The sequence below is a fragment of the Pseudomonas sp. NFACC05-1 genome, from assembly GCF_900100135.1.
GTDB classification, from domain to species: Bacteria; Pseudomonadota; Gammaproteobacteria; order Pseudomonadales; family Pseudomonadaceae; genus Aquipseudomonas; species Aquipseudomonas fluorescens_Q.
The window spans coordinates 55,862-148,808 of the sequence record NZ_FMTR01000001.1 but is presented as its reverse complement, the minus strand read 5'-3'; the positions used below and the strand labels follow the sequence as shown (position 1 = coordinate 148,808).

Sequence of the window (92,947 nt, the reverse complement as noted above, 5' to 3'; positions counted from 1 at the left end):
AGCGAGCCTGCTCGCGATGGCGGTGGCTCAAGCGACGGTGAACTGTCAGGTCCGCGCACCAAACCGATCACGGCTATTGGTCAGGTGCAGCCACATGGCGGCTCGGGCGGCGTCGGGGTCTTGGCGCTTGATGGCATTGAAGATCGCTTCGTGCTCGAGATTGGCCAGTTGTGCCAGCTTGCCCAGGTCAGCCTGGCCGCGCTCGGCCACGTTCACTCGGGTCCTGGGGATCATCGCACTGCCCAGGTGCTGCATGATTTCGACGAAACAGGTGTTGTCCGTGGCCTCGGCGATAAGCAGATGAAAACGCCGATCGGCTTCGACGCAACTGTCGTTGTTGCTGAACAACCGCTGATAGTCATCCAGCGCCTGGCGCATCTGCTGCAACTGGCGCTCGCTACGACGCTGGGCCGCCAAGGCGGCCGCCTGGGTTTCCAGGCCCAGGCGCAACTCCAGGATGCCCCGCACACCGGCAGCGGTGTCGACATTGAGGCGCAGCCCGGGCTCGTCGCTCTGCTCCAGCACAAAGGTGCCGATGCCGTGGCGGGTCTCCACCAGTCCCGAGGCTTGCAGCTTGGAAATCGCCTCGCGCACCACCGTACGACTGACCCCATGCTCCTGCACGATGGCCCCTTCCGATGGCAGTTTCTCCCCCGGTTTCAGTTGCCCCAGCAGAATGCTCTGGCTGAGCTTCGCCACCAAGTCATGGGCCAGGTTGTGGGTGCGCTTGCGCAGCGGGGCTTCAGTGTCTTGCATCGCCAGGGTTCCTCGAAAACAGGCTAAGCAATCCTACCATCAGCGGGCCCGGAAATGATCATCGTGAACGCTTAACTTGTATGACAACACTCAAGTTAGAGCGAAATCCCATCCATAACTGACCCAGCACAACCATCACTTCCCGCAGCCGCTTCGCATCATAAATCCCAAAAACCCACCGAATAACCCAACAATTACGGCATAAAAAATCCAGCATTCCTTTCCATTTGTCATCAAAAACCCCTTGTCATCGAAAAAATTCAAGTTGTATGATGTCTATCAACATCGGCACCTGCACGATGCCCCGCATAAAAATAACGAGTGGGAGAAAAACCAAGTGAACACATCCAGCCTCAAGGCGAATGCCGGAGCGGATCCGGTGCTGCTGTCGGCCATTGCCAAGGTCAAGCGCCACATCCTGCCGCTGTTCGTCATCATGTTTATCGTCAACTACATCGACCGTGTGAACATCGGCTTCGTCCGTGCCCATATGGAGCACGACCTGGGGATCGGTGCCGCCGCCTACGGCTTAGGTGCCGGCCTGTTCTTCATCGGCTACGCGCTGTTCGAAGTCCCGTCCAATATCCTGCTGCAACGAATCGGCGCGCGTATCTGGCTGACTCGCATCATGCTCACCTGGGGCCTGGTGGCGGCGGCCATGGCCTTCATCCAGAACGAAACCCACTTCTACATCCTGCGTTTCCTGTTGGGCGTGGCCGAGGCCGGTTTCTTCCCTGGGGTGATCTATTACTTCACCCGCTGGTTGCCAGGGGTTGAACGCGGCAAAGCCATCGCCATCTTCCTCAGCGGCTCGGCCATCGCATCGCTGATCTCCGGCCCGCTGTCGGGGTTGCTCCTGCAAATCAACGGCCTGGGCATGCACGGCTGGCAGTGGATGTACTTCATCGAAGGGATGTTCTCCGTCTGCCTGTGCGTCTTCGTCTGGTTCTGGCTGGACTCCAAGCCCCACGATGCCAAATGGTTGAGCCGTGAAGAACAAGACGTGCTGGTCAAGACCATCGACGATGAACAACGCGCACGAGAAGCCGCTTCGCCGATCAAACTGTCCATCGGCCAACTGCTCAAGGACCGCCAGATCATCCTGTTCTGCCTGATCTACTTCTTCATCCAGCTGACGATCTATGCCGCCACCTTCTGGCTGCCCAGCATCATCAAGAAGATGGGCGAGCTCAGCGATATCCAGGTCGGGATGTTCAACTCGATCCCGTGGTTGCTATCGATCGTCGGCATGTATGCCTTCGCCTCGCTGTCGGCCAAATGGAAGTTCCAGCAGGCCTGGGTCGCAACCGCCTTGCTGATAGCCGCAGCCGGGATGTTCATGTCCACCACCGGCGGGCCGATCTTCGCCTTCGTCGCCATCTGCTTCGCGGCCCTGGGCTTCAAATCCGCGTCGTCGCTGTTCTGGCCAATTCCCCAGGCCTACCTGGACGCCCGGATCGCCGCCGGGGTGATTGCGCTGATCAACTCCGTGGGCAACCTCGGCGGGTTCGTCGCCCCCACCACCTTCGGCCTGCTGGAAGAACACACCGGGTCTATCCAAGGCGGCCTCTATGGCCTGGCGGCCACCTCGATCATCGCCGCGATCATTGTGTTCGCCGCACGCAATACGCCTAAACCCAAATCTGCAACGACGCCGGCCAATCCTCCTGCCGCCAGTCACGCCTGATCATCAAGGATAAGCGCACATGACCACCCCAGAAGCCAGCAAAGCCCCGATCATCACCAGCATGCAGATCGTCCCCGTGGCCGGTCACGACGGCATGCTGCTGAACCTCAGTGGCGCCCATGGTCCGTTTTTCACCCGCAATATCGTTATTCTCAAGGACAACGCCGGCCACACCGGCGTGGGCGAAGTGCCCGGTGGCGAACGCATTCGCCAGACCCTTGAAGACGCCCGTTCGCTGGTGGTCGGCAGCCCCATCGGTACGTACCAGAAGATTCTCAATACCGTACGCCAGGCGTTCGCCGACCGCGACGCCGGCGGCCGTGGCCTGCAGACCTTCGACCTGCGCATCACCATCCACGCGGTGACCGGCCTGGAAGCGGCGCTGTTGGACCTGCTCGGCCAACACCTGGACGTACCGGTCGCCGCCCTGCTCGGCGAAGGCCAGCAACGCGATGAAGTGAAGATGCTCGGCTATCTGTTTTATGTGGGCGATCGCCAACAGACCGACCTGCCTTACCGCAGCGAGCCGGACGCCGACAACGACTGGTTCCGTGTACGCCACGAAAAAGCCCTGGACGCCGACGCCGTGGTGCGCCTGGCCGAAGCAGCCCATTCGCGCTACGGCTTCCAGGATTTCAAGCTCAAGGGCGGCGTGCTCCAGGGCGACGCGGAGATCGAAGCGGTCAGCGCATTGGCCGAGCGTTTTCCCCAGGCCCGCATCACCCTGGACCCGAACGGTGCCTGGTCACTGAAAGAGGCCATTCGCCTGTGCCGCGACCAGCACAAGGTGCTGGCCTATGCCGAAGACCCTTGCGGCGCCGAGAACGGCTATTCCGGTCGTGAGGTCATGGCCGAATTCCGTCGCGCCACAGGCCTCAAGACCGCCACCAACATGATTGCCACCGACTGGCGCGAGATGGGCCACGCCATCACCTTGCAATCGGTGGACATTCCCTTGGCCGACCCACACTTCTGGACCATGCAGGGTTCGGTACGGGTGGCGCAGATGTGCAATGAATGGGGGCTGACCTGGGGCTCGCACTCCAACAACCACTTCGACATTTCCCTGGCGATGTTCACCCACGTGGCCGCAGCGGCACCGGGCGAGATCACGGCGATCGACACGCACTGGATCTGGCAGGACGGCCAGCGCCTGACCAAGGCACCGCTGCAGATCCAGGGTGGCTGCGTGCAGGTGCCGAAAAAGCCGGGGCTGGGGATTGAGCTGGACACGGATCAGTTGGCCAAGGCCCATGAGTTGTACAAGGGCATGGGCCTGGGGGCGCGGGACGATGCGGTGGCGATGCAATACCTGATTCCAGGCTGGACGTTCAACAACAAGCGGCCGTGCCTGGTGCGCTGAAGGAATCACAAAACTCCTTCAGGTGGGCACATCCAATGGGGTGGTCTTGGATTTTATGACCACCGCAAACTCTTGTGGCGAGGGAGCTTGCTCCCGCTCGGTTGCGCAGCGACCGCCCGAAGGGGCCTGCTGCGCAGCCCAGCGGGAGCAAGCTCCCTCGCCACAGTCATCATTTACCTTCAGGCTTTTGTGAAATCTAACCCTCCGGCCGCAGGATCAACACCGCCAACGGCGGCAAGTTGAGTTCCAACGACAGGGCCTGGCCATGGCTGGGCACTTCTTCGGTGGAGGCACCACCGCCATTGCCATAGTTGGAACCGGCGTAGGTGTCAGCATCGCTGTTGAGCAATTCGACCCAGCGCCCGGCGAACGGTACGCCGACCCGATAGGCCTCGCGCGGCACCGGCGTGAAGTTGGCGACCACCAACACCGGCCGGCCCTCCTTGCTCCAGCGCAGCCAGGCGTAGACGCTGTTGAGCGCATCGTCACCAATCAACCACTGGAAACCCTGGGGCGCATCATCCTGGTCATGCAGCGCCGGTTCTTCGCGATACAGACGGTTCAGATCGCTCACCAGTTTCTGCACGCCACGGTGCTCAGGGTATTGCAGCAGGTACCAGTCCAATTGCTGGTCGTGGTTCCACTCGCGCCATTGGCCGAACTCACACCCCATGAACAACAGCTTCTTGCCGGGATGGCCCCACATGAAGCTGAGGTAGGCCCTCAGGTTGGCGAATTTCTGCCAGCGGTCACCGGGCATTTTGTCGATCAGCGAGCGTTTGCCATGAACCACTTCGTCATGGGAAATCGGCAGGACGAAGCGCTCGGACCAGGCATACACCAGGCCGAAGCTCAGTTCGTTATGGTGATGGGCGCGGTACACCGGGTCTTGCTGGATGTAGTGCAACGAATCGTGCATCCAGCCCATGTTCCACTTGTAGGCGAAGCCCAGGCCGCCCTGCTGGGTGCTCTGGCTGACGCCCGGCCAAGCCGTGGATTCTTCGGCAATGACCAGCGCACCGGGGGTTTCCAAGGCCACCACGTCGTTGAGGTGCCGCAAAAAATCGATGGCTTCCAGGTTTTCCCGTCCGCCATGGCGATTAGGCACCCACTCGCCGGCCTTGCGCGAATAGTCCCGGTACAACATCGAGGCCACGGCATCCACTCGCAGGCCATCGACGTGGAAATGCTTGAGCCAGTGCAGCGCCGACGCCAGCATGAAGCCGTGCACTTCAGTGCGGCCCAGGTTGTAGATCAGCGTGTCCCAATCCTGGTGGAAGCCTTCCAGCGGGTTGCCGTATTCGTACAGCGCGGTGCCGTCGAACTGGGCCAGGCCGTGGGTGTCGGTGGGAAAATGCGCCGGCACCCAGTCGAGGATGACCCCGATACTGGCCTGGTGGCAGGCGTTGACGAATGCCGCGAAATCGTCCGGCGAACCAAAGCGTGCCGTTGGCGCGAATTGCGACAGCGGCTGATAGCCCCAGGAGCCGCCGAATGGGTGCTCCATGATCGGCATCAGCTCGATATGGGTGAAGCCCAGGTCCTTGACATATGGGATCAGCCGCTCGGCCATTTCATGCCAGTTGTATTGCCGGGCCACCTCCCCCGCCTCGTCGATTTCGCACTGCCAGGAGCCGGCGTGCAATTCGTAGATCGACAGCGGCGCACCCGGGAGCTGCCGCTCGCGACGGTGCTGCATCCACTCGTCGTCCTGCCACTCGATCTTCAGGGGGGAGGCAACTTTCGACGCCGTGTCTGGCGGCATCTGGGTGGCCAGGGCCACTGGGTCGGCCTTGAGTGGCAAGATGCCGTGGGCACCGAGGATTTCATACTTGTAACCCTCACCGGCACCCAGCCTCGGGATGAATATCTCCCATACGCCGGACGGATAACGGATGCGCATCGGATGCCGACGCCCGTCCCACACGTTGAAATCCCCGACCACCGAAACGCGCCGGGCATTCGGCGCCCAGACAGCGAACCGCACGCCGTCGATGCCATCGACGGTGGTCAGTTGCGCACCGAGGCAGGAACTGAGGTCGCGGTGATTGCCCTCGCCAAACAGGTAAAGGTCCATCTCCCCCAGCAACGGACCGAAGCTGTAGGGGTCTTCGGCCACTTGCTCGCCACCGGCCCAACGGGTGCGCAGCAAGTACGCCTGGGCACGGTCGAAATGGCCGACGAACAGCCCCGGGGTTGCGGTGGGTTGCAGTTCCCCCAGTTCTTCGCCGCCATCGCGGGCCAGCACATGCACGCTCAGGGCACCGGGCAGATACGCGCGAATGAATTGGCCGCCGGCGTCGTCGCCATGAGGTCCCAGGATGGAAAACGGGTCGTGGTGTTCGGCGCGCACCAGCGCGTCGATGTCATGGGGCGCCGGCAGCAACGACTCTTTGGCCTGCCCCTGTGGTTCTTTGTTCGAGACACTCATGATTCTCTCCACTAAATCGGTCCGGCTACGTCGGAAAAGGGTTGCAGCCCACTCAATAACCCGACCAGACCATGCAACGGCACGGGCAGCCAGGTGGGGCGATTCTCGGCTTCATAGGCCACTTCATAGGCCGCCTTCTCCAGGCCGAACAACGCCAGTGCGGCGTCTTCGCCTTCAGCATCCTTCCACTCATGGGCAAGACTAGCTGCCGCCAGCCGATATGCCTCGACAAATGCCTGGCGAGCCTCTTTCAGATAACGATCAGCGACCCGTTGCCGCGCCGCATCGGCATCAGCCGTACTGTCGACGGTGTGCAAGTGAATCGCCATGGCCGCGGCATAATCGAAGGAACGCAACACGCCGCTGACGTCCTTATAAGGGCTGTGCTTGCCCCGTCGTTCATGCAATGGTCGCGCCGGCTCACCTTCGAAGTCGATCAGGTAGGCGTCGCCCTTGATCACCAATACCTGCCCCAGGTGCAGGTCGCCATGGACGCGAATGCGCAAGCCTCCTTCAGCCTTGCCAGCCAGTGCCTGGACATGGGCCAGGACGGTTTTCTTGTGCTCCAGCAAACGTGCGACCATGGCCTGGTCCGCCGGGTTCAATTGGCCTTGGTTCTGCTTGAGCAGGCGCAAGGCGTTTTCCACTTGGGCAGCCACGTCCTTGCCGATGGCCTGGGCTTGCTTGGCGTTGGTGGCCTGCGGCGCGAAGTCCGGATCGTCGGTAGCCTGGGCCAATACCTGGTGCATTTCCCCCAGGCGCTGGCCGAGCATGCCGGCGAAATCCTTCAGTTCGCCCAGGGCGTTGTAATGCTGCTCCTGCTCGGACACCGCGTCCGCCAGCTCATCGCGTAGGGCGCGTTCGAGGTTGTTCTGGGTCCATTCCCAGGCGTCGCCCTGATTGCTCAAGTAGCCCTGGGCGATCATCAGCAGCGCATCTTCACCCTGGGCGTCGCGGCGAACCACCGAACCCAGCAACGGTGAAATATTGCCGAAACCGGCAGCAGTCAGGTAGGCGCTCATTTCCAGTTCCGGGTGCACACCCGAGGCGACCTTGCGAATCAGCTTGAGCACGAGGCTGCTGCCCACCACCACCGAACTGTTGGACTGCTCGGCGGACAAGTAACGTACCTCTGGTTCGTCTCCCAGGTTCAGCGCGGCCAGGCCTTCGGTGGGTTCGAAGCGCAACTCACCTTCGGCAAACGGCAGCACCGTGGCGGCCTGCATGCTGTGCAGCACGGCTCGCACGAAGCTTTCCAGGCTGAATGCATCGGTGATCAGGCCCACCTGACGCACCCGACGCACCCGCGACAACGCCAGTTGCTGCGGCAACGCCGCACCGACCTGGTCTTCGGCGAGCAGGCCGAACGGCAGCTGATAACGCAGGGTCTGACCGCCACTGGTGACATCGATTTCGCTGAGCAGCACCGGGTGCTGCGGGTCACCAAAGCGCACGCCATAGACAATCTCGACCTTCTCGATCGCACTGTCCTTGCCGGCGAACCAGCGCCGGTTCTGCAGCCAGCTCGGCAGGATGGTTTGCTCCAGCGTGGTGCGCGATGGCGCTTCGAGCAATTCTTCCAGGCGTTTTTTCAGCACCAGGGTGGTGAAGTCCGGCAGGCTCTGGGCCGGTTCCACGTGCCAGCTCGGCATCTGGTTCTCTGTTGCCAGGGCGAACCAATAGAAGCCGTACGGCGCCAGGGTCAGCAGGAAATTCAGTTGGCCGATGGGTGGGAAGGCGTTGCCGCCGAGCATCTCCACCGGGACCATGCCGGCGTAGGTCGACAGATCCAGTTCAGCAGCCTGGGCGCTGCGAGACACGTTGGCCACGCAGAGGATGATTTCGTGCTTGCCGTCAGGCCCGGTGTATTCGCGGGTATAGGCCAGGATCCGGCGGTTGCTTGGCGAGAGCATCTTCAACGTGCCACGGCCAAAGGCCTTGGACTGCTTGCGCACCGCCAGCATCCGCCGCGTCCAGTTGAGCAGCGAGTGCGGATCGCCCGCCTGGGTCTCGACGTTGACCGACTGGTAACCGTACTGCGGATCCATGATCGGTGGCAGCACCAGGCTGGCCGGGTCAGCGCGGGAGAAACCGCCGTTGCGGTCGATGGACCACTGCATCGGTGTACGCACGCCATCACGGTCGCCCAAGTAGATGTTGTCGCCCATGCCGATTTCATCGCCGTAGTACAGCGTCGGCGTGCCGGGCATCGACAGCAGCAGGCTGTTGAGCAACTCGACGCGACGACGGTCGCGCTCCACCAACGGCGCCAAGCGCCGACGAATGCCCAGGTTGATACGCGCCCGACGGTCGGCGGCGTAGTAGTTCCACAGGTAGTCACGCTCCTTGTCGGTGACCATCTCCAGAGTCAACTCATCGTGGTTGCGCAGGAAAATCGCCCACTGGCAATTGGCGGGGATCTCCGGGGTCTGGCGCAGGATATCGGTGATAGGGAAGCGATCTTCCTGGGCCAGCGCCATGTACATGCGCGGCATCAGCGGGAAGTGGAAAGCCATGTGGCATTCGTCACCGTTCATCCCCTGGGCGTCGACATCGCCAAAGTACAACTGGGTGTCTTCCGGCCACTGGTTGGCTTCGGCCAGCAACATGCGGTCGGGGTAGTTGGCGTCGATCTCGGCGCGGATCAACTTCAGGACGTCATGGGTCTCGGGCAGGTTTTCGTTGTTGGTGCCGTCGCGCTCGATCAAGTACGGGATGGCGTCCAGGCGCAGGCCGTCGATGCCCATGTCCAGCCAGTAGCGCATCACCGACAACACGGCCTTGATGACCTGCGGGTTATCGAAGTTGAGGTCGGGCTGGTGGGAATAGAAGCGGTGCCAGAAATACTGGCCCGCCACCGGGTCCCAGGTCCAGTTGGACTTCTCGGTGTCGAGGAAAATGATTCGCGTGCCGTCGTATTTGTGGTCGTCATCGGACCAGACGTAGAAGTCCCGCGCCTTCGAACCCGGCTTGGCCTTGCGCGCACGCTGGAACCAGGGGTGCTGGTCCGAGGTGTGGTTGATGACCAGCTCGGTGATTACCCGCAGGTTGCGCTTATGGGCTTCGGCAATGAACCGCCGCGCATCGGCCATGGTGCCGTAGTCGGCACTGACGCCACGGTATTCGGCAATGTCGTAGCCGTCGTCGCGCCGGGGCGAAGGATAGAACGGCAGCAGCCAGATCGTATTGACGCCCAGGTCGGCGATGTAATCGAGCTTTTCGATCAGGCCGGGAAAGTCACCGATCCCGTCGTTATTGGAGTCGAAATAGGATTTTACGTGGACCTGGTAAATCACCGCATCCTTGTACCAGAGCGGATCTTTGATGAAGGTGGCAGACCGGGGTTTCTTCGCCATTTGCAACTCCTGATGAATTCAATAAAGCCGCTGGAGCAGGCTTGTGAGGTCTATGTGGCAAGGGCGCTGCTGCAGGAAGCTGTTGTGTGGCGAGGGAGCTTGCTCCCGCTTGAGTGCGCAGCACTCATCGCTTTTTTGGGGCCGCTGCGCGACCCAGCGGGAGCAAGCTCCCTCGCCACGCAACAGCTCACTCGACACAACAGCGCTTTCTCGGCATCGCGCCTGTCACGCCACGCTGATCCGCCAGATTCCAAAGGGCTGGTAAGCCGGGTCAATGCGCATGAACTGGTACTTGCCATACCAGCTCCAGCGATGGCCATTCATCAGATCCTCGCCCTGGGTCTGGGCGTCGTCGGGCAGGCCCATCTCCCACAGCGGCAACTCAAAACTGGCTTCCTGCGGGTTGTGCGGATCAAGACTCACCGCCACCAGGATGAAGTTGCTGCCGTCGGCGGTGCGCTTGCCGAAATAGAGAATGTTGTCGTTCCAGGCGTTATAGACCTTCAGGCCCAAGTGCGTATGCAACGCAGGGTTCTGTCGACGGATACGATTGAGCTGGGCGATCTCGGCAATGATGTTGCCCGGCGCGGTGAAGTCTCGGGGGCGGATCTCGTATTTCTCCGAATCGAGGTATTCCTCCTTGCCCGGCACCGGTGCCGACTCACACAGCTCGAAGCCCGAATACATGCCCCACAGGCCTGAGCCCATGGTTGCCAGGGCCGCGCGGATCAAAAAACCAGCGCGCCCCGACTCATGGAGAAAGGCCGGGTTGATGTCTGGCGTGTTGACGAAAAAATTCGGCCGGTAGCATTCACGCCACGGCGATTCATTGAGCTCACTGAAGTAGGTCGCCAGCTCAGCCTTGGTATTGCGCCAGGTGAAATAGGTGTAGCTCTGGGAATAACCGACCTTGCCCAGCCGCGCCATCATGGCCGGCGTGGTGAACGCTTCAGCCAGGAAGATCACTTCAGGGTATTGCGCCCGCACATCGGCGATCAGCCATTGCCAGAACGGCAGCGGCTTGGTGTGAGGGTTGTCGACGCGGAATATCTTCACGCCTTCCTTGACCCAGCCCACCACGATGTCCCGCAGCTCCGTCCACAGGCTGGGAATCGCATCGGCCGCGTAGAAATCGACGTTGACGATGTCCTGGTATTTCTTCGGCGGGTTTTCCGCATATTTGATCGTGCCGTCCGGTCGCCAGCTGAACCAGCCCGGGTGCTGCTTGAGCCAGGGGTGATCCTGGGAACACTGGATCGCAAAGTCCAGGGCGATCTCCAGGCCGTGGTCAGCGGCCGCCGCCACCAGGCGCCGGAAGTCCTCGCGGCTACCCAATTGCGGGTGAATGGCCTCGTGCCCACCCTCCTCGCTGCCAATGGCATACGGGCTGCCCGGGTCGTCGGGACCGGCGGTGAGGGAATTGTTCGGGCCTTTGCGGAAACTGCGACCGATGGGGTGGATCGGCGGGAAGTACAGCACGTCGAAGCCCATGTCCTGGATCACCGCCAGACGCGAGTGCACATCGTTGAAGGTGCCATGGCGCGCAGGATCGTCGGTGATCGAGCGGGGAAACAGCTCATACCAGCTGGCAAACTCAGACAGCTTGCGCTCCACATCCAGCGGATACTCGGGGCTGATGCTCAAGTACGGGCGATGATCGGCCCGGGACATCAGATCGGCACTGCGCGGTGCCAGGAACAGCGCCACCTGTTCCGTTGGCAACAAGCCGGAGAGCTCGTGGTGCAAGGCCGCCAGTTGCTCGCTCAGCTCCCCTGTGCTGCGCTCGACGGCCATTTGCACCTGGTTGCGTCCTTCCTGCAGCTCCAGGCTGATCGGCACCCCGGCACCGAATTTCTTCTCCAGCTCGTAGCGAAAACTGGCGAACTGATCGATCCAGGCCTCGATGCAGAAGACATAGCGACCTTGCTCCGGCACATTGAACTGGCCGCGCCAGCCGTTGTTGCCCAGGTCGCTCATGACCTCGCTGTTCCATACCTCATCCTGCAGCGAACGCCAGCGAATGCGCACGGCCAACTTGTCATGTCCATCGGCGAAGACTTTGCTGGTCACTGTCACGTCCTGCCCAGCCACGGCCTTGGCGGCGAATTGTCCGCCGTCGATCACCGGCATGGTGTTTTCAATAGCGATACGCGGCAACAGCAAGGCTTGAGACAGCGGCAAATGCGGGTTGTAGGCCAGTTCAGTCGGGTGTTCGGCAGTCATCGAGCATCGCTCCTTTTACGCCCCATGGACGCGCTTGTGGCGGTAAAGGCCCAACGGGTCCCTGAAAAAACTCACTTAAACTCCGAACCGAATCAACGACTAAAAGTTCAGAGGGATTTGCCCCTATGCATCCTGGGGATCAAAGCCGGTGCAAGGAGGTCAACAACAATAAGCACGACTCAAGCCATGTGCGTCACGGAGACCCGTCCTGATGAATATTCCCATCCCGGCCGAAACACCCGATCCGAACATCGATGATCCCACCTTGCCACCGCCCGGCCCTGATCCCGAGCCTATTCCAGAGAAAGACCCGCCGCTGGATCCTCAGCCTCCGTTGGGCGATCCGCCGAGCGAAGAGCCCCCGGAGAGTGTTTGATTCAAGCGTAGTAACAAAGAAACTGGATGACGAAAAACCTGTGGGAGCGAGCTTGTTCGCCAAAGCGGTGTGACAGTCTGCATGGACGTTGGCTGGCAGGACGCCATCGCGAGCAAGCTCGCTCCCACAAGTCTTATGCTCAGGCTATGGCTTGCCGCCCTTCTCCAACGCCCGGACAATCACCGGCATCACACTGAAAATAGCCAGCGCCAATATCGTACTCAACACAGCTGTCGCTTCCCGCCCCAACCCGGCGGCGACACCAATGGCGGCGGTCATCCACAGGCCGGCGGCGGTGGTCAGGCCTTTGACATGACCTTCGTCGCCGTCGGTGTTTTTCAGGATGGTGCCCGCGCCGAGAAAACCAATGCCCGCGACGACGCCCTGGATCACCCGGCTCATGGCGTCGGCCTGGGAGCCAGACATCTGTGGCACCAAGACGAACAGCGCCGCCCCCAGGGCCACGAGCATGTGGGTTCGCACGCCGGCAGCCTTGCCCTTGTGTTCGCGCTCGAAACCCAGGATGCCGCCCAGCAGCGCGGCCATCAGCAGGCGCACCGTGACCCGGGTCATCTGCTGGGCATCGGTGATGTCGGCAAATTCCGCCTGCAAGGTTACCCAGACTTCATGCCACCAGGCGTCCATGGACCGTCCTCTTTCTCATTGGATAAACGATGGACCGCAAGCGAAGCCAGAGGTGCGCCCGACCGCTGATCAGCCACGACGAACCCTGGCCAGCGAGCGAGACCTAATACTCAGGACATTCAGGAAGGAGCGACGTCATGCTTGAGCAAATCGACAAAGACAATACCTGCCACATCAAAACCGCCAACGGAACGAAGCTGCGCCCCGCCAGTGAGCTGGTCATCATCACTGACCCGGACAAGGCCATGTCAGCCGTGGAAGTCAATGGTGACCTGGTCCATCTCACCGAAGCCGAAGTGGATGCCCTGACCGTGGCCGGCGCGACCGATAAGCGCAAGCACCTGAAGGCTACCGACAGCGGCTCGGTGATCTGAATCCCGATCCACAGGCAACAGATGCGATTTGTGGCGAGGGGATTTATCCCCGCTGGGTTGCGAAGCAACCCTAAAGACCCTCGACCGGGTCTGTCCGGTATACCGGGTGCACTGACCTGGGGGCGCCTTGCGCCCCAACGGGGATAAATCCCCTCGCCACAGTAAATTCCCGTGCCACAGTAAATCCCTCTCGCCACCGTAATATGTTCGGCACTTCCTGGGTGCATCAAAGTGTCGCAGGGCCTGGGCTTCGCGGCATCTGATCCGGTTTTTATCGAAACACCTGAGTCTGTTATGCAAACAGTTCCATGGTCATAGTGCGCCGGCCAGATAGAGGCTGATGAGCGACCGACCATGAGCGATAGAATCCCCGTCCAGTTGATACAGACCTTCGAACCCGCGCCGTCGAAAATCAAGGCCAGGACCACCGATAACCTGATCCACACCCGCAGCTTCACCGGTTTGTTCCGCACCTTGCGCATCAGCGGTGCGGGGGTTCTGTTCCTGCTGTTCTTCGGCACGGTGTGGTTGGACTGGGGCGGCCGCCAAGCGGTGCTCTGGGACCTTTCCGAAAGTAAATTCCACATCTTTGGCGCGACCTTCTGGCCCCAGGATTTCATCCTGCTGTCGGCTTTGCTGATCATTGCCGCCTTCGGCCTGTTTGCGATCACCGTGTTTGCCGGTCGCGTGTGGTGCGGCTACACCTGCCCGCAGAGTTCCTGGACCTGGATCTTCATGTGGTGCGAGAAAATCACCGAAGGCGAACGCAACCAGCGGATCAAGCTGCAGGCCGCGCCCTGGGGCCTGAACAAACTCTTGCGCCGCAGCGCCAAGCACACACTGTGGCTGGCCATCAGCCTGCTCACCGGCCTGACGTTCGTGGGGTACTTCACGCCGATCCGTCCCCTGGCCGAAGAACTGCTGACCCTGCAAATGGCCGGCGTGAGCCTGTTCTGGGTGCTTTTCTTTACCGCAGCCACCTACCTCAACGCCGGCTGGCTGCGTGAGGCGGTGTGCATGCATATGTGCCCCTATGCACGCTTTCAGAGCGTGATGTTCGACAAGGACACGCTGACTATTTCCTACGACGCGGCCCGTGGTGAAATCCGCGGCCCACGCAAACGCGAGGCAAACCCGGCCAATATTGGCCTGGGCGACTGCATCGACTGCCAGATGTGCGTGCAGGTCTGCCCCACCGGCATCGACATCCGCGACGGCCTGCAGATGGAATGCATCGGCTGCGCGGCCTGCATCGATGCCTGCGATTCGATCATGGACAAGATGGGCTACGCCCGTGGCCTGATCAAATACACCTCCGAACATCAGTTGCAGGGCGGCAAGACTCACCTGCTGCGACCTCGGCTGATCGGCTATACCACCGTACTGCTGGTGATGATCGGCGCGCTGGTCGTGGCGCTGATGCAACGCCCCATGGTGTCGCTGGATGTCAGCAAGGACCGTGGCCTGTTCCGCGAAAACAGCGCAGGCCAGATCGAGAACATCTACAGCCTGAAAATCATCAACAAGACCCAACAGCGCCAGGACTATCAGCTGTCCCTGGTGGACGGCGACGGCTTCATCCTGCAAGGCAAGACCCAACTGAGCCTGGCCCCGGGGGAAATCGTCGATGTGCCGGTGTCGGTGGCGATGCTCAGCGAACGGCCCGGCAAAGGCTCCCAGGCAATGACGTTCAAGGTCGTCGACAGTGACGCGCCGGGCATTTACAGCATCGCCAAGAGCCGTTTTGTCGCACCAATGAATCGTTGAAGCTTTAAGATGCCGGACACCTGTGGGAGCGAGCTGGCTCGCGATAGCGGTGGGTCATATGCCACCGTCATCGCGAGCCAGCTCACTCCCACAGTTAAGTTCACAAATTCACTGGACCCCCATGAAACGCTACGAGAAATTTGCCGACGACATCGCTGAACTGATCCGCTCGGGCATGCTGGGGCCAGGTCAGCGCGTGCCGTCGGTACGCTACGCCAGCCAGACCTACGGTGTCAGCCCGTCCACCGTATTCCAGGCCTATTACCTGCTGGAACGACGCGGCATGATCCGGGCCCGGCCGCGCTCCGGCTACTTCGTCAATACCCACGCGCCGAGCCCGTTTTCGGAGCCCGCGATCAGCAGCCAGGTGCACGAGTCCACCGAAGTCGACGTCAGTGAGCTGGTATTTTCGGTCCTCGACTCGATCAAGGACCCGGCCACCATACCGTTCGGCTCGGCATTCCCCAGCCCGACACTGTTCCCACTGCAACGGCTGTCCCGTTCACTGTCCAGCGCGACACGGGACATGGACCCGCGAATGGTGGTCACGGACATGTCGCCAGGCAACCCGCAACTGCGCCGACAGATCGCCCTGCGCTACATGGTCGGCGGGTTGATGCTGCCCATGGAGGAACTGCTGGTCACCAACGGTGCCCTGGAAGCGTTGAACCTGTGCCTGCAAGCCGTGACCGAGCCCGGCGATCTGGTGGCGATCGAAGCACCAGCGTTCTACGCCAGCCTGCAAGTGTTGGAGCGCCTGAAGCTCAAGGCCGTGGAAATTCCCGTCCACCCACGCGACGGCATCGACCTGGACGTGCTGGCGCAAACACTGGAACGCTATCCGATCAAGGCCTGCTGGTGCATGACCAGCTTCCAGAACCCCATGGGCGCGACCATGCCCGAGGAGCGCAAACAGGCGCTGGTAGAGTTGCTGAGCCGTCATCAGGTGCCGCTGATCGAGGACGACGTGTACGCCGAACTCTATTACGGCCAGCAGGCCCCCAAGCCCGCCAAGGCGTTCGACACCGAAGGTTTGGTGATGCATTGCGGCTCGTTCGCCAAGAGCCTGGCGCCGGGTTATCGCATCGGCTGGGTCGCCGCCGGGCGCTATGCGCAGAAGATCGAACGGCTCAAGCTCATGACCTCGTTGTGCGCCTCGATGCCGGCCCAGGCCGCCATCGCCGACTACTTGCAGCACGGCGGCTACGACCGTCACCTGCGCAAACTGCGCTATGCCCTGGAGGAACAGCAAAGCGCGATGCTCGCCGCCATCGCCCGCTACTTCCCCGCCCAGACCCGGGTCAGCCAACCGGCGGGGGGTTACTTCCTGTGGCTGGAGCTGCCGGAGCAGATGGACTCGCTGAAATTGTTCCAGATGGCCCTGGCCCAAGGCATCAGCATCGCGCCGGGACCGATCTTTTCACCGACCCGGCGTTTCAGGAATTGCATCCGCTTGAACTATGGCAGCCCGTGGACCGAGGCCTCGGAAAAAGCCATGGAGACGTTGGGGCGGATTATTCGATCGTTTTGAATTTGGGTTACAACCCGGGGCTCAGCGCCCACCCCCCAGATCCACAAACGTCCCGGTCGCATACGAGGCCTTGTCCGACAGCAGCCAGATAATCGCTTCGGCCACTTCATCCGGACGCCCGCCCCGAGCCATGGGAATCGCTGATTCCAGCTTGCTGACCCGGTCCGGGTCGCCACTCAGGGCATGGAAATCGGTGTAGATGTAGCCGGGACGCACCGCGTTGACGCGAATGCCTTCGCCGGCCACTTCCTTGGACAAGCCGATGGTGAAGGTGTCCAGCGCACCCTTGGAGGCCGCGTAATCGACGTACTCCCCCGGTGCGCCCAAGCGCGCGGCCACCGACGAGACATTGACGATGCTGCCACCCTGCCCGCCGTGCCTGGGCGACATGCGCAGCACCGCGTGCTTGGCGCAAAGAATCGGCCCCAGCACGTTGGTCTTCATGATCTTGAGAATGCGAAATTCGGACATTTCATCGAGCCGGGATTTCTGCGCGACCGTGCCGGCGTTGTTCACCAGGGCGGTGACACGGCCAAGCTCGGCGTCCACCCGGTCGAACAGGCCGATCACTTCGTCTTCGATGCTCACGTCGGCCCGCACGGCAATCGCCTGCGCGCCCTTGGCCCGGACCTGTTCGAGCACATCCTGCGCGGCACTTTCGTCGGACTGGTAATTGATGCAGATCCGATAACCCAACTCGGCAGCCAACAGCGCCGTGGCCGCCCCGATTCCGCGGCCGCCACCGGTGATGACGATGACTTTATCCACGTTTGCTTCCCCCATTCCACGGATAGACGTGCGCTGCCAAGAATAGCGTTCGCGTCACACTTTGCACAAACCGCTGTGCTTACCGGGCCAGGGCGCGCAGATCCAGGCGTCCGTCCAACAGCGGCGGGCACCAGTAATAGCCGCCGGTGATGGGCCGGCTCATGCGATACAGGCCATCGGTGATACCGTCTTCCAGGCCACTCATGCGGCGCAGTTGTGCCTCGAAAGCATCGAGGGAGAAACCGAACGCCAGGAACATCAGCCCCGCACGGTCGCCTTCGATCCACGGCATGGAGCGACGGACCACGAACGCCTCCGGGGCGAAGCTTTCCTGGGCGGTGCGCTTGACGTGGGCCGATTCCGGCGCGTCATCGATTTCTTCGTTGTCGCTCAGGCGCCGGCCCATGATGTTGTCGCGCTCATGGGGTTGCATCGCCGCGAAACCGTCCAGATCGTGCTGCCATTGCTGGATCGCGGCGAAACTGCCACCGCGCACCCCATCGGCGCCCTGGGCCAGGGCGGCAGCGATGGCAGCCTCGTCGTGCGGGTTTTCGGTGCCATCTTCGTAGCCGGTCAGGTCATGGCCGGTCATATGGCGGAAGGTTTCGTTCATCTGTACCAGGCGCAGCGCCGGGGCCAGCGCCGCCTCGATGGCGCGACTGCGGTGCATCAGCTCGCCACGGTCTTCGCCGTGCAGCCAGCACCACAACGCGTGTTGAGTCGACGGGTTGTCCACACCCACGCCGGCCAGCGCCGGAAAAGCCCGCAGGCCCTCGACCTGGGCGCCCAACGCCTGGACCAACGATTCACCAAAGCCGATCACGACACGGTTATCGAGCAACAACCGGAGTTTGTCTAGCGCAGCCGGCAATGCCTCGACCGATTCCAGGGCAAAAAACAAATGACGGGCCTGAGGCGGAACAGGGGTGGCGAGAATGCCGGGCTGGTAGTAACTCATGTGAACTCCTTTAGAAAGAGCCGCGAGTTTACCCGGCGGCTGCCGCTTTGTGTGGTTTGGCTTGAGGTCCGGTCGCGTCGGGTAACCCGACCGTTTTGTGGGAAGGTTCCCGCAGCCCCGTCAGACGACTCAGAAAACATGCCTCGGCCCGACAACCTCGGATTGCCGGGCCGCCAAAAACGCCCTAGATTGAGCCCCCTCCAGGAAGGTCAACGAGAACGCTGCACCATGCCAATTGCCAGATCGATACTCGCCGGGATTTTTTTCCTGGTCTGCGGAACGCCCGTAAGCTTTGCCCAGGAACGCATTGAAGACACGGTCAATGCCGTCATCCAGCCCTTGATGAAACAGCAGGACATCGCGGGCATGGCGGTAGCGATCACGCACAACGGCCAACGGCAGTTTTTCAGTTTTGGCGTCGCCGCCAAGGATACGAAAAAGCCGGTCACCGACCAGACCCTTTTCGAAATCGGCTCGGTCAGCAAGACCTTCACCGCCACCCTCGGCGCCTATGCCCAGGCCCAGGGCAAACTGTCCCTGGCGGATCCGGCCAGTCGCTTTGCGCCCGAGCTGCGTAGCAGCGCCATGGAGAGCACCCGCCTGCTCGACCTTGCCACCTACACCGCTGGCGGCCTGCCATTGCAGTTTCCCGACGAGGCGGACCATCCGGACCGGATGTTCGGTTACTACAGGAACTGGAAACCGCTCTACCCGGCCGGCACCCAGCGGCTCTACTCAAACCCGAGCATCGGCCTGTTCGGCTATCTGGCGGCCCGCAGCCTGGGGCAGCCATTTGATGAGGTGATGGAGCGCACGCTGATGCCAGGGCTGGGCCTCAAGCACAGCTATGTGCGGGTGCCGCAGGATCAGATGGGCCGATACGCCCAAGGCTATGCAAAGGACGGCAAACCCGTGCGAGTCGGTGCCGGCGCACTGGATTCCGAAGCCTATGGGGTCAAGACCAGTTCAACGGACCTGATTCGTTTCGTCGAGGCCAACCTGCGACCTGAAAAACTGGACGCAGACCTGAAGCAAGCCATCGCCACGACGCATATGGGGTTCTACAAGGTTGGCGGGATGAATCAGGGGCTGGGCTGGGAGTTCTACCCCGCCCCGTTCACCTTGGATGACCTGCTCGCTGGCAACACACCGCAGATGGCCCTGGCCCCACAAAAAGCCGAACCTCTCGACCCGCCCCACCCGGCGCCGGACGGCGCCTGGATCAACAAGACCGGCTCGACCAACGGGTTTGGTGCCTACGCGGCTTTCGTGCCCGGTAAAAACATGGGCATCGTGCTGTTGGCGAACAAGAATTATCCGATTGAGGAGCGGGTGAAGGCGGCGCACCGGATCCTGACGGCGCTGGAAGCGCAGTAGAAGGTTGAGTAAGTCACTGTGGCGGGGGAGCTTGCTCCCGCTGGGCTGCGAAGCAGCCCTATGCTTTTTAGCATGGTTCGTCGACCGATAAGCTGGGGGGCTGGGGGGTCGCTTCGCGACCCAGCGGGAGCAAGCTCCCTCGCCACGGGACTATCAATCGTCCAACGGCTTCACCGCAGCCGGCGGCTTGACTGCCTTGCCAGGCTTGGTGCCTTTCGCATCCTTGGCCGGTGCGGGCTCCGGCGCGGGAGGTGGCGCCGGGGGCGTCGCTTCTTTTTCCGCGGCGGGGAGTTTATCGACGGTGTCGAAGAGGTCTTTCAATTCGATCGCCCCGGAATGCTCAAGCTTCTTTTCCCCGTCCTTGCCCACCAGGATGATCTTGGTCTGAGCCCCGGCGCCCAGCTTGAGGGAGCGGATCAGCGCCATGGTGCTTTGCGGGTCCAGGTCCTTGCCATCGCGCTGCCCAATGGTATTGAGCACGGTGTAGAGCACCATGTTGCGCTCGGAAAAACCCTGCTTGCCTGCTGGTTCATCCAAGGCCTTTTTCAGGCTGACCCAGGCCGGGTCGACCGTACTCGGCGCGATAACGATCAGGGGGCGTGCCCTGCCTGCATCCGCCACCAGGGGTGAGTCGCCATCGGCAGCGAACAGGGGGCCGGCGATGGCCAGCAAGGTAGCGAAGGTCAACGACCGAATGAGCATGCGCCTCTCCTTTTGATATTTACGCTGTACTGATTGCACAGGGCGGCGATTGTTCCGCGAGAGTCGCTCAATACTGCGCCTGCCTGACTTGAAGCTTAGGCCAGGGGGGTCATTGCGCAACCATGGTAGCCAACGCGTGCGGGAGGAAGGTGTGAGCGCTAAAAATACAGTCACCACAAACGAGAGTGGGAGCGGGCTTGCTCGCGAAAGCGGTCTGTCAGTCAACATCAACGTTGACTGAAAAACTGCTTTCGCGAGCAAGCCCGCTCCCACAAGGGATCTCGGTGTCAGTGCTAGAACGCCAGCTTGAACCCGATCATCGCCAGCATCACCGCCAGACAGGGGCGCAGCAACTCGTCGGAGATGCGTCCCGACAAATGACTGCCCAGGTAGATCCCCGGCAACGAACCGATCAGCAGGAAACCCAGGATGTGCCAATCCATGTTGCCCATGCTCGCATGGCCCAGGCCAGCCACCAGGGTCAGCGGCACGGCGTGGGCGATCTCGGTGCCCACCAGGCGCTTGGTGACCAGGAACGGGTAGAGGATGAACAGCGCAACGGTGCCCAGGGCGCCAGCGCCGATGGAGGTCAAGGCGACCATGGTGCCCAGCACGAGGCCGGTGATGACCGTGAGCACATTGAGGCGCGTGCCAGTGGGGTTGTAGTGCCCGCCGGCACGGTCATGGGCGAATTGCAGCAAACGCTTCTTGAACAGGATCGCCAAGGCAGTGGCGAACAACACAAAGCCCAAGGCTTGCTTGATCACCGCGTTCATGGCGTCGGGGGAGCTGTGCAGGCTGCTGAGAAACCACAGCGTCAAGCCGACTGCCGGCACACTGCCCAACGTCAGCCAGCCAGTGATAGCCCAGTCGATGTTGCGATTTTTTGCATGAACCAGGACACCGCCAGACTTGGTAATGGCTGCGTACAGCAGGTCCGTACCCACCGCCGTCGCAGGGTTGATACCAAACCACAACAGGATCGGGGTCATCAGCGAACCACCGCCGACGCCGGTCATCCCAACGATGAAGCCGACCACCAGGCCTGCAACGACTAAACCGACATTACCGAAATCCATTAAACCCGTCTCAGCACGACCGCATGAAAAATCTGGCCGCGAGCATAGCGATTTTTCTTATAACCCCCTATATCGATGTGATCTATCTTTATTCCTTTTCCGTCATTTCACTGGACCGGCAGGAAATTGAGGAACAGCAGGCTCTGGGCGTAATTCAAGCCAATCCGCCGGTAGCGCTCATCGAGCATCTGGGTCAGCAGGTCCAATCGGGCGACGATTTTTCCAAACTCCACGGCGAAACTCAGGTTGCTGCCCTCCTCCGAGATCTCATTGGAAAACAGCAACAGCTTGCCGTCCTTGTTCTGCCGCTGACTCAGCAGCCAGGTGGCTTTTTCGATATTGCGCGCCGCGTTGCTGACAAAACGCGGGTCGATGGTGTCGGTCATGTAGAACTCGAGGCGATTGCCGTGCGCGGTGACCAGCATGCTGCCGATGGCATAGATGAACGCCCCTACCCGATCGCCGAGAAACTCCGGGCTCATGGCGTAGCTCAGGGCCGCCAGGTCCTTCTTGCCACCCAAGGTCGGCAAAGGCTGTTGCTGCTCGATGGCCATGCGCACCTGTTTTTCCGCAGTGCGAGCGTCGAGAAAGCCGGACTTGCGCAGCTCCTCGGGGTTGCGCAGGTACAGCTTGTTCATCAGCAGATAGAGGCTTTGCAAGTTGTCGTGCATCGACAACGTGGCCATGCGGTCGACGCTGGTCTGCAAGAACTCCTGGGGCTTGGCGTTGCTGAACTGCGTGACCATGTCCTGTCCCTGCTGATGGCTGCAGCCGCCGCTGAACAGCATCGACACACCGACCAACAATGCCAGGCAGCAGCGGCGCAATCTCGTCACAGGATAAAAAACACCGGCCATCGAATCTCGGTCTGGGCATGGGGAAGCGATGGGGGTCGTCGCTTCCAGGCCATGGATAGAGCGGCAAAAATCACAAAAGTGCAGTACCTGGAGAAAAACCTCGGTCTTCAGCAACGACCCAATCACGCAATTAGTCTTACTTTTTAATTGATAAATCCCCATTAATGGCTATAAATCCCTTCTCACCCACCAAATAGAAAGACTACTAACCAGAAAAACCTTCAGCGCTGTCCGACCAGTAGCGGACTCGCCCCGCGTTCAAAACAACAACAAAACAACAGGAAGGAAGGTCATACCATGCTTGAATCCAGACAACTGCTCACGGCCCTCGGAGTGTCTCTGATGATCGCCACCTCGGCTTCCCACGCTGCCGGCCTGACCAATGAACGCGGTGCGTTCGGCAAAACCGACGACGGCACGGCGGTGGAAAAATTCGTGCTGCGCAACAGTCACGGCATGGAGGCCACGGTCATCACCTACGGCGGCATCCTCCAGTCATTGAGCGTGCCGGACAAAAACGGCAAGGCCGCCGACATCGTGCTCGGCTTCGACGACGTGCAGGGTTACCAGAAGAACGGCAGCGTGTATTTCGGCGCGACCATCGGCCGCTTCGGCAATCGCCTGGCCGACGGCGCCTTCGAGCTGGACGGCAAGCGTTACCAGGTGCCGCAGAACGACCATGGCAACTCCCTGCACGGCGGGCCGCAAGGGTTCGATAAGCGCGTCTGGAAGGCCCAGCCCCATGACGGCAAGGACTCGGTGGGCGTCACCCTGACCTACGTGTCACCGGATGGTGAGATGGGCTTTCCCGGCACGCTGAAAACCGACGTCACCTACAGCCTCAACGAACAGAACGAGTTGCGCATTGAGTACAAAGCCACCACCGACAAACCCACGGTGCTGAACCTGACCAACCACAGCTATTTCAACCTGGCCGGGGCCGGTAACGGCGACATCCTCGAGCAGCTCGCCACCCTGCACGCAGCCCACTACACGCCGGTCACCGGCAAGCTCATTCCCACCGGCGAACTGGCCCCCGTGGCCGGTACACCGATGGACTTCACCCAACCCACCGCCATCGGCACCCATATCAAGGCCGATCACCCACAACTCAAGTTCGCCGAACCGAAACAGGGCGGCTTCGATTTCAACTGGGCGCTGGACGCCAAGGGTGACGTGAGCAAACTGGCCGCAGAAGTGTATGACACGGACTCCGGACGCCGCCTGCAGCTCTACACCACCGAGCCTGGCGTGCAGTTCTACACCAGCAACTTCCTCGACGGCACGGTCAAGGGCAAGCAAGGCAAGGTCTATCCGCATTGGGGCGCGTTCACCCTGGAAACCCAGCACTACCCCGACTCGCCCAACCAGCCGAACTTCCCTTCGACACGGCTTGATCCGGGCCAGACCTACACCCAGACCATGGTGTTGAAGTTCTCCGCGAAGTAACGCCCCCGCCGAATCGTTCCCATGCTCGCGTGGGAACGATCAACACTGAACACTTGGTCTATCCTGCTGCCACACGTCAAAGCAAAAAACAGGAGATAGGCATGAGGACGCTGGAATTGGCGGGTGTGTCCGTACCGGTCATTGGCCAGGGCACCTGGCGCATGGGTGAGGAACCGTCCCATCACAAGAAAGAAGTCGCGGCCCTGCGGTTGGGGATCGAACTGGGCATGACCCTGATCGACACGGCGGAGATGTATGCCGAAGGCGGTGCGGAGACCGTCGTTGGCGAGGCGATCACTGGCCTGCGGGACCAGGTTTTCCTGGTGAGCAAAGTCTACCCTCACAATGCCAGTCGCAAAGGCATTCCCCTGGCCTGCGAACGCAGCTTGCGCCGGCTCGACACCGATTACATCGACCTTTATCTGTTGCACTGGCGCGGGCAGTACCCGTTGGCAGAAACCGTCGAAGCGTTCGAACGCCTGCGCGAAGAAGGCAAGATCGGCCGCTGGGGTGTGTCGAACTTTGACGTCGATGACCTCGAGGAGCTGGCCTCGCCGGCCTGCGCCACCAATCAAGTGCTGTACAACCTGCAGGAACGCGGCATCGAATTCGACCTGCTGCCCTGGTGCCAGCAACGGCCCATGCCGATCATGGCCTACTGCCCGGTCGGCCAGGGCGGGCACCTGCTCAAGGATCACACCCTGGCACAGATCGCCGAACGCCATCGCGCCACACCGGCACAGATCGCGCTGGCCTGGCTGTTGCGCCAGGACAATGTGATTGCCATTCCCAAGGCTGTGAAGCCTGAGCATGTGCGTTTGAATGCCGAAGCGGCCAACCTCAAGCTGGAACCGCAGGACCTGGCCGCCCTCGACCTGATATTTCCCCAGCCCCGGGGCAAGCAGCGGTTGGCGATGGTCTAGTTTCCCCGGGCCTGGCAGCTTTTTGTGGCGAGGGAGCTTGCTCCCGCTCGATCGCGCAGCGATCGCAAAAGGGGCCGCTGCGCAGCCCAGCGGGAGCAAGCTCCCTCGCCACAGGAACCTTGACCCTCGCCATCAGAACAACCCCATCTGCCCCCCCACCAACGTCGAGAAATCATCGTCCACGAACGGCAGGATCGCATCCGCCACCGGCTGTAGCTGTTTGCTCACGTAATGGTCGTAATCAATCGGCGCGCTGCGGATTTCCAGTGGCTCGGGGCCGGCGACGGTGATGACGTAGCTGATCCAGCCGCCATTCTGGTATTGCCGTGGCCGGCCCTGGCGCTGGTTGAACTCATCGGCCAGCCGCGCAGCCCGCACATGGGGTGGGACGTTGCGTTCGTAGTCTTCCAGGGGCCGACGCAGACGCTTGCGGTAGACCAACCGATCATCGAACGCACCGGCCAGGGTCTGCTGCACATAATCGCGCACATAATCCTGATAGGGCTGGCGGTGGAAGATCCGCCCGTACAGCTCCTGCTGGAATTGCCGTGCCAGCGGCGACCAGTCGGTGCGCACGGTTTCCAGGCCCTTGTAGACGATTTCGTCGCTGCCATCGGCACGGGTGACCAATCCGGCGTAGCGTTTCTTGCTGCCCTCCTCGGCGCCGCGGATAGTCGGCATCAGAAAGCGCTTGAAATGGGTTTCGAACTGCAGCTCCAGCGCACTCTCCAGGCCGAACTCATCGCGCACCTGCTCACGCCACCATTGGTTGACGTGGGCGACCAACTCGCGACCGATCCTGGCCGCTTCCTCCTGGCCATGGGCACGACGCAGCCAGACGAACGTGGAATCGGTATCGCCATAAATCACCACATGCCCCTGGGCTTCGATCAACTGGCGGGTGCGCTGCATGATCTGGTGGCCGCGCAGGGTGATGGACGAGGCCAGGCGTGGATCGAAGAAGCGACAGCCGCTGGAACCGAGCACGCCATAAAAGGCGTTCATGATGATTTTCAATGCTTGGGACAGCGGCGCATTGTGCTCGCGCTTGGCGGTTTCCCGGCCCTCGGAGACCCGCGCCACGATGGCCGGCAGGCAATGGCGGGTACGGGAGAAACGCGCCCCGCGAAAGCCTGGCACCGATTCCTGGTCAGTCGGGTGGCGCAGCCCTTCGATCAAGCCCACCGGGTCAATCAGGAAAGTGCGGATGATCGATGGATACAGGCTCTTGTAGTCCAGCACCAGCACCGACTCGTAGAGCCCCGGCTGGGAGTCCATGACAAATCCACCCGGGCTGGCCTCGGGCGGACGCTGGCCGAGATTGGGGGCAACGAACCCCTGACGGTGCATCAGCGGCATGTACAGGTGCGTGAAGGCCGCCACCGAACCGCCGCTGCGGTCCGCTGGCAGGCCGGTGACGCTGGCCCGCTCCAGGAGGAACTTGAGCAGTTCGGTCTTGGCGAAGATCCGCGTCACCAGCTCGCAGTCCTTGAGGTTGTAGCGGGCCAGGGCCGGCTTGTCCTCGGCGAACATGCGGTTGATCTCGTCCATGCGCTGGTACGGGTTATCGATGGACTTGCCCTCCCCCAACAGCGTCTGGGCGACGTTTTCCAGGCTGAACGAGGGAAAACTCCAGGTCGCCGAACGCAGGGACTCGATACCGTCGATGATCAACCGGCCAGCGGCCGAGGCGAAGAAGTGGTTGTTGCGCGCTCCGTGCTCGCGCCATTGCATCTCTTCCCCACCACGCCCCAGGCGCAACGGCACCGCCAGGCGCCGGGCGTGTTCATGCAGTACCCGCAGGTCGAACTGCACCAGGTTCCAGCCAATGATCGCGTCAGGGTCGAAACGGGCGAACCAATCGTTGAGTTTCTTCAGCAGCAGCGTGCGCGATTCGCAGTATTCCAGCTGGAAATCCACGCCGGTATCGTCACCATTGGCTGGCCCGAGCATGTAGACCTGGCGCTCGCCGCAGCCTTCCAGGGCGACGGAATACAATTCGCCCTGGGCGGTGGTTTCGATGTCCAGGGACACCAGGCGCAACGGTGGGCGGTATTCGGGCGCCGGTTTCATCTGGACATCCACCAGCAGGCCATCGGCGGCCGGCGTACCGCCGAACCACACCGGGGCGGTGATGAAACGCTCCATCAGGTAGCGCTCAGGCGGCCGGATGTCTGCTTCGAACACCTCCACGCCAGCGCGGCGCAAGGTGGTGTCCAGGCGCATCAGTTGGGCGTGTTGCTGGCAATACAGCCCCAGCACCGGACGATGCTCGAAATCCAGCAGGTCCAGGGGACGCAACTCAACGTCCTTCTCCCCTTGCAGCAGCGCTTCGGCCTGGCCGCGCTGGATCTGCGGCACGAAGGCCACCGACGTCTGCACCGGCAAGCGCACGCGCCGGGGACCGGCGTCGGTCGCCAGCCAGAACTCGACTTCGGTGCCGGCCGGGGTATCGCGCCAATGCCGGGTCAGGACGAAGCCCTGCTGTAAATCCACCGCTGCAACCTCGAATTTTGCGTAGGCGGTGATTCTACCTGTGGCGAGGGAACTTCACCTGCCCAACTGACACACCACCCACCCGCTTTTTTTGTGGCGAGGGAGCTTGCTCCCGCTGGGCTGCGCAGCGGCCCCTTTTTGCGATCGCTGCGCGATCGAGCGGGAGCAAGCTCCCTCGCCACAACGGCGCCTGGCCACGGGATTGAGGGAAATCCCCGGGCAATGACGCTTTTGGACGACTGGCCGCCGCTTTACCGCTTGCTCTGCACCGTTGGGTCTACGATGCTTTAACAACCAGCAAAACAACACCTGAGGCTCCCCCATGAAAACCGTCGCGCAGTTGCTCCGGATAAAAGACGAGAAGAACCAGCAAGTGCACACCATCTCACCGGACGACATGGTATTGCAGGCCCTGATGCGCATGGCCGAGAAGAATGTCGGTGCCTTGCTGGTGGTGAAGAACGATGAAGTGCTGGGGATCATCAGCGAGCGCGACTATGCTCGCAAAATGGTCTTGCGCGGTCGCTCATCGGTGGGCACGAAGGTCAGTGACATCATGGTCTCCCCCGTGATCACCATCGACCCGCACCAGAACGTCGAGACCTGCCTGAGCATCATGACCGAAAAACATCTGCGGCATTTGCCAGTGGTGGAGGACGGCAAACTGGTCGGCCTGCTGTCCATCGGCGACCTGGTCAAGGAAGCCATCGCCGAACAGGCCGATCTGATCAAACAACTGGAGCAATACATTCGCGGGGAATGATCCGTTCGGTCGGGTTGCTCATTTCCAAGGCACTTCTATATTGAAGGGGTTGTTCCTGCGAGCATCCCGATGGCCGACACCGACCGATTGATCATTTGTGAACATTGCGATGCGGTGTACGAACCGGTGATGCTCGCTGCGCACCAGAAAGCCTCGTGCGTGCGCTGCCACGCGGTGATCCAGCGCTACAACGGCCTGACCATCGAGCATCGCCTGGCCTTGAGCGTGACCGCGGCGGTGCTGTGGGCCTTCGCCAACATCTACCCGATCATGAGCATCCGCCTCCAGGGCCTGAGCAACAGCGCGACGTTATGGGATTCCATCGTGGCGCTGAACCAGGGGCCGATCGCCTTCATCGCCCTGGTGACAGCGGTGGCGATCATCATTGCACCAGCCTTTCAATTGGCGCTGCTGCTCTGGGTACTGGGCCATGCCTACCTCCAGCGGCGGGCGCCGGGGTTCAACCTGTGCATGCGCAGCCTGGAAACCCTGCGGCCCTGGAGCATGCTGGAGGTGTGCCTGCTGGGCGCGCTGGTGGCGGTGATCAAGCTCGCCGGCCTGCTGGACGTGCTCCCGGGCATCGGCCTGTTCGCCCTGGCGGCTTTGAGCCTGCTGATGATCCGCATTGCCGGGCGCGATGTCCGCGACCTTTGGGACAGCCTGTGAACGGCCAGCCGCTGGACACCCCGCCAGAGGCCCGCGACCTGGGCCTGTGCCTGTGCCACAGCTGTGGCCTGGCCTGCGACATGACCGACGAGCCCGAAACCTGCCCCCGCTGCGACGCCGCCCTGCATCGACGCAAACCCGACGCCATCACCCGCACCTGGGCCTACATGCTGGCCGCGCTGGTGTTCTACATCCCGGCCAACCTGCTACCGGTCATGAATACCCAGATGCTCGGTGAAGGCGCCGACAGCACCATCATCAGCGGCGTCATCGAGTTCTGGCAAAGCGGCGCCTGGGACATCGCCCTGATTATCTTCATCGCCAGCATTGCGGTGCCCGGCATCAAGTTCGTGGTGCTGACCCTGTTGCTGGTGACCGCACAGCGGCGCAGCACCTGGGCCCAAGTCCAGCGGGCGAAGCTGTACCGGCTGGTGGAAGTCATCGGCTACTGGTCAATGCTCGATGTGCTGGTGGTGGCCCTGGTGGCGGCACTGGTCAAGTTCCAGGCATTGAGCGACATCGAACCACGACCGGGCATCCTGTTCTTCGGCCTCGTGGTGCTGTTCACCATGCTGTCGGCCATGAGTTTCGACCCCCGGCTGATCTGGGACACTCAACCATCCGAGGAGGTCATGGATGAAGTCGCAAGCCACTGACGGGCAGCAACCCGCACCCGGCCGCGCCCACGTCACCACCCGCCGCTGGACGGTGTCGCTGGTGTGGATCGTGCCGATCATCGCGGTCCTGGTGGGGCTGTCCCTGGTGGTCCACAACTGGCTGCAGGAAGGCCCGACCATCACCATCACCTTCAAGACCGGCCAGGGCCTGACCGCCAACAAGACCCAGGTGAAATATCGCAACGTGGTCATCGGCCAGGTCACCGACGTGCAACTGAGCGAGGACCAGAAGAACGTCACCGCCACGGTCAAGCTCGCCAAGACTGCCGACACCTTCACTCACGAAGATTCGGTGTTCTGGGTCGTACGGCCACGCATCGGGGCCGGCGGTATTTCGGGGATCGACACCTTGCTGTCGGGGGATTTCATTGGGGCCGACGCCGGTCAGTCGAAAGTGCGCGCCAAGTCCTTCACGGGCCTGGAGAACCCGCCGCCCATCACCTACGGCGAACCAGGCAAGCGCTTCACCCTGCACTCCCAGGACCTCGGTTCACTGGACATCGGCTCGCCGGTGTACCTGCGCAAGATCCCGGTGGGCCAAGTCGTGTCCTACGCCCTGGACGCCGACGGCAAAGGCGTCAACATCGACGTGTTCATCAACGCGCCCAACGATGTGTATGTCACCGAAAACACCCGGTTCTGGAACGTCAGCGGCGTCGACGTGAACGTCGGCGCCAACGGTTTCGCCGTCAAGACCGAATCGCTCTCGGCCTTGCTCTTGGGTGGCATCGCGTTCCGGGCACCGGAGTACAGCCCCAACGACACCGCCGCCAGCGAAGACAAGACCTTCGAGCTGTTTGCCGACCAGCAGAGCGCCCTCGCCCCGCCCGATGGCAAGGGCCAATACCTGGCCCTGCGTTTCGACCAGGCCCTGCGCGGGTTACGCGTCGGTGCGCCGGTGGAGTTCCTCGGCGTGGAAATCGGCAGGGTGGTGGCCATCAACCTCGATTTCGATGAGAAGCAACGCAGCTTTCCGGTTAACGTCGGCGTGGTGATCTACCCTCAGCGCCTGGGCAAGGCCCATGAAAAACTGCTCAAGTCGCTCAATCACGACCCCGAAGACGAAGCCGCCAGTGCCCGCCTGATGGGCAGCTTCGTCGAGCGCGGCCTGCGTGCCCAGGCCCGTAGCGGCAACCTGCTGACCGGGCAGTTGTACATCTCGCTGGACTTCTACCCCAAGGCTGAAAAAGTGGCCTTCGATCCCAGCGCCCGCCCCGTGCGAATCCCGACCCTCCCGGGCAGTCTCCAGCAATTGCAAGAACAACTGCAGACGATGATCGAGCGGATCAACAAACTGCCACTGGAGAGCATTGCCGGCAACCTGGATGGCAACCTGGTGGAGCTGCGCAAAGGCCTGGCCCAGTTCAACAGCAAGACCCTGCCGGGCGTGCAAAGCACCTTGCAAGACGTCAGCAAGACCCTGCAATCGGCTAACTCGACCCTGGCCGAAGATTCACCGCAGCGCGAACAACTGACCCAGACCCTGGACGACCTGGGGCGCATGTCGCGCTCGCTGCGCGAACTGTCGGACTACCTGAGCCGCCATCCCGAATCGCTGCTTCGCGGGCGTCCCAAGGACGCACCGGCGCAGAACCTCACATTGCCGGTGAAAGAATGATCACAGGAGCCCGCCCCATGCCACTGACGCTGAAACTCACCCTGGTTGCCGTGGCATTGCTGCTCGGCGCCTGCCGCAGCGATCCGATCCACTACCACACGTTGAGCCCGGCCCAACCGGCAGGCCAATCGCACTCCAGCGTGGACATCCAGATCGAACAGGTCAGTGTCCCACCCCAGGTGGATCGCACCCAGATGGTCATTCGCCAAGGCAACAGCGGGTTGGCGATCATGGAAACCGAATGGTGGGGCGCCAGCCTGGCCGATGAACTGCACAGCAGCCTGGACGAACAACTGAGCAACCCTGGCGCCCCCAAATCATTGCTGCGAGTAGAGGTGCAACGCTTTGACTCGATCCCTGGCCGCTATGCCCGCATGGACGTGCAATGGCGACTGCGCAACCCGGGCAATGACGCCCGTCCCATCACGTGCCGCAGCAGCCTGCAAACGCCGGCGGGCGCCAGTATCGACGAACTGGTGACGGCGCATCAGGAGAATGTCCGGCAATTTGCCGGCCTTGTCGAGCAAGCGGCTGCACGCAAGGCGTGTCCTTGATTCACTCAGGCCAATGCAGCGACAGCACCGGCGCAACGCGCGGATGGTGGTCAATGCGCTCCAACAGCTCATGGAACGCTGGACGGGCGCTCAGCATCGCCTCCCGCGTATTTCTCCACTTCGTGATCACGGCCGCCAGGATATCCAGCGCTCCGGGTTCGTCACCGCCTAGAAAAGGTCGGGCCGGGAACTGGTCGGCAAACAGCGCCCAATTGCGATACAGCCGTTGCTGCGTGCCGGATATCAATCGCTGTCGAGTCGCTTCGTCCGCCTCGTCCAGCCAGCGCTCCGGAAAATCGATAATGCCGATGGGCGTGTAGCAATTGGCCGCGATATAGACCAGGCCCCGTATGGCCTGGGCACGCTGGGCCGGGTCTTGCGGGAGCAGCTTCGATGCTGGGAAGGTCAACCCGAGGTGAATCAGGATCGCCGCTGCTTCAGTCAGCACCGAACCGTCCGGCAACTGCAGGGTCGGCACCTGCTTCAGAGGATTGACTGCCTCAAGCTCTTTCGCCGCATCGTTGTCTTGCGTCGAATAGGCGTCGACCCGCCGATAAGCCACCTCACAGAGACACAGGGCAACCTCCACCGCCGAAGAGCCGGATTGCCTGCAACCGAATAACTGATACATGAACGTACCTCCTGCATAAGCGTTATGCCGGTAGAGCCCGCGAGCCCATCAGTGTTCCATCGAGCTGACCGGTAGCGGGACAACGAGGTATCACTGCCATCGATGTTCACCATCATGTCAATGAAGTTCTCTTGATGATCGCCCGGGACAACAATGGCCCCACACAAACCACTGCACCCCCGGAGCACACCATCATGAAACGCCAAGTCATCCTCAGCCTCGCTTTCTCTGTACTGGCCGCCAACGTATTTGCCGCCTCCTCCCAACCGGTCGTCGCCGAAGGCGGTTCTGATCGCCTGATCGAAAACCGCGTCGCCGAAGGCGGTGCCGATCGCCTGCTGGAACGTCGTGTCGCCGAAGGTGGCTCCGATCGCCTGATCGAAAACCGCGTCGCTGAAGGCGGTGCCGATCGCTTGCTGGAACGTCGCGTCGCCGAAGGTGGCTCCGATCGCCTGATCGAAAACCGCGTCGCTGAAGGCGGTGCCGATCGTCTGCTGGAACGTCGTGTCGCTGAAGGTGGCTCCGATCGCCTGATCGAAAACCGCGTCGCCGAAGGCGGTGCCGATCGCTTGCTGGAACGTCGCGTCGCCGAAGGTGGCTCCGATCGCCTGATCGAAAACCGCGTCGCCGAAGGCGGTGCCGATCGCTTGCTGGAACGTCGTGTCGCTGAAGGTGGCTCCGATCGTCTGATCGAAAACCGCGTATGAGTTGCTTGACCGCAATGCCTGGAAATATCGCAAATCATGTGCAACACACCCCGTGGCGAGGGAGCTTGCTCCCGCTCGGGCGCGCAGCGGCCGCAACCTTCACGCAGCCGCTGCGCAGTTCACCCGACACACCGCTCCAGAACACTCCCAAACCAAACCCATCACAGTAAAAGCCCGGCCTCATCCGCCGGGCTTTTTCATGCCTCAACGCCTGGCTAGCGCCCCGTCGCCCGCGCCATGCATCGCTGATAACGCTCATCCACCCGCTTGGCGAACCATGCCGTGGTCAGCTTGCGCGTGATCTTCGGGCTCTTGAGCACGATCCCCGGCAATACCGCCCGAGGCAACGCCTTGCCCTCGGCCTTATCAGCCAGTTCGAACACACGTTTGTAGAGCTTGCTGTCCTCGAACGCCAGACTGTCACCCTGTTCCAGTTGATCGCGGATGGTCGGGTTGCGCATTCCCAGCGACTTGCCCAGCGTGCGCACCGCCAGTTCCGTGCTGCCTGGCATGATGGAATCGTGGGCGATCAGATCGCCGTCCAGCGCCAGGGAAATGCCCGATGCCACACTCACCGCATGCTGGAAAGCTGCGTTGCGGCTGGCGTACCACCCGGCATTGAAATCGGCAAAACGATACAACGGCTCGGTGTAGCTCACCGGATAGCCCAGTAAATGCGCGATGCCGAAATACATCCCGCCACGACGACTGAACACTTCGCGACGAATCGAGCCCTCCACCGTATAGGGATAATTGCGCGCATTGGCCTGGGCAAACGCGATGCTGACCTGCATCGGCCCACCCGTGTGCACCGGATTGAAACCGCCAAACAGTGTCTTGCCCAGCGGCACCATGCCGATGAAATCATCGAAAATCCCGCTCAGCTCTTTCTCGCTGCGCGCCGCATTGAGCCGATCGCTGTAGCTTTTGCCGTTGGGCGAACGCACCTGGAGTGCACCACTGACCAACAGCTCCGGAATGTGCACCTTCGCCGCACGGCGGTTGATCTCCTGACGAGCGATCTTGCCCAGCCCCGGCACTGGCGGATCGGATTGGAACGTCGACTCCTGTTCGGTCACCGCCAGGACAGCACAGATGTTCTGCGTCGTAGAGGGAATCTGCTGGGCCGCAAAGGCCACGTAGATGTCAGTCGCCCAGCCTTCGCGATCCGCAGTCTTGGCCGGCAACAACTGCACGATCTGCTTCTTGACCTCAGCGGGCTGACGCTCAGGCTCCTGCGCCTGACGGCTGCCGCAACCGGCCAAGGCCAGCAGCGCAGCAAGGCTGATCATCAATCGGTTGAATTGCATGGTGCTCCATCGGGTTCGTTATTCCAGAGCAACCATACGATCAAAAGTGGATGCGGGCTATGCCCAATGTGGGAGCGAGCTTGCTCGCGATGGCGGTGGCACGGGCACCACTGATGCAAGTCGAGATCAGATCCCGCTCAGCGCCAGGTCCATGGCGAAGTAGGTGAAGATCAGGTCTGCCCCCGCCCGCTTGATTGCGCCAAGGCTCTCGCGTATCACGCGGCCCTCGTCGATGGCGCCAGCCTGGGCGGCGAACTTGATCATCGCGTATTCGCCACTGACCTGATAAGCCGACAGCGGCAGGTTCGAAGCCTGGCGAATGTCGCGGATGATATCGAGGTAAGCACCGGCCGGCTTGACCATCAGTGCATCGGCACCTTCCTGCTCGTCGAGCAAGGATTCGCGCAGCGCTTCGCGGCGGTTCATCGGGTTCATCTGGTAGCTCTTGCGGTCACCTTTCAACGCGCTACCGCCGGCCTCGCGGAACGGGCCATAGAGTGCCGAGGCGAACTTGGTGGAATAGGCCATGATTGCCGTCTGGCTGAAACCGGCTTCATCCAGGGCCCGGCGAATGGCCTGGACCTGCCCGTCCATGGCCGCCGATGGCGCGATCACATCGGCACCGGCGCGGGCCGCCGCCACGGCTTGCTTGCCCAGGTTGACCAGGGTCCGGTCGTTGTCCACTTCATCGCCGTGGAGCACACCGCAGTGACCATGATCGGTGTACTCACAGAAGCAGGTGTCGGACATCACGATCATCTCCGGCACCGCGTCCTTGCAGATCCCGGCCATGCGCGACACCAGGCCGCGCTCGCTCCAGGTATCGCTGCCGTCGTTGTCCAGGTGATGGGACACACCAAAGGTCATCACCGATTTGATGCCAGCACGGGCATAGCGCTCGATCTCGCCGGCCAGCTTCGATTCTGGGATGCGCACCACACCGGGCATGCTCTTGATCGGCACAAAATCATCGATTTCTTCTTCGACAAAAATCGGCAGCACCAGGTCGTTCAAGGTGAACTCGGTTTCCTGGAACAGGGTGCGCAGGCTTGCATTGCGACGCAGACGGCGTGGACGTGCTTCGGGGAACTGGCTGGACATGGGACTCCTGGGGCAAATAGGTGCGCGATCACAGGGGGCAAAGCTTATGCCCTGGTCGGCCAGGGCACAAATACCGGCTGGAAAATAGCGTGTTACCAGCCGGGCAATAATCGCCTCACAAGGTCAGCGAGCCATTGATGCACGTCACCACCGCGCCGCCAATCCAGACGTCATCGCCCAATTGCTCGACATGAATGCGCCCTGCCCGGCCCATCGTCAGCCCCTGGCTGACCACATAGGATGTCGGCGCCAAGCCCTTGGCCAGCATCCATTGCGCGAGCCCGGCGTTCAGGCTGCCCGTGGCGGGATCCTCCGGCATGCCATCACCGGCGATGAAGCCTCGCACTTCAAAGTGCGCTTCATCGCCATCCACGGCCAGATCCCAAGGTGCAATCACGCCCACGGCCAGATCCAGCAACTGAGGGTAATCGGGGTCGAGCGTCAGGACCTGTTGGCGATCCTTGAGCATCAAGGCCAGCCAGCCGGCACCGTTATCGACCCATTGCGCCTCGACAATCGCCTCGGCTGCGAGCCCCAACCCCTTGCGCACCCGCTCCAGCAGGTCGGCCTCCAGCGGACCGGACTTGAGCAAGGGCGGTGCGAGGAATGCCAAGCCATGATCACTGCGGCGAATCCTGACCAGGCCGATGCCACATTCCTGCACGATCTCCTGCCCTTTGGGCACGCCTCCGGCTTCCAGCCAGGCGTGACAACTGCCCAGGGTCGGATGCCCGGCAAACGGCAACTCGGTCGAGGTGGTGAAAATACGCACCCGGTAATCGGCTTCCGGGTGCTGTGGCGCCAACACGAATGTGGTTTCGCTGAGGTTGGTCCAATTGGCAAAAGCAGCCATGCGCGAGTCACTGAGCCCATCGGCCCCCAGCACCACCGCCAGCGGATTGCCCTTGAGTGGCACGTCGCTGAACACATCCAGTTGCTTGTAATCGAATCGGCGAGTCGTCGGCTGACTCATTCCGGAATCTTCAGCCCGCGCGCCACAGCCGGTCGAGCCAGGAAGCGCTCCAGTACCCGCGTCACGTTGGGGAAATCCTGGATACCGACCAAATCACCGGCCTCGTAAAAACCGATCAAGTTGCGCACCCAGGGGAACGTGGCGATATCAGCGATGGTGTAGCGCTCGCCCATGATCCAGTCGCGCCCTTGCAGACGGCCATCGAGCACCTTGAGCAGGCGTTTGCTTTCCTCGACGTAGCGATCGCGCGGCCGCTTGTCCTCGTAGTCCTTGCCGGCAAGCTTGTTGAAGAACCCCAACTGCCCGAACATCGGCCCGATGCCACCCATCTGGAACATCAGCCACTGGATCGTCTCGTAGCGCGCCGCCGACTCCTGGGCCAGCAACTGCCCGCTCTTGTCCGCCAGATAAATCAGGATCGCCCCCGACTCGAACAACGCCAACGGCTGGTCGCCCGGCCCATGGGGATCGAGAATCGCCGGGATCTTGTTGTTGGGGTTCAGGGAAAGGAACTCGGGCGATAGCTGGTCGTTGCTGGCGAAGTCCACTTTGTGGGGCTCGTACGGCAGGCCGATCTCTTCCAGCATGATCGAGACCTTCACGCCGTTGGGGGTGGGCAGGGAGTAGAGCTGGATCCACTCCGGGAACTGGGCAGGCCATTTCTCGGTGATGGGGAATGGGGTCAAGTCGGGCATGGGGTCGGCTCGGAAATGAAGGAAAGCCCGAGGATAATCCAAGATGTACGGGACGGCATCACTGCCCATCACGGAATTCACATCGGCTTTTCTTAAATCCGCAACATCCTGTCGCTAACATTCGCCCTGCCTCCCCACAGGAGGCCTTACAGTGCACCGGGACCAGCCAGGATCGAACCAAAGGGCTTGAAGAGACTCTGAGCAATGCCCCCGAGGATTCAACGCGGCGTAACGACAGGGAAAACACCCGAGGCCAGCCGCTTCGCGGTGCCAGGGTTTGTCAGCCTGACTCAAGAGTGCTGAAGAATAACTATTCGATGATGAACCCACTGAATTTCGCCAGACGCTTCAAACACCGCTCGTGGCTGCTGCTGCCGACGCTGCTTGTGGTCTGTGGCCTGGGGCTGGCGCTGGAATCCAGCATCAGCCGCGCCCAACCAGCCGACGGCGTGCAGACCCTGGTGTTCCTGCGTCATGCCGAGAAACCCGCCGGTGGCCTGGGCCAGCTCAACTGCCAGGGTCTCAACCGCGCCATCGACCTGGCCACCCTGCTGCCGGAAAAATTCGGCAAGGCCGACTACGTGTTCGCGGCCAACCCGACCCGCAATGTCGAAGAGGGCGAGCTGGACAATTCCTATAGCTATATTCGCCCGCTGATGACCATCAGCCCCAGCGCCATCAAGCTCGGGTTGCCGGTGAACATCAATTATTCGGCCAACGACACCAGCGACCTGGCTGAGGAACTGCTGCACGACAAGTACCACAACGCCACCATCTATACCGCCTGGTCCCATGGCTACCTGCCGGAACTGATCAACACGGTCGCCGCAGAGGCGGTGGGCAAGAAGCAAACCATTACCGATGACTGGGCGTCAGGCGATTTTGACTCGCTGTACGTGCTGACCCTGACCTGGCACAACGGCAAGGCCAGCCTCACCAGCCAGAGCTACAAGCAGGGCCTGGATAATGGCCAGAAGACCTGCCCGACCTGATCAGTCGCCACGCCCTGCAGGAGCGGGCTTGCTCGCGAAGACGATGGCAGTCGGCATCACCGCCAACTGATCCACCGCTTTCGCGAGCAAGCCCGCTCCCACAGAGTTGAGGGTGGATGCCGAACCTGTGGTCACCCTCCCCGGGCCGCCCGCTCCCGCAGATATTCCAGCACCGCCGCCTGCTCTCCCGAGAACTCGATCCGCAAGCCCTTCTTTTCCCGCTGGAACACGTACATCGGGTCGTAATACTCACGCAGCAAACCCTCGATCCAACCGCGATGCACGTCGACGGCACCGCTGTGGGCCTGCTCGGCCAGGGCAGTTTCCAGGATGTCCTTCAAGCGCCGGTGACGGTCACCGCCCAGGCGCTTGTGGATGTTGTCCAGGCTTGCCAGCAATCGCTCGGAAAACAGTGCGAAACCTTCGTCGCCATGTACGGCGACAAATTCAGCGCACAGGTCGATGACGTAATCCTGCAGGATCCGTTCGACCCGATGCTCCAGGCTGTCTTCCAGCCAGACCATCGGAACCTGCTGCATGCGCTGGTACAAAGGCAGCGGCAAGGCGCAACTGCCGACCGCACGGCTCTCATCCTCAAGCACGAATTGTTCGATGCCGCTGGCGCGTTTTTTCAGTACGTCCACGGCCAGGCGGTTTTCAAAATCGATGTTGGAAGGCTGGCCGGTGGCGCGTTTGCCGAAGCTGGAACCGCGATGGTTGGCATAACCTTCCAGATCCAGGCTGTTGCTCAGTTGAGCCAGCGCTTCGGTCTTGCCGGTGCCGGTCATGCCGCCCAGCAGCACCAGGTCGCACTGGGCAACCGCCTGTTCGACCGTGTCCAGCAAAAAGCTGCGCATGGCCTTGTAGCCACCGCCGACCCTGGGGTAGTCAATGCCCGCTTCGTCCTTGAGCCACTGCTGGACGATCTGCGAACGCAAGCCGCCGCGAAAGCAATACAGCACACCGTCGGGATGGGTCTTGGCGAACTCGGCCCAGGCCTGGATGCGTTCGGCCTTGATTTCACCGGACACCAACTGATGCCCCAGGACAATGGCCGCCTGCTGCCCCTGCTGTTTGTAGCAGGTGCCGACGCGTTGCCGTTCGCTGTCGGTCATCAACGGCAGATTGACCACGCCGGGGAAGGCGCCCTTGATGAATTCGACCGGGGCGCGTGTGTCCATCATCGGCCGGTCATTGAGGAAGATATCGCGGTAATCGGTGAGGTCATGGCTCATCAAGACACCTCGACCGCGTAACCCTGTCGCTCGACCAGTTCGCCGATAGGTTCCAGCGCCAGCCCGAGTTCAGCGGCAACCCGCAGGAACTCACTTTCGCCTTCCGGGGTGACGGCAATCAGCAGGCCACCGCTGGTCTGTGGGTCACACAGCACGCGCTTGTGCAGTTCCTGGAGCCGACCGACCTTGCTGGCGTAGCTGTCGTAGTTGCGCAGCGTACCGCCCGGCACACACCCCTGGTCGAGGTAGTACTCGACACCCGGCAGGCGTGGCACCGCGTCATAGCGGATGCGCGCGGTCAGTTGGCTGCCGTCGGCCATTTCCACCAGGTGACCGAGCAGGCCGAAACCGGTGACGTCGGTCATCGCCGTCACACTGTCGAGCTTGCCGAAGCGGCTGCCAGGTTTGTTGAGGGTACACATCCAGTCACGGGCCAGGCCGACATCGGCGGCGCGCAGCTTGCCTTTCTTTTCCGCCGTGGTGAGGATGCCGATGCCCAGGGGCTTGGTCAGGTACAGGCGGCAACCGGCGGTGGCCGTGTCGTTGCGTTTCATATGGCGCTTTTGCACCAGGCCTGTGACCGCCAGGCCGAAAATCGGCTCAGGCGCGTCGATCGAATGCCCGCCGGCCAGGGGAATACAGGCCTCGTCGCACACGGAGCGACCGCCACGAATCACTTCCCGAGCAATTTCCGGGGCCAATACGTTGACGGGCCAACCGAGAATCGCAATGGCCATCAGCGGGTCACCGCCCATGGCGTAGATATCGCTGATGGCATTGGTGGCGGCGATGCGACCGAAATCGAAAGGATCATCGACAATCGGCATGAAAAAATCGGTGGTCGAGACCACCCCGCGCTCCTCGTCGATGGCGTACACCGCAGCATCGTCCCGGGACGCATTGCCGACCCACAAATTGGGATCAAGGTTCTGCGCACCGCTGCCGGCCAGGATCACTTCCAGTACCTGGGGCGAAATCTTGCAGCCGCAACCGGCACCGTGGCTGTACTGGGTCAGGCGAATCGGCTCGCTCATGGGCATACCTCTGGTCAGTCAAGATGGCCGATTCTATCAGCAACGCCACCGCCTCAGTGCCGCGTCGATCACATGCCCCCTGCAACACGTTGGTGCCCCTTCACCCGACACTGCCGAATTCGGTGCACCGAGCCTGACCAACACGACAGGAAAAAAGCCTGAACCCCATGCATTTCAAGCCAATACAAAAAATTGGTACGACATGTGCAAACGTTTGCGCAATCGATCCTACCCAGCGGATCGATGGTTTTTCTTATCCACGGAACCCGGGCTTCGGCCCGCACGAACAAGGACTTTCCATGCACTGCACTTCCCGGTGTCGCGCTACACCCGGCGTATTGACAGCCGCCCTGCTACTGACCGCCGTTACCGGACTACTCAGCACCACGACCCAAGCCCAGACCGCCGAGGCGTCCGCCCAGGGCGAAGCCCTCAGCCCCGAGGCCAACCCCTCGAAAAAAGGCGCCTACCTGTCGGACTGGTACAACCAGGACCTGACGCTCATCGGCAGCAAGGACATCAGCTTCGGCCCGCAACCGGTCGACGATGTCTACCTGGAATATGAATACTTCGGACGCAAAGGGCCCTTCGAGCTCTATGGCTACGTCGACATTCCAAAGATTTTCAACATTGGCAACAGTCACGACAAAGGGGTGTGGGACCACGGTTCTCCCGTGTTCATGGAGCACGAACCGCGTATTTCCATCGACTACCTGGCCGGCCGCAGCCTGGCCATCGGGCCGTTCAAGGAATGGTATGTGGCGTTCGACTGGATCTACGATCACGGCAGCAACAGCGCCAATCGCGCGAACACCTTGTACAGCGGGCTGGGCACCGACATCGACACCCACTCGAGGGTCAACCTGTCGGCCAACTTCTATGGCCGTTATCAATGGGAAAACTATGGCGCCAGCAATGAATACTCCTGGGACGGCTACCGCGCCCAGCTCAAATACATCGTGCCGATCAGCCAGTTCAGCAACGGCGCATCCCTGACTTACATTGGTTTCACCAACTTCGACTTCGGTTCGGACCTGCACAAGGACAACCCCGCCCGCACCGCCAACGCGACGGTCGCCACCAACGTTTTGCTGTATTCGTTCACGCACCTGCGCTTTACGCTGGTGGGCCGTTACTTCCACAACGGCGGCAACTGGCAGGACGGCAGTGAGCTTAACTTTGGCGACGGCAACTTCCGCGCCCGCTCCGATGGCTGGGGATACTACGCCGGGGTTGGCTATCAATTCTGAGCAAGCTGTAGAAGCACCACTTCGAATCCATGGAGGTCACGAATACATGATCAATCGCCTGTCTATTTCAATCGGCCTGGCCTGCACGGCTCTGTTCTGCTCGACCGCCGGGGCCGCACCGCCACTTCAACCCAAAGTGATGCTGATCACGATGTTCGCTCCTGAAGCGCAGAACTGGATCGATCGCCTCGAACTCAAGACTGAAATCCGCGTGCCGGGACTTTCCGCCGAATACCCGACGATCCGCTGCAATGCCGAACGGGTCTGCCTGCTGATTACCGGCATGGGCCAGACCAACGCGGCGGCTTCGACCCTGGCCCTGGCGCTCTCCCCGACCGTCGACCTGCGCAAAAGCTATTTCCTGGTGGCCGGGATCGCCGGCATCAACCCGCACCACGGCACGCTTGGCACAACCGCCTGGGCCCATTACCTGGTGGAGTTCGGCACCCAATGGGAGCTGGATTCGCGGGATGTGCCCAAGGACTGGCCTACCGGTTACCTGGGCATCAACACCAAGGGGCCGAACGAAAAACCGCCGCTGGACTACAAGACGGAAGTCTTCGAACTCAACCCGGCCCTGCAAGCCAAGGCCTTTGCCCTCAGCCAGAAGGTGACCTTGGCGGAAAGCAAGGAATCGGCGGCCTGGCGCTTGAAGTATCCGTATGCCCCGGCCAGCCAGCCGCCGGTGGTGACCCGCTGCGACACCCTGGCCGGTAACACCTGGTTCTCCGGTACGCGCCTGAGCGAGCGCGCCGAAGTCTGGACGCGCCTGCTCACCGACAACAAAGGCGTCTACTGCACCACCCAACAGGAAGACAATTCCACCTACGAGGCCTTGCTCCGCGCCAGCCGCGAAGGTCGGGTGGACATCAACCGGCTGGCCGTGCTGCGGGCCGGGTCCGATTTCGACCGCCCCGAGCCCGGCGGCAACGAAGTGGACAACCTGCTCAAATACGCCGACCAGGGCGCGTTCGTCCCGGCGTTGGAAAACCTGTTCCGCACCGGCAACCCGCTGGTGCAGGACATTGTGAAGAACTGGTCGGTGTGGAAGGACGGCGTGCCTGGCGTCTGATCTGACGAGTGCCTGTTTGGAATGGCCCCCTGTGGCGGAGGGAGCTTGCTCCCGCTGGGTCGCGTAGCGGCCCCGGCTTTTTGCGGCTGCTTCGCAGCCGAGCGGGAGCAAGCTCCCTCGCCACAGGGAAAATGAGAACGGCAGAAGTTGGGGCTAATCTCTACAGATCACCCAATGGAATTTTCCATCCCGGGCGGGATCATTTGAACATCAACCGCGCGTACCCAGGAGACCGCCGATGCCTCTCGCCCGATCCTCCGTCGACAGCACTCACCTTGACTACGGTCTCGACACGCTGCTTGGTCGCAATACCAAAAGCATCAACTGTCAGTACGAGGTCAAGCACCTCGACGACGACAAACCGGTGTGGTTCGTGTTGCACGTTCATCCACCGATGCCGGACGACCTGGACAAGGCCCAGATCGTGACGTTCTACGCCGAGGGCCGGCACCTGAGCGGCATCGTGCGAAGTACGAAGCGCCTGGCCGACGACAGCCTGCAATTGGACGTGGAACCCGACTGAGTGCTCCAGGCCGGGTTCCCACGGTGATCGAGCGGGTCCTTACGTATATCGCGAAGTGCTCAGTCGAACTTGACCAGGTTCAGCACCGGCAGCGGGCCGCCCGGGAATTGGGTCAAGCGCGCGCCGACACTCAGGGGGCCCAGGTCCACCCCGAAAAAGCCCAGGCGCTCGATCAACTGCGCGACTTCACCCCGTGCCTGCGCGTCGTCACCGGTCAGGAACAGCACCCGCTTGCCGCCTTCGGACGTCGGGTCTGCCTCCAGCAGGCGCGCCAGCAGATGATTGAAGGCCTTGACCACCCGTGCGCCCGGCACCCACTCGCTGAACACCTCGGTCGAGGCCCGGCCCTGGAGATCCACGGCCTTGAACCCCGGCACTTCGATCGCGTTGTTGGCGTCGATCACGATTCGCCCGGCAAAATCCGGCAAACCGCCCAGCGCCTGGGGCAACTTCGACCAGTTGACCGCCACCAGCACCATCGGCTGGGCGGCGGCTTCCTCCACGGTGCCGGCGCGTACGCTAGGACCGAGATCAGCCACAAGCTCGGCCAGGCTTTGCGGGCCACGGCTGTTGGCAATCACTACGTTGATGTTCTGGCGGGCCAGGGCGCGGGCGAAAGCACTGCCGATGGCGCCGGCGCCAATGATGCCGATGGTGTCGATGCTGCTCATGTTTTGTGTCCTCAAGGTTGGATAAGCCTGGCGGTAATGTCCGCCGTTGAGGTGCATGGTGCCCTTGCCATTACATTCTGATTAGCCGGTAATATGGCGAATCATTTTCAAGCATTACTATCAGGTCCATGCCATGGAAAGCCTCGCCAACCTCGAATGCTTTGTCCGCAGCGCCGAAACCGGCAGTTTTTCGGCGGCCGCGCGGTTGCTTGCCCTGACGCCCGCTGCCGTGAGCCGCAACGTGGCGATGCTGGAGCGCAATCTGGGGGTGCGGTTGTTCCAGCGCTCGACCCGCAAGCTGTCCCTGACCGAAACGGGAGAACATTTCCTGGCCAGCATCGGTGGCAACTTGCACGCCCTGCAGGCGGCCATTGGTGCGGTGACCACGGAGCGCGGCGAACCGGCCGGCGTCTTGCGCGTCAGCCTTTCGCCAAGTTTCGGTATCGGCCAGGTACTGCCGTTGATGCCGCAATGGCTGGCTCGCTACCCGCTGATCCGGCCGGACTGGCATTTCGAAAACCGCCCGGTCGACCTGATCGCCGAAGGTTTCGACGCGGCCATCGGAGGCGGCTTCACACTGACGCCCGGGGTAGTATCGCGCACCCTGGCGCCCGCTCACCTGATTGCCGTCGCCAGCCCAGCCTATCTGGGCGAGCGCGCCCTGCCCCGGCAACCCGAAGACCTGGCCGGCCTGGACAACATCGTGCTGCGGGCCAGCCGTACTGGCCGGGTACGCCAGACTGTGTTGCGCAACGCCGCCGGGCGCGAATCCGCCGTGCAACTGAACGAGTCCATGATCTTCAATGACCCCGTTGCCATGCGTGAGGCCGCCTTGCTCGGCCTGGGCGTGGCCCTGCTGGTGGTGCCCGACGCCCTGCCCTGGCTGGAGCGCGGCGAACTGGTGCGGCTGTTACCGGATTGGTATGTGGACCTGGGGGTGATTTCGCTCTACTACCCCAGCCGCACGCTGATGCCGGCCAAGACCCGCGCCTTTATCGATTTCATCACCGAGCACTTCGAGCGCGAGTCGTTGGCCCGGCGCTTCAGTGCCGGAGCGGTTTGAGCGCCCGGATGAGGGTGCCGATCAAGCGCGCTCCGCCCCGGCACCGCGATGACCGGCCCATTCGCCACGGACGCTGGAGTCAGGCATGGCGCCCATGGGATGATCGGCCTCCAAGCGCGACCACCGTGGAGAGTTTCAATGTCATTGCTGAGTAAACATGCCGCCGCCCTGCTGCTGGCGGCCATCGCCGCTCTGGTCCTGGCGCCTGCCCAGGCGGCCCCGTCCAAAGCCGCCGGCAATGCAGCGGCGCAGAAGGTTTCGATGCTGGGCGGCAAGTTCGTCTTCACCTTGCCCAAGGGGTTCATCGCAACACCATTGCCCGCCGGAGAGGCCGCCCAAGGTACCGCTGGCGCGACGGGGACGATGTACAGCAATGCCACCAGCCGGACCGTGGTGATCGCGGCGGAGAACACCATCATCAACGGCGCGAACGTGAAGGACGACGATGGCGCGTTCCTCGACACCACCATGGGAGACTTCGCGGCACAGCGAACCACAGCGCTGCCGGACGCCAAGATCCTGAGCGCAAAAAGCCTGACCCAGAAAGGCACCGGCCTGGGCCTGCGCCAGATCGACACCAGCGCCACCCAGGGCGGCGGGCCAACCCTCGACACCACGTTGCTGGCTGCCTCCGGCACGCGCATGGCGGTGGTGCAAATCATCTCCCGGGCCAGTGACAAGGCCGGTCATGAGGCGTTGGTGAAGCAGATCGCCAGCGGTCAATAAGCGCCCCCCAGAACATGTGGGAGCCGAGCTTGCTCGCGATGGCGTCGGTACACCCAACTTTGATGCAAGCTGACCCACCGCTATCGCGAGCAAGCTCACTCCCACAGGGATTTACAGTGATCAGGGATTGAGCCGCTCCAGCCAGGCCCGCAGGTCCTGCACTTCCAGGGCGCTGATGCTGTGGCCCACACCCGGGTAGGCATGGAATTCCGGTTCCAGCGCCAGGGTCTTCAGGAAGCTGTTGGCCTCGGTGCCATCGTGGTAGGGAATGATCGGGTCTGCCGTGCCATGGCCGATGAACACCGCCAGTGTCCGGCGCGGTTCATCGGGGGTCAGTTCCGCCCGCAGCACCGACAGGACCCGCCCACCCATTGCGGCAATACCGCCAACGGCTTCGGGATGTCGCAGGGCCACTTCGTAGCTCATCATCGCGCCCTGGCTGAACCCGACCAGGTAGACCTTGCTCGGATCGGTCGAGTACTTGGCCCGAGCCTTGTCGATGAAGTCCAGCAGCACCTGGCCGCTGGCCTTCAAGTCCGAGGTGTCACCGTCGTAGGCACCGTCGCCCTGTTTCGCGAACCACTGATAACGGTCCTGTTCCATACTCTTCGGCGCCCGCACCGAGAGGTAGTTGTAATCGCGCGGCAACTCGTCCTTGAGTGCGAACAGGTCCTGTTCGTTGCTGCCGGAACCGTGCAGGAAGATCACCAGCGGTCGGTTCCGAACCTGCTCATCGACTTGGGCCAGGTAGTTGAGCGGCAAGTCCGTGTGCAGCGAGGGTTGGGCCTGCAACCCGGACGAGACCAGCAATAGAAACAGGGCGAGCGCTTTGAACATCGATCTTCCTCCATCGTTCGATAGCCGCACGACAAGAAGCGTGCGGTGAGGTAGACAGCACTTATCAGTCGTTGATCAATTTCCCCGTTCGAATCGGCTCACGCCCGGCGACTTTTGCCTGCCAGATACCCGGCTGGGTGTAGCGCCCGCGGTCCAGGGCAAACAGCACGCCACTGGTGCCGGCCCGCACGATGGTGACCCGATCATTCAATGGATCGACCACTTCGAACAGCGGATCGCCGCGCTCCACCCACTCACCGGCTTCACGCAGAAAGCTCACCACGCCATGGTGCGGCGCGAACAGGTATTGAGTGCCTTCGAACGGAAAGCCTTCACAACATTGCGCCGGCGCGGGCGGCCAATCCCCGCCAATGAAACCTTGCTCAGCCAGGAACCCGAGAATGGCTTCACAACTGGCCTGGGCCTGTTCCACGCGGGTGTCACCCATGCTGCCCAGCTCCAGTGTCGTCGCCAGGTTCGCCGCCGGGATCGCCGCCGCAGGAAAGGCTTTGGCCAGGCGCAACCAGGGTGAGGAGCAGGACTCATCGAACGAACTGCCACCGGAATCTTCACTCAGCAACGCGACCCCGGCCTTCAGGCGTGCGGCCAGGGAGCGCCATTGCGGCCACTGTTGCGGCAAGGCATACAAGTGGATCGCAGCCTCGAAATCGCAATGCAGGTCCAGGGTGATGTCGGCGTCGCAGGCATGGCGCAGCAGCAGGCGATGCAGCGCTTCAAGTTGCGAAGGCGGCGCCGGCAGGTCGTCGAGAACCTGGGCCATGGTCTGGCGGATCAAGGTGATATTGGCGGCCGGGTCGTCACCCAGGCGATCACCGATGCGTTGCGCCACCGGTGCACTGAGCTCCACGAAAGAGCGGTTGAAATTCTTGCCACTGCCCAACTCGAAACGCCCCATGTGAGCGCTTTGCAGATGTTGATCCAGGCCGATGGGATTGGCCGCCGGCACCAGCTCGATCACCCCTTTGAGCAGGCCTTGCGCCTCGAGGTCGTTGAGCCGCTGCTTCAGCTCCCAGGCAGTACGCATGCCCGGCAGTTCGTCGGCGTGCAGACTGGCCTGGATATAAACCTTGCGCGGGCCATGGCCGTAACGAAACACACTGAGCCGGCGCTCAGTGCCCAGGTGGCTCCATGGCAGGGTATGGTCGATGCGTTGCATGAAATCTCCGAATGACTAGGTGTGGAGCTGTCGAGTGCAACGAGGCTGCGATCTTTGCTCAGCCCCTTGAGCCTCAAAAAGATCGCAGCCTTCGGCAGCGCCTACCGATTAATGCCCGTAGACATCAAAGGCGAAGTATTTGTCCTGCACCTTCTTGTACGTACCATTGGCGCGGATTTCGCTGATGGCGGCGTTGAATTTATCGGCCAGGGCCTTATCGCCCTTGCGCACCGCAATGCCGGCGCCACCGCCGAAATATTTCGCGTCTTCATAGGTCGGGCCCACGAAGGCAAAGCCTTTGCCGGCATCGGTCTTCAGGAAACCGTCGTCGAGGTTGACCGAGTCGGCCAGCATGGCGTCGAGGCGACCGGCGACCATGTCCAGGTTGGCTTCCTGCTGGGAGCCGTAGCGCACCAGGTTGATCCCGGCAGGCACCAGCACTTCGGTGGCGAAACGGTCGTGGGTGCTGGCACGCAGCACACCGACTTTCTTGCCCTTGAGCTCGGTCAGCGGGTCCTTGACCTCGGAGCCTTCCTTCATTACGAACCGCGCCGGGGTGTGGTAGTACTTGATGGTGAAATCGACGTTTTTCTTGCGATCGTCGGTGATGGTCATGGACGACAGGATCGCATCGATCTTCTTCACTTTCAGCGCGGGGATCAGGCCATCGAACTCCTGCTCGACCCAGGTGCACTTGACCTTCATCTGCTCGCAGAGGGCGTCGCCGATATCGACATCGAAGCCGGTCAGCTTGCCGTCGGGGGTTTTCATCGAAAAAGGCGGATAACCAGCTTCGATCCCGAGACGGATCGGCTTGGCGTCTTCGGCCACGGCCGACAGGGACAATACGGACAGTGCCAGGGCACCGAACATGGCTAGTTTCTTCATTTTCGCTCCTGAGTGTGCAGGGGTTTTTATTGGCAATTATTGGCAGATTCGTAGGCAGCGTTCGGTCAGCGAGGCACCGAAGTGGGCGGGAGTCTAGAGGGGTGCTCAGCAGGGGAATTGTGTTGAGGCGACAAATAGTTACGAAAACAGCTTGATTTGTGTGTATATCCGTTGCTGCGGTAACGGCCACTTAGGGTTCCGCCCTTACGGCGGGTCACTTTTGGAAGAGCGCCAAAAGTAACCAAAAACGCTCTGCCCCACCACTCGGCACCTCGCCTAGGCTCGGTGTGCCCTCACTCCGGCATTGCTCCGTGGGCCCGCTGCGAAGGGCCATCCATGGCCCAGCGCAGCTATCCCGGCATCCATGCCGGGATGCCCACTCCACAATGCCTGCGTTCGGCCAGCGTGGTTTAACGGGGCGCCTAAGATCAAAAGCCGAAGCGAGGCGGCCTTATAGCCGACCTGGCTTAGAATGAACGCGTTTCTCCTGTGGGAGCTTGCTCGCGAAGGCGATGTCACTGTCGATGAAGAGGTTGAATGGGCTGGCCTCATCGCGAGCAAGCTGCTCCCACAGGTTTTGATTTGATCGTTCCCACGCTCCGTGGGAATGCCGCCAGGGACGCTCCGCGTTCCATTTCTGAAATCAATTGCTTCCCCTGGCCTTCTGAAAATCTCGTAGGAATCTGCTCTCCGTGGCGAGGGAGCTTGCTCCCGCTGGACTGCGAAGCAGTCCTCTCTTTCTGTCAGGCCCACCGCATGTCCCGACTTTACGGCGGCTGCGCCACCGAGCGGGAGCAAGCTCCCTCGCCACGAGATTTGTGGGCGTCCTACAGGTCGGTTGTTGCCTCAAAAATCCCCTTCTATAGTTCGGTTCACCTGCTGGCTTTGGTCAGTGGGAGGGTTTCGCAGCCCTGGTGAGTTAGAATCACAACCGTCAAGAATCGGCATAGGCATTCGCGCCTACGTTCGGCTTTTCATGGCGGCTGTGTGTGGGAGATCTTCGGGTCTGCCGAGTCCTAACTCCTCGGTCTGCGAACCCGCACATGGCTGCCACCCAATTGTTTCGCAGCAAAACGGTGGAAAATTTTCTCTTGAGTTAGGGATTTACTATGACTACCGAACAATCGTTCCGCCGCTTCACCCCGCTAACCCCAATCGCCACCACCCACCCCGTCCTGTTCATCGATAAAACGGCCCCATTACCCGAACTCCATGCCTGCGTCAGCGAACGCCTGCACGCCACCCTCGACTACCTGACGCTCATGGCCTGCACGACCCTGCGCGACTCAGCCGAGACCGACATCAATACCGTCACCAACATCGCCCGGATCATGGTCCAGGATGTGGCGGATGTTTTTGGGGTAATTGAACAGCGCGGGCTTGAAGGACAGTAAAGCGCCTCTGGTAGGAGCGAGCCCGCTCCCACAGGAGGAATGCGTTCACCCCAAACCAGGCCGGCTATCAGGCCGCCTCGCGGCGGACGTTGATCTCGGCGCCCCGTTAACCACGCTGGCCGAACGTAGGTATTGCGCAGTGGGCACCTCGGCATGGATGCCGAGGTAGCCGCGCTGGACCATGGATGGTCCTTCGCGGCGGGCCCACGGAGCAATGCCTACGTTCGGGCATGCCGAGCCTAGGCGAGGCACCGAGTGGTGGGGCTAAAGCGTTTTGCTTACTTTTGCGCTTCTCAAAAGTGAGACGCCGTAAGGGCGGAACCCTAAGTGGCCGTTACCGCAGCAACGGATATACACACAAACTATAAAAACCAAATCAGCAATCACAACGGATAGCCTGATCCGCCACACGCTCCACAAGACCATTCAGACGAAAGCCCTCATCGAGCCACCCCATAACCCCGCCAATCATCTCCTTCACCGGATACCCCAAGGTCGCCAGACGCACCGCCGCCTTGTTCGCGCCATTGCAATGCGGACCAGCGCAATACACCACGAACAGGGTGGTCTTGGCATAGGCGGCCAGTGCCTGGGCGGTGAGTGTACGGGTTGGCAGGTTGATCGCCCCGGGGACGTGGCCGCGTTCGTAGGCCAGTGGTCCGCGTACATCCACCAGCACAAAATCGACATCGCCGGCCTGTTGGCTGGCGTGAACGTCGGAACAATCGGTTTCGAATGTCAGGCGACGGCTGAAATGCTGCAGGGCGATATCGGAGGGGGCAGCAGGCACTTCGCGAACCAGGCTGGTCATGGGCGTGTACTCCAGGATAGATAAGGCGTGAAGAGACTTTATCCCCTCGGCGCATACCGCTACAGTGGCGCACAAGACACTCTGTGGGAATTTTCCGCCAAATGCAGTCTCCCCCTGGTCTGGTCGCAATCCTCGCCTACGACGGCCTGTGCACGTTCGAATTCGGTGTCGCCGTCGAGATCTTCGGATTGGAGCGACCGGAATTCGATTTCCCCTGGTACACGCATCGGATCGTCGCGGTCGATGACGGCCCGATGCGTGCCATGGGCGGCTTTCAGGTATTGGCCGATGGCGGCATGGAACTGCTCGAAACCGCCCGGACCATTGTCGTGCCAGGCTGGCGCAACCGCAGCGAGCCACCGTCCCAGGCGCTGCTCGAGGCACTGCACAGGGCCCACGCCCGTGGTGCGCGCCTGCTGTCGATCTGCTCCGGAGCCTTCGTACTCGCTGCCGCCGGGCTGCTCGATGGCCTGGGCGCCACGACTCATTGGCGCTACACCGACGAACTGGCCGCAAGCTTTCCGGCCGTGCGAGTAGACCCGGATGTGCTGTACGTGGATTCAGGACAGGTCATCACCTCGGCGGGCAGCGCCGCCGGTATCGATGCCTGCCTGCACCTGGTGGCACGGGACTATGGCGTCCAGGTCGCCAACGCCGTGGCACGCCGGTTGGTGATGTCGCCGCAACGTACGGGCGGCCAGGCGCAGTTCATTCCCTCACCGGTCAGCCGCACGCCACGCAGTGACCTGTCGAGTGTCATGCAATGGGCCCGCGAACGCCTGCACGAACCCCTCGGGGTGCGCGAACTGGCCAGCCAGGCGGCCATGAGCGAACGCACCTTCCTGCGCCATTTCACCCAGGCCTGCGGCGTGTCGCCCAAGACCTGGCTGCAACATGAACGCCTGGCCAGGGCCCGCGAGTTGCTGGAAAGCAGCGGGGACAACACCGACAACATCGCGCAGCTGTGTGGCTACCGCTCGGTGGAAAGCTTTCGTGTGGCGTTTCGCAACGTCGTGGGGTTGGCGCCGTCGGTGTATCGGGAGCGGTTTGGGCGGGGGTGAAGTCAGCCTAGTCAATGGGACTGTCGAACACTGTTGTGGCGAGGGGATTTATCCCCGTTGGGCTGCGAAGCAGCCCTCTCAGTTTGTCAGGCAAGTTTTGTCGGGGTTATTGGGGCCGCTTCGCGCCCCAGCGGGGATAAATCCCCTCGCCACAGGTGGAGTGTCGGCTTCATTGAGGTCTGCGCAGTAGATAGGTATCCATGATCCACCCATGCGCCTGCCGCGCAGCCTTGCGGGTGCGCTCGATGTCATCGGCCACATCCCCCAGGCGGCCAGCGATAAGGATTTCATCCGGCGTCCCCACATAGGCTCCCCAATAGATGTGCGTATCGGGATCGCTCACCTGGCGATAAGCGTCCTCGGCATCGAGCATCACCACCACACTCGTCGCGTCGCCTACCTGCCCCGCCGCCAACCGGCGTCCGGTGGTGATTTCCAGCGAACCGCCAATGCTGTTCAACGGCACTTTATGCCGGGCGGCCAGGGCCTGGACGCTGGAGATGCCGGGGATCACCTCGAACTCGAAGGCGCAGCGGCCCGCCTTGAGGATCGCCTGCAGGATGCGCACGGTACTGTCGTACAACGCCGGATCGCCCCACACCAGAAAACCACCCCGTTGACCGTCGGACAGTTCTTCATTGATCAAGCGTTCGAAGGTGGCCTGTTTAGCCCGGTTCAATGCTTCGACGCTGTCCGTGTAGTCCAGGCCGCCGCGTTGGCGTTCCGGGCTGTAGGCTTCGACGAAACGGTAGGTGCGATCAACGATGTAGCGCCGACAGACTTCGCGCCGCAGATCCAACAGTTTGTCCTTGGCCGGCCCCTTGTCCATGAGGAAGACCACGTCCAAGCGGCTCAAGGCTTTCACTGCCTGCATCGTCAGCTGATCCGGATCGCCGGCCCCAACGCCAATGACTGACAACGTCTTCATCGCGGCGACTCCTGGTCAGGTCCCTGGGTGCGTAAACGCCATACGCCGTTGAAACGCAATTCGAGGGTGGACAAGGGTTCAATGTCGATCCGGTTGAATGTAGCGGCCGGGCAGCCCAAGACATTCACCAGGGCGGCGCGGATCACGAAGGGGTGGGTGACGGCCAGCAGATGTCCTGGCCGGGTTTCCAGACTGGCCAGCCAATTCCCGACACGGCGGCACAACTGGGCGACAGATTCACCACCATGGGGAGCCGCCTCGGCATCGTCGAGCCAACTCTGCAGGGCTTGCGGTTCAGCCTGGAGCAAGTCATCGATGGACAACCCGCGCCAGCGTCCCAGATCGCAATCGGCCAGGGCCAGGTCCTGCTCGGGCTCGTCGCCGAACAAGGCAGCGGTCTGGCGCGTGCGCAGTTCCGGCCCGCACAGCAGTTGCCGGACATTTCGGTAGCGGTGCCCGACCTGCGCGCGGCGTGCCAGCCAGTCGGCATCCAGCGGTTCGTCCAGGCCAAAGCGCGCCTGCTTCTGGGCGGCGGTGCGGGCGTGGCAGATCAAGGTCAGACGAGTGGCTTGCACACTGGATTCTCAGACAATCGGGAGAGTCGCATGGACGGGATATTCACGCACTTAGTTGTACAGCACCTTATACGAAATCAAATAAGTGAGACAAAAAGGCGTTATGTCCGACATCGCCAGAAGCATCAACTGACATACCCGGTCTACCCAGCCGAGACCAACTCCTACAAGGGTTTCGCACAATACTGGAGCATTTTAAACGGAACGTAAAAACCACTGGACATGTAGCACCAGCTACATAAATACTGTTTTCAGGAGTTATGAAAGAAATTCAACACCCATCCTGGCAAGGAGCACGGATGCCACCTCTCAGAGACCTGATCACCGATCCCGGCCTGGTTTTGACGCCGTCGGAACGCAAGGTCGTACGTGCCCTGCTCGATCACTACCCACGCAACGGCCTCGGCCCGATGTCACGCCTGGCAGACCATGCCGGCGTCAGCGACCCGACTATCGTGCGACTGGTGAAAAAACTCGGGTTTGGCGGTTACGCCGAATTCCAGGATGCACTGCTCAGTGACATGGACCATCGCCTGCGCTCCCCTCGCACCCTGTTGAAACCGCGGGCCAAATTGCAGCAAGGCGATACCTGGAGCCAGTACCTGGCCGCCAGTCAACGCCACCTCATCGACACCCAGGCCCTGACCCAACCCGAAGACGTGCGCATTCTCGTGCAGTGGTTGCTCGACAGCCGCCATCAGGTACATTGCTTCGGCGGGCGTTTCAGCAGCTTCCTGGCCCACTACCTGCTCAATCATTTGCGTCTGTTGCGCGCCGGCTGTTTTGCCCTGGAAGACAACGCCCAACTGCCTGACCGGCTATTCGACGTGCAGCGCCAGGATGTGGTGCTGATCTTCGATTACCGCCGCTACCAGGCCCAGGCCCTGCGCGTGGCCAGCGCGGCCAAGGAGCGCCACGCCCGGGTCGTGCTGTTCAGCGACGTCTACGCTTCGCCATTGCGCGAGCTGGCCGACCTGATCATCAGCGCCCCGGTGGAGTCGATCTCGGCCTTCGACAGCCTGGTGCCGGCACTGGCCCAGGTCGAGGCGCTGATTGCCTGCCTGACCCTGCAATGCCCCGAGCTGGCCGAACGCCTGGAAGGCATCGATGCCTTGCGCACGGAATTCAACACGCACCTGCTGGAGGAAAAATAAGGATGTTCTCGCTCCCCCACCGCTCGCCCCGGGATCTGCCGTTCACCTGCCAGCACACCGCCTTGCTGCTAGTGGACATGCAACGCGCCTGGCTGGAACCGCAATTCGACGCCCACCTGCACGCCCGCGAGGCCGAGTATTTCATCCAGCGGGCCCGCCAGCAGGTCATCCCCAACCAGCAGCGCTTGCTCAACGCGATGCGCGAAGCACAGCACAACGTGTTGCACACCCACATCGAAAGCCTCACCGCCGATGGCCGCGACCGTTCCCTGGATCACAAGCTGTCGGACATGCACCTGCCCAAGGGCAGCCCCGAGGCGCAGATCATTGCCGAACTGGCGCCGCTGGAAAACGAAATCGTGCTGCCCAAGACCTCCTCCGGGGTTTTCAATTCCACCAACATCGACTACGTGCTGCGCAACCTGCAGACCCGCCACTTGATCGTCGCCGGCATCGTCACCGACCAGTGCGTCGACATGGCCGTGCGCGACGCCGCCGATCGTGGCTACCTGGTCACGCTGGTGGAAGATGCCTGCGCCACCTACACCGAACAACGGCACCTGGCGTGCCTGAACGCGATCAAGGGCTATTGCTGGATCACCGATACCGACACCGTGCTCGCGCGTTTGCAGGAGATGCAGCCATGAGCCGCCTCGATCCTGCCGCCGTCCTCGCCCCGTTGCCCGTGACGACCCTGGTGACCACCGACCTGATCGGCGTGACCCGTGGGCGCTCGTTTCCCAGTGATGAGTTGCCCCACTACGTCACCGCTGGCTGTGGCTGGGTGCCGGCCAACAGCGCACTGACGCCCCAGGACATCATCGCTTCGACCAACCCTTGGGGCGCTTATGGCGACCTGCGGCTGGTGCCGGACCTGTCTAGCCGGGTGACCGTCAACAACGGTCCCGACGCCCAGGCGCCCGTCCTCGACTTTATCCATTGCGATGTGCGCGAGACCGACGGCCGGCCCTGGAGCGCCTGCCCGCGCACGCTGTTGCAGGACGAAGTGGAGCGTTATCGCATCGAACTGGGCTTGCAGGTTTTCGCCGCGTTCGAACATGAATTCAACCTGGTTGCCACGCCTGCGCAGCCTGATCGCCTGGCCTTCAGCCTCCAGGCCCAGCGCCAGCAGGCCGAATTCGCCGGTTGGTTGCTCAGTGCCCTGCGGGCCGGCGGTGTCGAGCCGGAAATGTTCCTGCCGGAATACGGCAAGCAGCAATACGAGATCACCTGCCGCCCGACCCTGGGCGTGGCCGCTGCCGATCGGGCGGTGAACGTACGGGAAATCACCCGTGAGATCGCCCGGCAAATGGGCCTGGACGTGAGCTTCGCCCCCAAGGTTTCGGAACATGCCGTGTGCAACGGCGTACATTTGCACCTGAGCCTGCAAGACCTGGGCGCGGACCCGGTGCTGCATGACGCCGCCAGCAGCAACGGTTTGTCCAGCCTCGGCCAGCATTGGGCCGCGGGTGTGTTGCACTATCTGCCGGCACTGTGTGCGCTGACCGCGCCGACGCCGGTGTCCTACGAGCGCCTGCAACCTCATCACTGGAGCGCATCCTATGCGTGCCTGGGACAGCGCAACCGCGAAGCGGCGCTGCGCATCTGCCCGACCGTGAGCCTGAGCGGCAAACCGCTGGCGAACCAGTACAACCTGGAGTTCCGCGCCATGGACGCCACCGCCTCGCCGCACCTGGCGATGGCGGCGCTGTTGATTGCCGGGCGACTGGGCATCCAGCAACGGCTGGCATTAAACGCTGTCACCGATCAAATACCCGATGAGCTGGATGAAGCACAACGTCGTGCCCGTGGCATTATCGCCCTGCCGACAACCCTGGCCCAGGCACTGGACTGCCTGCGCCACAGCGGGGCGCTGCTCGAGACCCTGCCCGGCCCGCTGGTCGACACCTATTTCGCCTTGAAGGCCCAGGAGCTGGCCTTGACCGAGGCGCTGTCACCTGCCGAGCGTTGTGAGCACTATGCACGAATCTATTGAGTGTGCTGAAACGGGCCTCTACACCAGGCCGCCCTACCGACTGGTCCGGGAGGAATCCGAACACCCGGTGCTGCTGGTGTGCGAACACGCCAGCCGCTTCATTCCCGCGGCGCTGAACGATCTGGGCCTGGATGAAACGGCCTCCCAGGAGCACATCGCCTGGGACATCGGTGCCCTGGCCCTGGCCGAACGCCTGTCCGAAACCCTTGGCGCGACCTTGCTGACGGCCAATTATTCACGGCTGTTGATCGACCTCAACCGTCCGCTGCACGTACCGGACAGCATTCCGCCCCAGAGCGAGATCTATCAGGTGCCGGGCAACCAGGCTCTGGACGAGCCTACGCGCGAATATCGCCGCCAGTGCCTGTTCCACCCTTTTCATGACCGACTACGCGCGTTGATCGACCAGCGCCTGGCCGCCAACCGGTCGGTGCGCGTGGTGGGCATCCACAGCTTCACCCCGGTGTTCTATGGTCAACCGCGCGCGCTGGAAGCTGGCGTGCTGTTCGGCGAAGCCAAGGATTATGCCCAACGCATCGTCGACGGGCTGAGCCGGCACTCGCTGCGCGCGGCAGGCAACCAGCCCTACAAGATCAACCCCTTGACCGACATGACCGTCCCGGTGCACGGCGATGCCCGCGGCCTGGATTCGGTGTTGATCGAAGTGCGCAACGACCAACTGCGCAGCCCCGAGGCGGTACGGACCTGGAGCGCTTACCTGGCCCCATTGCTGTAGAAAAACAGCGGCAACCCGCAAGGACATCCACCCACAGCTGAGAAGGAGAACGGCTCATGAGCATTGAGGCATTTGGCTACAAACAGGAATTGAAACGCGGCCTGTCGCTGACAGACCTGGTGGTATACGGGATGATTTTCATGATCCCCATCGCCCCGTTCGGCGTGTATGGCTATGTCAACGCCGAGGCACCGGGGATGGTGCCGCTGGCGTACATCATCGGCATGGTGGCAATGTTGTTCACCGCGTTGAGCTACGGCAGCATGGCCCGGGCTTTTCCAGTGGCCGGTTCCGTCTACTCCTACGCACAACGGGGCCTTAACCCACACGTCGGCTTCATCGCCGGCTGGCTGATGCTGCTGGACTACCTGCTGATCCCACCGCTGCTCTATGTCTACGCCGCCATGGCGCTGAACCATTTGTACCCGGACATCCCCAAGGTCGGTTTCATCCTGGCCTTCCTGGTGAGCGCGACCTTCGTCAACCTGCGGGGCATCACCTTCACCGCGCGGATGAACATCATTTTCCTGCTGGCGCAGCTGGTGGTGCTGGGGATTTTCCTGTTCTACGCCTGGAACGCCCTGCACAGCGGGGCCGGTAACGGCCAGCTGACCCTGGCGCCGCTGTACAGCCCGGAACACTTCAACTTCGCCCTGCTGATGCAAGCCGTGTCCATCGCGGTATTGTCGTTCCTGGGCTTCGACGCCATTTCCACCCTGGCGGAAGAGATCAAGGGCGACCCGGGCCGCAGCGTCGGCAAGGCAGCCCTGGTGACCTTGCTGGTGATGGGGGCGATCTTCGTGGTGCAGACCTGGATCGCCACGGACCTGGCCGCCGGCATGGGTTTCAAATCCGCAGACACCGCATTCTATGAAATCGCCGAACTGGCAGCCGGCAGTTGGCTGGCCACCTTGACCGCGGTTGCCACGGCCCTGGCCTGGGGCGTGGCCGTGGCGATCACTTCCCAGGCGGCGGTGTCGCGCCTGTTGTTCGGCATGGCCCGGGACGGCCAGTTGCCCAAGGTGCTGGCCAAAGTCCATCCAACCCACAACACCCCATACCTGAGCATTTACCTGGTGGCAGTGCTGTCGCTGTTGATCTGCTACCTGTTCATCGACGCCGTGGACACCCTCACCTCCCTGGTCAATTTCGGCGCCCTGAGCGGCTTCATGTTGCTGCACATCACGGTCATCAACCACTACTGGCGCCGCCAGCAGTCCGGCCAACTGATTCGCCACTTGATTTGCCCACTGGTCGGCTTCGTGATCGTCGCGGCCATCATGTACAACATGGGCGTGGCTGCGCAGAAGCTCGGCCTGATCTGGATCGCCGCGGGCGTGATTTATCTGTGCGTGCTCAACAAATTCGGCAACCCTGCCGCCGTGCCCGATCCGGCCGGTCAGTGAGGGCCGGTGGTCGAAGGACTCGGCCAACCGTGGTTACAACGCGTGGACATCGACAGTGATCGTCAAGCCCGGTGCTGGTTACCGGGCTCTCTGGAACAGGAGTGCAATCCATGCTGGCCTTACGTCCAGTTCAATTAACCGATCTGCCGCAACTGCAACAATTGGCCCGTGACAGCCTGGTGGGGGTCACGTCGCTACCGGACGATACCGCGCGCCTAGAGGAAAAGATCCTCGACTCGTGCGCCTCGTTCGAGGCCGATGTGCAGGGCCCTGGCGCGGAGAATTATTTTTTTGTCCTGGAGGACCTGGAATCCAGGCGCCTGGTCGGTTGTTCGGAAATTCTCTCCAGCACCGGTTACAACGAACCGTTCTACAGTCTGCGCAACCGGCCGTTTTCCAGCGAGTCCCGCGAGCTGAACATCCAGCATGGCGTGCCCGCGCTGTCACTGTGCCAGGACCTCAACGGGCAGACGCTGCTGCGTGGCTTCCACATCGACGCCGAGCGGGTGCGCACGCCGGAATCGGAGCTGCTGTCCCGGGCCCGGCTGATGTTCATCGCCGCCCATCCCCAGCGCTTCGCCGAATCGGTCATCACCGAAATCGTCGGTTTCAGCAGCGAGGACGGTCAGTCGCCATTCTGGGACGCCATCGGCCAGCACTTCTTCGACCTGCCCTATGTCGAAGCCGAACGGCTGTGTGGCTTGCAGAGCCGGACCTTTCTCGCCGAGCTGATGCCGCAATACCCGATCTACGTCCCTATGCTGCCGCCAGCGGCCCAGGCCTGCATCGGCCGAGTGCATCCCGACGGCCAGGAAGCCTTCGACATCCTGGCGCGCGAGGGTTTCGAGACCAACAACTACGTCGATATCTTCGACGGTGGGCCGACCTTGCATGCCCGTATCGCCAACGTCCGTACCATCACGCAAAGTCGGAGCGCCACGGCCCGGCAAAGCCTGCAGATCGATGCCACAGGCCGTTACCTGGTGAGTAACGACCGTCTTGGAAACTACCGGGCCATCGTCGCCGAGCTGGACGTCAACGACGAGGGCCCCGTGGCCCTGTCGCCCGACATGCTGGCCGCCCTGGGCGTCATGGATGGCGAGCGGATCCGGGTGGTCGCCCTATGAACCTCACTCGATCCCGTGGCACGCATCAGCGCTTGGACCGACGTAATGAAGGAGCTGCAGCATGATTGTCCGTCCGGTCGCCATTACCGATCTGCCCGCATTGCTGGACCTGGCCCGTTGCGCAGGCCCCGGTTTCACCAGCCTGCCGGCCAACGAAGAGCGCCTGGCCCATCGTATTCGCTGGGCCCAACGGACCTTTGCCGGACAAGTCGAACGTGCCGACGCCGATTACCTGTTCGTGCTCGAAGATGATGATCGGCAGGTGGTGGGCATCAGCGCCCTGACCGGCGCGGTCGGGCTGCGCGAGCCCTGGTACAACTATCGGGTCGGGCTGACGGTCAGCTCGGCGCCGGAGCTGGGGATCCAGCGGCAGATCCCGACCCTGTTCCTCAACAACGAGATGTCCGGGCAATCGGAGATCTGCTCGTTGTTCCTTCACCCCGAGCAACGTCGCGGTCACAACGGACGCCTGCTGTCCCTGGCGCGCCTGCTGTTCGTGGCCGAGTTCTCCCAGCTGTTCGGCGAAAAACTGATCGCCGAACTGCGAGGCCATGCCGACGAACGAGGCAGTTCGCCGTTCTGGGACAGCCTGGGACGGCATTTTTTCAAGAAGGATTTCAGTTACGCCGATCAGTTGTCCGGCATGGGCAACAAGTCGTTCATCGCCGAACTGATGCCACGTCAGCCGCTGTACACCTGCCTGCTCACCGAACAGGCCCAAGCGGTGATCGGCAAGGCTCACCCGAACACCGAGCCGGCCCTGAAGATCCTCAGTGCCGAAGGTTTCAGCCACAAGGGTTACATCGACATCTTTGACGGCGGCCCGGTGATCGAGGCGCCGGTGTCGAAGATCCGCACCGTCCGCGACAGCCAGATGCTGACCCTGGTCATTGGCACCCCGGACCCACAGGCACCGGTCTGGCTGATTCACAATCGGCGCCTGGAAAACTGCCGCGTCACCAGCGCTCGCGCACACCAGCATGGCCACAAGCTGCTTGTCGATCGCCTCACCGCCAAACGCCTGCAAGTGCAACCGGGTGATACGGTGCGGGCCGTGGCATTGCCCAGGCTGGGGCAACAGGCGGTGGCGGCGTAGCCTCGTTACCGCCCAACCTTGGATATTCAATACATAAGAATGTCGTTAATCAGTAATACTTCTCCACAATTGCATAATTGCCACCCACCTACTCGAGACCCATACTTTCGCGCACCGCCCCCACTGTAACGACAATGTTCATGATCAAGAATCTGATTGCCACACGATTACCGCTCGAACACATAGCGGAGAAAATCAAGACATTAGACATGAACGCGCAAATCAAACAATTGATCGTCGACCTGGATGTTCAACACAAAGTTGCTACGGCACAGTCTCGACGCGCGGCCATCATGAACATGACCAACCCGCACACTGGCACCATCACGCTGCATTGTACGAGCATTGGTAATATCAGCATCAAGGCACTTGCATCTAACACTGCGTCTTCGCAACTGTACTCGGTGCCCGGCCAAAGTATTCTATTCGCACTCGATCAGCCTTTCGAAATCCAGCAATACACCCTCAACACGCATCAACTTGAAAAAACCGACACCTCGATCGTCGACCCGTGCAATCCGCTGATCATTGATGGCAATCGAACCTTATTCGACTATTCTCCAAGGGGCGAAAAACAGCCGACATTGATTGGCAGGATCAACTTCCCCGACCGCAGTACGGACATCAGCGTATTTGACCCTGTCTCATTGCGCAAAACAGCCTGGCTGCCTCACGACAACAGTGCCGCCCGGTACCTGGTGAGCCTCGAATTACTCGAAACGATCGAGGACCCGGGAGTGGTCAGGGTTGCCGGGGAGCTGATCTACCATTATCACCCTGCCGTGGCGTGGAAAGCCTTCCAGATGCTTTATCGGGCTGACCCGCAAAACGCGTTGAGTTACGTCCCGTTGCTGAAAAAACGCAAGGACGCACGCCTGGACAATTTGCTCCGTCCACTGGAGCTGGCGGCATGAACCTGAAAACGTTTGTCGAGCGCCTGAACACTTATGACATGCAGCGAGACAAAGCCGGGATCATTGCAGACTTGCGCCAACTGGCCAAAAACCGTTGTCTATTGAGCGATCATCTTTATACCACCCTCCGGCGAGACGGTTTTAGCACACGCAACAGCCTCTATAACGCCTATGGCTTTTTACTGCACAAAAATGATTCATTCACCCTTCGCCTGGGATTCTGGTCGCCGGTAGAGACTCATGATGAAGGCGAAACATTCATTTATAACCTGAACCACAGTCACGACTTTGAACTTTATGCGGTCGGCTACAGCGGAGATGGCTACACCACCTTTGTACGCGAACTACTTGATGATCTACCGTTGCAAAAAGGTAAAAGACCCCGACTGGGCAAGGAGCGCAGGCTTAAACTTGCGCCAGAAGAAGTCTTGTACATGCCAGCCTTGCGGGAAATCCATAAACAACTAGCCCCGAACTCAATGTCCGCCTCACTCAGCCTGCTTGTCCATCCCGAACGCCTGGACAAGATCGACGAAGCATGGTGCTTCGACAAAGATTACATACCCCTTTACCCCGGCGTAGCTGCGCAAGAGATCACGTTGTTTACAGAGACACTATCACTGCTCCATGCCGGTAGTCATTCGCTGTTCAGCAACCGAAGAAAGGAGGAACCTTGAATAACCTGATGAAAGACTGGGATGAAACCCCATTACTGCGGGCCGGTACCAATGTGGTCGATACCGCGATGCAACTGACGAACGAAATCCACTGCACACTCCCCGGCTTCCCGACGCGCTTCAACGTCGGAAACATCCATGAGATCAAGCAATTCTGGAGCCTACCGAGCGAAGACTTAATAGTTTGAAATGGGCTTTTTTGCCTGGCTGCCGACCTTTCCGGGCCTGCAGCCTTTTTTCGATGCCATAACGGCATCACCCATACACATTCGTCATCATCTTTGCGCTTGCCACGTGATAGCCTTTGGATCTTTCGGCGTTGACACTTTTGCTCAAGCCTTTCCATTCCATTGGTGGAACTCACATGTCCAGGCTTTCCCATCAAGATTTGCGTCGTAACTTCCGCCAATTGCTGGCTTCCAACACCTGCTACCACACCGCCTCGGTGTTCGACCCGATGTCGGCGCGCATTGCTGCTGATCTGGGTTTCGAAGTAGGCATCCTCGGAGGTTCGGTGGCGTCGTTGCAAGTATTGGGCGCGCCGGACTTCGCCCTGATCACCCTCAGCGAATTTGCCGAACAGGCCACCCGCATCGGCCGCGTGGCCCAACTGCCGGTGATTGCCGACGCCGACCATGGCTATGGCAATGCCCTGAACGTGATGCGCACGATCGTCGAACTGGAACGGGCCGGCATCGCCGCGCTGACCATCGAGGACACCTTGCTGCCGGCCCAGTTCGGTCGTAAATCCACCGACCTGATCGGCGTAGCCGAAGGCGTCGGCAAGATTCGTGCGGCGCTGGAAGCGCGAGTCGATCCGGAAATGGCGATCATCGCCCGGACCAACGCGGGGATTTTGCCGGTCCAGGAAATCATCAGCCGCACCCAGCAATATGAGCGTGCCGGTGCCGACGGGATTTGCATGGTGGGGGTGCAAGACTTCGAGCACCTGGAAAAAATCAGCGAAAACCTGACGGTGCCGCTGATGCTTGTCACTTATGGCAACCCGTTGCTGCGCGACGACAAGCGCCTGGCCGAATTGGGCGTACGCGTGACCATCGACGGCCACGGCGCCTATTTCGCCGCGATCAAGGCCACCTACGACAGCCTGCGGGAACAGCGGCAGATCTTCACCCAGGCGTCGGACCTGAGCGCCACCGAACTGACCCACACCTACACCCAGCCCGAGGACTACATCCGTTGGGCCGAGGAATACATGAGCGTCAAGGAGTAAGAAGACTCACTGTCCGGGAAGCCGCCATCGCGATCAAGCTCGCTCCCACAGGGGGTTTGCGGTGCGACGTATATTTCGGGCACACCGCCCATTCCCTGTGGGAGCGAGCTTGCTCGCGATAGCGGTGGGTCAGCTTGCATGAGTGTTGGATGTGCCAACGCCATCGCGAGCAGGCTCCCACAGGGGGATTTGTGGTGAGCGCAATGGCGTTGCCAAGGTAAACAGGTCTTCAGCGCCCGCTGCGCAACATTTCCCTGGGCACGTACTTGCCAATCTCGAACTTGCCGATGGCGGCGCGGTGGACTTCATCCGGACCGTCGGCCAGGCGCAGGGTGCGTTGCATGGCGTACATGTAGGCCAGCGGGAAGTCGTTGGAAACCCCGGCCCCGCCGTGGATCTGGATCGCCCGGTCGATGACCTTCAGGGCCACGTTCGGCGCGACGACCTTGATCTGGGCGATTTCGCTCTTCGCCACTTTATTACCGACCGTGTCCATCATGTACGCCGCCTTCAACGTCAGCAGGCGCGCCATGTCGATTTCCATCCGTGAGTCGGCAATCTTGTCGATGTTACCGCCCAGGCGTGCCAACGGTTGGCCGAAGGCCGTGCGGCTGACGGCACGCTTGCACATCAATTCCAGTGCGCGCTCGGCCATGCCGATGGAGCGCATGCAGTGATGAATCCGGCCCGGGCCAAGGCGACCCTGGGCAATTTCAAAGCCGCGTCCTTCACCCAACAGGACATTTTCGTACGGCACGCGCACGTTCTCGAACAGCACTTCGGCATGCCCGTGAGGCGCATCATCGTAGCCGAACACCGGCAGCGGCCGGACGATCTTGACCCCGGGGGTGTCCACCGGCACCAGGATCATCGAGTGCTGGGCATGGCGCGGCGCATCAGGGTTGCTCAGGCCCATGAAGATCAGGATCTTGCAGCGCGGGTCGCAGGCCCCTGAGGTCCACCACTTCTTGCCATTGATGACCCACTGGTCGCCGTCGCGCTCGGCACGAGCGGCCATGTTGGTGGCGTCCGAGGAGGCAACGTCCGGCTCGGTCATGGCAAACGCCGAGCGGATCTCGCCGCGCAGCAGTGGCTCGAGCCAGCGTTGCTTTTGTTCTTCATTGGCGTAGCGCACCAGCACTTCCATGTTGCCGGTGTCCGGCGCCGAGCAATTGAACGGTTCAGGCCCCAGCAGCGAACGGCCCATGATCTCTGCCAACGGCGCGTATTCCAGGTTGGTCAGGCCGGCACCCAGCTCGGACTCAGGCAGAAACAGATTCCACAAACCCTCGGCCTTGGCCTTGGCCTTGAGCTCTTCCATGATGGCCGTGGGCTGCCAGCGGTCGCCTTCGGCCACTTGCTGCTCGAACACGGCTTCAGCCGGGTAAACGTAGGCATCCATGAACGCCGTGACGCGTTCACGCAGTGCCTGAACCTTGGGGGAATAAGCAAAATCCATGAGCAGCACCTTCTTGGCAGAGGTTGTTTTAGGTCATGAAATCGATGCTAGTTCAGCTACGAAAATTTACCTAACCTATTCTCGGCGTGTATTAACATTCATCACCGATATATGTTTCACTGATTCGCATCGCCATCCGGCACCTCACAACACGTCCAAGAATAAGAGTGCAGCGCCATGAATCTGAGCAAGGTCGATCTCAACCTTTTCATTGTCTTCGATGCGATCTACACCGAAGCCAACCTGACCCGCGCCGGGCAGATCGTCGGCATCACGCAGCCGGCCGTGTCCAATGCCCTGGCGCGCCTGCGGGAGACCTTCAACGACCCGCTCTTCGTGCGCACCGCCCAAGGCATGGTGCCGACGCCCATGGCCCAGAACATCATCGGCCCGGTGCGCAACGCCCTGTCGCTGCTGCGGGTGTCGGTGCAGGAAAGCCGGATCTTCAACCCGTTGCAGGCCGTCAAGACCTACCGCATCAGCATGACCGACCTCACCGAAGGCGTGATCCTGCCGCCGCTGTTCCAGCGCCTGCGTCGCCTGGCACCTACCGTGGCGATCGAAAGCTTCCTCTCCAAGCGCCGTGAAACCACCAAGGAGCTGGCCGCCGGCCGCCTCGACTTCGCCGTGGACGCACCGCTCAACACCGACCCGCAGGTACGCCACGTCAAGTTGATGGAAGATCGCTACGTGTGCGCCATGCGCAAGGGCCATCCGCTGGCGGGCAAGGAAAAGATCAGCCTCGACGATTACCTGGCCCAGACCCACGTGCATATTTCCAGCCGCCGCAACGGGCTGGGTTATGTCGACCTGGCCCTCGGCAAGATGGGTATCCAGCGCAAGATCGCCCTGCGCTCCCAGCATTACCTGATGGCCTCCCAGGTCCTGCAACAAACGGACATGGTCATGACCGTCCCCGAGCGCTTTGCCCGTCGTCACGATCTGCACGCCTTCCTGTTACCAGTCAACGACGTGCCGCCGGTGGAAACCCACCTCTACTGGCACGAAAGCACCGACCAGGACCCGGCCAACCGCTGGATGCGCGAGCAGATGATCGAGCTGTGCCAGCAGGTGACGGCCCATGAGAAGAAGCTCGACAAGGTTTAGGCGATCAAAATTGTGGGAGCGAGCTTACTCGCGATGGCGTCGGATCAGTCGCCATTGATATTGGCCGGTCTACCGCTATCGCGAGCAAGCTCGCTCCCACAGGTTCATGCCTGCCATGCAGTGCCGGCCCCATGCTTGACGCGAACGTCAACCTGCCTTTAGCTTAGCGCCAGCCCCTTTCGTTTCGAGCGCGTCCATGAGCAGCCAGACCTACAGCATCTCCGACCTCGCCCGCGAGCTGGATATCACCACCCGGGCCATCCGTTTCTATGAAGAACAAGGCCTGTTGAGCCCGGAACGACGGGGCCAGGAGCGCATTTACTCGCCGCGGGACAAGGTCAGCCTGAAGCTGATCCTGCGCGGCAAGCGCATCGGCTTTTCCCTGGCCGAGTGCCGCGAACTGATCGAACTCTACGACCCCTCCAGCGGCAATCAGAAACAGCTGCACAGCATGCTGGCGAAAATCGCCGAGCGCCGGGAACAGCTCGAACAGCAATTGCTGGACATCGAACAGATGAAGCTGGAACTCGACACCGCCGAAGAACGCTGCATCCAGGCGCTGGAGCAGACACTCAAGGGCGAGGAAATCGTCCAGTAACACTTTCTCCCTGTGGGAGCGAGCTTGCTCGCGATGGCGGCACATTCAACATCAATGCAAGCTGATCCACCGCTATCGCGAGCAAGCTCGCTCCCACAATGGGTTCATCATTGCGCTCGACATATTGGCAACTCACTACAGGTCAATCCCCATGTCCCTCCCCTCCTTTGTACGCCTGATCGAAGTCGGCCCCCGTGACGGGCTGCAGAATGAAGCACAGCCCATCAGCGTCGCCGACAAGGTGCGTCTGGTGGATGCCTTGAGCGCCGCCGGCCTGGGCTACATCGAAGTCGGCAGTTTCGTCTCGCCCAAGTGGGTGCCGCAAATGGCCGGCTCCGCCGAGGTGTTCGCGCAGATCCAGCGCAAGCCCGATGTAACCTATGGCGCCCTGGCGCCGAACCTGCGGGGTTTTGAAGATGCGCTGGCGGCGGGCGTGAAAGAAGTGGCGGTGTTCGCCGCCGCGTCCGAAGCATTCTCCCAGCGCAATATCAACTGCTCCATCAAGGACAGCCTGGAGCGTTTCGAGCCGATCATGGAGGCCGCCAGACAACACGGCGTCAGTGTGCGCGGTTACGTGTCCTGCGTGTTGGGTTGCCCGTATGAAGGTGCGGTCAAGCCTGAGCAGGTGGCTTGGGTCGCTCGGGAGCTGTATGCCATGGGCTGCTACGAAGTCTCCCTGGGTGACACCATCGGCACGGGCACCGCCGGTGCCACCCGCAGGATGTTCGAGGTGGTGGGCGCCGAGGTGCCTCGAGACAAGCTCGCCGGACACTTCCACGATACCTACGGCCAAGCCATGGCCAACGTATACGCCAGCCTGCTGGAAGGCATCGCGGTGTTCGACAGCTCCATCGCCGGCCTGGGCGGCTGCCCTTATGCCAAGGGCGCCAGCGGTAACGTTGCCACCGAGGACGTGCTGTACCTGCTCAATGGCTTGGGTATCGAGACCGGTGTCGACCTGGACGCCCTGATCGCCGCGGGTCGGCAGATCTGCGACGTGCTCGGCCGCCCTAGCGGTTCGCGTGTCGCCAAGGCCCGCAGCGCACAGTGAGGTGTTACCGCTGGCTTTGTAACGGCGGCGAAACGAGTAACACGGAAACAATTTGTCAGGTTTGACGCGCCAGGTTTTTCAGCTAAAAAATTCAAGCCATTGATTTATATAGAGTTTTAAAAGTTGGCACGCCACCTGCTATATCTCTCGCATAACAAGAATAAAAAAACGCAGCAAACCCAATAAAAACAAGACGAAACGACTCTGGCATAACAAAAACAACACGGCAGAGACGCAGCTAACAGATTTTTTTGGAGAGGATGTGCTTTTCAGGGTGCTTTCAGGAGCAACCCGCAACCGGGCAGAGAACAATAAAACTACCTTCAGGTAGCTCCCGAATCGGTTGGATCGCAAGGCGAAAAAGCAGATCAGCGCTCAAAAAAATACGTTTGCTCTTGATCCCGGATGGGGATCGCCAAAAACAGCGGTAAAGGGCAACGGCTGCCAAAAACAACAACAGGCCGCCCCTCAATAATAAAAAAGAGCACGCGACGACAAAATTAAAGGGGAGCTTCGGCTCCCCTTTGTGCTTTCCCGGATTTCACATTTCCCCCGTGGATGCGAGCCTGCTCGCGATGACGGCGGCACAGCCAACCTATCTGTCGACTATCCCACCGCCATCGCGAGCAGGCTCGCTCCCGCAAGTGTTGCGGCTAGCTTTGCTTATCGCGCAGCTCTTCGATGCTGATCTCACGCATGCGGAATTTCTGGATCTTACCGGTGACCGTCATGGGAAATTCTTCGACGAATTTGAAATGACGCGGCGTCTTGAAGTGGGCGATGCGCTCCTTGCACCAGGCTTGCAGTTCCTGTTCGCAGGCACTGTGGCCGGGATGAAACTTGATCCACGCAACGATTTCCTCGCCATAACGCGAACACGGAATGCCGATCACTTGCACGTCCGCCACCGCCGGGTGAGTGAAGAAAAACTCCTCCAGCTCACGCGGGTAAATATTCTCCCCGCCGCGGATGATCATGTCCTTGTTGCGCCCGACAATGCGCACGTAGCCCTGCTCGTCCATGGTCGCCAAGTCGCCGGTGTGCATCCAGCCATCCGGGTCGATGGCATCGGCGGTGCCCTTGGGGTTGTTCCAATAGCCGAGCATCACGCTGTAGCCACGGGTACATAATTCGCCGACAGCACCACGCGGGACGAGATTGCCGGCCGCATCGATAATTTTACTTTCCAGTTGCGGCTGGGTACGGCCAACGGTGGTTACGCGCAGTTCCAGTTCGTCGGTAGGACCGGTCTGCAATGACACCGGGCTGGTTTCCGTCATGCCGTAGGCAATCTGCACTTCGGCCATGTGCATTTCATTGATGACCCGTCGCATCACTTCGATGGGGCATGTGGCCCCGGCCATGATGCCCGTGCGCAGGCTGGACAGGTCGAAGTCGCCCCGCTGCGGCTGGTCCAGCAGGGCGATGAACATGGTGGGCACACCATACAACGCAGTGGCCTTTTCTTCGGCCACGGCCTTGAGCGTCAGCAGCGGGTCGAAGGCATCGTTGGGGTAAATCATGGTGCTGCCATGGGTCATGCAGCCCAGGTTACCCATGACCATACCGAAGCAATGGTAGAGCGGCACCGGGATCACCAACCGATCGTCAGCCGTCAGGCCCAGGCTTTCGCCGACCATGTAACCGTTATTCAGAATATTGTGATGACTGAGGGTAGCGCCCTTGGGGAAGCCAGTGGTGCCGGAGGTGTACTGGATATTCACCGGTTGATCGAAGTGCAGGCTGGATTGGCGCTCGGCCAGTTGTCCAGGCGTCACCGCCGCGCCCAGGGCGGCCAGTTGCGACCAAGGCAGGAAGCCTGACGGTGGCTGGGAATCGAGGCTGATCACGCCGCGCAACTCCGGCAGGCGCTCGCTCTGCATCTGGCCGATCGGTTGCTCTGCCAGTTCCGGTGCCAGCGTTTGCAGCATGGCGTGATAGTCCGAGGTCTTGAACGCCCCGGCACACACCAGCCATTGGCATCCGGATTGTTTGAGCACGTATTCGAGCTCAGAGACGCGATAGGCCGGATTGATGTTGACCAGAATCACGCCGAGCTTCGCACTGGCGAACTGGCTGATGCACCACTGGGCGCAATTGGGTGCCCACACGCCAAGGCGATCACCGGTTTTCAAGCCTAGCGCCAATAAGGCTCGGGCGTGCAGATCGACAGCCTCGGCCAGTTGTCGCCAGGTATAGCGCAGCGATTGATGGCGAACCACCAACGCCTCGCCCTCCGGATAGCGGGCCACCGTCTGGTCGAAAACCTCGCCGATGGTTTGAGCCAATAAGGCCTTGGCCGCGGAACCACGGGTGTAGCTGAGCTGCGAATGCAAACCGGGTTGATCCATGACGCCCCCTCTTGTCTTTATTAGTGGGTGTAGCGGTAACCTGATGCAACAACATGCCTTTGCGGGCACTTACTCTGGCTCAAGTTGACGTTAACGTAAAGGGCGATTGACAGCCTCTCGTCGCAGGCTTACGTTAACGTAAAGGTGAGAGCCATTCCCCCCGCTCTCCGCACCCGATAAAAAAGCCAAAGGTGTCCCATGAGCTACCCATCCCTGAACTTTGCCCTCGGCGAAACCATCGACATGTTGCGCGACCAGGTGCAGGCCTTCGTCAAGGCTGAACTGGCGCCGCGAGCAGCGCAAATCGATATCGACAACCTGTTTCCCGCCGACATGTGGCGCAAGTTCGGCGACATGGGCCTGCTGGGTATCACCGTACCGGAAGAATACGGCGGCGCTGGCCTGGGCTACCTGGCCCACGTGGTGGCGATGGAAGAAATCAGCCGTGGTTCGGCCTCGGTCGCCCTCTCCTACGGTGCCCACTCCAACCTCTGCGTGAACCAGATCAACCGCAACGGCAATCACGAACAGAAAACCAAATACCTGCCCAAGCTGATCAGCGGCGAACACATCGGTGCCCTGGCAATGAGCGAGCCGAACGCCGGCTCCGACGTGGTCTCGATGAAACTGCGGGCCGACAAGCGTGGCGACAAGTACGTGCTCAATGGCAGCAAGACCTGGATCACCAACGGCCCCGATGCCAACACCTACGTGATCTACGCCAAGACCGACCTGGAAAAAGGTCCCCATGGCATCACCGCCTTCATCGTCGAGCGCGACTGGAAAGGCTTCAGCCGCAGCAATAAATTCGACAAGCTCGGCATGCGTGGCTCCAACACCTGCGAGTTGTTCTTCGATGACGTCGAAGTGCCGGAAGACAACATCCTCGGTGCGCTCAATGGCGGTGTGAAAGTGCTGATGAGCGGCCTCGACTACGAGCGCGTCGTGCTCTCTGGCGGCCCGACCGGGATCATGCAGGCCTGCATGGACCTGATCGTGCCCTACATCCACGACCGCAAGCAGTTTGGCCAGAGCATCGGCGAATTCCAGCTGATCCAGGGCAAGGTCGCCGACATGTACACCCAGCTCAACGCCAGCCGCGCCTATCTGTATGCCGTGGCCCAGGCCTGCGAGCGCGGCGAAACCACCCGCAAGGACGCCGCCGGGGTAATCCTTTATAGCGCCGAACGCGCCACGCAAATGGCCCTCGACGCCATCCAGATTCTCGGCGGCAATGGCTACATCAACGAATTCCCGGCCGGCCGCCTGCTGCGTGACGCCAAGCTGTACGAAATCGGTGCCGGCACCAGTGAGATTCGTCGGATGTTGATCGGCCGCGAACTGTTCAACGAAACGAAATGAATTTCGTCAGCTACGAGCGACAAGCTTCAAGCGGCAAGCGAACTGCGCTCTTGCTTGCAGCTTGTGGCTTGAAGCTCAAAGCTGCTACGGAGTAGCCCATGATTCTGCACACACTGCTCAACCCGCGCTCGCCGGAGTTCATTGCCAACCGCGATGCGATGCTCGGACACGTCGAGGCCTTGCGCACCTTGCTCGCGCAAATTCGCCAAGGCGGCGGTCCCAAGGCCCAGGAAAGGCACACGTCGCGGGGCAAGTTACTGCCCCGTGAACGCATCAACCGACTGCTGGACCCGGGCTCGCCGTTTTTGGAAATCAGCCCATTGGCAGCCCACGCAGTCTATGGCGAAGACGTGCCGGCAGCCGGTGTGATTGCCGGCATCGGCCGCGTGGAAGGCGTCGAATGCATGATTGTCGCCAACGATGCGACGGTCAAAGGTGGTTCCTACTACCCGCTGACGGTGAAAAAACACCTGCGCGCCCAGACGATCGCCCAGCAGAATCGCCTGCCCTGCATTTACCTGGTGGACTCCGGCGGCGCCAATCTGCCGCGCCAGGACGAGGTGTTCCCGGACCGTGAGCACTTTGGCCGGATCTTCTTCAACCAGGCCAACATGAGTGCCCAGGGCATCCCGCAGATCGCCGTGGTCATGGGTTCCTGCACCGCCGGTGGCGCCTACGTGCCGGCCATGGCGGACGAGGCGATCATGGTCCGCCAGCAGGCGACGATTTTCCTCGCCGGCCCACCGTTGGTGAAAGCGGCCACCGGCGAGGTGGTCAGTGCCGAAGACCTGGGCGGCGCCGATGTGCACTGCAAGATCTCCGGCGTGGCCGACCATTACGCCGACAGCGACGAACATGCGCTGGCCCTGGCACGCCGCAGCGTGGCCAACCTCAATTGGCGCAAACAGGGCGAGTTGCAGCATCGCCTGCCGATTGCCCCGCTTTACTCGGGCGAGGAGCTGTACGGCGTGGTTTCGGCCGACGCCAAGCAGCCGTTCGATGTGCGGGAAGTGATCGCGCGCCTGGTGGACGGCTCGGTGTTCGACGAATTCAAGGCGCTGTTCGGAACGACGCTGGTGTGCGGCTTCGCCCACTTGCATGGCTACCCGATCGCGATCCTGGCCAACAACGGCATTCTGTTTGCCGAAGCCGCGCAGAAAGGCGCGCACTTCATCGAGCTGGCCTGTCAGCGCGGCATACCGTTGCTGTTCCTACAGAACATCACCGGGTTCATGGTCGGCCAAAAGTACGAGGCCGGCGGTATCGCCAAGCACGGCGCGAAACTGGTGACCGCCGTGGCGTGCGCCAAGGTGCCGAAATTCACCGTGATCATTGGCGGCAGTTTCGGCGCGGGTAACTACGGCATGTGCGGTCGCGCCTACGACCCACGTTTTCTGTGGATGTGGCCGAACGCGCGGATAGGCGTGATGGGCGCCGAACAGGCGGCCGGCGTGCTCGTGCAGGTCAAGCGTGAACAAGCCGAACGCAGTGGCCACCCTTTCAGCGCCGAGCAGGAAGCCGAGATCAAGCAACCGATCCTCGATCAGTACGAAGAACAGGGTCACCCCTATTATTCCAGTGCCAGGCTGTGGGACGACGGCGTCATCGACCCGGCCCAGACCCGCGACGTGCTGGGCCTGGCCTTGTCCGCGTCACTGAACGCGCCTATCGAACCGAGCCGCTTCGGCGTGTTCCGGATGTAAACGGGGAATGCCCATGGATAACTTCAACACCCTCGAACTGCACAGCGACCCACGGGGCGTTGCCACCCTGTGGCTCAGCCGCGAGTCGAAAAACAACGCGTTCAACGCCGAAATGATCCGCGAACTGATCCTGGCCCTGGACCACGTCAGCAGCGATCCAAACTTGCGCTTCCTGCTGATCCGCGGCCGCGGCAAGCATTTCAGCGCCGGCGCCGACCTGGCCTGGATGCAACAATCGGCCGAGCTCGACTACCACACCAACCTTGATGACGCCCGGGAACTGGCGGAACTGATGTACAACCTCGCCAAGCTGAAAATTCCTACCCTGGCCGTCGTCCAGGGCGCCGCGTTCGGTGGCGCACTGGGGCTTATCAGCGCTTGTGACATGGCCATTGGTGCCGATGAAGCACAGTTCTGCCTGTCGGAAGTGCGCATTGGCCTGGCGCCAGCGGTGATCAGCCCGTTCGTGGTGCAAGCCATCGGCGAGCGTGCCGCGCGTCGTTATGCCCTGACGGCGGAACGCTTCGACGGGCAACGTGCGAAAGAAATCGGTTTGCTGTCGGAAAGTTACCCGGCCGAGACCCTGGACCAGCGGGTCGAACAGTGGATCGACAACCTGTTGCTCAACAGCCCGGCGGCCATGCGCGCCAGCAAGGAACTGCTGCGTGAAGTCGGCAACGGCGCCCTTACCCCGGCGCTGCGGCGCTACACCGAAAATGCCATCGCCCGCATCCGCGTCAGCCCGGAGGGCCAGGAAGGCCTGCGGGCGTTCCTGCAAAAGCGTGCGCCGAACTGGCAAGCCGAATCGAATAACAAGGAGCCGCGTCGATGAGCGCCCCTGCCCTCACCACGTTGCTGGTGGCCAACCGCGGTGAAATCGCCTGCCGCGTGATGCGCACCGCCAAAGCCATGGGCCTGACCACCGTTGCCGTCCACAGCGCCACCGACCGCGACGCCCGCCACAGCCGTGAAGCCGACATCCGCGTCGACCTGGGCGGCAGCAAGGCCGCCGACAGCTACTTGCAAATCGACAAGCTGATCGCCGCAGCGAAAGCCAGCGGCGCCCAGGCCATCCACCCCGGCTATGGCTTTCTGTCCGAGAACGCCGGGTTCGCCCGGGCGATTGAAAACGCCGGGCTGATCTTCCTCGGCCCACCGGCCTCGGCCATCGATGCCATGGGCAGCAAATCGGCGGCCAAGGCTTTGATGGAAACCGCCGGCGTGCCCCTGGTGCCCGGTTATCACGGCGAAGCCCAGGACCTGGAGACCTTTCGCGACGCCGCCGAGCGCATCGGCTACCCGGTATTGCTCAAGGCCACGGCCGGCGGTGGCGGCAAGGGCATGAAAGTCGTCGAGGATGTCAGCCAACTGGCCGAAGCCCTGGCCTCGGCCCAGCGTGAAGCGCAGTCCTCGTTCGGCGACTCACGGATGCTGGTGGAAAAATACCTGCTCAAGCCACGCCACGTGGAAATCCAGGTATTTGCCGACCAACACGGCAACTGCCTGTACCTCAACGAGCGCGATTGCTCGATCCAGCGCCGCCACCAGAAAGTAGTGGAAGAAGCCCCCGCCCCCGGCCTGACCGCGCAATTGCGCCAGGCCATGGGTGAAGCCGCCGTGCGCGCAGCCCAGGCGATTGGTTACGTCGGGGCCGGCACGGTGGAGTTCCTGCTGGATGCGCGGGGCGAGTTTTTCTTCATGGAAATGAACACCCGCTTGCAGGTCGAGCATCCGGTCACCGAAGCGATCACCGGACTGGACCTGGTGGCCTGGCAGATCCGCGTTGCCCAAGGCGAACCCTTGCCGATCACTCAAGCGCAAGTGCCGCTGCTCGGTCACGCCATCGAAGTGCGGCTGTATGCCGAAGACCCGGTCAACGATTTTCTGCCGGCCACCGGCCGCCTGGCGTTGTATCGCGAGTCGGTCGAGGGGGCGGGGCGGCGGGTCGACAGCGGGGTTGAAGAAGGTGATGAAATCTCGCCGTTCTACGACCCGATGCTCGGCAAGCTGATTGCCTGGGGTGAGAATCGCGAACAGGCGCGCTTGCGGCTGTTGAGCATGCTCGATGAATTTGCCATTGGCGGGCTGAAAACCAACATCGGGTTCCTGCGCCGAATCGTCGCCCATCCCGCCTTCGCGGCGGCAGAGCTGGACACCGGATTTATCCCACGTTACCAAGCGCAATTGCTGCCAGAGCCGGGCGAATTGGATGACGCATTCTGGCTTGCAGCCGCTCAAGGCTTCGCCTTGAGCCTGGCACCGCACGTACGCGGCGATGACGCCGGCTCACCGTGGGCCAGCACCACCGGGATGCGCCTGGGGTTGCCGAGGGAAACCACCTTGCACCTGAGCTGTGAAGGCCAGGATCGTGCGCTGACGCTGGACGTCACAGCCCATTGCGCGGAACTCAAGGGTGAGCGACTGACGATCGAGCACCATGGTGTGCGCCGCAGCCATCGGGCCATTCGCCAGGGCGACAGCCTGTATCTGCAATGGGCGGGAGACCTGCATCGGATCGATCTGTACGACCCATTGGCCGCGGCAGAAGCCAGCCACAGCCATCAGGGCGGCCTGGCCGCCCCCATGAACGGCAGTATCGTCCGGGTCTTGGTGAATGTCGGTCAGCCGGTGGAAGCCGGAGCTCAACTGGTGGTCCTGGAGGCCATGAAAATGGAGCACAGCATTCGTGCGCCCAAGGCCGGGGTGATCAAGGCGCTGTATTGCCAGGAAGGTGAAATGGTCAGCGAAGGCAGCGCCTTGGTGGCGTTCGAAGAATAGGCATCGGCCCGCTCCCAGGGCCGATCCAGTCAGAACCTGATGGTGGCCTGCACCACCACACCGATGAGCCGACATTGCTCGGTGTACAGGTTTTTCGGGTAAGTCGGATTGAGCGGAACCAGGTAACGCTGCCCGCTCTCTTCGATCAATTTGCGAAAGGTCGCGTCGCTGCTGCCGGGCAAGCAGGCAACCACCAGTTTGCCTGGCACCGCCTCGATGGCCGGATCCACCAGGATCGACATGCCCTCGGGAATGCTCAAGCCGCTGGGTGCGGTCATCGCGTCGCCCACCACCACCAGCCAGAACGCGGCCCCCAGGGCGTGGTAGTCCGTCAGCTCGTAGCGCGCCTGGCTGTAGGCACCAGGATCGCCTTCGCGAACCTCGCCAACCTCGTGCCATTCACTGACCGGGTAGCGGAAGTACGGATTGTACTTCTGCGCCAGGGCCATGCCTTCGTCCGTGGAAGTGTCCGGCTCGCGAATCACCATCGCCACTTCCAGAAACTCCAGCCCCAGCTCCCGCAGGACCCGGTTCATGTCTTCGACACTGGGTTGCCGGCGCCTGGTCAGCCAATGGCCGACGCCGCCCTGGGACATTCCCAACCGTTCTGCAAGCACCACTTGCGTGATGCGCAGCTCCTTCATCTTGGCCTTGACCAACTCTATCCATTTATCCATGTGCGGCACGATACGTGGATGACTCCGGCCATTCAAAACACAAATTGTAGTATTTAAATTATCGTCACAATTACGATAAGTACTATTCTGGATTCAGGAGTTCAGCCCCACACACGGAGATTTTCATCACCATGGATACACCCAACAAAAACCAACCCGGCAGCCCTTTCGACAGCACGTTCCCTTCCTTGCAGGATTGCCCGGCGGCCAAGCGCGCCCTCGATTACTACTTGAAACCAGGTGTTTCGCAGGCACAGGCAGAACATCGCTTCTTCGACGTCAATCACAGCGTCAGCGCAGAAGAAGCCCTTGTTCACGCATGCGACCTGCTGCGCTGTGCAGCGGCAACCGCCCACGAGTCCGCCAACCAGTTGAACGGTTCGAACCGTGACCTGGCGTTTTCGGTGGTGCACATGATTGACCTGGTCAAGGTGATGCTTGACCGATCCCTGGATGGCTACCCGACTCGCTAGGGGTAACACTCGGGAATGTCGCCGCGAACGCGGACGACGAGAAAAATTTTCCATCGACGCGATAAAATCATTTGACTTGCAAATGATAATGATTATTATTGCATCAGCTGGTCGCGAGATCAGTCGATAGACCAGAAGACCTTAGGTCGGACTTCTGGAATATCTCCTCATCAGGCTAATCACGGTTTTTGACCCGGCTTTTTGCCGGGTCTTTTTTTGCCGATTTTTCGGCTTATGGCTTCAGGCTAATGAAGTCTTTTTGGGTGCTGCCAATTCGATGGCGGCGATGATAGCAAATGAATACCCGTTTGCAAGAGCAGCCCCGCCACGCAGGCGGAAACTATCGACAACCAGCGCTTGAGAATCAATTGCAGAGTCTCTAAGCTGGCTCGGCGTCCAGGGAGGACGCCCCCTCGTTTACGTGACGTAAAGCGTCTCGGTTCCCCCGTCTTGCGTGTACAGTAATGGCCATGAAAATCCTCTCCAGGAATCGTGACCGTGGCTAAATCTTCCTTTGATATCAGCGCCAATTTCGACAGCGGCAACATCGAGGTCGTCGACATCAGCAACCCGTTGCAGTCGTTGCTCAAGATCAGGCCCGACACCCGCAGCGCCCATTTCCAATGGTTCCACTTCAAGGCCAGCGGCCTGCACGTCGGCCAGGAATATTCCTTTCGGCTGCTCAACGCCAGTCAATCGTCTTACAACAAGGCCTGGACGGGCTACCAGGCCGTTGCCTCCTACGATCACGTCAATTGGTTCCGCATTCCGACCCAATTTGAAGGCGACGCCCTGCGCTTTTATCTGGAGACCGAACAGACCAACGTCTGGTTCGCCTACTTCGAACCCTACAGTCGCGGCCGACATGATTGGCTGATCGAGCAAGCGCAGCACAAGGCTGGCACCGAACTCTTGGCCGTCGGTAAAAGCGTGGAAGGCCGGGACATTCAGCTGCTGCGCAAAGGCAGCGGTGCCGAAGGCCGGCGCAAAGTCTGGATCATCGCCCAGCAACATCCCGGCGAGCACATGGCCGAGTGGTTCATGGAGGGCGTGATCGAACGCCTCCAGCAGCATGACGATGCGCAACTGAACCAGTTGCTCGCCAAAGCCGATCTGTACCTGGTGCCGAACATGAACCCGGACGGCGCATTCCATGGGCATCTGCGGACCAACGCCATGGGCCAGGACCTCAACCGCGCCTGGCAGAACGCCAGTCCGGAAATCAGCCCCGAGGTCTTTTTCGTCCAGCAACAAATGGAAAAGTACGGCGTCGATCTGTTCCTCGATGCTCACGGCGATGAGGAAATTCCCCACGTCTTCACCGCCGGTTGCGAAGGCAACCCGGGCTACACGCCACGCATTGCCGAACTTGAAGAGCGCTTTCGCAGCCATCTCAAGCATCAGACCAAAGACTTCCAGACCACTCACGGCTACACCCGCGACGAACCGGGCCAGGCCAACATGACCCTGGCCTGTAACGCGGTCGGCCAGAAATATGACTGCCTGTCCCTGACCCTGGAGATGCCGTTCAAGGACCACAACGATCACCCGAACCCGATCACCGGCTGGTCTGGCAAACGCTCGATGCAGCTGGGCAAGGATGTGTTGAGCACCATCGAGGCCATGGTCGACGAATTGCGCTGATCCGAAGACCTGATCAATCCCCTGTGGCCAGGGAGCTTGCTCCCTGGCCACAATCCATCAACCCTTGCCGCGCAACATACTGTCCAACACCTCATCCCGGCGCACCCAAGCGTGAAACAACGCCGCCGCCAGATGCACCAGCACCGTCACGAACAACAGGTAAGCCAGGTACCCGTGGGCCTTGCGCAGCAGTGCGAACGTCTGCGCGTGGGCTGGCAGAATCGAAGGCAGTTGCAACGAGTCGCCGAGCATCACCGGGTCCCCCGCCGCCGAAATCATGCCCCAGCCCAACAACGGCAAGACCAGCATCAGGGCGTACAACAGCACATGCGAGGCGTTTGCCGCCAGCACTTGCCAGGCCGGCAGATCCGCCGGCAGCGGCGGTTGGCGGGTAGTAAAACGCACCATCAGGCGCACAATCACCAACAGCAAAATCGCGATACCCAATGGTTTGTGCAACTGCAACAGCCATTCATGGCGTTCGGACACCGAGGCGACCATGCCCGCGCCGATGAACAGCATGGCGATGACCATCACGGCCATCAGCCAGTGCAGCAGCCGGGCCAGCGGTGCAAAGTGACGAGGGGCGCTCATGGGCGGGACTCCTGTTTGGCGGGCAACTGGCTCACTTCGCTGGTACGTCGCAAGTAGGAACTGGCATAGGCGGCGGAGCGCGCGACCAATAGCGGGTCTTCGGAACCTTCGATCCCTTGGGGCAGGATCAGCGGGTCATAGTTGATGTCGCGGCATTCGCCGTTGTCCTGCGCCTGGGTGCGCTCCAGCACCAACGTGCCGGCATTGAGTACCTTGCGGTCAGCGGGCCAGGCCTTGCTGGCATCGTTCACCGGGTCACCCGGGTTGGCCAGGGTGATGTTCAACTGCCAGCGCAACGGCCCGGCGGCGAGGCGCTTCACCAGGTCTTGCTCGAGGAAGTCGCCCCCCTGGGGTGGCGTCGCATCCGCAGCATCCTGGCTCATCGGCACCATGCCCCAGCGCACCGCCTGACGCTGCCCGGCGGGGTTGATCAGATAGAACGCGTTGATGCCGTTGTAGGTTTCAGTGGCATAGCTGGCCGACGGCTTGGCGGTCTTGATCCATTGCAGGAACGGCGCCGCTTCGGGGTGTGCGGCAAAGAACGCCGGTACGGCCGCAGGGTTCGGTTTTCCTGTGGCAGGGTCCGGCGACTGGGCTTGCTGGAGTTGGTAGAAAGCTTGCGGCGTACCCACCGGAAACACCGGCATGCTGTTCATGCCGGTGCGCCATTGCTGGCCGTTGGCCTGGGTAAAGCGCAGTGCCAGGCTGCGAATCGGCACGCTGCCGTCCGGTGCATAGGGATTGCCGCTGGGCAAGGCGAAACGCCCAACCACAGGCGTTTGCGGCAGCGAGAACACCTGGGCGCTGGAATAGGCGCTGGCCTCGCCCGAGCTTTGGAAGTAACCCGCGACGCAGACCCCTTTCGAGTGGTTGCGTCGAAAGCCCGGGTGAACGCCGTTGTTTTTTTCCAGCACATTGACCAATGCCTGTGGTGTCAGGCGTTGTGGGTCGAGGCTGCCATTGACGTAGGCAAACGCCCCGGCCAACGCAGCAACAATCACGGCGATGCCGCTCAGGCGTAATGTCAGGCCAGCGGCACTCAAGGGTGGCCGGCTCGACGAGGATGAAGGATCAACCATGAGAAATCTCCAGGCCTCGAGGCCATTTGTTGGAAAGGACCCGTCAGACGAAGGCCCGGCAGGTTTATTCCCACGCCTCGTATTTATTTTTCCTGCACTGGAATAATCTCGTTCGCGGGTCGTCTTTCCAGTCCCGGCGCAATGACTGCCCACAGAAGCCACACCCCTATGAACGCATTCGACGAACAGTTGCGCGAGCTCATCCCCAGGCTACGGCGTTTTGCCGTGTCGCTGACGCGCAACCCGAGCAACGCCGACGACCTGGTGCAGATGTGCCTGGAACGGGCATTGTCCAAATGGAACGACAAGCGTCCGGACGGCGATCTGCGGGCCTGGCTGTTTTCGATTCTGTATCGGCAGTTTCTCGACAGCCATCGCCGCTCACGACGGTATGCGCGCATGCTGGAGTTTTTCACCGGCCGCGACGATGCCCACCCTTCGGCCGAGCGCAGCGTGATCGCGCAATCGTCGTTGCAGGCCTTCGATCAGCTCACGACGGAACAGCGCGCGCTGTTGCTCTGGGTGTCGGTGGAAGGCTTGAGTTACCAGCAAATCGCCGACATCCTCGGCGTGCCGACCGGCACGGTAATGTCCCGCCTGTCCCGCGCTCGCCAGGCCCTGCGCCAACTCAGCGACGGCGAAGTCACCCGCCCTACCCTGCGGATACTCAAATGATCAGCATGCCCCCCAGCGACAACGACCTGCACGCCTACGTCGATCGCCAACTGAGCGAGGCCGACCAGCGCCTGGTGCAGGCCTACCTGGCCAACCAGCCGGAAGTCGCCGCCCGGGTCCGCGCCTGGCAACAAGACGCGCAGCACCTGCGCACGGCCCTGAGCGGCGCCTTGCAACAGCCGCCCAATCCGGATCTCGACCCGGCCATGATTCGCCAGCACCTGAAACATCGCTCCCGCCGCCACCTGGCCAGCGTCGCGGTGTTGCTGCTGGCCGTCAGCGTAGGCGGGGTCAGCGGCTGGCAGGCGCGACAAATGACCCTACTCAGCGCCGCAGCCCCCATGGCTGACGCCCTCCAGGCGTACCGGTTAATTGCCCAGCAGGGCATCCTTCCGGCCGATTACCAGACCGGCGACGAGCAGAGCATGCAAGGCTGGCTCGACCGTTACTTCACCCAGGCTGACCGGCTGCCAGACCTGTCGGGGGCGGGCTTCAAGCCGGTCAGCGGACGCTTGCTCAGCACCGAACAAGGCGCGGCGGCGATGGTGGTCTATCAGGACCCGAGCGGTCAGAAAATCAGCTTCTACGTGCGCCCACCCGGCCCGAAAAACTTCCTCCTGCCGCGGGGCAGTCGTCGCGAGGGCGAGTTGCAAGCCGAGTACTGGTCCGGGCCGGGCTACAACTATGCGATGGTCATCCCCAGTGATGCGCCGACGGTGCAAAGACTCAAGCAGACATTGGACTTCTGATCAGCGGTGGGTTTGAGGCAGTGTTCAACCCTGCCCAAACACCTGCGAAGGCCTGCGCAGCAACGGGTCGAACGGGTTGATCCGCGGTCCGATCAGGGCCGCCTCGCGCTTGAGCATGTCCACCACCATCGGCAGGCGATCGGGCCCCAGGCGGTCGCTCACCGTTGCCACGCTCAAGGCGGCCACGGCTCGACCGTCACGGTCGAGGATCGGCAATACCTAGAAACGGCGATTGCCGTGGATTGGGACCAGGTCAACGAGCAACGCCCGGCCTGGAACGCCCGCTGGAACCGCAGCATCGAGCGCTAGCGCGAATTTTGCAGTTATCATGCGGCCATCTCGGGCTTAGTGCCTGAAGATAACCTGTGGCGAGGGAGCTTGCTCCCGCTGGGCTGCGCAGCCCTCAAACCTGACACCAAGGTGTGTCAGACTGATTGCATAGCCGCTTTTGGGGCTGCCATGCAGCCCAGCGGGAGCAAGCTCCCTCGCCACAGGTTCTTGTGCCCACTCCTTGATCAACAGCGACCCCATCCATGCACACCCTCGCCCAACTACGCGCCGGCCAGCTCTGCGGCATTACCCGGCTGGACCTGGCCTGCGGCTTGACGGAGTTTCCCCGGGAAATCTTCGACCTGGCCGATTCCCTCGAGATCCTCAACCTCAGCGGCAATCAGTTGGACACGCTGCCCGACGACCTGCATCGGCTGACTCGCCTGCGCGTACTGTTCTGTTCCGACAACCGCTTCACTGAACTGCCCGAATGCCTGGGCCGTTGCAGCGCGCTGACCATGGTCGGTTTCAAGGCCAACCGCATCAACCGCGTCACGGGCGCCGCACTGCCGCCACTGCTGCGCTGGCTGATCCTGACCGACAACTGCGTCAGCCGCTTGCCGGATGAACTGGGCCAACGCCCCTATCTGCAAAAACTGATGCTGGCCGGCAACCGTTTGCAGCAGTTGCCGGCCAGCCTGGGCCAGTGTCATCGCCTCGAACTGTTACGCATCGCCGCCAACCAACTGACCGAACTGCCGCAATGGCTGCTCACGTTGCCAAGCCTCAGTTGGCTGGCCTACGCCGGCAACCCACTGGAAACCCAGGCGCAAGCGACGGCCCTGAAAACCACGACGCCTATCGAATGGTCGCATCTGGAACTGCAACGACAACTGGGCGAAGGCGCGTCGGGGGTGATTCATCAGGCGCTCTGGCAGACGCCCGGCCAGGCGGCACGAAAGGTCGCAGTGAAGTTGTACAAGGGCCAGATGACCAGCGACGGCTCGCCCCTGCATGAGATGCATGCCTGCATCACGGCCGGTCGCCACTCGAACCTGATTGAGGTGCTGGGTCAGGTTGCCGGGCACCCCGAGCAACAGGCCGGGCTGGTGATGGCGCTGATCGAGCCCAGCTACCGTAACCTCGCCGGGCTGCCGAGCCTGGCGTCATGCAGCCGCGACGTGTATGCCGATGAACTGCGCCTGAGCGCCCCGGTGGCCTTGCGCATCGCCCACGGCATTGCCTCGGTGGCGGCGCACCTGCACCGCCATGGCATCACCCATGGGGATCTCTACGGGCACAATATTCTGTGCGATGAACAGGGCGATTGCCTGCTGGGGGACTTTGGCGCGGCGTCGTTCCATGCCACTGCAGACACCGTGCAAACCCGCGCACTGCAACGCATCGAGGTGCGGGCCTTCGGGATTTTGCTGGGGGAATTGCTGGCGCGGATCGAACCGACGCTCAGTGCCGAGGAACTGGCAGCGTTACAGGATCTGCAGGTGCGTTGCTGTCAGCCAGAGGTGTTGGCGCGGCCGGGGTTCGATGAGATCAGGCAGCTGTTGTCCAGCTTCTAATCCACTGATTCAATCGACGTCATAGGTTGATCGCCCGAACCTTTGTGGCGAGGGGATTTATCCCCGCTGGGCTGCGCAGCAGCCCCCAAAACTCTGCCGAGTCAGCCAGACATACCCAAGTTGTCTGGTTTCAGGGCCGCTTCGCGGCCCAGCGGGGATAAATCCCCTCGCCACATGTCCATCCTGTCCCTGGTCCAAGCAGGGTGGGATTAACCCGCCAACCCGACAAACATGTCCTGCACGTCATCGTGGTTGTCGAGGCCTTCGAGGAAGGCTTCTACTTCAGCCATCTGCTCGTCGGTCAGGCCACTGACCGGGTTTTTCGGCTGATAGCCCAGCTTGGCCGACAATACGGTGAAACCCTGCTCCGGCAAGGCCTTCTGTACGGCATCGAGGTCGGCAGGATCGGTGAGAAACAACGTCGCGCCTTCTTCGCCCGGTTCGAAATCCTGGGCACCGGCCTCGATGGCGGCCATTTCCGGATCGGCGTCCGGGCTGTCCGGCGCGGCTTCGATCATGCCCACATGGTTGAAGTCCCACGCCACCGAACCCGAGGCGCCGAGTTGGCCCTTGCGGAACGCGACGCGAATTTCGGCAACAGTACGGTTGATGTTATCGGTCACGCACTCAACGATCAGGGGCACCTGGTGCGGCGCAAACCCTTCGTAGGTGACGCGGTGGTATTGCACGGTTTCACCGAGCTGGCCAGAACCTTTCTTGATCGCACGTTCCAGGGTCTCGCGGGGCATCGAGGCCTTCTTCGCCTGTTCGACCACCAGTCGCAAGTGCGCGTTGGTCGCGGTATCAGCGCCGTTGCGCGCGGCAATGGTGATTTCCTTCACCAGCTTGCCGAAGATCTTTCCCTTGGCGTTGGCAGCCGCTTCTTTGTGTTTAACCTTCCACTGTGCGCCCATTACTCACTCTCTTGTCTGACGCGCCGAGACATCTGCCGGCCGGCGCTGTGGCGCAAGTTTATACGGCCTAAACCGGCTGATCGACCAAAAAATTCACCCTGCCGGATCGACATTTTCACAGCGTGTTGTAGGGCGTTTCTGAAATAGCGACTCACAAGCACCGTTTTCCCCTGCGGTTTCGTACCCTCTGCGCCTCTCTCCCTGCCAGTAGGAGCTGCGATGCGCAACGACACGGAAAGTCCCTTCAGCCTGACGCTCACGCAAAGCGGCTTGCAACTGCAAGTCTTGCGGTTCAGTGGCCGCGAAGCCCTCAACCAGCCATACCGCTTTGACCTCGAACTGATCGGCCTGGCCCCGCCGATAGATCTCCAACTGCTCTTGGGGCATCCGGCCTTCCTGCGCCTGGAAGGCGAATCGGGCGTCCATGGGATTGTCCACAGCGTTAGCCTCAGTGCCCTGGCGCCGCGGCGTATCGGCTATCGTGTGACGTTGGTTCCCTACCTCCAGCAACTGGAGCAAGGCCCACAGCGCCGGGTTTTCCATCGGCTCAGCGTGGTGCAGCTGCTGCAACGCCTGCTGGAAGAACACGCGCTACCCGTCGACAGCTACCGTTTCGAACTGCCCCATGGGCTGTATCCGTGTCGCCCGTTTTGCATCCAGTACGACGAAAGCGACCTGACCCTCCTGCAACGACTGTGTGAGGAAGAAGGCATTCATTACCACTTCGAACATGCTCCCCAGGGCCATGTCCTGGTGTTTGCCGAAGACCCGAAGAGCTTTCCCGCGCGCCCCATCGAGCTGCCCCTGCGCCCGAACGACAGCCTGCAGCCGGCCATCAGACGCTTGTATTTGCGTCACCATCCGATGATGCCTGGGCTGCCCGCCGGGTTCAGTGACCGGGCCCCGCCCGAAGCCGAGGCCTCGGCGGCGAATCAACCCCTTGAGCGGCTCGATCACGAAGCCATGCACGGCAACCCGGCCTTGGCTCACCGTTACCAGGCCGGTCGCCGCCACCTTGAACGGCTGCGCTGCCGACAACGGGAAATCCATGGCCACAGTACCCAACCGGCCCTGCACGGCGGCGACATCGTACAGGTCTGCGAACACCCGGTTTCCACCTTCAACGATCAATGGTTGATCACCGAGGTCCAGCATCGCGGACGGCAGTTCTCGATCCTGGAGCCGGACCTGCCCGCCGCACCGTCGGCCCGTGACTACCGCAACCGGTTCACCGCCATTCCCTGGTCCACCACGTTCAGGCCAGCCCTCAAGCACCCCAAGCCCCCCGTCCCCGGGTACCACCTGGCCCATGTACTCGGCAGCACCGGCCAGCCGGCCAGCGCCGATGAACGTGGCCAGGTGAGTGTCAGCCTATGGGCGCCGGACCAGGACGGCATCACGCTGCCCGTGTCGCGGCTGACGCTGGATGGCAGCCCCAGCCTGATGGCCGGCAGCGAAGTGCTGGTGAGTTTTCTCGATGGCGACCCTGATCGACCGGTGCTGTGCCCAGGGGCTGTCGATACCGGCGCAGGCCATACCGCCACGTCCCCGAAATCGCCCCGTGGGGACCATGATGCGGGGCTGCTGTTGGACTGGCTGCTGAATCCGCCGGATTTGACTCCCTGACTCAACCCTGTGGCTTCATGCCGGCAAAAGTGATCTGGCTCAAGCAAACCCAGCGAAACGGGCTTACAGTAAACGGATAACGCCGCTCTAGACGGCGCTCTACCCTGATCGTTGGAGAGGCCTGCAATGCCCTGGAAAAACTCAGAAAGCCGCTACAGTACCGTCACGGTCACCTTGCATTGGCTGATGCTGGTTCTGCTGGCCGTGGTTTACGCCTGCATCGAGTTCCGCGGGATTTTCCCCAAGGGCAGTGGCGGTCGCACCCTGATCAAGGAAGCGCACTTCATGCTCGGCCTGACGGTGTTCCTGCTGGTCTGGCTACGCCTGTTCGCCCGCAGCATGGGTAAGGCTCCGGCGATTTTCCCGGCGTCGCCTGCATGGCAAACCGTTCTCGCTCGCCTGATGCATTGGGCGCTGTACCTGTTCATGATCGCCATGCCGCTGCTGGGCTGGCTGATCACCAGCGCCGAAGGGCACCAGGTGATGTTCTACGGTTTCGATCTGCCGTTGCTCATCAATCAAGACAAGGATTTCGCCAAGCAACTGGAAGGCTGGCACGTGCTGGGCGGCACCATCGGCTATTGGCTGATTGGCCTGCATGCCTTGGCGGGGCTGTACCACCACTATGTGGTACGGGACAACACGCTGCTGCGGATGATGCCCAAACGCGGCTGACCGTCGTTACTCGAACCCCCGGCGGCCTTGCAAACCGCCGGTGTGGACGAAGACCAGACGGGTATCCGGGGCAAATCGTCCGGCCTCGACTTGCGTCTTGAGCAACATCAAGGCTTTGCCGGTGTACAACGGCTCCAGTTCGATGGCCGTCGTGGTTTCGATGAACTCGGTGAGTTCGGCATCGACCCGGGCGAACCCGCCACGGCTGCCGTCGAAGAACTCATGACGCGGTCTGGAAAGCCCGGCTTCTCCCACGATGCGCTCGACCTGCCGGGCCACGCCATGGTCCGGAGGCACGGCCAGCACGCCGTAGACCGGGCGCTCGCCCGCTTCGGCCAGCACCAGTCCGGCCAGCGATGTTCCAGTACCGCAAGCCAACCACCAGCCGTGATAATCCGCCCATCCCAGCGCCGCCAATTGTTCACGGACACTGGCCACCCACGTCATGCAGCCTTGCGCCCCAGGCAATCCCGAACCGCCCTCGGGCACCGGATGCAAATGTGGATAGCGAATCTGCCACGGTTCCCAGAAATCCGCTGCGTGCCGCTCTCGGTATCCGCCATAACCCAACCAGTGCAGGTCCATGCCAAACGCTTTCAGGTCGCGCACCGTCGGCGTGTCCTGGGGATGACCGCGCAATAGCCCGGCCGTGGAAAAGCCGAAGCGCCTGCCGGCCGCCGCCAGCGCATGCAAATGGTTGGAATAGGCACCGCCCAGGCTCATGACCCCTTCGGCTCCGGCCTCATGGGCGGTGCGCAGATGAGGGACCAGCTTGAACCACTTGTTGCCGCTGATCAGCGGATCGATCCGGTCCAGGCGCAACACCGCCACTTCGACACCGGCACGGGCGAGCCAGTCCAGGTGAAGGGGTTCGAGTCGGGGTTGGGGATGCCAGTCGAGGGCGGGAAGCAGCATTGCGGCGGGCCGGAGGGGAAGATACCGGCATCTTAACAGCTCGGTGTTGAGAGACTTCAGGATCGGAGTTCACCGCCTCCTGTGGGAGCGAGCTTGCTCGCTCCCACAGGGAGTCCGGGTTCTACAGAGCGTGTGAGTTACAACTGCGCCGCCAACCGCGACCCCTGGTTGATCGCCCGCTTGGCATCCAGTTCCGCTGCCACGTCGGCGCCGCCAATGAGGTGGACGGTCTGCCCCACCGCTTCCAGGCCTTCCTGCAACTCGCGCAGCGGATCCTGGCCGGCGCAGATCACGATGTTGTCCACGGCCAGCACTTGCGGCTCGCCGGTTTCGCCGATGCGAATGTGCAGGCCGTCGTCGTCGATCTTCAGGTACTCGACGCTGTTGAGCATCTGCACCTGCTTGTTCTTCAGGCCTGTGCGGTGAATCCAGCCGGTGGTCTTGCCCAGGCCGTCACCGACCTTGGACGCCTTGCGTTGCAGCAGGAACACCTGGCGCGCCGGTGCATGGGGTTCAGCCTTGATCCCGGCCACACCGCCGCGAGCCTCGAGGTGGGTGTCGATGCCCCACTCCCTCCAGAACGCCTCACGGTCCTGGCTGGTGGCGACGCCCTGATGCACCAGGAACTCCGACACGTCGAAGCCGATACCGCCGGCACCGATCACCGCGACGCTACGGCCCACCGGCTTGCGCTCGAGGATCACGTCCAGGTAGCTCAACACCTTGGCATGCTCCACCCCGGGAATCGCCGGCACGCGCGGCGCGATGCCGGTGGCGAGGATGATCTCGTCGTAGCCGCCGGCCACCAATTGCGCCACATCCACCCGGGTATCGAGGCACAGCTCGACATGGTTGGTCTGCAATTTGCGCTTGAAGTAGCGCAGTGTTTCGAAGAACTCTTCCTTGCCCGGCACGCGCTTGGCAATGTTGAACTGACCGCCGATTTCACTGGCCGAATCGAACAGCGTCACCTGGTGCCCACGCTCGGCCGCCACCGTGGCCGCGGACAACCCGGCGGGGCCGGCACCGACCACGGCGATTTTCTTCACCTGGGTCACCGGCAGGTAGTTCAGCTCGGTTTCATGGCAAGCCCGTGGGTTGACCAGGCAACTGGTGAGCTTGCCGCCAAAGGTGTGGTCCAGGCACGCCTGGTTGCAGCCGATGCAGGTGTTGATTTCGTCACTGCGACCGGCAGCGGCCTTGTTGACGAACTCCGGATCGGCCAGGAATGGCCGGGCCATGGAGACCATATCGGCATCGCCCTCAGCGAGGATCTGCTCGGCCACTTCCGGGGTGTTGATGCGATTGGTAGTGATCAGCGGGATGCTTACCGAACCACGCAGCTTGGCCGTGACCTTGCTGAACGCCGCCCGTGGAACCTTGGTGGCAATGGTGGGAATCCGCGCTTCGTGCCAACCGATACCGGTGTTGATGATCGTTGCGCCGGCCTGCTCGATGGCCTTGGCCAACTGGACGATTTCGTCCCACGAACTGCCACCTTCCACCAGATCGAGCATCGACAGGCGAAAGATGATGATGAAGTTCGGGCCTACTGCCTCACGCACCCGACGCACGATTTCCACCGGCAGGCGCATGCGGTTTTCATAGCTGCCGCCCCAACGGTCGGTACGGTGGTTGGTGTGGGCCGCCAGGAACTGGTTAATGAAATAACCTTCCGAGCCCATGATCTCGACGCCGTCGTATTCGGCCTTCTGGGCCAGGACCGAACAGGTGACGAAATCGCTGATCTGTTTCTCGATACCCTCCTCGTCCAGCGCCTTGGGCTTGAAGGGGTTGATCGGTGCCTGGATCGCGCTCGGTGCCACCTGCTTGGGGCTGTAGGCGTAGCGCCCGGCATGGAGAATCTGCATGCAGATCTTGCCACCGGCCTCGTGTACGGCCCGGGTCACGATCTGGTGCTTGAGCGCTTCTTCCTCGGTGGTCAGCTTGGCCGCCCCGGAGTACACGCCGCCCTCGTCATTCGGCCCGATCCCACCGGTGACCATCAGGCCCACGCCGCCCCGGGCGCGCTCGGCAAAATACGCCGCCATGCGTTCGAAACCGCCGGGTTTCTCTTCCAGGCCGGTGTGCATCGAGCCCATCAGGGTACGGTTGCGCAACGTGGTGAAACCCAGGTCCAGCGGGGCCAGCAGGTGCGGGTAATGAGAGGCGGTCATCGGTAACTCCACAACGGGCGATCACGGGGAAAAGCGCAAGCTCTGCGGCTTGCGTCTGTCATGACCCACAGCGTAAGAGTCCGGATGCGGGCGCTCAATGACCGTAACTGACAAGTTAATGATCCAAATGTGCAGCGCACCGATCAGCTGCGCGTGACTCTCGCCGGAATGCACCAGTCCTATCAACGCTGGTCCAGGTGCTCAACCCTAAAATAACCTTAATAACACGGTCGCCCTCGCATGCATCCCCAACGAAAAATGCTGCACAACGAGTTGCACGCCCGCCCGTCGCTGTACTTCGACGAGCCGGCCCACGTCTTCCACCTGGCGTTTCTTGGCGACAATGCCCAGTGCAACGCGCTGCTCGAGCGACTGTGCCCGGAAACCGTCGCAGCAGAGGCCGCACAAGGCATCACCCGCCTTGAAGGCCATCCACTCAAGTGGGAGCGCCACGCCGAGTTCTTCACCCTGACCCTGGTCGTTCCCGCCAGCACCAACGAACCGCACTGGACAACGCTGCCCGAATGCCTTGCCCAGGGTATCGAAGGCCATGCCCAGCACCTCATCAATGCCGTTCAGGTGGTGGTGCGCGCCGAAGCCGGTCTCGACCTGCCCAGCTACGGTTTCAAGGACCCCTGCGGTTCTTGCGTGGGCGGTGGCGATGCGGTGGTCTGGAGCGATTTTCGCCTGACCGAAGACGGCACCAACCGCCTGCTGTTCATCAACCGACGGCTCAACGCTTATCGTCAGGGCCGCATGATCCGGCGCCTGCTGGAAATCGAGACCTATCGCATGATGGCGTCCTTGTCGCTCAATACCGCCAAGGCACTGGACCCGCAACTGAACGAATTCGATCGCACCCTGGTGAGCCTGTCCGAACGCAACGCCAATGCCAGCGGCGTGCATGCCAAGGCCCTGCTGGAGGACATCGCCCTGCTGTCTCGCCAGGTTGTCAGCAGCACGGTCAAGAATCGCCACCGTTTCAGCGCCACCCGCGCCTATGCCCAACTGGTGTTCGAGCGCCTGGGGGAGTTGCGTGAAAGTCACCTGGGGGATTGCCAGCGGCTGGGCGTGTTCATCGAACGGCGTTTCAAACCCACGGTGCGTTATTGCGCAGCCACCGAACAGCGCCTCGAGCAACTGGCCATGAGCGTCGCCAACCTGGGTGACTTGTTGCAAGCACGCGTACAGGTCGAAATGGAGGATCAGAACGCCGAGATCCTGCGCAGCCTCAATGCACGCGCCGATGCACAGATAAAGATCCAGCGCGCGGTGGAAGGCCTGTCGATCATTGCCATCACCTACTACCTGATCAATCTGTTCAAACTGGTCTATAGCGGGCTGCACACCTTGGGCGCAAGCCTCTCGGCCCGCGAGGCACTGCTGGGCATGACGCCACCGGTGCTGTTGATCATGCTGCTGATTCTGATCCGCATCAGGAAGGCCAAAAGTCATTAATGCGCCTTGCTCGCGCGGAGGGTGTCCAAGGATTCCATGGACGCCTTGGCGCAGGCCTGCCGCAAGTACAAATCAGCGCCCGCCCTTCGCTAATCCCTTGTTTTACCGTACCCTGCCCCGTAGCTCCTGATGAAAAATCACGAACCTGCACACGGCCGCTGACTGTTCTCCCATGCGCAAATTTCTGTACCTGCTGTTTTCCCTGGCCTTGATTGCCGCCCTGATCACCTACGCACTGTGGACGACGGATCGTCCGACGGGTCATTACCTGTCGGACCTGCGCATCAGCCTGGCGGTCGATCAGGGCACACCCGCCGACCGCGGTAACCTGCTGGGCATCCAACCCGAACTGTTCCCCACCGACTACCAGAGCCCCGAACGCCTGCATCGCAAACTGGCAGCCTATCTGCAGACGGCTCGCGACCAGGGCTTTCTCAATGCCAAGACCGTGGTGGTCCTGCCCGAGCACATCGGCACCTGGTTGATGGTCGGCGGCGAAAAAGACGAGTTGTACCAGGCCACCAGCCTGAAGGAAGCCATGAACTGGCTGGCGATCAGTAATCCGCTGGCGTTTATCCAGGCATTGATCAGCGCTCAAGGCGATAGCCGACTGGACGATGCCCACCTGCGCATGAAAGCCGAGCGCATGGCCCATGACTATCAAGCGCTGTTCGGTGGGCTGGCCAAGGAGTTCGGTATCACCCTGGTGGCCGGCTCCATCGTGCTTCCCGAGCCCAGTGTCAGTGACGGTGAACTGAAGATCGGTCGCGGTGCGCTGTACAACAGCAGCCTGGTGTTCGGCAGCGATGGCCGGCCGATCGGCCAGCCACAACGCCAACGACATCCGGTGTTTGAACAGCGCGACGTGCTTGGGGCCGACCGCCCGACCGCTGTCCAAGTCATCGACACCCCCGCCGGGCGCCTGGGCGTGCTGATCGGCAGCGACAGTTGGTACCCGCTCCACTACCGGCAACTCAACGACCAGGGCGCGCAACTGATTGCGGTGCCCGCCTTCATCCTCGGTCGCGACACATGGGACAAACCCTGGAGCGGTTATAAAGGCCTGTCCACGCCGAGCGAGGTGAGCCTCAAGCCAGGTGAAGTGAGCGAGGGCCAAGCCTGGCATCGCCTGACACTGACCGGCCAATTGCCCATCAGCCAGGCCCAGGGCGGCGTCAGCGTGTTCCTGCGGGGCCAGTTCTGGGACAACGGCAGCGCCGGCCAGAGTTTCATCAGCCACAACGGCCAACACTTCCCCGATGGCAACGCCCGCGGCGCCCGCCTGCTGAACCTGTGGTTGTGAACATGAAACCGCAGCCGATGCGCCTGGGCGACCTGTCTGTGGGCTTTGTCCATAGCTTGGCTGACGCCGTCGCCAGCCATGGGCAAGACCCTCAACCTCTGCTTGAACAGTACGGTCTCGATGCCGCGCGCCTGGCCGAGCCCGGGGCACGATTGTCGATCCCGCGCTACATGCGTCTGGGCCACGCCGCGATTCAACAAACTCAGGACCCAGCCTTGGGCCTGCGCATGGGCCAACTCGGCCGCTTGAGCCAGGCCGGGCTGGCGGGCGTTACCGCGGCCCAGGCGCCCACCGTGCGCGAGGCCGCCCGCTGCATGATCCGCTTCGAGCCGCTGTACGGCT

Annotated in this window: 84 protein-coding genes and 1 pseudogene (1 of these 85 only partly in view); 51 read left to right on the top strand and 34 right to left on the bottom strand. The window is 61.7% G+C overall.

All coding sequences use genetic code 11. The features are described 5' to 3' along the window. Positions 1-45: 45 nt before the first annotated feature. Complete coding sequence (locus tag BLO97_RS00730; RefSeq protein WP_063322044.1) at positions 46-756, bottom strand: FadR/GntR family transcriptional regulator; 711 nt, start codon at positions 754-756, stop codon at positions 46-48. A gap of 337 nt (positions 757-1,093) precedes the next feature. Here BLO97_RS00730 and BLO97_RS00725 point away from each other — a divergent pair, with 337 nt between their 5' ends. Together BLO97_RS00725 and gudD are read left to right on the top strand one after the other, a co-directional pair. Continuing rightward, positions 1,094-2,443: an MFS transporter gene (locus BLO97_RS00725; protein ID WP_092145713.1), complete on the top strand. Its 1,350-nt coding sequence runs from the start codon at positions 1,094-1,096 to the stop codon at positions 2,441-2,443. A 19-nt stretch (positions 2,444-2,462) separates the two neighbouring features. After that, positions 2,463-3,806, top strand: a complete 1,344-nt coding sequence (gene gudD, locus BLO97_RS00720; protein WP_092145518.1) for a glucarate dehydratase — start codon at positions 2,463-2,465, stop codon at positions 3,804-3,806. Positions 3,807-4,002: 196 nt separating this feature from the next. On the opposite strand, the gene glgB is transcribed toward gudD, so the two are convergent. The 3 genes from glgB to BLO97_RS00705 all read right to left on the bottom strand — a co-directional run bounded on the left by glgB (position 4,003) and on the right by BLO97_RS00705 (position 11,816). Further along, positions 4,003-6,237 carry a 1,4-alpha-glucan branching protein GlgB gene (gene glgB / locus BLO97_RS00715; protein WP_063322046.1) on the bottom strand — a complete coding sequence of 745 codons (2,235 nt, stop codon included), beginning with the start codon at positions 6,235-6,237 and terminating at the stop codon, positions 4,003-4,005. A gap of 11 nt (positions 6,238-6,248) precedes the next feature. Continuing rightward, positions 6,249-9,593, bottom strand: coding sequence for a maltose alpha-D-glucosyltransferase (gene treS, locus BLO97_RS00710; protein WP_063322047.1), 3,345 nt, complete (start codon positions 9,591-9,593; stop codon positions 6,249-6,251). A 225-nt stretch (positions 9,594-9,818) separates the two neighbouring features. Continuing rightward, the gene (locus BLO97_RS00705; RefSeq protein WP_072348891.1) at positions 9,819-11,816 is read right to left on the bottom strand and encodes an alpha-1,4-glucan--maltose-1-phosphate maltosyltransferase; all 1,998 of its coding nucleotides are present in this window, start codon (positions 11,814-11,816) and stop codon (positions 9,819-9,821) included. Between the two features lie 211 nt (positions 11,817-12,027). Between BLO97_RS00705 and BLO97_RS31520 the strand changes: the two genes are divergently transcribed. Next, on the top strand, positions 12,028-12,192 hold the full coding sequence (locus BLO97_RS31520) for a hypothetical protein (protein ID WP_170867310.1): 165 nt from the start codon (positions 12,028-12,030) through the stop codon (positions 12,190-12,192). A gap of 144 nt (positions 12,193-12,336) precedes the next feature. On the opposite strand, the gene BLO97_RS00700 is transcribed toward BLO97_RS31520, so the two are convergent. Next, positions 12,337-12,837, bottom strand: coding sequence for an MgtC/SapB family protein (locus BLO97_RS00700; protein WP_092344435.1), 501 nt, complete (start codon positions 12,835-12,837; stop codon positions 12,337-12,339). Positions 12,838-12,974: 137 nt separating this feature from the next. Here BLO97_RS00700 and BLO97_RS00695 point away from each other — a divergent pair, with 137 nt between their 5' ends. The 3 genes from BLO97_RS00695 (at position 12,975) to mapR (ending at position 16,509) form a co-directional block, all read left to right on the top strand. Next, positions 12,975-13,211 carry a DUF3203 family protein gene (locus BLO97_RS00695; protein WP_092145512.1) on the top strand — a complete coding sequence of 79 codons (237 nt, stop codon included), beginning with the start codon at positions 12,975-12,977 and terminating at the stop codon, positions 13,209-13,211. 354 nt (positions 13,212-13,565) lie between these two features. Then, on the top strand, positions 13,566-14,978 hold the full coding sequence (gene ccoG / locus BLO97_RS00690; protein ID WP_092223942.1) for a cytochrome c oxidase accessory protein CcoG: 1,413 nt from the start codon (positions 13,566-13,568) through the stop codon (positions 14,976-14,978). Positions 14,979-15,099: 121 nt separating this feature from the next. After that, the gene (gene mapR, locus BLO97_RS00685; RefSeq protein WP_092145508.1) at positions 15,100-16,509 is read left to right on the top strand and encodes a GntR family transcriptional regulator MpaR; all 1,410 of its coding nucleotides are present in this window, start codon (positions 15,100-15,102) and stop codon (positions 16,507-16,509) included. 21 nt (positions 16,510-16,530) lie between these two features. On the opposite strand, the gene BLO97_RS00680 is transcribed toward mapR, so the two are convergent. Together BLO97_RS00680 and BLO97_RS00675 are read right to left on the bottom strand one after the other, a co-directional pair. After that, complete coding sequence (locus tag BLO97_RS00680; RefSeq protein WP_063322056.1) at positions 16,531-17,277, bottom strand: SDR family oxidoreductase; 747 nt, start codon at positions 17,275-17,277, stop codon at positions 16,531-16,533. A 79-nt stretch (positions 17,278-17,356) separates the two neighbouring features. Continuing rightward, positions 17,357-18,235 carry a Dyp-type peroxidase gene (locus tag BLO97_RS00675; protein WP_092344433.1) on the bottom strand — a complete coding sequence of 293 codons (879 nt, stop codon included), beginning with the start codon at positions 18,233-18,235 and terminating at the stop codon, positions 17,357-17,359. Between the two features lie 228 nt (positions 18,236-18,463). Between BLO97_RS00675 and ampC the strand changes: the two genes are divergently transcribed. Further along, positions 18,464-19,612, top strand: coding sequence for a class C beta-lactamase (gene ampC, locus BLO97_RS00670; RefSeq protein ID WP_092344431.1), 1,149 nt, complete (start codon positions 18,464-18,466; stop codon positions 19,610-19,612). A gap of 153 nt (positions 19,613-19,765) precedes the next feature. On the opposite strand, the gene BLO97_RS00665 is transcribed toward ampC, so the two are convergent. From BLO97_RS00665 to BLO97_RS00655, 3 genes are all read right to left on the bottom strand, one after another. Continuing rightward, entirely contained in the window at positions 19,766-20,314 is a 549-nt protein-coding gene (locus tag BLO97_RS00665; RefSeq protein WP_092344429.1) for a DUF4174 domain-containing protein, read from the bottom strand. 293 nt (positions 20,315-20,607) lie between these two features. Further along, complete coding sequence (locus BLO97_RS00660) at positions 20,608-21,393, bottom strand: sulfite exporter TauE/SafE family protein (protein WP_063322060.1); 786 nt, start codon at positions 21,391-21,393, stop codon at positions 20,608-20,610. Between the two features lie 107 nt (positions 21,394-21,500). Then, positions 21,501-22,250: a hypothetical protein gene (locus BLO97_RS00655; protein WP_057447798.1), complete on the bottom strand. Its 750-nt coding sequence runs from the start codon at positions 22,248-22,250 to the stop codon at positions 21,501-21,503. Between the two features lie 297 nt (positions 22,251-22,547). On the opposite strand from BLO97_RS00655, the gene BLO97_RS00650 reads away from it, so the two are divergent. Both BLO97_RS00650 and BLO97_RS00645 read left to right on the top strand, forming a co-directional pair. Next, a complete protein-coding gene (locus tag BLO97_RS00650) occupies positions 22,548-23,699 on the top strand; it encodes an aldose epimerase family protein (protein ID WP_092344427.1) in 1,152 nt (383 codons plus the stop codon). Positions 23,700-23,800: 101 nt separating this feature from the next. Further along, positions 23,801-24,622 carry an aldo/keto reductase gene (locus BLO97_RS00645; RefSeq protein ID WP_092344425.1) on the top strand — a complete coding sequence of 274 codons (822 nt, stop codon included), beginning with the start codon at positions 23,801-23,803 and terminating at the stop codon, positions 24,620-24,622. Positions 24,623-24,754: 132 nt separating this feature from the next. On the opposite strand, the gene BLO97_RS00640 is transcribed toward BLO97_RS00645, so the two are convergent. Next, on the bottom strand, positions 24,755-27,118 hold the full coding sequence (locus tag BLO97_RS00640; RefSeq protein ID WP_092344423.1) for a DNA polymerase II: 2,364 nt from the start codon (positions 27,116-27,118) through the stop codon (positions 24,755-24,757). A 322-nt stretch (positions 27,119-27,440) separates the two neighbouring features. On the opposite strand from BLO97_RS00640, the gene BLO97_RS00635 reads away from it, so the two are divergent. From BLO97_RS00635 to BLO97_RS00615, 5 genes are all read left to right on the top strand, one after another. Further along, a complete protein-coding gene (locus tag BLO97_RS00635) occupies positions 27,441-27,881 on the top strand; it encodes a CBS domain-containing protein (protein WP_003200075.1) in 441 nt (146 codons plus the stop codon). Positions 27,882-27,950: 69 nt separating this feature from the next. Further along, complete coding sequence (locus BLO97_RS00630) at positions 27,951-28,547, top strand: paraquat-inducible protein A (RefSeq protein ID WP_092344421.1); 597 nt, start codon at positions 27,951-27,953, stop codon at positions 28,545-28,547. An 11-nt stretch (positions 28,548-28,558) separates the two neighbouring features. After that, the gene (locus BLO97_RS00625; protein WP_063325133.1) at positions 28,559-29,203 is read left to right on the top strand and encodes a paraquat-inducible protein A; all 645 of its coding nucleotides are present in this window, start codon (positions 28,559-28,561) and stop codon (positions 29,201-29,203) included. Then, entirely contained in the window at positions 29,184-30,842 is a 1,659-nt protein-coding gene (locus BLO97_RS00620) for a PqiB family protein (RefSeq protein ID WP_092223931.1), read from the top strand. The genes BLO97_RS00625 and BLO97_RS00620 overlap by 20 nt, the downstream gene beginning before the upstream one ends. A gap of 17 nt (positions 30,843-30,859) precedes the next feature. Beyond that, positions 30,860-31,396 carry a PqiC family protein gene (locus BLO97_RS00615; RefSeq protein WP_092344419.1) on the top strand — a complete coding sequence of 179 codons (537 nt, stop codon included), beginning with the start codon at positions 30,860-30,862 and terminating at the stop codon, positions 31,394-31,396. 1 nt (position 31,397) lies between these two features. Here BLO97_RS00615 and BLO97_RS00610 read toward each other — a convergent pair whose 3' ends face one another. Then, entirely contained in the window at positions 31,398-32,027 is a 630-nt protein-coding gene (locus BLO97_RS00610) for a glutathione S-transferase family protein (RefSeq protein ID WP_092344417.1), read from the bottom strand. A gap of 194 nt (positions 32,028-32,221) precedes the next feature. Between BLO97_RS00610 and BLO97_RS00605 the strand changes: the two genes are divergently transcribed. Continuing rightward, positions 32,222-32,734, top strand: a complete 513-nt coding sequence (locus tag BLO97_RS00605) for a hypothetical protein (protein ID WP_063325134.1) — start codon at positions 32,222-32,224, stop codon at positions 32,732-32,734. Positions 32,735-32,949: 215 nt separating this feature from the next. On the opposite strand, the gene BLO97_RS00600 is transcribed toward BLO97_RS00605, so the two are convergent. The 4 genes from BLO97_RS00600 to BLO97_RS00585 form a co-directional block, all read right to left on the bottom strand. Further along, positions 32,950-34,044 carry a DUF1615 domain-containing protein gene (locus tag BLO97_RS00600; protein ID WP_092344415.1) on the bottom strand — a complete coding sequence of 365 codons (1,095 nt, stop codon included), beginning with the start codon at positions 34,042-34,044 and terminating at the stop codon, positions 32,950-32,952. A gap of 126 nt (positions 34,045-34,170) precedes the next feature. Beyond that, positions 34,171-35,145 (bottom strand): porphobilinogen synthase, encoded by a 975-nt coding sequence (gene hemB / locus BLO97_RS00595; RefSeq protein ID WP_092344413.1) that lies wholly within the window; start codon positions 35,143-35,145, stop codon positions 34,171-34,173. Between the two features lie 115 nt (positions 35,146-35,260). Then, positions 35,261-36,118: a PhzF family phenazine biosynthesis protein gene (locus BLO97_RS00590; RefSeq protein WP_092344411.1), complete on the bottom strand. Its 858-nt coding sequence runs from the start codon at positions 36,116-36,118 to the stop codon at positions 35,261-35,263. After that, positions 36,115-36,813 carry a glutathione binding-like protein gene (locus BLO97_RS00585; protein ID WP_092145709.1) on the bottom strand — a complete coding sequence of 233 codons (699 nt, stop codon included), beginning with the start codon at positions 36,811-36,813 and terminating at the stop codon, positions 36,115-36,117. Before BLO97_RS00585 ends, BLO97_RS00590 begins: the two co-directional genes overlap by 4 nt. 317 nt (positions 36,814-37,130) lie before the next feature. Here BLO97_RS00585 and BLO97_RS00580 point away from each other — a divergent pair, with 317 nt between their 5' ends. Continuing rightward, complete coding sequence (locus BLO97_RS00580) at positions 37,131-37,805, top strand: histidine phosphatase family protein (protein ID WP_092145488.1); 675 nt, start codon at positions 37,131-37,133, stop codon at positions 37,803-37,805. Positions 37,806-37,936: 131 nt separating this feature from the next. Here BLO97_RS00580 and mnmH read toward each other — a convergent pair whose 3' ends face one another. Both mnmH and selD read right to left on the bottom strand, forming a co-directional pair. After that, positions 37,937-39,040, bottom strand: a complete 1,104-nt coding sequence (mnmH, locus tag BLO97_RS00575; protein WP_092344409.1) for a tRNA 2-selenouridine(34) synthase MnmH — start codon at positions 39,038-39,040, stop codon at positions 37,937-37,939. After that, on the bottom strand, positions 39,040-40,074 hold the full coding sequence (gene selD, locus BLO97_RS00570; RefSeq protein ID WP_092344407.1) for a selenide, water dikinase SelD: 1,035 nt from the start codon (positions 40,072-40,074) through the stop codon (positions 39,040-39,042). Before selD ends, mnmH begins: the two co-directional genes overlap by 1 nt. A 299-nt stretch (positions 40,075-40,373) precedes the next feature. Between selD and BLO97_RS00565 the strand changes: the two genes are divergently transcribed. From BLO97_RS00565 to BLO97_RS00555, 3 genes are all read left to right on the top strand, one after another. After that, positions 40,374-41,324 carry a nucleoside-specific channel-forming protein Tsx gene (locus tag BLO97_RS00565; protein WP_092344405.1) on the top strand — a complete coding sequence of 317 codons (951 nt, stop codon included), beginning with the start codon at positions 40,374-40,376 and terminating at the stop codon, positions 41,322-41,324. A 46-nt stretch (positions 41,325-41,370) separates the two neighbouring features. Beyond that, complete coding sequence (locus BLO97_RS00560; protein WP_092344403.1) at positions 41,371-42,396, top strand: purine-nucleoside phosphorylase; 1,026 nt, start codon at positions 41,371-41,373, stop codon at positions 42,394-42,396. 238 nt (positions 42,397-42,634) lie between these two features. Continuing rightward, positions 42,635-42,919 (top strand): hypothetical protein, encoded by a 285-nt coding sequence (locus BLO97_RS00555; RefSeq protein WP_063322077.1) that lies wholly within the window; start codon positions 42,635-42,637, stop codon positions 42,917-42,919. Positions 42,920-42,978: 59 nt separating this feature from the next. Here the strand turns inward: BLO97_RS00555 and BLO97_RS00550 are convergent, their stop codons facing one another. Continuing rightward, the gene (locus BLO97_RS00550) at positions 42,979-43,581 is read right to left on the bottom strand and encodes an NADPH-dependent F420 reductase (protein ID WP_092145707.1); all 603 of its coding nucleotides are present in this window, start codon (positions 43,579-43,581) and stop codon (positions 42,979-42,981) included. Positions 43,582-43,723: 142 nt separating this feature from the next. Between BLO97_RS00550 and BLO97_RS00545 the strand changes: the two genes are divergently transcribed. Next, positions 43,724-44,653 carry a LysR family transcriptional regulator gene (locus BLO97_RS00545; protein ID WP_092344401.1) on the top strand — a complete coding sequence of 310 codons (930 nt, stop codon included), beginning with the start codon at positions 43,724-43,726 and terminating at the stop codon, positions 44,651-44,653. Between the two features lie 138 nt (positions 44,654-44,791). Continuing rightward, positions 44,792-45,379 (top strand): DcrB/PsbP domain-containing protein, encoded by a 588-nt coding sequence (locus tag BLO97_RS00540; RefSeq protein WP_092223920.1) that lies wholly within the window; start codon positions 44,792-44,794, stop codon positions 45,377-45,379. Positions 45,380-45,499: 120 nt separating this feature from the next. On the opposite strand, the gene BLO97_RS00535 is transcribed toward BLO97_RS00540, so the two are convergent. The 3 genes from BLO97_RS00535 to BLO97_RS00525 form a co-directional block, all read right to left on the bottom strand. After that, positions 45,500-46,216, bottom strand: coding sequence for an alpha/beta hydrolase (locus tag BLO97_RS00535; RefSeq protein ID WP_092145476.1), 717 nt, complete (start codon positions 46,214-46,216; stop codon positions 45,500-45,502). Positions 46,217-46,280: 64 nt separating this feature from the next. Beyond that, the gene (locus BLO97_RS00530) at positions 46,281-47,393 is read right to left on the bottom strand and encodes a succinylglutamate desuccinylase/aspartoacylase family protein (RefSeq protein WP_092344399.1); all 1,113 of its coding nucleotides are present in this window, start codon (positions 47,391-47,393) and stop codon (positions 46,281-46,283) included. Between the two features lie 108 nt (positions 47,394-47,501). Then, positions 47,502-48,281, bottom strand: a complete 780-nt coding sequence (locus tag BLO97_RS00525; protein ID WP_014339257.1) for an ABC transporter substrate-binding protein — start codon at positions 48,279-48,281, stop codon at positions 47,502-47,504. Between the two features lie 1,109 nt (positions 48,282-49,390). Here BLO97_RS00525 and BLO97_RS00515 point away from each other — a divergent pair. Then, a complete protein-coding gene (locus BLO97_RS00515; RefSeq protein WP_092344397.1) occupies positions 49,391-49,675 on the top strand; it encodes a fructose-bisphosphate aldolase in 285 nt (94 codons plus the stop codon). A 376-nt stretch (positions 49,676-50,051) separates the two neighbouring features. Here BLO97_RS00515 and BLO97_RS00510 read toward each other — a convergent pair whose 3' ends face one another. Continuing rightward, a complete protein-coding gene (locus BLO97_RS00510; RefSeq protein ID WP_092344395.1) occupies positions 50,052-50,486 on the bottom strand; it encodes a rhodanese-like domain-containing protein in 435 nt (144 codons plus the stop codon). Between the two features lie 101 nt (positions 50,487-50,587). On the opposite strand from BLO97_RS00510, the gene ftrA reads away from it, so the two are divergent. Then, positions 50,588-51,547, top strand: a complete 960-nt coding sequence (ftrA, locus tag BLO97_RS00505; protein WP_092145468.1) for a transcriptional regulator FtrA — start codon at positions 50,588-50,590, stop codon at positions 51,545-51,547. 169 nt (positions 51,548-51,716) lie between these two features. Here the strand turns inward: ftrA and cobF are convergent, their stop codons facing one another. Both cobF and BLO97_RS00495 read right to left on the bottom strand, forming a co-directional pair. Further along, positions 51,717-52,475 carry a precorrin-6A synthase (deacetylating) gene (cobF, locus tag BLO97_RS00500; RefSeq protein WP_092344393.1) on the bottom strand — a complete coding sequence of 253 codons (759 nt, stop codon included), beginning with the start codon at positions 52,473-52,475 and terminating at the stop codon, positions 51,717-51,719. Next, positions 52,472-53,050, bottom strand: a complete 579-nt coding sequence (locus BLO97_RS00495; RefSeq protein WP_092223910.1) for a histidine phosphatase family protein — start codon at positions 53,048-53,050, stop codon at positions 52,472-52,474. Before BLO97_RS00495 ends, cobF begins: the two co-directional genes overlap by 4 nt. A 299-nt stretch (positions 53,051-53,349) precedes the next feature. Here BLO97_RS00495 and BLO97_RS00490 point away from each other — a divergent pair, with 299 nt between their 5' ends. The 11 genes from BLO97_RS00490 (at position 53,350) to BLO97_RS00440 (ending at position 63,390) form a co-directional block, all read left to right on the top strand. Next, positions 53,350-54,204: a MurR/RpiR family transcriptional regulator gene (locus BLO97_RS00490; protein ID WP_057447774.1), complete on the top strand. Its 855-nt coding sequence runs from the start codon at positions 53,350-53,352 to the stop codon at positions 54,202-54,204. A gap of 2 nt (positions 54,205-54,206) precedes the next feature. After that, positions 54,207-54,851, top strand: coding sequence for a cysteine hydrolase family protein (locus BLO97_RS00485; RefSeq protein ID WP_092344391.1), 645 nt, complete (start codon positions 54,207-54,209; stop codon positions 54,849-54,851). Further along, complete coding sequence (locus BLO97_RS00480) at positions 54,848-56,200, top strand: type I glutamate--ammonia ligase (protein ID WP_092344389.1); 1,353 nt, start codon at positions 54,848-54,850, stop codon at positions 56,198-56,200. Before BLO97_RS00485 ends, BLO97_RS00480 begins: the two co-directional genes overlap by 4 nt. Further along, positions 56,184-56,936, top strand: a complete 753-nt coding sequence (locus BLO97_RS00475; protein WP_092223906.1) for an N-formylglutamate amidohydrolase — start codon at positions 56,184-56,186, stop codon at positions 56,934-56,936. The genes BLO97_RS00480 and BLO97_RS00475 overlap by 17 nt, the downstream gene beginning before the upstream one ends. A gap of 56 nt (positions 56,937-56,992) precedes the next feature. After that, positions 56,993-58,342 (top strand): APC family permease, encoded by a 1,350-nt coding sequence (locus tag BLO97_RS00470; RefSeq protein WP_092344387.1) that lies wholly within the window; start codon positions 56,993-56,995, stop codon positions 58,340-58,342. Positions 58,343-58,452: 110 nt separating this feature from the next. Beyond that, positions 58,453-59,469, top strand: a complete 1,017-nt coding sequence (locus BLO97_RS00465) for an arginine N-succinyltransferase (protein ID WP_092145454.1) — start codon at positions 58,453-58,455, stop codon at positions 59,467-59,469. Between the two features lie 61 nt (positions 59,470-59,530). Continuing rightward, a complete protein-coding gene (gene astA / locus BLO97_RS00460; RefSeq protein ID WP_092344385.1) occupies positions 59,531-60,565 on the top strand; it encodes an arginine N-succinyltransferase in 1,035 nt (344 codons plus the stop codon). A 140-nt stretch (positions 60,566-60,705) separates the two neighbouring features. Then, positions 60,706-61,479 (top strand): hypothetical protein, encoded by a 774-nt coding sequence (locus tag BLO97_RS00455; protein ID WP_256571495.1) that lies wholly within the window; start codon positions 60,706-60,708, stop codon positions 61,477-61,479. Next, positions 61,476-62,156 carry a transposase gene (locus BLO97_RS00450; protein ID WP_092344381.1) on the top strand — a complete coding sequence of 227 codons (681 nt, stop codon included), beginning with the start codon at positions 61,476-61,478 and terminating at the stop codon, positions 62,154-62,156. The genes BLO97_RS00455 and BLO97_RS00450 overlap by 4 nt, the downstream gene beginning before the upstream one ends. Next, the gene (locus BLO97_RS00445) at positions 62,153-62,344 is read left to right on the top strand and encodes a hypothetical protein (RefSeq protein ID WP_063322101.1); all 192 of its coding nucleotides are present in this window, start codon (positions 62,153-62,155) and stop codon (positions 62,342-62,344) included. The genes BLO97_RS00450 and BLO97_RS00445 overlap by 4 nt, the downstream gene beginning before the upstream one ends. 176 nt (positions 62,345-62,520) lie before the next feature. Beyond that, positions 62,521-63,390, top strand: coding sequence for an isocitrate lyase/PEP mutase family protein (locus tag BLO97_RS00440; protein WP_063322102.1), 870 nt, complete (start codon positions 62,521-62,523; stop codon positions 63,388-63,390). Between the two features lie 229 nt (positions 63,391-63,619). Here BLO97_RS00440 and BLO97_RS00435 read toward each other — a convergent pair whose 3' ends face one another. Beyond that, entirely contained in the window at positions 63,620-64,849 is a 1,230-nt protein-coding gene (locus BLO97_RS00435; protein WP_072346633.1) for an acyl-CoA dehydrogenase, read from the bottom strand. 177 nt (positions 64,850-65,026) lie between these two features. On the opposite strand from BLO97_RS00435, the gene BLO97_RS00430 reads away from it, so the two are divergent. From BLO97_RS00430 to BLO97_RS00420, 3 genes are all read left to right on the top strand, one after another. Then, positions 65,027-65,956 carry a LysR family transcriptional regulator gene (locus BLO97_RS00430; RefSeq protein WP_063322104.1) on the top strand — a complete coding sequence of 310 codons (930 nt, stop codon included), beginning with the start codon at positions 65,027-65,029 and terminating at the stop codon, positions 65,954-65,956. Between the two features lie 196 nt (positions 65,957-66,152). After that, positions 66,153-66,554, top strand: a complete 402-nt coding sequence (locus BLO97_RS00425) for a MerR family transcriptional regulator (RefSeq protein ID WP_072346631.1) — start codon at positions 66,153-66,155, stop codon at positions 66,552-66,554. A gap of 151 nt (positions 66,555-66,705) precedes the next feature. After that, positions 66,706-67,605 (top strand): hydroxymethylglutaryl-CoA lyase, encoded by a 900-nt coding sequence (locus BLO97_RS00420; RefSeq protein WP_092145448.1) that lies wholly within the window; start codon positions 66,706-66,708, stop codon positions 67,603-67,605. Between the two features lie 653 nt (positions 67,606-68,258). Here the strand turns inward: BLO97_RS00420 and BLO97_RS00415 are convergent. Continuing rightward, a complete protein-coding gene (locus BLO97_RS00415) occupies positions 68,259-69,956 on the bottom strand; it encodes an AMP-binding protein (RefSeq protein ID WP_092223896.1) in 1,698 nt (565 codons plus the stop codon). A 198-nt stretch (positions 69,957-70,154) separates the two neighbouring features. On the opposite strand from BLO97_RS00415, the gene BLO97_RS00410 reads away from it, so the two are divergent. The 4 genes from BLO97_RS00410 (at position 70,155) to BLO97_RS00395 (ending at position 75,799) form a co-directional block, all read left to right on the top strand. After that, positions 70,155-71,318, top strand: coding sequence for an isovaleryl-CoA dehydrogenase (locus BLO97_RS00410; protein ID WP_092145444.1), 1,164 nt, complete (start codon positions 70,155-70,157; stop codon positions 71,316-71,318). A 98-nt stretch (positions 71,319-71,416) separates the two neighbouring features. Continuing rightward, a complete protein-coding gene (locus BLO97_RS00405) occupies positions 71,417-73,021 on the top strand; it encodes a carboxyl transferase domain-containing protein (protein ID WP_092344379.1) in 1,605 nt (534 codons plus the stop codon). Positions 73,022-73,034: 13 nt separating this feature from the next. Next, positions 73,035-73,853: a gamma-carboxygeranoyl-CoA hydratase gene (locus BLO97_RS00400; protein WP_092344377.1), complete on the top strand. Its 819-nt coding sequence runs from the start codon at positions 73,035-73,037 to the stop codon at positions 73,851-73,853. Continuing rightward, on the top strand, positions 73,850-75,799 hold the full coding sequence (locus tag BLO97_RS00395; RefSeq protein WP_092344375.1) for an acetyl/propionyl/methylcrotonyl-CoA carboxylase subunit alpha: 1,950 nt from the start codon (positions 73,850-73,852) through the stop codon (positions 75,797-75,799). Before BLO97_RS00400 ends, BLO97_RS00395 begins: the two co-directional genes overlap by 4 nt. Before the next feature lie 29 nt (positions 75,800-75,828). Here BLO97_RS00395 and BLO97_RS00390 read toward each other — a convergent pair whose 3' ends face one another. Next, entirely contained in the window at positions 75,829-76,476 is a 648-nt protein-coding gene (locus BLO97_RS00390) for a LexA family protein (RefSeq protein WP_046064773.1), read from the bottom strand. 131 nt (positions 76,477-76,607) lie between these two features. Here BLO97_RS00390 and BLO97_RS00385 point away from each other — a divergent pair, with 131 nt between their 5' ends. Beyond that, positions 76,608-76,949: a DUF6124 family protein gene (locus BLO97_RS00385; protein WP_063322112.1), complete on the top strand. Its 342-nt coding sequence runs from the start codon at positions 76,608-76,610 to the stop codon at positions 76,947-76,949. A 492-nt stretch (positions 76,950-77,441) separates the two neighbouring features. Beyond that, positions 77,442-78,593: a M14 family metallopeptidase gene (locus BLO97_RS00380; protein ID WP_063322113.1), complete on the top strand. Its 1,152-nt coding sequence runs from the start codon at positions 77,442-77,444 to the stop codon at positions 78,591-78,593. Positions 78,594-78,650: 57 nt separating this feature from the next. Here BLO97_RS00380 and BLO97_RS00375 read toward each other — a convergent pair whose 3' ends face one another. Both BLO97_RS00375 and BLO97_RS00370 read right to left on the bottom strand, forming a co-directional pair. Continuing rightward, positions 78,651-79,187 carry a cytochrome b gene (locus tag BLO97_RS00375; RefSeq protein WP_092344373.1) on the bottom strand — a complete coding sequence of 179 codons (537 nt, stop codon included), beginning with the start codon at positions 79,185-79,187 and terminating at the stop codon, positions 78,651-78,653. Beyond that, on the bottom strand, positions 79,184-80,266 hold the full coding sequence (locus tag BLO97_RS00370; RefSeq protein ID WP_063322115.1) for a catalase family peroxidase: 1,083 nt from the start codon (positions 80,264-80,266) through the stop codon (positions 79,184-79,186). Before BLO97_RS00370 ends, BLO97_RS00375 begins: the two co-directional genes overlap by 4 nt. Positions 80,267-80,434: 168 nt before the next feature. Between BLO97_RS00370 and BLO97_RS00365 the strand changes: the two genes are divergently transcribed. Together BLO97_RS00365 and BLO97_RS00360 are read left to right on the top strand one after the other, a co-directional pair. Further along, a complete protein-coding gene (locus tag BLO97_RS00365) occupies positions 80,435-80,941 on the top strand; it encodes a sigma-70 family RNA polymerase sigma factor (RefSeq protein WP_063322116.1) in 507 nt (168 codons plus the stop codon). Next, the gene (locus BLO97_RS00360; RefSeq protein WP_063322117.1) at positions 80,938-81,690 is read left to right on the top strand and encodes an anti-sigma factor family protein; all 753 of its coding nucleotides are present in this window, start codon (positions 80,938-80,940) and stop codon (positions 81,688-81,690) included. Before BLO97_RS00365 ends, BLO97_RS00360 begins: the two co-directional genes overlap by 4 nt. Before the next feature lie 24 nt (positions 81,691-81,714). Here the strand turns inward: BLO97_RS00360 and BLO97_RS00355 are convergent. After that, positions 81,715-81,906, bottom strand: a pseudogene (locus tag BLO97_RS00355) (IclR family transcriptional regulator); the annotation flags it as partial. A gap of 317 nt (positions 81,907-82,223) precedes the next feature. Here BLO97_RS00355 and BLO97_RS00345 point away from each other — a divergent pair. Beyond that, positions 82,224-83,537, top strand: coding sequence for a leucine-rich repeat-containing protein kinase family protein (locus BLO97_RS00345; RefSeq protein WP_092344369.1), 1,314 nt, complete (start codon positions 82,224-82,226; stop codon positions 83,535-83,537). 209 nt (positions 83,538-83,746) lie between these two features. On the opposite strand, the gene BLO97_RS00340 is transcribed toward BLO97_RS00345, so the two are convergent. Continuing rightward, the gene (locus tag BLO97_RS00340) at positions 83,747-84,451 is read right to left on the bottom strand and encodes a YebC/PmpR family DNA-binding transcriptional regulator (RefSeq protein ID WP_003199952.1); all 705 of its coding nucleotides are present in this window, start codon (positions 84,449-84,451) and stop codon (positions 83,747-83,749) included. Between the two features lie 219 nt (positions 84,452-84,670). Between BLO97_RS00340 and BLO97_RS00335 the strand changes: the two genes are divergently transcribed. Both BLO97_RS00335 and BLO97_RS00330 read left to right on the top strand, forming a co-directional pair. Further along, a complete protein-coding gene (locus BLO97_RS00335) occupies positions 84,671-86,077 on the top strand; it encodes a type VI secretion system Vgr family protein (RefSeq protein WP_092344367.1) in 1,407 nt (468 codons plus the stop codon). 126 nt (positions 86,078-86,203) lie between these two features. Next, complete coding sequence (locus tag BLO97_RS00330; RefSeq protein ID WP_063322121.1) at positions 86,204-86,752, top strand: cytochrome b; 549 nt, start codon at positions 86,204-86,206, stop codon at positions 86,750-86,752. A gap of 6 nt (positions 86,753-86,758) precedes the next feature. Here BLO97_RS00330 and BLO97_RS00325 read toward each other — a convergent pair whose 3' ends face one another. Together BLO97_RS00325 and BLO97_RS00320 are read right to left on the bottom strand one after the other, a co-directional pair. After that, the gene (locus BLO97_RS00325) at positions 86,759-87,667 is read right to left on the bottom strand and encodes a 1-aminocyclopropane-1-carboxylate deaminase/D-cysteine desulfhydrase (protein ID WP_092344365.1); all 909 of its coding nucleotides are present in this window, start codon (positions 87,665-87,667) and stop codon (positions 86,759-86,761) included. A gap of 137 nt (positions 87,668-87,804) precedes the next feature. Then, positions 87,805-89,844: an oxidoreductase gene (locus BLO97_RS00320; protein WP_092344363.1), complete on the bottom strand. Its 2,040-nt coding sequence runs from the start codon at positions 89,842-89,844 to the stop codon at positions 87,805-87,807. 240 nt (positions 89,845-90,084) lie between these two features. On the opposite strand from BLO97_RS00320, the gene BLO97_RS00315 reads away from it, so the two are divergent. From BLO97_RS00315 to BLO97_RS00305, 3 genes are all read left to right on the top strand, one after another. Continuing rightward, the gene (locus tag BLO97_RS00315) at positions 90,085-91,302 is read left to right on the top strand and encodes a DUF3422 domain-containing protein (RefSeq protein WP_092344361.1); all 1,218 of its coding nucleotides are present in this window, start codon (positions 90,085-90,087) and stop codon (positions 91,300-91,302) included. 172 nt (positions 91,303-91,474) lie between these two features. Further along, positions 91,475-92,605, top strand: coding sequence for a carbon-nitrogen hydrolase family protein (locus BLO97_RS00310; protein WP_063322125.1), 1,131 nt, complete (start codon positions 91,475-91,477; stop codon positions 92,603-92,605). 2 nt (positions 92,606-92,607) lie between these two features. Beyond that, on the top strand, positions 92,608-92,947 hold the beginning of the coding sequence (locus BLO97_RS00305) for an AraC family transcriptional regulator (protein ID WP_092145417.1). It continues 698 nt past the right edge of the window; only the first 340 of its 1,038 coding nucleotides appear in the window; it begins with the start codon at positions 92,608-92,610; its stop codon lies off the right edge, out of view.

What these genes read in the sequence shown, in the direction of transcription:
- BLO97_RS00730 (WP_063322044.1), bottom strand. Translation starts at nt 756, where the DNA reads ATGCAAGACACTGAAGCCCCGCTGCGCAAGCGCACCCACAACCTGGCC.
- gudD (WP_092145518.1), top strand. Translation starts at nt 2,463, where the DNA reads ATGACCACCCCAGAAGCCAGCAAAGCCCCGATCATCACCAGCATGCAG.
- glgB (WP_063322046.1), bottom strand. Translation starts at nt 6,237, where the DNA reads ATGAGTGTCTCGAACAAAGAACCACAGGGGCAGGCCAAAGAGTCGTTG.
- treS (WP_063322047.1), bottom strand. Translation starts at nt 9,593, where the DNA reads ATGGCGAAGAAACCCCGGTCTGCCACCTTCATCAAAGATCCGCTCTGG.
- BLO97_RS00705 (WP_072348891.1), bottom strand. Translation starts at nt 11,816, where the DNA reads ATGACTGCCGAACACCCGACTGAACTGGCCTACAACCCGCATTTGCCG.
- BLO97_RS31520 (WP_170867310.1), top strand. Translation starts at nt 12,028, where the DNA reads ATGAATATTCCCATCCCGGCCGAAACACCCGATCCGAACATCGATGAT.
- BLO97_RS00700 (WP_092344435.1), bottom strand. Translation starts at nt 12,837, where the DNA reads ATGGACGCCTGGTGGCATGAAGTCTGGGTAACCTTGCAGGCGGAATTT.
- BLO97_RS00695 (WP_092145512.1), top strand. Translation starts at nt 12,975, where the DNA reads ATGCTTGAGCAAATCGACAAAGACAATACCTGCCACATCAAAACCGCC.
- ccoG (WP_092223942.1), top strand. Translation starts at nt 13,566, where the DNA reads ATGAGCGATAGAATCCCCGTCCAGTTGATACAGACCTTCGAACCCGCG.
- mapR (WP_092145508.1), top strand. Translation starts at nt 15,100, where the DNA reads ATGAAACGCTACGAGAAATTTGCCGACGACATCGCTGAACTGATCCGC.
- BLO97_RS00675 (WP_092344433.1), bottom strand. Translation starts at nt 18,235, where the DNA reads ATGAGTTACTACCAGCCCGGCATTCTCGCCACCCCTGTTCCGCCTCAG.
- ampC (WP_092344431.1), top strand. Translation starts at nt 18,464, where the DNA reads ATGCCAATTGCCAGATCGATACTCGCCGGGATTTTTTTCCTGGTCTGC.
- BLO97_RS00665 (WP_092344429.1), bottom strand. Translation starts at nt 20,314, where the DNA reads ATGCTCATTCGGTCGTTGACCTTCGCTACCTTGCTGGCCATCGCCGGC.
- BLO97_RS00660 (WP_063322060.1), bottom strand. Translation starts at nt 21,393, where the DNA reads ATGGATTTCGGTAATGTCGGTTTAGTCGTTGCAGGCCTGGTGGTCGGC.
- BLO97_RS00655 (WP_057447798.1), bottom strand. Translation starts at nt 22,250, where the DNA reads ATGGCCGGTGTTTTTTATCCTGTGACGAGATTGCGCCGCTGCTGCCTG.
- BLO97_RS00650 (WP_092344427.1), top strand. Translation starts at nt 22,548, where the DNA reads ATGCTTGAATCCAGACAACTGCTCACGGCCCTCGGAGTGTCTCTGATG.
- BLO97_RS00645 (WP_092344425.1), top strand. Translation starts at nt 23,801, where the DNA reads ATGAGGACGCTGGAATTGGCGGGTGTGTCCGTACCGGTCATTGGCCAG.
- BLO97_RS00635 (WP_003200075.1), top strand. Translation starts at nt 27,441, where the DNA reads ATGAAAACCGTCGCGCAGTTGCTCCGGATAAAAGACGAGAAGAACCAG.
- BLO97_RS00630 (WP_092344421.1), top strand. Translation starts at nt 27,951, where the DNA reads ATGGCCGACACCGACCGATTGATCATTTGTGAACATTGCGATGCGGTG.
- BLO97_RS00620 (WP_092223931.1), top strand. Translation starts at nt 29,184, where the DNA reads ATGAAGTCGCAAGCCACTGACGGGCAGCAACCCGCACCCGGCCGCGCC.
- BLO97_RS00615 (WP_092344419.1), top strand. Translation starts at nt 30,860, where the DNA reads ATGCCACTGACGCTGAAACTCACCCTGGTTGCCGTGGCATTGCTGCTC.
- BLO97_RS00610 (WP_092344417.1), bottom strand. Translation starts at nt 32,027, where the DNA reads ATGTATCAGTTATTCGGTTGCAGGCAATCCGGCTCTTCGGCGGTGGAG.
- BLO97_RS00605 (WP_063325134.1), top strand. Translation starts at nt 32,222, where the DNA reads ATGAAACGCCAAGTCATCCTCAGCCTCGCTTTCTCTGTACTGGCCGCC.
- BLO97_RS00600 (WP_092344415.1), bottom strand. Translation starts at nt 34,044, where the DNA reads ATGCAATTCAACCGATTGATGATCAGCCTTGCTGCGCTGCTGGCCTTG.
- hemB (WP_092344413.1), bottom strand. Translation starts at nt 35,145, where the DNA reads ATGTCCAGCCAGTTCCCCGAAGCACGTCCACGCCGTCTGCGTCGCAAT.
- BLO97_RS00590 (WP_092344411.1), bottom strand. Translation starts at nt 36,118, where the DNA reads ATGAGTCAGCCGACGACTCGCCGATTCGATTACAAGCAACTGGATGTG.
- BLO97_RS00585 (WP_092145709.1), bottom strand. Translation starts at nt 36,813, where the DNA reads ATGCCCGACTTGACCCCATTCCCCATCACCGAGAAATGGCCTGCCCAG.
- BLO97_RS00580 (WP_092145488.1), top strand. Translation starts at nt 37,131, where the DNA reads ATGATGAACCCACTGAATTTCGCCAGACGCTTCAAACACCGCTCGTGG.
- mnmH (WP_092344409.1), bottom strand. Translation starts at nt 39,040, where the DNA reads ATGAGCCATGACCTCACCGATTACCGCGATATCTTCCTCAATGACCGG.
- selD (WP_092344407.1), bottom strand. Translation starts at nt 40,074, where the DNA reads ATGAGCGAGCCGATTCGCCTGACCCAGTACAGCCACGGTGCCGGTTGC.
- BLO97_RS00565 (WP_092344405.1), top strand. Translation starts at nt 40,374, where the DNA reads ATGCACTGCACTTCCCGGTGTCGCGCTACACCCGGCGTATTGACAGCC.
- BLO97_RS00560 (WP_092344403.1), top strand. Translation starts at nt 41,371, where the DNA reads ATGATCAATCGCCTGTCTATTTCAATCGGCCTGGCCTGCACGGCTCTG.
- BLO97_RS00555 (WP_063322077.1), top strand. Translation starts at nt 42,635, where the DNA reads ATGCCTCTCGCCCGATCCTCCGTCGACAGCACTCACCTTGACTACGGT.
- BLO97_RS00545 (WP_092344401.1), top strand. Translation starts at nt 43,724, where the DNA reads ATGGAAAGCCTCGCCAACCTCGAATGCTTTGTCCGCAGCGCCGAAACC.
- BLO97_RS00540 (WP_092223920.1), top strand. Translation starts at nt 44,792, where the DNA reads ATGTCATTGCTGAGTAAACATGCCGCCGCCCTGCTGCTGGCGGCCATC.
- BLO97_RS00535 (WP_092145476.1), bottom strand. Translation starts at nt 46,216, where the DNA reads ATGTTCAAAGCGCTCGCCCTGTTTCTATTGCTGGTCTCGTCCGGGTTG.
- BLO97_RS00530 (WP_092344399.1), bottom strand. Translation starts at nt 47,393, where the DNA reads ATGCAACGCATCGACCATACCCTGCCATGGAGCCACCTGGGCACTGAG.
- BLO97_RS00525 (WP_014339257.1), bottom strand. Translation starts at nt 48,281, where the DNA reads ATGAAGAAACTAGCCATGTTCGGTGCCCTGGCACTGTCCGTATTGTCC.
- BLO97_RS00515 (WP_092344397.1), top strand. Translation starts at nt 49,391, where the DNA reads ATGACTACCGAACAATCGTTCCGCCGCTTCACCCCGCTAACCCCAATC.
- BLO97_RS00510 (WP_092344395.1), bottom strand. Translation starts at nt 50,486, where the DNA reads ATGACCAGCCTGGTTCGCGAAGTGCCTGCTGCCCCCTCCGATATCGCC.
- ftrA (WP_092145468.1), top strand. Translation starts at nt 50,588, where the DNA reads ATGCAGTCTCCCCCTGGTCTGGTCGCAATCCTCGCCTACGACGGCCTG.
- cobF (WP_092344393.1), bottom strand. Translation starts at nt 52,475, where the DNA reads ATGAAGACGTTGTCAGTCATTGGCGTTGGGGCCGGCGATCCGGATCAG.
- BLO97_RS00490 (WP_057447774.1), top strand. Translation starts at nt 53,350, where the DNA reads ATGCCACCTCTCAGAGACCTGATCACCGATCCCGGCCTGGTTTTGACG.
- BLO97_RS00485 (WP_092344391.1), top strand. Translation starts at nt 54,207, where the DNA reads ATGTTCTCGCTCCCCCACCGCTCGCCCCGGGATCTGCCGTTCACCTGC.
- BLO97_RS00480 (WP_092344389.1), top strand. Translation starts at nt 54,848, where the DNA reads ATGAGCCGCCTCGATCCTGCCGCCGTCCTCGCCCCGTTGCCCGTGACG.
- BLO97_RS00475 (WP_092223906.1), top strand. Translation starts at nt 56,184, where the DNA reads ATGCACGAATCTATTGAGTGTGCTGAAACGGGCCTCTACACCAGGCCG.
- BLO97_RS00470 (WP_092344387.1), top strand. Translation starts at nt 56,993, where the DNA reads ATGAGCATTGAGGCATTTGGCTACAAACAGGAATTGAAACGCGGCCTG.
- BLO97_RS00465 (WP_092145454.1), top strand. Translation starts at nt 58,453, where the DNA reads ATGCTGGCCTTACGTCCAGTTCAATTAACCGATCTGCCGCAACTGCAA.
- astA (WP_092344385.1), top strand. Translation starts at nt 59,531, where the DNA reads ATGATTGTCCGTCCGGTCGCCATTACCGATCTGCCCGCATTGCTGGAC.
- BLO97_RS00455 (WP_256571495.1), top strand. Translation starts at nt 60,706, where the DNA reads ATGATCAAGAATCTGATTGCCACACGATTACCGCTCGAACACATAGCG.
- BLO97_RS00450 (WP_092344381.1), top strand. Translation starts at nt 61,476, where the DNA reads ATGAACCTGAAAACGTTTGTCGAGCGCCTGAACACTTATGACATGCAG.
- BLO97_RS00440 (WP_063322102.1), top strand. Translation starts at nt 62,521, where the DNA reads ATGTCCAGGCTTTCCCATCAAGATTTGCGTCGTAACTTCCGCCAATTG.
- BLO97_RS00435 (WP_072346633.1), bottom strand. Translation starts at nt 64,849, where the DNA reads ATGGATTTTGCTTATTCCCCCAAGGTTCAGGCACTGCGTGAACGCGTC.
- BLO97_RS00430 (WP_063322104.1), top strand. Translation starts at nt 65,027, where the DNA reads ATGAATCTGAGCAAGGTCGATCTCAACCTTTTCATTGTCTTCGATGCG.
- BLO97_RS00425 (WP_072346631.1), top strand. Translation starts at nt 66,153, where the DNA reads ATGAGCAGCCAGACCTACAGCATCTCCGACCTCGCCCGCGAGCTGGAT.
- BLO97_RS00420 (WP_092145448.1), top strand. Translation starts at nt 66,706, where the DNA reads ATGTCCCTCCCCTCCTTTGTACGCCTGATCGAAGTCGGCCCCCGTGAC.
- BLO97_RS00415 (WP_092223896.1), bottom strand. Translation starts at nt 69,956, where the DNA reads ATGGATCAACCCGGTTTGCATTCGCAGCTCAGCTACACCCGTGGTTCC.
- BLO97_RS00410 (WP_092145444.1), top strand. Translation starts at nt 70,155, where the DNA reads ATGAGCTACCCATCCCTGAACTTTGCCCTCGGCGAAACCATCGACATG.
- BLO97_RS00405 (WP_092344379.1), top strand. Translation starts at nt 71,417, where the DNA reads ATGATTCTGCACACACTGCTCAACCCGCGCTCGCCGGAGTTCATTGCC.
- BLO97_RS00400 (WP_092344377.1), top strand. Translation starts at nt 73,035, where the DNA reads ATGGATAACTTCAACACCCTCGAACTGCACAGCGACCCACGGGGCGTT.
- BLO97_RS00395 (WP_092344375.1), top strand. Translation starts at nt 73,850, where the DNA reads ATGAGCGCCCCTGCCCTCACCACGTTGCTGGTGGCCAACCGCGGTGAA.
- BLO97_RS00390 (WP_046064773.1), bottom strand. Translation starts at nt 76,476, where the DNA reads ATGGATAAATGGATAGAGTTGGTCAAGGCCAAGATGAAGGAGCTGCGC.
- BLO97_RS00385 (WP_063322112.1), top strand. Translation starts at nt 76,608, where the DNA reads ATGGATACACCCAACAAAAACCAACCCGGCAGCCCTTTCGACAGCACG.
- BLO97_RS00375 (WP_092344373.1), bottom strand. Translation starts at nt 79,187, where the DNA reads ATGAGCGCCCCTCGTCACTTTGCACCGCTGGCCCGGCTGCTGCACTGG.
- BLO97_RS00370 (WP_063322115.1), bottom strand. Translation starts at nt 80,266, where the DNA reads ATGGTTGATCCTTCATCCTCGTCGAGCCGGCCACCCTTGAGTGCCGCT.
- BLO97_RS00365 (WP_063322116.1), top strand. Translation starts at nt 80,435, where the DNA reads ATGAACGCATTCGACGAACAGTTGCGCGAGCTCATCCCCAGGCTACGG.
- BLO97_RS00360 (WP_063322117.1), top strand. Translation starts at nt 80,938, where the DNA reads ATGATCAGCATGCCCCCCAGCGACAACGACCTGCACGCCTACGTCGAT.
- BLO97_RS00345 (WP_092344369.1), top strand. Translation starts at nt 82,224, where the DNA reads ATGCACACCCTCGCCCAACTACGCGCCGGCCAGCTCTGCGGCATTACC.
- BLO97_RS00340 (WP_003199952.1), bottom strand. Translation starts at nt 84,451, where the DNA reads ATGGGCGCACAGTGGAAGGTTAAACACAAAGAAGCGGCTGCCAACGCC.
- BLO97_RS00335 (WP_092344367.1), top strand. Translation starts at nt 84,671, where the DNA reads ATGCGCAACGACACGGAAAGTCCCTTCAGCCTGACGCTCACGCAAAGC.
- BLO97_RS00330 (WP_063322121.1), top strand. Translation starts at nt 86,204, where the DNA reads ATGCCCTGGAAAAACTCAGAAAGCCGCTACAGTACCGTCACGGTCACC.
- BLO97_RS00325 (WP_092344365.1), bottom strand. Translation starts at nt 87,667, where the DNA reads ATGCTGCTTCCCGCCCTCGACTGGCATCCCCAACCCCGACTCGAACCC.
- BLO97_RS00320 (WP_092344363.1), bottom strand. Translation starts at nt 89,844, where the DNA reads ATGACCGCCTCTCATTACCCGCACCTGCTGGCCCCGCTGGACCTGGGT.
- BLO97_RS00315 (WP_092344361.1), top strand. Translation starts at nt 90,085, where the DNA reads ATGCATCCCCAACGAAAAATGCTGCACAACGAGTTGCACGCCCGCCCG.
- BLO97_RS00310 (WP_063322125.1), top strand. Translation starts at nt 91,475, where the DNA reads ATGCGCAAATTTCTGTACCTGCTGTTTTCCCTGGCCTTGATTGCCGCC.